70 protein-coding genes and 2 pseudogenes (2 of these 72 only partly in view) are annotated in these 115,343 nt (G+C 62.8%); 32 read left to right on the top strand and 40 right to left on the bottom strand.

The annotated features are described in order from the left end of the window. Positions 1 to 762, top strand: partial view of a c-type cytochrome gene (locus tag VT84_RS18585; protein ID WP_082840558.1) — the end only. 2,367 nt of this gene lie to the left of the window's left edge; only the last 762 of its 3,129 coding nucleotides appear in the window; its start codon lies beyond the left edge, outside the window; the stop codon is at positions 760 to 762. On the opposite strand, the gene VT84_RS18580 is transcribed toward VT84_RS18585, so the two are convergent. Continuing rightward, complete coding sequence (locus VT84_RS18580) at positions 752 to 1,303, bottom strand: DUF1415 domain-containing protein (protein WP_082840557.1); 552 nt, start codon at positions 1,301 to 1,303, stop codon at positions 752 to 754. The two genes, VT84_RS18585 and VT84_RS18580, sit on opposite strands and share 11 nt — an antisense overlap. Positions 1,304 to 1,746: 443 nt before the next feature. Between VT84_RS18580 and VT84_RS18575 the strand changes: the two genes are divergently transcribed. From VT84_RS18575 to VT84_RS18530, 10 genes are all read left to right on the top strand, one after another. Beyond that, positions 1,747 to 3,615: a TIGR03960 family B12-binding radical SAM protein gene (locus tag VT84_RS18575; RefSeq protein WP_082840556.1), complete on the top strand. Its 1,869-nt coding sequence runs from the start codon at positions 1,747 to 1,749 to the stop codon at positions 3,613 to 3,615. A 133-nt stretch (positions 3,616 to 3,748) separates the two neighbouring features. Next, complete coding sequence (locus VT84_RS18570) at positions 3,749 to 4,102, top strand: hypothetical protein (protein WP_052554379.1); 354 nt, start codon at positions 3,749 to 3,751, stop codon at positions 4,100 to 4,102. Positions 4,103 to 4,109: 7 nt separating this feature from the next. After that, positions 4,110 to 4,484: a hypothetical protein gene (locus tag VT84_RS18565; protein WP_052554378.1), complete on the top strand. Its 375-nt coding sequence runs from the start codon at positions 4,110 to 4,112 to the stop codon at positions 4,482 to 4,484. Between the two features lie 196 nt (positions 4,485 to 4,680). Further along, positions 4,681 to 5,715, top strand: a complete 1,035-nt coding sequence (gene lpxD, locus VT84_RS18560; RefSeq protein WP_052554376.1) for a UDP-3-O-(3-hydroxymyristoyl)glucosamine N-acyltransferase — start codon at positions 4,681 to 4,683, stop codon at positions 5,713 to 5,715. Further along, positions 5,705 to 6,595 carry an LpxI family protein gene (locus VT84_RS18555; protein ID WP_052554375.1) on the top strand — a complete coding sequence of 297 codons (891 nt, stop codon included), beginning with the start codon at positions 5,705 to 5,707 and terminating at the stop codon, positions 6,593 to 6,595. The genes lpxD and VT84_RS18555 overlap by 11 nt, the downstream gene beginning before the upstream one ends. A 219-nt stretch (positions 6,596 to 6,814) precedes the next feature. Continuing rightward, a complete protein-coding gene (locus VT84_RS18550) occupies positions 6,815 to 8,311 on the top strand; it encodes a hypothetical protein (protein WP_157469618.1) in 1,497 nt (498 codons plus the stop codon). 547 nt (positions 8,312 to 8,858) lie between these two features. Next, positions 8,859 to 10,049, top strand: a complete 1,191-nt coding sequence (locus tag VT84_RS18545) for a serine/threonine-protein kinase (RefSeq protein ID WP_082840554.1) — start codon at positions 8,859 to 8,861, stop codon at positions 10,047 to 10,049. A gap of 51 nt (positions 10,050 to 10,100) precedes the next feature. Beyond that, on the top strand, positions 10,101 to 11,102 hold the full coding sequence (locus tag VT84_RS18540; protein WP_082840553.1) for a DMT family transporter: 1,002 nt from the start codon (positions 10,101 to 10,103) through the stop codon (positions 11,100 to 11,102). A 47-nt stretch (positions 11,103 to 11,149) separates the two neighbouring features. Next, a complete protein-coding gene (locus VT84_RS18535; RefSeq protein WP_082840552.1) occupies positions 11,150 to 12,454 on the top strand; it encodes a hypothetical protein in 1,305 nt (434 codons plus the stop codon). After that, positions 12,454 to 16,713, top strand: a complete 4,260-nt coding sequence (locus VT84_RS18530) for a neutral/alkaline non-lysosomal ceramidase N-terminal domain-containing protein (protein WP_082840551.1) — start codon at positions 12,454 to 12,456, stop codon at positions 16,711 to 16,713. The genes VT84_RS18535 and VT84_RS18530 overlap by 1 nt, the downstream gene beginning before the upstream one ends. Positions 16,714 to 16,765: 52 nt before the next feature. Here the strand turns inward: VT84_RS18530 and VT84_RS18525 are convergent, their stop codons facing one another. The 14 genes from VT84_RS18525 to VT84_RS18460 all read right to left on the bottom strand — a co-directional run bounded on the left by VT84_RS18525 (position 16,766) and on the right by VT84_RS18460 (position 34,878). Next, a complete protein-coding gene (locus VT84_RS18525; protein ID WP_082840550.1) occupies positions 16,766 to 17,794 on the bottom strand; it encodes a hypothetical protein in 1,029 nt (342 codons plus the stop codon). A gap of 21 nt (positions 17,795 to 17,815) precedes the next feature. Further along, complete coding sequence (locus VT84_RS18520) at positions 17,816 to 18,805, bottom strand: permease (RefSeq protein WP_082840549.1); 990 nt, start codon at positions 18,803 to 18,805, stop codon at positions 17,816 to 17,818. A gap of 66 nt (positions 18,806 to 18,871) precedes the next feature. After that, on the bottom strand, positions 18,872 to 19,873 hold the full coding sequence (locus tag VT84_RS18515; protein WP_052554359.1) for a metal ABC transporter permease: 1,002 nt from the start codon (positions 19,871 to 19,873) through the stop codon (positions 18,872 to 18,874). A gap of 15 nt (positions 19,874 to 19,888) precedes the next feature. Further along, complete coding sequence (locus VT84_RS18510) at positions 19,889 to 21,292, bottom strand: aminotransferase class III-fold pyridoxal phosphate-dependent enzyme (RefSeq protein ID WP_082840548.1); 1,404 nt, start codon at positions 21,290 to 21,292, stop codon at positions 19,889 to 19,891. 19 nt (positions 21,293 to 21,311) lie between these two features. Then, entirely contained in the window at positions 21,312 to 21,857 is a 546-nt protein-coding gene (locus VT84_RS18505; protein ID WP_082840547.1) for an RNA 2'-phosphotransferase, read from the bottom strand. A gap of 2 nt (positions 21,858 to 21,859) precedes the next feature. After that, positions 21,860 to 23,101: a Gfo/Idh/MocA family protein gene (locus VT84_RS18500; protein WP_082840546.1), complete on the bottom strand. Its 1,242-nt coding sequence runs from the start codon at positions 23,099 to 23,101 to the stop codon at positions 21,860 to 21,862. A gap of 249 nt (positions 23,102 to 23,350) precedes the next feature. Continuing rightward, complete coding sequence (locus VT84_RS18495) at positions 23,351 to 24,304, bottom strand: acetyl-CoA carboxylase carboxyltransferase subunit alpha (RefSeq protein ID WP_082840545.1); 954 nt, start codon at positions 24,302 to 24,304, stop codon at positions 23,351 to 23,353. A gap of 41 nt (positions 24,305 to 24,345) precedes the next feature. Then, complete coding sequence (locus VT84_RS18490) at positions 24,346 to 25,215, bottom strand: serine/threonine-protein kinase (RefSeq protein ID WP_052554343.1); 870 nt, start codon at positions 25,213 to 25,215, stop codon at positions 24,346 to 24,348. 9 nt (positions 25,216 to 25,224) lie between these two features. Then, positions 25,225 to 26,154 carry a ferredoxin--NADP reductase gene (locus VT84_RS18485; RefSeq protein WP_082840544.1) on the bottom strand — a complete coding sequence of 310 codons (930 nt, stop codon included), beginning with the start codon at positions 26,152 to 26,154 and terminating at the stop codon, positions 25,225 to 25,227. 126 nt (positions 26,155 to 26,280) lie between these two features. Then, positions 26,281 to 27,141, bottom strand: coding sequence for a sugar phosphate isomerase/epimerase family protein (locus tag VT84_RS18480; protein ID WP_239465895.1), 861 nt, complete (start codon positions 27,139 to 27,141; stop codon positions 26,281 to 26,283). 234 nt (positions 27,142 to 27,375) lie between these two features. Beyond that, a complete protein-coding gene (locus tag VT84_RS18475) occupies positions 27,376 to 29,841 on the bottom strand; it encodes a VIT and vWA domain-containing protein (protein ID WP_082840543.1) in 2,466 nt (821 codons plus the stop codon). 1,349 nt (positions 29,842 to 31,190) lie between these two features. Further along, a complete protein-coding gene (locus tag VT84_RS18470) occupies positions 31,191 to 32,648 on the bottom strand; it encodes an RNA polymerase sigma factor (protein ID WP_082840542.1) in 1,458 nt (485 codons plus the stop codon). Between the two features lie 173 nt (positions 32,649 to 32,821). After that, positions 32,822 to 34,156 (bottom strand): anti-sigma factor family protein, encoded by a 1,335-nt coding sequence (locus VT84_RS18465; protein WP_082840541.1) that lies wholly within the window; start codon positions 34,154 to 34,156, stop codon positions 32,822 to 32,824. A gap of 11 nt (positions 34,157 to 34,167) precedes the next feature. Next, positions 34,168 to 34,878 carry an RNA polymerase sigma factor gene (locus tag VT84_RS18460; protein ID WP_239465894.1) on the bottom strand — a complete coding sequence of 237 codons (711 nt, stop codon included), beginning with the start codon at positions 34,876 to 34,878 and terminating at the stop codon, positions 34,168 to 34,170. Positions 34,879 to 35,174: 296 nt separating this feature from the next. On the opposite strand from VT84_RS18460, the pseudogene VT84_RS40940 reads away from it, so the two are divergent. From VT84_RS40940 to VT84_RS18450, 3 genes and pseudogenes are all read left to right on the top strand, one after another. After that, positions 35,175 to 36,410, top strand: a pseudogene (locus VT84_RS40940) (excinuclease ABC subunit A); the annotation flags it as partial. Between the two features lie 578 nt (positions 36,411 to 36,988). Further along, a complete protein-coding gene (locus tag VT84_RS18455) occupies positions 36,989 to 42,361 on the top strand; it encodes an excinuclease ABC subunit UvrA (RefSeq protein WP_239465893.1) in 5,373 nt (1,790 codons plus the stop codon). A 256-nt stretch (positions 42,362 to 42,617) separates the two neighbouring features. Continuing rightward, complete coding sequence (locus VT84_RS18450; protein WP_082840540.1) at positions 42,618 to 43,049, top strand: TIGR03067 domain-containing protein; 432 nt, start codon at positions 42,618 to 42,620, stop codon at positions 43,047 to 43,049. Positions 43,050 to 43,186: 137 nt separating this feature from the next. Here the strand turns inward: VT84_RS18450 and VT84_RS18445 are convergent, their stop codons facing one another. Together VT84_RS18445 and VT84_RS18440 are read right to left on the bottom strand one after the other, a co-directional pair. Next, positions 43,187 to 43,459, bottom strand: coding sequence for a hypothetical protein (locus VT84_RS18445; RefSeq protein ID WP_157469616.1), 273 nt, complete (start codon positions 43,457 to 43,459; stop codon positions 43,187 to 43,189). 262 nt (positions 43,460 to 43,721) lie between these two features. Next, positions 43,722 to 46,235, bottom strand: coding sequence for a PHB depolymerase family esterase (locus VT84_RS18440; protein ID WP_082840538.1), 2,514 nt, complete (start codon positions 46,233 to 46,235; stop codon positions 43,722 to 43,724). Positions 46,236 to 46,391: 156 nt separating this feature from the next. Between VT84_RS18440 and VT84_RS18435 the strand changes: the two genes are divergently transcribed. Further along, complete coding sequence (locus VT84_RS18435; RefSeq protein WP_052554324.1) at positions 46,392 to 46,961, top strand: hypothetical protein; 570 nt, start codon at positions 46,392 to 46,394, stop codon at positions 46,959 to 46,961. A 2-nt stretch (positions 46,962 to 46,963) separates the two neighbouring features. Here VT84_RS18435 and VT84_RS18430 read toward each other — a convergent pair whose 3' ends face one another. From VT84_RS18430 to VT84_RS18415, 4 genes are all read right to left on the bottom strand, one after another. Continuing rightward, entirely contained in the window at positions 46,964 to 48,046 is a 1,083-nt protein-coding gene (locus tag VT84_RS18430) for a hypothetical protein (protein ID WP_204249792.1), read from the bottom strand. A gap of 12 nt (positions 48,047 to 48,058) precedes the next feature. Then, entirely contained in the window at positions 48,059 to 51,532 is a 3,474-nt protein-coding gene (locus VT84_RS18425) for a pyruvate carboxylase (RefSeq protein WP_082840537.1), read from the bottom strand. A 130-nt stretch (positions 51,533 to 51,662) separates the two neighbouring features. Further along, positions 51,663 to 52,649, bottom strand: coding sequence for a DUF1573 domain-containing protein (locus tag VT84_RS18420; RefSeq protein WP_052554319.1), 987 nt, complete (start codon positions 52,647 to 52,649; stop codon positions 51,663 to 51,665). Positions 52,650 to 52,861: 212 nt separating this feature from the next. Continuing rightward, on the bottom strand, positions 52,862 to 53,599 hold the full coding sequence (locus VT84_RS18415; RefSeq protein ID WP_052554317.1) for a ComF family protein: 738 nt from the start codon (positions 53,597 to 53,599) through the stop codon (positions 52,862 to 52,864). Between the two features lie 205 nt (positions 53,600 to 53,804). Between VT84_RS18415 and VT84_RS18410 the strand changes: the two genes are divergently transcribed. The 3 genes and pseudogenes from VT84_RS18410 (at position 53,805) to VT84_RS40935 (ending at position 55,709) form a co-directional block, all read left to right on the top strand. After that, entirely contained in the window at positions 53,805 to 54,566 is a 762-nt protein-coding gene (locus VT84_RS18410; protein WP_052554316.1) for an AAA family ATPase, read from the top strand. 146 nt (positions 54,567 to 54,712) lie between these two features. Beyond that, a pseudogene (locus VT84_RS42315) lies at positions 54,713 to 54,991 on the top strand (TIGR02996 domain-containing protein); the annotation flags it as partial. A gap of 172 nt (positions 54,992 to 55,163) precedes the next feature. Beyond that, positions 55,164 to 55,709 (top strand): hypothetical protein, encoded by a 546-nt coding sequence (locus VT84_RS40935; protein ID WP_239465892.1) that lies wholly within the window; start codon positions 55,164 to 55,166, stop codon positions 55,707 to 55,709. Positions 55,710 to 56,182: 473 nt separating this feature from the next. Here VT84_RS40935 and VT84_RS18400 read toward each other — a convergent pair whose 3' ends face one another. The 3 genes from VT84_RS18400 to mnmG form a co-directional block, all read right to left on the bottom strand. Then, the gene (locus tag VT84_RS18400) at positions 56,183 to 57,868 is read right to left on the bottom strand and encodes an ATP-binding protein (protein ID WP_162271765.1); all 1,686 of its coding nucleotides are present in this window, start codon (positions 57,866 to 57,868) and stop codon (positions 56,183 to 56,185) included. A gap of 61 nt (positions 57,869 to 57,929) precedes the next feature. Beyond that, the gene (locus VT84_RS18395) at positions 57,930 to 58,511 is read right to left on the bottom strand and encodes a response regulator (RefSeq protein ID WP_052554310.1); all 582 of its coding nucleotides are present in this window, start codon (positions 58,509 to 58,511) and stop codon (positions 57,930 to 57,932) included. Between the two features lie 613 nt (positions 58,512 to 59,124). Further along, on the bottom strand, positions 59,125 to 60,960 hold the full coding sequence (gene mnmG / locus VT84_RS18390; protein WP_082840534.1) for a tRNA uridine-5-carboxymethylaminomethyl(34) synthesis enzyme MnmG: 1,836 nt from the start codon (positions 60,958 to 60,960) through the stop codon (positions 59,125 to 59,127). A 339-nt stretch (positions 60,961 to 61,299) separates the two neighbouring features. On the opposite strand from mnmG, the gene VT84_RS18385 reads away from it, so the two are divergent. The 6 genes from VT84_RS18385 to VT84_RS18360 all read left to right on the top strand — a co-directional run bounded on the left by VT84_RS18385 (position 61,300) and on the right by VT84_RS18360 (position 69,454). Beyond that, complete coding sequence (locus tag VT84_RS18385; RefSeq protein WP_082840533.1) at positions 61,300 to 63,258, top strand: serine/threonine protein kinase; 1,959 nt, start codon at positions 61,300 to 61,302, stop codon at positions 63,256 to 63,258. Positions 63,259 to 63,443: 185 nt separating this feature from the next. Further along, complete coding sequence (locus VT84_RS18380) at positions 63,444 to 63,740, top strand: hypothetical protein (RefSeq protein ID WP_157469612.1); 297 nt, start codon at positions 63,444 to 63,446, stop codon at positions 63,738 to 63,740. 74 nt (positions 63,741 to 63,814) lie between these two features. Continuing rightward, positions 63,815 to 65,785 (top strand): phospho-sugar mutase, encoded by a 1,971-nt coding sequence (locus VT84_RS18375; protein ID WP_082840531.1) that lies wholly within the window; start codon positions 63,815 to 63,817, stop codon positions 65,783 to 65,785. Positions 65,786 to 66,238: 453 nt separating this feature from the next. Further along, positions 66,239 to 67,159, top strand: a complete 921-nt coding sequence (locus tag VT84_RS18370; RefSeq protein ID WP_082840530.1) for a Rad52/Rad22 family DNA repair protein — start codon at positions 66,239 to 66,241, stop codon at positions 67,157 to 67,159. A gap of 125 nt (positions 67,160 to 67,284) precedes the next feature. Next, positions 67,285 to 67,662, top strand: coding sequence for a hypothetical protein (locus tag VT84_RS18365; RefSeq protein WP_082840529.1), 378 nt, complete (start codon positions 67,285 to 67,287; stop codon positions 67,660 to 67,662). Between the two features lie 337 nt (positions 67,663 to 67,999). Beyond that, positions 68,000 to 69,454: an MFS transporter gene (locus VT84_RS18360; protein WP_082840528.1), complete on the top strand. Its 1,455-nt coding sequence runs from the start codon at positions 68,000 to 68,002 to the stop codon at positions 69,452 to 69,454. Here the strand turns inward: VT84_RS18360 and VT84_RS18355 are convergent. Further along, positions 69,418 to 70,176, bottom strand: coding sequence for a UDP-2,3-diacylglucosamine diphosphatase (locus tag VT84_RS18355; protein WP_052554297.1), 759 nt, complete (start codon positions 70,174 to 70,176; stop codon positions 69,418 to 69,420). The genes VT84_RS18360 and VT84_RS18355 overlap by 37 nt on opposite strands. A gap of 501 nt (positions 70,177 to 70,677) precedes the next feature. Here VT84_RS18355 and VT84_RS18350 point away from each other — a divergent pair. The 7 genes from VT84_RS18350 (at position 70,678) to VT84_RS18325 (ending at position 81,127) form a co-directional block, all read left to right on the top strand. Then, a complete protein-coding gene (locus tag VT84_RS18350) occupies positions 70,678 to 73,299 on the top strand; it encodes an McrB family protein (protein WP_082840527.1) in 2,622 nt (873 codons plus the stop codon). After that, positions 73,286 to 74,779, top strand: coding sequence for a hypothetical protein (locus VT84_RS18345; protein ID WP_082840526.1), 1,494 nt, complete (start codon positions 73,286 to 73,288; stop codon positions 74,777 to 74,779). The genes VT84_RS18350 and VT84_RS18345 overlap by 14 nt, the downstream gene beginning before the upstream one ends. 72 nt (positions 74,780 to 74,851) lie before the next feature. Beyond that, positions 74,852 to 76,324: a hypothetical protein gene (locus VT84_RS39660; RefSeq protein WP_162271764.1), complete on the top strand. Its 1,473-nt coding sequence runs from the start codon at positions 74,852 to 74,854 to the stop codon at positions 76,322 to 76,324. After that, positions 76,321 to 77,475 (top strand): McrC family protein, encoded by a 1,155-nt coding sequence (locus VT84_RS18340; RefSeq protein ID WP_162271763.1) that lies wholly within the window; start codon positions 76,321 to 76,323, stop codon positions 77,473 to 77,475. The genes VT84_RS39660 and VT84_RS18340 overlap by 4 nt, the downstream gene beginning before the upstream one ends. Positions 77,476 to 77,703: 228 nt before the next feature. Continuing rightward, positions 77,704 to 78,339, top strand: a complete 636-nt coding sequence (locus VT84_RS18335) for an HNH endonuclease (protein WP_052554288.1) — start codon at positions 77,704 to 77,706, stop codon at positions 78,337 to 78,339. A gap of 499 nt (positions 78,340 to 78,838) precedes the next feature. Next, entirely contained in the window at positions 78,839 to 80,215 is a 1,377-nt protein-coding gene (locus VT84_RS18330) for a hypothetical protein (protein WP_204249790.1), read from the top strand. Positions 80,216 to 80,218: 3 nt separating this feature from the next. Then, positions 80,219 to 81,127: a hypothetical protein gene (locus VT84_RS18325; protein ID WP_082840524.1), complete on the top strand. Its 909-nt coding sequence runs from the start codon at positions 80,219 to 80,221 to the stop codon at positions 81,125 to 81,127. Between the two features lie 254 nt (positions 81,128 to 81,381). Here VT84_RS18325 and VT84_RS18320 read toward each other — a convergent pair whose 3' ends face one another. The 14 genes from VT84_RS18320 to VT84_RS18255 form a co-directional block, all read right to left on the bottom strand. Then, positions 81,382 to 83,535 (bottom strand): PDZ domain-containing protein, encoded by a 2,154-nt coding sequence (locus VT84_RS18320; protein WP_082840523.1) that lies wholly within the window; start codon positions 83,533 to 83,535, stop codon positions 81,382 to 81,384. A gap of 81 nt (positions 83,536 to 83,616) precedes the next feature. Further along, positions 83,617 to 84,801, bottom strand: coding sequence for a S1C family serine protease (locus tag VT84_RS18315; RefSeq protein ID WP_082840522.1), 1,185 nt, complete (start codon positions 84,799 to 84,801; stop codon positions 83,617 to 83,619). A gap of 74 nt (positions 84,802 to 84,875) precedes the next feature. Further along, positions 84,876 to 86,699 carry a S1C family serine protease gene (locus VT84_RS18310; RefSeq protein WP_082840521.1) on the bottom strand — a complete coding sequence of 608 codons (1,824 nt, stop codon included), beginning with the start codon at positions 86,697 to 86,699 and terminating at the stop codon, positions 84,876 to 84,878. Positions 86,700 to 86,807: 108 nt separating this feature from the next. Continuing rightward, entirely contained in the window at positions 86,808 to 88,061 is a 1,254-nt protein-coding gene (locus VT84_RS18305) for an NPCBM/NEW2 domain-containing protein (protein ID WP_082840520.1), read from the bottom strand. A gap of 128 nt (positions 88,062 to 88,189) precedes the next feature. Then, positions 88,190 to 89,290 carry a hypothetical protein gene (locus VT84_RS18300; protein WP_052554276.1) on the bottom strand — a complete coding sequence of 367 codons (1,101 nt, stop codon included), beginning with the start codon at positions 89,288 to 89,290 and terminating at the stop codon, positions 88,190 to 88,192. Positions 89,291 to 89,474: 184 nt separating this feature from the next. Then, entirely contained in the window at positions 89,475 to 91,424 is a 1,950-nt protein-coding gene (locus tag VT84_RS18295) for a hypothetical protein (RefSeq protein WP_052554274.1), read from the bottom strand. A 420-nt stretch (positions 91,425 to 91,844) separates the two neighbouring features. After that, entirely contained in the window at positions 91,845 to 95,339 is a 3,495-nt protein-coding gene (locus tag VT84_RS18290) for a hypothetical protein (protein WP_157469608.1), read from the bottom strand. Between the two features lie 93 nt (positions 95,340 to 95,432). Continuing rightward, complete coding sequence (locus VT84_RS18285; RefSeq protein ID WP_082840518.1) at positions 95,433 to 98,786, bottom strand: VWA domain-containing protein; 3,354 nt, start codon at positions 98,784 to 98,786, stop codon at positions 95,433 to 95,435. An 89-nt stretch (positions 98,787 to 98,875) separates the two neighbouring features. Further along, positions 98,876 to 101,764, bottom strand: a complete 2,889-nt coding sequence (locus VT84_RS18280; protein ID WP_082840517.1) for a BatA domain-containing protein — start codon at positions 101,762 to 101,764, stop codon at positions 98,876 to 98,878. 51 nt (positions 101,765 to 101,815) lie between these two features. Next, on the bottom strand, positions 101,816 to 102,820 hold the full coding sequence (locus tag VT84_RS18275; protein WP_239465891.1) for a DUF58 domain-containing protein: 1,005 nt from the start codon (positions 102,818 to 102,820) through the stop codon (positions 101,816 to 101,818). 103 nt (positions 102,821 to 102,923) lie between these two features. Next, complete coding sequence (locus VT84_RS18270) at positions 102,924 to 103,982, bottom strand: AAA family ATPase (protein ID WP_082840516.1); 1,059 nt, start codon at positions 103,980 to 103,982, stop codon at positions 102,924 to 102,926. 161 nt (positions 103,983 to 104,143) lie between these two features. Beyond that, a complete protein-coding gene (locus VT84_RS18265; RefSeq protein WP_082840515.1) occupies positions 104,144 to 105,313 on the bottom strand; it encodes a prenyltransferase/squalene oxidase repeat-containing protein in 1,170 nt (389 codons plus the stop codon). 289 nt (positions 105,314 to 105,602) lie between these two features. Then, positions 105,603 to 110,585 carry a PQQ-binding-like beta-propeller repeat protein gene (locus tag VT84_RS18260; protein WP_162271762.1) on the bottom strand — a complete coding sequence of 1,661 codons (4,983 nt, stop codon included), beginning with the start codon at positions 110,583 to 110,585 and terminating at the stop codon, positions 105,603 to 105,605. A gap of 787 nt (positions 110,586 to 111,372) precedes the next feature. Beyond that, positions 111,373 to 112,962, bottom strand: coding sequence for a sigma-54 interaction domain-containing protein (locus VT84_RS18255; protein WP_162271761.1), 1,590 nt, complete (start codon positions 112,960 to 112,962; stop codon positions 111,373 to 111,375). Positions 112,963 to 113,448: 486 nt separating this feature from the next. Here VT84_RS18255 and VT84_RS18250 point away from each other — a divergent pair, with 486 nt between their 5' ends. Continuing rightward, complete coding sequence (locus VT84_RS18250) at positions 113,449 to 115,134, top strand: TROVE domain-containing protein (RefSeq protein ID WP_204249789.1); 1,686 nt, start codon at positions 113,449 to 113,451, stop codon at positions 115,132 to 115,134. A gap of 18 nt (positions 115,135 to 115,152) precedes the next feature. Here the strand turns inward: VT84_RS18250 and VT84_RS18245 are convergent, their stop codons facing one another. Further along, positions 115,153 to 115,343: the final stretch of a hypothetical protein gene (locus tag VT84_RS18245; protein WP_082840511.1), read on the bottom strand. Its footprint extends 607 nt past the window's final position; only the last 191 of its 798 coding nucleotides appear in the window; its start codon lies off the right edge, out of view — the gene reads right to left on this strand; the stop codon is at positions 115,153 to 115,155.

Here is a 115,343-nt window from a genome sequence, read left to right as displayed (position 1 = left end):
CCGGACCAGCAGAAGCTCTCCTACCTGTTCACGCTCCGCAACGCGACCTTGGGCTGGAACATGGACCGATGGAAGACGTATTACGGTTTCCTCGCAGAAGCGCGGACGAAGGCCGGCGGTGCGAGTTACCAGGGCTTCCTCACGAACATCGAGAAGGATGCGTTCGCCAATGCGACTGACAGTGACCGGCTCGCGATCGAAGCGGGCGGGCTGCGCCCCGCGTACAAGGCCCCTACGCTCCCCAAGCCGGTCGGCCCCGGGAAAGCGTGGGCGACGGCCGATCTCGTTGCGCTCGAAGACAAGCTTAAGAGCGGGCGCGACTTCAAGAACGGTGCGCGGGCGTTCGCCGCGGCGCGGTGCGTGGTGTGTCACCGGTTCGGCGGCGACGGCGGGGCGACCGGTCCCGATCTGTCGCAGGTCGCGGGGCGGTTCAGCCTAAAAGACCTGTCCGAATCGATCGTCGAACCGAGCAAGGTGATTTCGGACCAGTACAAGGCGTCGGTGATTCAAACTACCGACGACAAGACCATTACAGGCAAGATCGTGAACGACGCGGGCGGGAAGTACACGGTCGTTCTCGACCCCGAAAACGCCTCGAAGGTGCTGGAACTCAAGAAAGAGGACGTCGCGAACGTCAAGCCGTCCAACATCTCGCTCATGCCCGAGAAGCTGTTGAACGAGCTGAACGAGCGCGAGGTGCTCGATATGCTCGCGTACCTTCTGAGTCGCGGTGACCCGAACCACGCGATGTTCAAGAAGTAACGCGGCCGAGTAGTTTCTGGATTTGAGCCTTCCCGATGCGGCGGAGCGTTTCGACGTTCCGCCGTGGTATTTCGAGGAGCTTTTCCGGGTCGTCGTTCACCGCAGTAATGCTGTCCTCGCGTAACAGGTGGAGCATCGGGAACGGTGACCGGTTGGTGTAGTTCTCCACGTCGCCCGGGCGCGTTCCGCCGAACTGGTACTGTGGGTGGAACCCCGCGATCTGGATCACGCCGGTCAGTTCCAACTCCTCGATCAGCGATTCGGTTTCGACGACGAAATCGTTGTAATCGAGGAAGTCGCCCAGGGTGTGCGGGTGGATGAGGATCGCGGTTTCGACTTGTTCGGCTGGGATATCGGCGAGCGACCGGAGTTCGTTCGTAAGAGCAGCGCGGAGTGCGTCTTCGTCGGCCGCGTCGGTAACCGTGAACCGGATCAGGCCGCCATCGAACACGCGCCGGGCGAACGGGCACAAGTTCAGACCGATCACGACGTCCGAAACCCACCGGCGCGTCTGTTCGATTACGGTTTCTGTCGTGAGCACGTTTATCCTTGGTTGCACGGCGGGCGGTCGCGGGATAGTTTATCGCCGTTGAGTCGCGTCGGGGGTTAGCACCACTGCTTTGCAGTAGTGGGCGATGTTGCGTCGCCCGAGTTCGTGCCGGGCACTGCCACGCGGGGAACGGCTGTTCCAGCACCGCAGGGGTGCTCGCCCCCAGGATCGGACCGGACCGACCGCGCCGAACGCGGTCCCGATCCTGTACTTATTTTTAGGGGCATCGCACCCCAGCGGTGCCGTGAGCCTTCCGCGTCCCAAGTTCAGAAGTAGCCCCCGACGCGACCAACGTTTCTCCCAAACTCCTCGCGTAACGAGTCCTGAATTCGCGTCAAATCGTCGTTTAAGTCCCTGGTCCGACCGGGGCTTTCTCGCATTCGGCTGGTATAATCGCTGCGTTGCGAAGTTACGCCGATCGCGAGACCTGTCCCATGTTGAACACCGCCGTTCGTGAAGCCGTCATGCGGGTGTTGCCGCGTGTGAAGACGCCCGCTCAGTACACCGGCGGCGAACTCCATTCTGTTCCTAAAAATCACCGCCACGTGCGCGGAAAAGTGTGCCTGTGCTTCCCGGACGCCTACACGCTCGGGATGAGCCACCACGGGTTCCAGGTGCTGTACACGATCATGAACAACGACCCGCAGTGGGCCTGCGAGCGGGCGTTCGCACCGTGGCTGGATTTCGAGGGCGAACTGCGCCGCAACCGGCTGCCTCTGTACGGGCTGGAAACGTTCACGCCGCTGTCCGAGTTCGACATCATCGGGTTCAGCCTGCAATACGAGGTGTGCTACACGAACCTGCTCACGATGATCGACCTCGGCGGCGTCCCGCTGTTCAGCAACGAGCGCATGGTAAGCGACCCGCTCGTGATCGCGGGTGGTCCCGGCGCGCAGAACCCGGAGTTACTCGCGCCGTTCGTCGACCTGTTCGTCATCGGGGACGGCGAAGAGTCGCTGCCGTGGGTGATGGAAAAGTGGATGGCGCTGAAGGAGGTCGCGATCCGGGACGGCGACCTGACGCACAAGCGCCGGATGGAGATGCTCGCCGAACTGGTCGGCAGCACGAAGTGGGCCTACGCGCCCGCGTTCTACGTGTTCGACTACCACGCGGACGGCACGATCGCGGCCGTCAACCGCACGCGGAGCGACGTCCCCGCACAAATCGAGAGCTGCACGATCACCCAGGATCTCGATTCGATCCCGCTCCCTACGAAGCCGGTCGTGTCGTTCGTGCAGACGCCCCACGACCGCATCGCGATCGAGATCATGCGCGGGTGCCCGTGGCAGTGCCGGTTCTGCCAATCGACGGTCATCAAGCGCCCGCTCCGGGTGCGCTCGGTCGAAACCATCGTCCAGGCCGCTCTGGACAGCTACCGCAACACCGGGATGAACGAAATCAGCCTGCTCTCGCTTTCGAGCAGCGATTACCCGCACTTCGAGGAACTGGTTCGGCGGATGCACGAGGTGTTCGGGCCGCTCGGGGTGAACGTTTCGTTGCCGAGCTTGCGCGTGAACCACCAGCTCCGGAGCGTGCCGCAACTGATGCAGGGGTGGCGCCGGGCCGGACTGACACTGGCTCCCGAGGTCGCACGCGACGACATGCGGACGCAGATCCGCAAGCCGATCAAGAACGACGACCTCATCGAAGGCTGCCGCGAAGCGTTCAAGGCGGGCATGTCGCACGTGAAGCTCTACTTCCTGTGCGGGCTGCCCGGCGAGCGCTCGGTGGACCTGGACGGCATCGTCGAACTCGCGGAGGCGATCAGCGAGGTCGGGAAACAGGCGACCGGTCGATACAAGGAAGTGACCGCGAGTGTGTCGAACTTCATCCCGAAGCCGCACACGCCGTACCAGTGGAACGGGATGCAGTCGCGCGAATACTTCCGCTGGGCGGGCGACTACCTGCACCGCCAGAAGCGGAACAAGTGGGTGAAGATCAAGCAGCACGACGTCGAAACGAGCCTCCTCGAAGGCATTCTGACGCGCGGCGACCGGCGCGTGGCGCCCGGGCTCCACGAGGCGTGGCGGCGCGGCGCCCGGTTCGACGGGTGGAAAGAGTGCTTCCGCCCGGAACTGTGGTGGAAGTCGTTCGCGGACATGGGAATCGACGTGGATTTCTATCGGTCGCGCCAGCGGCCGATCGGCGAGAAGCTCCCGTGGGACCACGTGAACGTGAAGAAGGGGCGCGCGTACCTGGAAAAGGAGCAAGAACGCAGTGTCATTCAGCTCCGCGTGATGGCCGAAGCCGTGAGCGGCGAGGGCGGGGAAGGGGGCCAGAGCCCCACCGGGTGCGGGGGATAAAGGGCCGGGATGGGGAAATTTTGTGCAGGTGAGGGTTTTTTCACTTGCGAGGGCGAGCCTAATGACTGGATATTAGTCACGCTGCGTCGTTCGCAGATTCGTTTTCTCACCTGCCACCCATCAAGGGGCGCCCATGATTCGGTCGAGCTTGCTTGCCGGTTTGTTTGCTGCACTGGTTGTCTTTTCTGGTGGCCTCGTTGGCCAAGAGACCAAAAAGGACGAGAAGAAAGCCGAGAAAAAGGAAGACAAGAAGGACGACGCGACCAAGTATAAGGGGACACTCCCTGCGAACTGGAAGAAGCTGGGGCTTACGGATTCGCAAGTTCAAGAAGTGTACAAAATTCAATCGAAGCACAAGGACGAGATCACCAAACTGAAGTCCAAGATCGCGGAACTCGAAGCGAGCATGCTCAAGGAAGAGAAGGCGGTGCTCACGGCGGAACAGAAGAAGCGGCTCGAAGAGATCCTGATCGGCAACGCGAAATAGGTTTCACATGGGTTTGGACCGCGTCGTTCGATTCCCCGCCGGCGGCGTGCCGGCGTGGGACGCTATCAAAGCTCAGCTCGTTCGTGTCGGCGAATCGGCCGTGATTCGGATGATCGACGGGCTACCCGCGTTCCCGGACGAGACCCCGGAAGCCGGGTGGCGCGAACTGCGGATCGCGGCCGGTTCGGGTATGGTCACCCTTCGCCAGACTCCCGATTCCGTTAACTGTGTCGTTTGGAGTAACGCGGATGTCACACTGCTGGCCGCGCGCGATCGCGTCGCGTGGGCGTGTGCCGAGGCGGGCGGCGGGGCGATCGAAGCGGAATCCGGTGCAGTCTCGCCGTCCGACTTCGCACAACTCTCTGATATTCGCCCGGCATAACCGTCACGGTCACGTCCGGGTTCCTCGAATTCCCCCAATCTCCGCCTATCCCCGACAGCGCCGCGGGTCGATACTCATCAATGTCAGTGCGGTACCCCCGAACGGTTGGGCTTGTCTCGTCCGTGCGGGTTCGCTAACCTCCGCGAACTCCGGGCGACCGGATTTTCCGGCTCGCACGGAAGAAGGGACCAACTCCGTGAACGTCACCGTGCGGCAACTGGCCGAATGGGTGCGAGGCGAAGTTCTCGGTGACCCGGAACTTACGATCTCGAATGCCCGTACCTTGGGCGAAGCGCAACCCGGCGACATTACGTTCGTCGAGAACGGGAAGAATCTGTCCGCGTGGCACTCCAGTAAGGCGTCCGCGGCCATTGTCCCGGTATCGGTTCCCGTGAACGGGCGGCCGATCATCCGGGTTTCTGACCCGCTCATGGCGTTTGCCAGCATCGTCCGGCAACTACGCGCCCGGCCGAGTGAGGCGCCCGGTGGCGTCTCCCCCTCGGCACACATTCACCCCTCCGCGAAGCTCGCACCCGGCGTCACCGTCGGGCCGTTGGCGGTGATCGGAGAGGGCGTGGAAGTGGGGACGAACTCGACGATCTGCGCGGGTGCATCGATCGGTCGGTTCTGCAAAATTGGTAGCGACACCACGATTCACCCGCGCGTCGTGCTTTACGACGAGTGTGTGGTCGGGAGCCGTGTGATTCTGCACGCGGGTGTGGTCGTTGGTGCGGACGGGTTCGGTTACCGGACCGCCCACGGGCGGCACATTAAGGTGCCGCAATTGGGGTGGGTCGAGATCGAGGACGATGTCGAAATCGGGGCGAACTCGACGATCGACCGTGGGACTTTCGGCCCGACGCGGATCGGGGCCGGAACCAAAATCGATAACCTCGTTCAGGTCGGGCACAACTGCCAGATTGGGAAACACAACCTGTTTTGTAGTCAGGTCGGGGTCGCGGGCTCGGCCGCGACCGGCGATCACGTTGTTCTCGCGGGGCAAGCCGGGGTCTCGGATCACGTGACCCTCGGGGCGCGAGTCGCCGTTGGCGCGCAGTCGGGTGTGCCCTCGGACGTACCGGACGACCAGCACGTGTTCGGTTCGCCGGCGACCCCGGTCCACGAACAGATCCGGATGCACTTCAGCCTGCGCCGGTTGCCGGATCTCCGTGCAGAAGTCAAAGAGATCAAGAAGCGCCTCGATGCGGGGTCCGGGAAGAATGGCAACTGACGCGGCGGTACTCGGAGCGGGAAATGGGGCGCTGAATACTCGCGCCCCGGTCGGGTTACTGGCCTGTGGGGGGCGGTTCCCCGTTGTGTTCGCGGAGAAGGCCCGGGAGCACGGGATTCCCGTCGTTTGTGTGGCCGCTGCGGGCATGGCCGATCCCGCGCTCCGCTCGCTCTGCACGGAATTTGTTTGGCTCCGGCGGACGTCCCTGGGCACCATCATGCGCGCGTTCCGGCGCGGCGGGGTGCGCCAGTGGACAATGGCGGGGAAGTTCGAGAAGCGCATTCTGTTCCGGCCCTGGCGCTTGGTCCATTTCGTCCCCGATTGGCGGATGGTTCGGTTCTGGTTCTTCCGTAAGCGGAATGCGAACAACGATGATTCGATCCTGCTCGGCATCATCAACGAGTTCCGGGCGGAGGGGATGGAGTGCGTTTCGGCCCTGGACCTGTGCCCGGAGTTGCTCGTGAGTGAAGGCGTGTTGACCCGCCGGCGCCCGACGAAGAGCGAAACCCAAGACATCGCGCTCGGCTGGCACCTGGCGCGCGAAATGGGACGCCTGGACGTGGGGCAAAGTGTAATGGTCCGTGAGCGGGCGGTACTCGCGGTCGAAGCGATCGAGGGCACGGATCTTGCAATACTCCGGGCCGGCGAACTGTGTCGCAAGGGCGGGTTCGTGGTCGTGAAGGTCGCGAAGCCGGAGCAGGACCGGCGGTTCGACGTCCCGACGGTGGGCACTCAGACCATCGAAACAATGCGAAAAGCGGGCGCGACCGCGCTGGCGATCGAGGCCGGTCGCACGATTGTCATCGATCAGGCTGCGACTGTCGCACTCGCCGAGAAGTACGGGATCACGATCACGAGCCTCGTTTCACCTCCGGCGTGAAGTAAGATTCGGCGATTTGTGGATTTCCGGCTCCAATGAACGGCGAACGCTGTTCCCTTCCGGTCGATCTTCAGGGTATAACTAAAACATTGCCTGTCGGTGGGTACGGGTCCGAATTCGCCCGTTGAGACGACACCGGGATCGGTTCCTCGCCCGTCGGAACCGTCTCGTTCTTTCTGGTTCACCACCGGAAAGCGGATTGAAATACGTATGGGGTCGATGTCCTTTCTGTTGCCGAACCCATTACCGGGCACCGCCGCGGCGATGCTGGGGGAGGCGTGCGTTGCGAGTGTCGGGTACCACGATCTCACCCCCGGCCCGACAACCGTCGAAATCACCGACGGGCGCCTGGTTCTCACGCGCAAGCAGAACGAGAGCGGTTACCTGTTCGTGCCGTGGCCGGTTGAGCCGTTTGGTACGCTCGTGGTCGGGACGACGACCCTTCGCGAGCGCGACGAACCGTACCGACTGCTCGTAGAACTCGCACGCGGAAAACTCAACCAGGTCCGCACGCAGACCGCGGAATGGCAGTCGATCGGGCTGCGCACCACCCCGGAATTCGAGCGCGCGATCGCGGAGGCGAGCCGCCAGTTCGGGCGCGCGGTGCTCGCTCCGACCGCGGCCGAGTCCGATTCGATGGCCACGCGCGTTCTCGAACAGGCTCACAACCTCGCGGACCAACTCGCGCGCGAGTACACCGCGCAAATGCTCACAACGCGCCACAAAGACGAAGGACCGCTCGATACGTGGTTCGCGGCGCGGTGCTTGCGGGCGCCGCGACGGGCTGCCATTGAGGAATACACGCGCGCGTTTACGGCTGGATCGGTGTGCTTTCGCTGGCGGGACATTGAGCGAAACGAGTCGCAGTACGATTGGGCCGAGCCGGATGCGGCTGTCGCGGCCGCGTGCGCTGCGGGGCTGCCAGTTACGATCGGGCCGGTGATCGATCTCACGCCCGGTATGATTCCCGCGTGGGCCGCGGGGTGGGCCGCGGACCTGCCGACGCTGGCCGCGTGCATGTGCGATTTCCTCGAAACCGCGATCAATCGCTACAAGAGCGACGTCCGGCGCTGGGTTGTGTGTGCGGGGTTTAACCACACGGATTCGCTCGGGCTGGTCGACGACGATCGGCTCCGGCTCGCGTTCCGACTTTTCGAGGCCGCGGCACAGGTCGATTCCGGTCTCGAACTGATCCTGAGCGTGGCCCAACCGTGGGGAGAGTACCTCGCCACAGAAGATCAGACGATTTCGCCGCTCACGTTCCCCGATGACCTGATCCGTGCGGGTGTGCGGCTCTCGGCGGTGGAGTTAGAAGTTCGTGCCGGGGTCCGCCCGCGTGGGAGCTTGCCGCGCGACCTGCTCGATACCGCACGCTTGCTCGATGTGTTCGGGATGCTCGGGTTGCCGCTGGAAGTCGTTCTGAGCCTTCCCTCGTCCGACGAACCGGATCACGAGGCCGCGGAGTTTGGCCAATCGGTGTGGCAACCGGCCTGGCGTGCGCGTCCCTCGCCCGAAGGTCAGGCCGAGTGGGGGGCATCGTTCGCGGCGCTCGCACTCTGCTGGCCGCAGGTCCGAACGGTTACCTGGGATCACTGGACGGACGCAGAACCTCACCTCATTCCCAACAGTGGACTTCTCGACGCGACCGGTCGTGCGAAGCCGCTGCTTGCTCGGTTACGTGCTCTGCGTTCAGCCCACCTTGAACCGGAACGGTAAGAAAACGAATTTCTCGCGTGGATTTTGAGACCGCAGGCGTTGTGATCGGAACCGCGGTCGATTTGTGATTGACATTGCAAGTTATTGCAAAAGAGCGGTTTGTGGCGACTACACTTGTGTTGGGTGTTTTATCCGTTTAGTTCCGTGCCTAAATTTTGGGCATTCACTCAGAACTCATACCATCTCTTCCGCGAGTTCGGGTATAACTTAACCCTACTGACTCGTCTATTTCGTGGGCATTCGGAACGGTCCATCCCACCCGGCGCAAAGAAACGCGCCAAATTCGCAAAAGCGCGACGAATACGGTCCGCTCGGGGCAACTAATTAGTGCCAGTTCCGCGCACCAACGCCACGGGGCCAAAATCCGTTAGAGTTGAAAGCGAACTTACTCGAAGGCGTGTAGTAACTGCGGACATTGGCGATCCGCTCTCGCAGCGGTATCAAGGAGTTTTGTGAGTTGGGTTCGGATACCCATTCGTTTCGGACTCGCTAGTCAGCTATCTCGCGATCCGTTGGTTCAGTGCTTCGGGTACCAGGAGGTGCGCCGATGACGGAGGGCGAACGCCATGCGCAACCCACAACCGCCCCCGGGCGCGTGAGCGGGGTGCCTCGCTCGGTGGCCGGGTACCGGCTGCTCCGCCAGATCGGTGAGGGCGGAATGAGCGCCGTGTTCCAGAGCTACGACGTGGCCGCCGGGCGGCCGGTCGCGGTGAAGATCCTCGCCGACCACCTCTCGGGGCAACCGGAATTCGTCGGCCGGTTCTACCGCGAAGCGCGCCTCAGTCGCGTGCTGGAGCACCCGTCGATTGTCCAGGGGATCGCCTCCGGGTACGACCCGGACGTGAGCAAACATTACCTCGTTTTGGAGTACATCGACGGCCCCACGGCCCACGGCGCGCTCGCGCGTTTGGGCCGGTTACCCGTGGGCATGGTCGTTCGCATCGGTATCGACATCGCTTGTGGCCTGGAGTTCCTCCACGACCGCCAGTACGTCCACCGGGACGTGAAGCCGGACAACATTCTGCTCCACCCCCACGGCATCGCGAAACTGGCCGATTTGGGACTGGCGAAGCGACTCAACGACGACTCGCAACTGACCGCCATTCACCAGGGCGTGGGGACGACCTACTACATGCCCTACGAACAGGCGGTGAACGCGAACCTCGTGGACGGTCGGAGCGACCTGTTCGCGCTGGGGGCGACGCTGTACCACTTGCTCACGGGCGAGGTACCGTTCCCCGGTTCGACCCACGATGAGGTGATCCGCGAGAAGGCACACGACTCGTTCCGCCCGATCCGCTCTGTGAATGCGGGCGTGCCGGAAGAACTCGCGGGGATCATCGAATCGATGCTCGCGTGCGATCCGCGTGCGCGTATTCAGCGTGCCGGGCGCCTCGCCGAAGTGCTCATTGCGACCCGGCTCGCGACGAAACTTCCGGCGTTTGCCGAGGGCCAAACGCACTCGGTCGCGTGCCTCGACCCGACGCCCGAAATGCCGACCCGGACCGATCACGGCCCGCCGGTCGAAAAGGCCACGAGCATTCCCCCGGACGCGCCCACGCCAACGCCCCCGAAGTCCAAGTCCATGAACTGGCCCTGGATCGTGGGCACCGGTGCGGTTCTGCTCGCCCTGCTCGCGGGACAGTGGGTGCGCACGCGGGTCGTTCCGAACTTGCCGCTCCGGGCGACCGTGGTGCAGGGGACTTCGGATGGCCTCCTGCCGGGTTGCCAACAATAATCACCCCTGTGGCCGGCTCACTCCGAGCGGCCACTCGAACCGTGGTGATTGATGTCGGTCGGAACTCGGTCCCCCACTTCCGCGCGGCTCTATCTCATCTTGGCCGCCGTGCTGTGGAGCCTCGGCAGCGTGTTCATGCGGTTGCTCCGCGAGCCGCTCGGCCTCGGGTTGAGTGACCCGCTCCTCACTCCGCTCCAAATTGCGTTCTATCGCGGACTGTTCGGCGGGCTGGTGATGCTCGCGATGGTCCGGCGCGCGGAAATGACGTTCCGGCCGCTGATGATCGGAATGGTGTCCGCGTTCGCGGTGATGAGCGGAATGTACCTCTCGGCCCTCGACGGTCCCGCCGCGAACGCGATCTTCCTTCAGAACACGGCACCGGTGTGGGTCTACCTTTTCGCAGTTCTGGCGCTCGGCGAACGCAGCGACCGGCGCGGCTGGTTCGCGGTGCTGCTCGCGGCCCTCGGCGCCGGGGTGATCGTGGTCGGGAACTGGCCCCGCGAAGCTCCGTCCGACGTTGATGGCTCTCAGCACAATAAAGAGATGATCCAACTGCTTCTGGGCCTGGGAAGTGGTGTGGTTTACGCGCTGGTCGTGTTGTTTCTTCGTGCGCTGCGCGCGCACTCTGCCGCGTGGCTCGTAGCGATCAACTTGCTGGGTTCGGCAGCGGCTCTCGGTCTGTTCGTTCTGCTGACCGAAGGTGCGCCGGCGTTCGTGGAGTGGGTGACCGCCCCGAGTGCACGTCAGATCGTGGTCCTAATGACGTTCGGCGCGTTTCAGATGGCGATCCCGTACTGGCTGTTCGCACGCGGGCTGCGCACCGTTTCGCCCCAAGAAGCCGCGCTCATTACGCTGATCGAACCACTCATTAATCCGATCTGGGCCTACCTCATCACGCCACACAAGGACACTCCGAACGAGTGGATGTTCCTCGGCGGCGGGTTAATCTTGTTCGCGCTCGTGTGGCGGTACCTGCCCGCACGAGCGAAAAATGACTCCACCGCAGAGGGCGCGGAGAACGCAGAATTGAAAGCAGACAAGCCACCAGAGTGATGGCATAATGCGGTTCCTCGTATGCGCCTTTAGCGTTGGAACCCGCCATGCCGCCTTTCCACATCGCGACGTTCGCATGTGACGTTACCCCGCCCGAAGATCACCCGCTGTGCGGCGGGTGGATCACACCCGTCCGAGGGGTCGACGACCCGCTGAAGGCTCTCGGCGTGGTGCTTCTCGGCGCTGGGAAGCCGGTCGTTTTGTGTGCGGTCGATTGGACCGGGGTGCGCAACGAAGCGTTCCGTGTGTGGCGCGCGGCGCTCGCGGACGCGGCCCACACGACACCCGAGTACGTCTCACTGCACTGCGTTCACCCACACAACGCGCCCTTTGCCGATCTCGAAGCCGAGAGACTCATCGCAGCGGCCAAAGCGCCGAAATCGCTTGATCTGAAATACTTCGACGAGTGCGTGAAGAAGTCCGCGGACGCGCTCAAGTCGGCGCTGCCCAAAGCCGTTCGATTCACGCACATCGGTGTCGGCGCCGCGGAAGTGAAGGACGTGGCGTCCAATCGCCGGGTGCTCGGTGACGACGGCAAAGTGAAGTTCACTCGCACGAGCGCGACCAAGAGCAAAGAGGCACGCGACGCCCCTGCGGGGTTGATCGATCCGAAGTTGCGCACTCTCAGTTTTTGGGATGGTGAGAAGGCACGTGCTGCGCTCCATTTCTATGCGTGCCACCCGATGAGCTATTACGGCGACGGCCGCGTGAGCGCGGACTTCTGCGGACTGGCGCGGCAGAAGTTTCAGGACGAAACGAGCGTGTTCCAGGTGTACTTCAACGGGTGCGGCGGGAACATCACCGCGGGCAAGTACAACGACGGCTCCAAAGAGAACCGCCCGGTTTTACGCGACCGCATTTACACCGCAATGGCCGCGGCGTGGAAGGACACGAAGCGACACGGAGTGAAAGAGTGGGACTGGCGGCTCGAGGCCATCAAGCTGCCGGCCCGAAAAGAACCGTCGTTCGGTGCGGACGAGAGCATAAACGCGCTGAACGACGAGAAAGCCACAGCCGCGAAGCGAAACAACGCGGCCTATCAACTCGCGTGGTTGAAGCGCAAGGACACACCAATCGAAGTGAACTGCCTCGATTTCGGGGGCAAGGTTCTCAATCTCTTCTTGCCCGGTGAGGCGTTCATCGAATACCAACTTGCGGCCGCGAAAATGCGCCCGGACGCGGTCGTGAACGTTGCGTCTTATGGCGACGACGGTCCGGGGTACATTCCGACCGCGAAAGCCTACCTTGAAGGCGGCTACGAACCAACGGTGGCACTCGCCGGGCCGGATTCGGAAGAGATCCTCATGGCTGCAATGCGGAAGCTGCTGAAGGCAGAAGGGAAGGGGAAGTGATGAAAACGCTGCTCGCGCTCGCCGTTGGACTGATTCTTACTGTGCCCGCGTTCGCGGCTGAGGAGCCAACTCCCGCTTACAGGGCCGGGGTTGCGGTGAAGGTCATCACGCCAACGGAACCCGTGTGGATGGCCGGGTACGCTTCCCGCACCAAGCCCGCCGACGGCAAGATTCACGACCTTTACGCAAAGGCGCTCTGCCTTAAAGATGCCGCTGGTCAGCGCCTCGTGCTGGTGACCACGGACCTCATCGGAATCCCGCACAAGTTGGGTGAGCAAGTCGCGGCCGAGGTCGAGAAGCAGCACGGGCTCAAGCGCGAGGAACTGATCCTGAGCGCATCGCACACGCACTCGGGGCCTGTGATTCGCGAGAACCTCGTCGACATGTACCCGCTCACCGCAGCGGACGCTGCGAAAGTCGATGCGTACACGAAGAAGCTCAAAGACGACCTGGTCGCGGTCATCGGTGCGAGCCTGAAAGACTTGCAACCGGTGTCGCTCAAGTACAGTTCGGGTACGGCCGGGTTCGCCGTGAACCGGCGCGAGCAAACAGAGAAGGGTGTTATCAACGGGAGCAACCCGAAGGGACCGGTCGATCACACGGTTCCGGTGCTCGTGGTCGAGGGGAAAGGCTCACAGCCGTTGGCTGTTGTCTTCGGGTACGCCTGCCACAACACCACGCTCGATTTGCAGCAGTGGTCCGGTGACTTCGCCGGCTTCGCACAAATCGCTGTCGAGAAAGCCCTGCCGGGAACCGTGGGGATGTTCTGGACCGGGTGCGGCGCGGACGCGAACCCGCTTCCGCGCCGGAAGATCGAGTTGTGCGAGAAGTACGGGAAAGAACTCGCTGATGCTGCGGTGGGTGCCATCAAAACGGCTAAACCTGTGACCGGCAGGTTCGGGGCGAAGTACGAGAAGATCGCGCTGAAGTTCGAGTCCGTGCCCACGAAAGCCCAACTCGCAGCCGACACGCTCAGCAAGACCCCCGTAATACAGAAGCGCGCACAGCGGTTGCTCAAGCAACTCGAAGCCAACGGGAAGGTTGATGACGCTTACCCGCACTATCCGGTTCAAACCTGGGCACTCGGCGATCAGGTGCTGTGGGTGGCTCTCGGAGGTGAGGTCGTCATTGACTATGCGATTCGACTGAAGAAAGATCTGTCCACGGCTCGCACGCTTTGGGTGATGGGCTACGCGAACGACGTCATGGCGTACATTCCGAGTGCGCGCGTACTCGGCGAGGGCGGGTACGAGGCGGATTCGTCGCAGGTGTATTACGGGATGCCCGGAAAGTGGAGTACCACGATCGAGGACGCGATCGTCGGCAAGGTGAAGGAACTCACGGTGAAAGTGGCCGAGTTAGCGAAGCCGCCCGGTCCACTTTCGCCGGTTGAGGAACGAAAAACGTTCAAGCTCCCGGAAGGAATGAAGATCGAACTAGCCGCGAGTGAGCCGGACATCGTTGACCCCGTCGCGATGTGCTTCGACGAAAAGGGACGGCTTTTTGTGTGCGAAATGCGCGGGTACCCGAACGGCGGCGTGGGGACCGGCAACGAAACTCGCGGGAAGATCAAGTGCCTTGAGGACAAGGACGGCGACGGCATCTTCGAGACCGTGACGACCTTTGCCGAAGGGTTGCGGTTCCCGATGGGGTTACAGCCGTATCGCGGTGGGCTACTTGTTGCGGAGGCACCAGAATTGGTCTACCTCCAGGACACTGACGGTGACGGCAAAGCGGACCGAAGAACAGTCCTATACTCGGGGTTCAACACCGCGAACATTCAGCAGATGCTGAACAGCCTGCAATGGGGGTTGGACAACTGGGTTTACGGTTGCGCGGGCAGCGACGGCGGAACCGTGCGCTCGGTCGAGAGGCCGAATTTGCCGCTCGTCTCGCTCCGCAATCGAGGGTTGCGCTTCAAGCCGCATGAACAGGGGAGCCTCGAACCGACGAGTTCGGGCGGTCAGTACGGCCTCAGCGCGGACGATTACCAGCGGTGGTTTACCGCTACGAACAGCCAGCACCTCCGACAGATTGTTCTGCCGGATCATTACTTGCTGCGAAATCCGTACCTCGCAGTGAACGCGGTCACGCTCGACATCCCCGAGCACGGGGCCGCGGCGAAGGTGTTCCGCATCAGCCCCTTCGAGCCGTGGCGTGTCGAGCGCACCACGCGGCGCGCGGGCAGTGCGGACGCGAAGCGCTTCCCGGGTACCGAACTCGTGCCCGGTGGGTACATTACGTCCGGGTGTAGTCCGCTTATTTACACCGCGGACCTGTTCCCGAAGGAGTACCGCGGGAACAACTTCGTCTGTGACCCCGCGAATAATCTGATTCACCGCGAGATCCTGAAGGAAAGGGGTGCGGTGTTCACGGCGGTGCGGGCGTATGAGGACCGCGAGTTCCTCGCCTCAACTGACAACTGGTTCCGCCCGGTCCATCTCACCACGGGGCCGGACGGAGCGGTCTACGTCCTCGACTTCTATCGCGAGGTGATCGAAACTCCACTGTCGCTTCCCGACGACATCAAGAAGCAACTGAACCTGGAGAGCCGCGGGCGCGGGCGCATCTGGCGCGTCACGCCGAAGGACTTCGTGCCAACGAAGTTACCGGACCTCACCGCGCTGAAGCCCGCGCAACTGGCCGATGAACTAACCAGCGCGAACCCCTGGCGCCGAATCACAGCGCAGCGGCTCATCGTCGAGAAGCAAGAGAAGGACGCGGTCGTTCGGATTCGTGAGTTGCTTGCCACACCCAAGGTCGAAGGAACGCCGGGACGCGCGAACCTGCTTTGGACGCTGCACGGCCTCGGTGTGCTGCGAACAGCCGATGTGCAGTCCGCTTTTGCGGACCCGGAACCCGGTATTCGTGAACAAGCGCTCCGGCTGTCGGAATCGTTCTTCGCAGACGCTCCGGTTCTCTGCGTACTTGCGGTGAAGTTGGCGAGCGACCCTTCGCCGCGTGTGCGGTTCCAACTCGCTCTCTCGGCTGGCGCGCTCCCGACTTCGGACGCGGCGCGAGTGCTCGCGGTGGTCCTGGAGAAAGACGCGAGCGATCCCTGGACCGTCACCGCGGCTCTCAGTTCTGCTAGCAAGTGCGGTTTCGAGGTGCTCGAAGCGCTGAGTAAGAAGGCCGGCACCTCGAACCGGGCAGTTATCACCAAGCTTGCTGCTCTTATTGGTGCAACGGGCGACACAAAGGCGATTACGAAGGCGCTTGCCCTGATCGCCGACGAAACGGCCGTGAGCGACGCTCAGGTTCTCATCTACGAGGGGTTGGGGCAGGGGATGCGAGGCACAAAGAACCCGCTCCCGACGTGGTGGGACAAGCCGCCCGCAGGGGCGGAAATTGTCTGCGACCGGCTCCGGAAACGGTACGAATTGAACGCGACACAAGTCCGGGACTCGAAGCTCGAAACGCGCGACCGCGTGCGGCTCGCGGAGATGCTCGCGTTCGGGTCGTTCAAGGTTGCGGGCCCGGCGCTTGCTGAATGCCTCACCCCGACAACACCGGGAGACCTACAACTCGCGGCTGCGAAAGCGCTCTCGGCGCACACAGACCCGAAAGTGAGTGAGTTGCTGATGGAGGGGTGGGCTGGGTACGGTCCCGCTCTCCGGCGCGAGGTTCTCGACGCACTCATGGCGCACCCGGATCGCATCCTGAAACTGCTCGCCGCGGTCGAAGCGAAGAAGGTCGCACTCGCCGACTTCAGCCTCGCACAAATCCAATCACTCAAGACCCATCCAAACACAGGTGTGCGTGCAAAATCGGAGACGGTCTTTAAGCAGACCGTCGACGCGGACCGCGCGAAAGTCGTGAAGGAATACGCCTCCGCGCTCGATCTCAAGGGAGATGCGATGAGAGGGCAGGGGGTGTTCCGTAAGACGTGCGCCGCGTGCCACCGGCTCGACGGGTTCGGGGCCGACGTGGGGGCGAACTTACTCGCGGCCCTTCCAAACAAGTCCGGTGAAGACCTGCTCGTGGCCGTGTTCGACCCGAACCGCGAGGTCGATCCGCGTTTCGTCTCTTACAACGTGGTGACGGGCGACGAGCGCGTGTTTAATGGCGTCGTCGCGACCGAAACGCCGACGAGTATCACGCTCCGCCGGGCCGATGGGAAGGAAGAGACGATCCTGCGCTCGAACATCGCGTCGTTGCGCTCGACCGGGCTGTCACTCATGCCGGCCGGACTGGAGAAGGAGTTGAAACCGCAGGACGTGGCGGACCTATTCGCGTACTTACGCACCGCGGGTAAGTGAGTTTGTCCTTGGGACTGCGGCGAGATACCCACGGTCCCAAGGGACGCATCCTTTAGAACTCGTACTCGTTCTTGACCTGGTCGTTCGGAATGAGTTGGATGTCGGTCACGTCCCCGAGCATGAGCACGGGGATGTAGCGGTCCTGGCCGGGCACTTGCCGGAACTGAACGACACCCTTTACCCGCACCCAGTCGAAATACTTTCGGTCGACGGCTTGCGGAGAGACGATCCGCACCTTGAGCGGCACCGCGTCCGAACCGCAGCACGTCATCTTCTGGCGGAACAGCGTGAATTCCTTACCGCTACCGCCGACGATCGGGTTGAACCGCCCTTCCATGATCGCCGTTTGGCCGGCGTAAGACTTGCGCTTGTCGGCGTCGAACGCGGCCTCGGTCAGCGTGTTGAACCGCATTTCCTCGCCGCCCTGCGCGATGACCGAATACGTCTCCGTTCCGTCCTTCGCAATCATCTCCCGGATCATGAGGCCTGATTCGGTGCGCAGCGTGCGCGTGACGGCCCCGTCAGAAGCGGACGACTCTTCTTCGACCTTGGTGGTTTTCGCCTTCGCCATTTCCTTGAGCATCACCGGGTCGAGGGACACGTCCTGGCCGAGTGCCTTGCGCTGTGCTTCGCTACTCAGGCCCGAGTTCGGGATACCGAGGCTGAAGAGCGCGATCGGGAAGACCAGGATGAGCATCCGGGCGAACATCCACGACATGTCGTGACTGTGGCCGTGATCGTCCACGAGGTTCGGGTCCGTTTCCCCGCCCGGCAACCCCGGCAGATGGTTGCAGTTCGCCGTGTGAATGTGGTTCTGTTGGCACGTGGGGTCGTCGCTCACGGGAACCAGTGCCCCCGCTTCGCGCCACACCGCGACGGCGCGCAACACGACTAAACCGAACACCGCGATGCCGCCGATCAGCACCGGTAGGTGGAACTGCGGCGCGAGGATGTGCCTTAGCATGTCGTAGCGGTAGAGCTGCACGGCCACGAACGCGAGCCCCCCGCACACCAGAATGGTGAGGAGCTGCTCGGTGAAGTAGTCGCGCGGCGACTGACACCCGGCGTGATTGTGTGCCACGATCGTGTCTCCTTGTTCGCCCTACGGTGATGTCGAACTGGCCAAGGCACTGGGGGGCAACCCGGTCCAGCCGTTAGCTTGGTAAACGAGGTGGAGCCCGATACACAGAACGAGCGTCAGAATAACTACGGACGTTGCGATCGTGACAATGAGCCGGAGCCGGAACACGCGCGTAAACATCAGGATCAGTTTCAGGTCGAGCATCGGCCCCAAAACGAGGAACGCGAGTTTCGCCGACAGGTGCAACTTGGTGAAGCTCGCGGCCACGAACGCATCGGCTTCGCTGCACAAACACATCATAACAGCGAGGAACATCATCGCGGGGATCGCGAGGAACGGCTGGTCGCGCGAGATGACCTCGATTTCGTTTTCGGTGATGTACATCCGCGCGAACGCGGCCAGCACCGAACCGAGGATCAGGAACACCATGATGTCCACGAAGTCATGGAGCGCCGTCGCGGAGATGTTCCCCAATCGCTGCATGAACGGCTGCCGGGGCTGTTCCGCCACTGGCTCGTTCGTTTCTGCCGGCGGTGTCGCGGGCGGTGCGGTCAGTGGGGTCAGAAGGGCGTTGCCGTACTTCTTGTACTGAAGGTGAACGATCAGCCCCGTCGCGCACGCGATGACGAAGGCCATCCCCACCCGGAACCCGACCATCTCCGGCCCGATCTTGTGATCGCGGAACGCGACCCACGTACTGAAGATGACCACCACGTTTATGATCGGTCCGGCCAACATGTACGCGATACAGCACGAGAGCGGCAGCCCCTTGCGGAGCAGCCGGCGCATCACGACCACGATGCCGCACTCGCACATCGGGAAGAGCAGACCGAGGACCGCACCGATCATGACGGCCGGTAGCACGGACTTCGGCAGCAACCGCGTGAGGAACTCTTGCGGTAAGAACTCTTCGAGGATGCCGGCGATGAGCGCGCCGAGGACGACGAACGGCATCGCCTCCCACAAGACGGCGCTGAAGCGAAAGAGGAAGTCGTAAATACTTGGCTGCACCAGATCACCCGACGCGGGAACGGTGGGACACAATTAATACGCCCGAATCCCTAAGTGGGTTCGGGGCTAGGGGCATTGTCCGAACGGGTGATCGGTGCCGCAAGGGTCGTTCGGGCCGTGGAACCCGCGGAACTGCTTCCCGCCGAAGATCGGGGCGAACCGGTTCCACACTGCGACCACGACCATCGACCCGAAGAACATCCCGACCGTCACGACCACGATAACCCCGCTGGGACTGAATTGGACGTCGCGAATCGGCCCGACGGTGACCGTCCATGAACTCAGAGAGTACCCGATGAGCCCCGCGGAGAGGGAGAACGCGATCGTGAACCAGAACATCTGGCGCATGTTCCGTGAGACGTTCGTGGCGGCGGCGGCGGGGACAACCAGGAGCGCGTTGATGAGGAGCGCACCAACCGCCTGGATCGACAAATTCACGACCAGCGAGAGCAGAATGATGAACAGGTAGTTGTTGAAGCTGACGTTCATCCGCCGCGTGCGCGCGAGGCTGGCGTTAAAACTCGCGAACATGAGTTGGTTGTACCGCCACAGGAACACAAGGCACACAAGGACGAGCGCACCACACAGGTAGAGGAGGTGCATTTCGGGAATGAGAGTGAGGTTCCCGAACAGGAACGTTTCGAGGTTTTGGCTGCTGACCCGTTGCACCAACTTCGTTAGCATCGCTCCGAAACCGAGAGCGAGGGCAAAGAAGACGCCGATGACGGTGTCGTGGGCGAGATTGGTGCGGTCGCGCACGTAGATCATTCCGACCCCGACGACCACACCAAAAGCCACCATGATGAGTGGGACCAGCCACGCGGCCGCGTTGGTACCAAGGTTGCTGAGCAGCACTGTTAGAAAACCTAACGCGATGCCCGCGAACGCACAGTGGGCCATCGCGTCGCTGAAGAACGCCATCCGGTTACCGACGACCATCGCACCGACCGTGCCACACAACAGACACATGACGACGATGGTGAGGATACTCTTCACGACGAAGGGGTATTCCACCCCCGCAACGTGAGCGATCCACTGGATCAGATCCGCCATCCACACATCGGGCATGAGTTCCTCGTCTGATTAACCGAGCAGGCGGCGGGCACAGCGCTGCATCAGGTTCATCGCGGCAGTCGCTTCTTCTGTTGTAATGACGAGCGGAGGCGAGATCCGAACAACTTTCTTCGCGAGCGGACCGAGCAGGTGAATGCCGTCGGGGCACTGGCCGTCGCCCCGGTAGCACGCGAGCACGAACTCGTTCGCCCATTCCGCGGCGGTGCGGTCACCACGGTCGCACATTTCGACGCCCCAAACCATTCCGCCGAGTTCACCGCGAACGTGCGCGACGAACGGGAACTCTTTCAGCGCGAGTAGGCCGTTTTCGATGATCGCGGAGCTGGCCTTCATGCCCGCGATCACGTCGCGCCGCTCGAATTCGTCCAATGTAGCTTGTACGGCCGCGCAACAGAGCGGGTTCGCACTCCAAGTGTCGGAGCCTTCGCCGTATCCCAGAGAGCCGAAGATCTCCGCGCGCCCGACTGCGGCCGCTACAGGGATACCGTTCCCGAGTCCCTTCCCTAACACTACGACGTCCGGTTCGAGGCCGTAAGTCTCGTAGGCGAACATCGCCCCCGTCCGGCCGAAGTTCGATTGCACTTCGTCGAGGATCAAGGTGATGTCGTTGGCCCGGCAGAACTGCTGCAAGCCCTGGAGATAAGCCTTTGGCGGGTGATATGAACCGCCGCCGCCGAGGTACGGCTCCGTAATGAGTGTGCCGATTTTCGCCCCGAACTGGTGGAGCAGGGCGTCCAACTCCCTCTGGTAGGGAGCGAAGTTAAACGGCTCGTCGCGCGTGGCAACATCGTGGCATTCGGCCATCGGGAACGAAATGAACCGGACACGCGGATCACGCTCGGTGTCGGTTTCGGAACCCGTTACGGCGTTCGCCAGACCTTTCTTACCGTGAAAGCCGAACCGCGTGGCCAGGATTATCGGTCGCGTGCGGTCGCGTGCGAGGGACGCCCAAAGTGCTTTCTGAATGGCTTCCGATCCCGACGCGGCCCACATCACCTGTTCCATCCGCCCGCCGCCGGGGGCTTTGCGCATCAATTCGAGCAAGCGCTTGGTGGCCCCGACTTCGACGGACGTGATCGCGTTGTAGGCCGTCATGGGTACGGCCGGCGTAAACCCGAGCGGAACCTGCACTGGCTGTACGGAGTTAGTGACTTCTCCGGTGTTCCAGTTCATGTAGCGAAAATATCCGCGCAGCCAGTTTGCGGGGTTGTGACCGAGGTTGGAAACGAGTACGCCGGAGGAGAAGTCGTAGAGTCGGCGCCCTTCGGGGGTCCAGTGGTAGATTCCCGCACTTTGGGCGAGAACGGCCTGGGTGGGAGTGAACGTGCGGAGCGAGTACGGTTCGACGCGAGCGAGTTCCGCGCGGCCGGCGTTCGAGTCCGGCTCGTGCAGGTGCTGGATCGGTGGGGGCATCTGAAATCTCCGGGTACTTTTACTGCACCCGAAGGTACTGTGGTGGAACGTGTTCGACAAGCCACACGCCGTTGGTGGAGCGATAAAAAATGTGCCCATCGGCCCGCATTTTCGCGGTATCAACCACGAGTATAACGGGTTTCCCGTGTCGTTGACCGACTTTGGTGGCGGTGACGGGGTCGGCTGACAGGTGAACGTGGTGCCGGGCCATTTTGCGAAGGCCGTCGCGAAGAACGACGGGCACAGTGGTGTGTGCGGTTCCGTGAAATAGTTCCGCCGGGGGTTCGGCCTCTTCGAGTTGCAAATCAACGTCCGTCGAGTGGCCCTGGTTGGCGCGAATCTTTGTTCCCCTCTCGTCGAACGCGAATCGCTGTTTCTCGCACTTTGCGACAACGACGCTCAGTTCTTCACGCGACGTGCGTGTACCCGCCTTTTCCAGTCCGGAGAGTAGGTCGGTAACGAGCACCCAGCCACCCGATTCGAGTGTGATACCGATCGATTCTGGTTCGTGACGCAGCACTTTTGACAGAAACTTGCTGAGCCGAACGCGCTTCTTTTCGTCCACAGTTACACCCGTCCTTCGTATAGGACGAGCGGTTTTGCGTTGCCGGGTTCGTAAAGAGCGAGGCCACCTGCGGAACCATTCACCTTGACGAGACAACCGGGAGCGCCCCCAGCCGCTCGCGCGAGAATTGCTTCGAGACTCTGGACGATCGCGACGCAGTTCCGGTCGGCTGTGATGTCGTTGTAGGTGAGTGTTCGCATTTGCGCGAGGCGCTTATTCCGCTGTTCGCTCGGCCCATCGAACTCGACGAACGCCGCTTCCTGGAAAAACCGCTCGATGACTTCGATCCCGTAGCCGCGTTGAGACCGTTCTCCCCACGGTTCGAGAAACGTTCCGTTGTAGTGATAGTTCGGGGTGTTCTTGAGTTCGCCCGGCGTGCGATTTTCCACGGTCAATTCGACGCCGCGTTTACGCTGGTGGGCCGACCAAACCGCGTTGTCGAAACGAAACTGAACCTCTTGCTCGACGTATCCCGGAAAGTTATCGGGCGTGACCCAGCTCGTGTGAATGTCGAACGCGGCGTCTCGCGTATCCGGATACCGGTAAACAACTTGAAGCTGAACCGAATCCCAAGTCGGGCCGTCAGCCGGTCCAACTAACCCGCGCTGACCGGTTGCAGATACGCGGTCCAGCGACCAATTCGGGCCGAAAGTGAAGTCGATCAATTTGAGGTAATGGACCGCGACGTAAGTGGCCGGATTACGGCCCGTGATCCACTCGGCGAACTGTCCGCCGCTAATCGACTTGGGTTCGAGCAACGAGCAATACCCGTTGTTGACGTGCTTCAGCACACCGTCTTGGTAAAAGGTGCGGAGCTTCTTGTGGTCGGGGTCGGCAAGTTTGTGGTAAACGACCTTGGCCAGCACTTCATTCTCGGTCGCAAGTCGTGTCAGTTCATCCAGTTCTGAAAGAGAGAGAACCGAAGGTTTCTCAATCAGGACGTGCTTGCGGGCGCGAATCGCGTCTCGGGCGGCCTCGAAGTGTCGATCATCGGGCGTTGCTACGCAGACCGCGTCCACGCCGGAAGCGAGCAGCTGTGAAACTGCATTTGGACCGGAGAAGTTTTGAAACGACGCTCGCTCAGTTTTAGATGCGAGGTAGCGCGCCGCACGCGAACCGGTTCGCGTTGCAACGGCACAAAGCTCCGCGTTAAAAGGCGAACCGCTGAAAGAAAGAAGCGACGCAGGGCAGCGTTCAAAAACAGGGCGATAAGTCTCGTCGAAGATCATGCCAAAGCCGACCATCCCGCAACGGAGGCTCGGCACGCCGGCTTTTAGAGTTCGCATGCGGTCGTTCTAGGAGCTTTGACCACATCGAAGATCGCAGCCAAAACGAAAGCCGGAAAAACATGACATTAGACACATAATATCAATTATCAGACGCCACATAATCAAGCCCCAAGATGGTTGGCAATAAATTAAGTCCGATAATTTATCTTATGTAATGTTCATGGCCCTGCACACTAGCTTGGGTAAAGCCAATGCGCGAAATGACTAAGCTAAGAAGCCCATCTGTCGGAACTTGCTGTAGCGACCAGCGAGAAGTGCTTCATCAGTCTGAGAAACTAGGCCGCGTAACTCACGAGACAGGTGTGTCTTGAGATTTGTCCCCATTCCCCGCGGGTCGCGGTGGGCGCCGCCGAGCGGCTCGGAGACAATCGTGTCGATGATTCCAAATCGTTTAAGATCGGCGGCAGTTAGTTTCAGTGCGTCTGCCGCTCGTGGCTTCGACTCGTCCGTCGCGACTTTCCACAGGATGCCGGCACATCCTTCGGGACTGATGACGGAATAATATGCGTGCTGAAGCATCCCGATTGAGTCGCCGACTCCGATGCCTAGTGCGCCGCCGGAGCCGCCTTCGCCGATCACGACACAGACAATCGGTGTTGCTAGCTTCGTCATTTCCAAAATACTGGTCGCGATGAGCTGGGACTGCCCGCGCTCTTCAGCACCAATGCCCGGGAAAGCTCCAGGAGTGTCGATCAGACACACAATAGGAATCCGGTATTTGGCCGCCAAACGCATTTTTGCGAGCGCCTTACGGTAACCCTCCGGGTGCGCGCAGCCGTAGTAACACTGTTGCCGTTCTGCGAGTGTCTTACCTTTCTGGTGACCGACCAGCATGATTTTCTGGCCGTCTAAGCGAGCGAAACCAGCGCGAATCGCTCGGTCGTCACCGATGGCCCGGTCGCCGTGGAGTTCAACGAACTCCTCGAACACCATATCCACGTAATCGAGGAACTGTGGTCGGTCGCGGTGACGCGACACCAGAATCGTCTCCCAGGCCGTCAGATTCGAGTACTTCTGCTTCTTCAGCGCAACGAGATCTCGGCGAACTTTCTTGATCGTTTCGCCAGTCCCCTCAGCGTCTGGGTTTGTTTCCAGACGCGCAAGTTCGATTTCGAGTTCGTGGATGTCTTGTTCAAACGGCAACGGTTCTGAAACCATTAGTCACCTTGAGTCCGATAATCACTCTGGGAAACGAATCCTTACATTTCCTCGACGTCTTTTTCCACAACCGACTTGTAGATCTGCTTGACCTTGCGCATTTCCATCAGAACTTCGTGGAAGTTCGTTGGGCGGTCGGTTTTCTTCTTCGCGAGCATTTTAAGAACAAAAGCGGAGAACTCGTCGGTCAGGTCCGAGTTGTAAGCCGATGGCGGCGAGGGTTTCTCTGTAAAGTGGCGGCCGAGCAAATCGTTCATTGAGGTTCCGCGGAACGGCGGGCGCCCGGTGGTCAATTCGTAAAGGGTGCAGCCGTAACTGTAGATGTCCGACCGACCGTCCGGCATTTCGTCCTGGATCTGCTCGGGACTCATGAAACTCGGCGTGCCTTGCGGCTTACTCTTGCGGTAAAACCACTTGGCAAAGCCTTTTGGCATCGGCTTCGAGATGGCGAAGTCGATCATCTTCGTGTCGCCGAGCGAGTTCACCAAGATGTTGTCCGGCTTCACGTCGCGGTGAACGTAGCCACTCGCGTTCATGTACGCCAAACCGGTTGCTGCTCCCTTAAAGATCTTCCGCGCGTGCTCTTTGATGAACGCGAAATCCTTTGCTTGAACACGCAGTCGGAGGCTACCGGACGGGAAGAACTCCATGATGAAGTGCGGCGTGTCCTTGGCCTTGTTCACTTTTACGATGCGGATCACGTTTTGGTGGGTCAGCTTGACACCGATTTCCGCTTCGTTGAACAGTGCGCGACGCTGCTCCTGGTTATCTGCAGCCTCGGGCAGCAAAATCTTCATCGCGAAGTGCCGGTTGCTCTGCAACTCCACGACCTCGAACACTTGCGACGTTTGACCGGTTTGGAGCAGGGAGCGCAAGCGGTAGCCGGCGATCGTGGTGTTGATATCCGCCATCCGTACTCCTTACCAGTATTCTTCAAAGTGAACGTTGCCCTTCAGCTTCACCGCTGCAATATCGGCTTTGAAGCCGCGTGCCTCCAGCACCTCAATCACACCAACGGGCTGCGGGTACGAGAGAGTTCCGGTTTCCCGGTCTCGGTGCGGTACGCCGATCATCTTCGGGTTACCACACAAGAACACGTGCATTTTCGCCGGGTCCAGCGCTTCACCGATTCGCTCTTCGAGTTCCCCGCTCGTGATCAGATCCTGGATGTAAACCTTTCGCGTAACCCCAGGTTCCCGCGTCGTTAACGCGAGGTAGGTATAATTCGGGAACTGCGACATCAGCTTCTTGTGCGTGTCGTGGTAGCCGAGATCGCGCCCGTAGCGCACACAGCACGCATTAACGACTTTTCCCGTGTGTCCGCGCGAGAGTAGCTCCCACGTCATGTAGTTGTGTGGCGCCTCGCCGGTGCCAGTTCCGAGGAAAATTACCGTGTCACCGGGCTTCACCGGATCGAGCGTGTAATGGCCCGTAATCCGCTCACCGATCTGAATCCGGTCACCCTCGCTCAGCCCAAACAGTCGCGGCGTTAACGCCGGCACGCGACCATCCGCGTTCTCGCGCACAAGGACAATGTAAAACTCCAGCCAGTCGTTGTCCTCCAGGCGCATGAGGTGTCCAGATTCGTCGAGGATCGAAGAGCTGATCGAATAAGCGCGGCGAACGACTTTCGTTTCTTCTCCGGCCGTGAGCGTTTCGACCTGGCACCCTTCCGTGCGCCGTTCCCAATAACCCAAACCGAGCGTGCAGTATTGTCCCGGGTGATGCGCAGGGCGTGGAAAATCAGGTTTAACTCGAAGGACCATCAGGTCCGAGTTTAGGAGCTTCAGCGAGACGACGGTCGCGTTGTACCGTCGTTGTCGGAGTTCGGTGATTTCCTCGGCCGTCATTTGGGCACTTGCCTGGAGAGGTAAGCAGAGAAACCAAATACAACACCCCCGCGACCGGTTCGCGAGGGTGTATGTACGGACTATGAAGATTATACGGCGCGCAACCCTTTAGAGGTGCCGTGAACGTTAGGAGATCTTCGCTGCGGTTTCCTTGATGAACGCGACGCACTTCTTCATGTCGGGCGAAGGGTTATCGGCATTCGCTTCGTACTCGATTGCCAAGTGCCCTGTGAATTTCACTGCTTTGAGCGCTTTCAGGACCGCAGAGACGTCAAGAACGCCGGCCGGATCGCCGAACGGCACGTCCGTGTCTTTCTTGTTGTCGTGGTCCTTGAGGTGCAGAGCGAAGTTGCGATCGCCCATGACCTTAACCTGTTCGGCCGGATCCAGCTTTTCTCCCAGCGTGGCCATCCGGATGAGGTGCCCGGTATCGAGACAGGTACCGATGAGTTTGTGGTGATCCTTGACCGCTTTCAGAATCTGCTCGGCCGACCACCACCGGTGGCGCTTCCCTCCCCCGACAGGTCCGTGCGGGTGAATCGCAATCGCGATCTTGTACTCTTCGCACAACTTGTCGAGGCTATCGAAACTGTCCATCGACGGGTCCGCGCTCAAATAATGCGCACCGATCGATTTGCCAAAGTCGAATAGCTTCTTGTTCGCGTCGTGGTCCTTGCTGAAGCCGACGACACCGAAGCCCTTCGGCATCACGTCGTATTCCTTGCACAGCGCGAGAATCGCTTTGAGCTTCTCGGGCGGGCTGTCGATCGGGATGTGCTTGGCGTAAAACTCACCCGACTTCAGTCCAAGTTCTTTCGTCCGCTTCAGCATCTGTTCCAGATCGAAGTTGCGAAACGTATACGTTTGCACGCCGACCGCGAACCCGGCGAAGTCATCGGTTGCCGATGCGGTGCGTGTTGCTAGCAGGCCTGTTGCAGTCGCTGCGGTTGCCGCGAGGAACGATCGGCGGTCCATCTTTTGTGACATTGGAGAAGCTCCGGTGTGGAATTCAGGCGGCTGGATTGTGCCATCACCGAAGGTGGAACGCCACGAGAAAAGTGTGTTGAAGTGCCCTTCCCTGCTGGTCGTGGCGGCTTGGTTTACTGGTTATCAGAATGTGGCTTAAATCATTACATAACATTTACTATCGGACGTTGATGGTCCCCGATTAAATGGGTCACCCGAACAGTCGGTGCAACCCATTTAATCGGTTTAAAGCGGTTATTTCTTAACGAACAACGCTTCGATGTCGGCGTCTTCCATCTTGTCTTTGCCGTCGTTCGGGTCGACCACCAAGGCAGTGCCGCTCGGTGTCATCCAGACGACGTGGTTGCCGAGTCGGTACACGTCCTTGATTTGCGGGTGCTTCTCCAGAATGCGGAAGTACGCATCGCTCTGGGCCTTCACCGTCACGGATTTCGTGTCGGCCTTGTACCCGTCGTCGATCCACACCCCGCCGATCTCAAGGCAGTTGCGGCCGTATACCTGTCGGTTCGCGGTCAGACTGACGCGATCCTGGTTACGCAGACCGTTCGCCGCACACGAGAGGTCCACGCCGAGTTGCCCCGTCTGGTACCCGCTCTTCCCTCCCTTGAGGGCACGGTCGGCATCGTCCCACGTCTTTTTCTGGGCCTGATACCGCATCAGTTCTTCGGTCATCTTCGCTCGGGCGGTCGGATCTTTCTCCGCCTTGACCTTGTCGACGGCCTCCTTAACTTGCTGCTCGGTCATAATGCCGCGGTTCCCCGCGAGTCCGCTCTTCCCGTCGCCCTTATCGCCAGCGGCCTGGTTCTTGGCGAAGTCTTCGACTCGTTGCGGTGCCCCGCCCGGTCCCGCCGGAATGCCCGATGCACCACCGAATCCGCCCGCGATTGGCGCTGCGGGGAGCGTCCCAGGACGCGGAAGTGGACCGCCGGGGCGCACTGTCGGCGGAACAACCGGCATCGGGCCATCCGGCACCACGAGGTGACTCGTGTAAGGGGTTGCGATCCCGTAGCGCTTCGCCAGCGCCACGACTTCGTCAATGAGTTCCTTCTTTTCGCCGTTCACGCGGATCTGATCGAGGATGTACCCGACCTTGCGCCGCGCCCACAGCGGCTCGACGAAGTCCTTCCCCGTGTCGCTCTCGGTTTTGGGCGGGAAGTTCAATTCGTACACGAACTCCTGCTTCTCCTTCCCCACCGTGCCGGTCAATTTAATCGCAGAGTGCCCGTTACCGGTGTAACGGCCGATCACGACCAGTTGCGTTCCCTGGAACAGGTCCGGGAGTTTTGGCGGGTAGATCTCGTGAAGCTGAATGCCGCCGGTCGTTGCGAGTTTCACGTCGGTCAGAACCGGGTTGCTGATCTTCCCGTACAGGCTCGCGACTTTGGCTTCGATGTCCTCGGCTTCACGAACGTAAGTCGTGACGGCGCGGGTCGCGTCCGCGAGTTGATCGAGCATCGCGGCGTTCACGTCATCGCCCACACCGAACGTGAAGATGCGGGTGTTTCCGCTGTTCTTCCCCATCACGTTCTTCACGATCTTGTCTGGGTTCGTTTCGTCCACGGTGGGCTGGCCGTCGGTGAAGAACACCATCGTGAACGGCCGCGACGGGTCGTCCGAGCGCATCCCCAGTGCGTCATCGAGTGCCGGCCAGATGGCGGTCCCACCGCTCGTTTTCAGCCCGTCGACCCACTTGTTCGCGGCTTCGAGATAGTCCTTGTTCGCTTCCACGAGTTTGTCGCGGAACGGTACGACGCTTGTGGAGAACTTCAGGATCGCGAACCGGTCTTCCGGCTTCAGTTGCGTCAGGCAGAACTTGAGCGCCTTCTTCGCCTGCTGCATCTTGATGTCCGACATGCTGCTCGACGTATCGAGCACGAGCACGAGGTCGCGCGGCACGCGCTTCTTCTCGGCTTCGACTTGTGGCGACACCAGGAACATGAAGTACCCGTCTTCCCCGGTAATCGGCTTGTAGAGCAGCGGCGTGAGCCCAATGTCCTTGTCGCCGAAGCCGTAGAAGAGCTGGAAATCCTTGTCGAGAATCGCCTGGTTGCGCTCGAACGCGACGTTCACTTCCCGGTCGCCTTTGCGCGTGGTCGTGATCGCGTGCGTCGGGCTGTACACGTTCTGGACCGCGTGCCGGGACTTGATCGTAAGGTTCACCGAGAACGCTTCGAGCGTGCGGTTGGCCTTGCCGTCGGTCTTGAGCGGGTAGATGTACTCGACGACGTTCCCGTCCTTCTGCGCCACGAACTTGTAGCTGATTTTGATCTTCTGATCGCCCCTCGGCGGCACCGGGAAGACGCTCAACCGGAGCAGGCTGTTCCCCAGGTATTCGAGCAGCCCGGGGTCTTGGGTGCGCCGAACGATGTCGGTGTAGACCTTGTGCGCGTGTTTGGCGTCGAGGAGTTCGCCGCCCATCTCCTTGCCGTCCACCCACATGGTGAACTTGTCCACGGTCGCCCCTTTGGGCACCGGGAACAGGTACGTGGCTTCGAGGTTGCGGTCGGTGTGGTTGCGGAACGACTGCTCGACGGTGGTGATCGCCACCTGTTCGTCGATGGCAACCGTGACCTTGTGGTTGACCATCGCCAGCGGCGGGAGCTTCTTGTCTTCGGGGATCAGTATCCCCGACGCGGACGCGGAACTCGCGCCGGCGAGAACCGTAGCGAGTACGGCGAGTGTGGATCGCAGGAACCGCATGGCGCACCTCCAACAAATGAACAGCGCGGCCCGAGTCGACGCGCCTGTCATTATGACGAGGGTTGCGGGTAATGCGCTTGAAACGCGACGGGGCTGTTACGAAGGGGTTACGGGCGGTACCGAGTTTGGCTCTGTACCACTGAGTTTTGCACACCAACCGCACATACCGTCGTTATCCGCCGCTAGCGCTCGTTCGGACCCCGGTATCTCGCCACCACAACGAGTACACGGCCTTTGCTTTCCCACTGTCTCTTCTTGCTCTTCAAACTCATCCTCATCTAAGTGATCATTCCAGCCCATTGCTTGTTTCCTCTTAGTAAATGAGGCTGCGCACCTCCCTATTTTACCCAAATCACCGCCCATGTGGTCCGGAAAATAGGCATCAGGAACCACTCCTGAAACGCAGTGGAAGGTCCGCCGAACTCCGTGTCCGGACACCCAAGGGTCGTAAGAATAACTTGTTATCCACGAATAGCTCTACGGTGCATCCAACCCTCTTGGGGAATGCGATGTTTCTCGTTGCCATCGAGTCAAACCTGTGGCCTGCAATCTGCTCAGCGTTCGCAGCGACCTGTTCGTTGATCGTTTCGCTGGTGGTCCTGAGAATCCAGTCGCAAAATCGCGAAGACGCGGTTCGCCCCAGGTTAGTTCTCGATGGGTGGAGCTACACCACACACGAAGCGGAAGCTACTGGTGTGCTTTCTATCGCATCAATCCGGAATGTTGGAAGTGGGCCAGCTCTTGATATACGTAGCGACTCTATACTGTCGTATGGCACCGCCCGAGAAGGAAAAACGACTCTTTTTGAAACCGGCTCTACCTATCTGCCCATTCTCGAAGCCGACTCCGATTCCGATACAGTAGTAAATTGGCACACTCACTTCAGATGGTCAGAGACTACAAGACCCAACAATAAGCTTCCTATCCCAATCTTTAAAGAAGCGAAATTCGATATTCGTGTGACTTGCCACGACTCACACGGGCGTTTGCACATCTTTAGTACAAGCGTTTTAGTAGTTACTGCGTGTATAGTACATCCTTGTGCAAAACGAGTTGGAGATGGTGTCTACCTGACAGGTCACCAATATTATATCGTTCCGACATGGCGGCTCAAAACAAGAAAATTTGGCAGAATAATAATCAATTTTGCCCATTGGATTATTGGTCGAAAACGAACTAAATCGGAACAACCAAGTTGGTTTATCGTCAGACCTGAATGCCAGGGATCGAAGAATCCAAATTGCGATCGGCGAAATGCAGGGTTTACGTGTGAGAATCAGGGTTCCACGTAGGCGCAACTAGGTAGGTATTACTAATACCTACCTGACAACACCAACCCCGCCTGCCGCTCACCGTCCGTCTTTGGCCGGAGGGGATGCACCGTTTTCTCGGTTGGACAGCCTCCGCTCAAGCGCCCTGACCCTCTCCCGAAGTTCATCCACTTCCTTCTGCAACCTCCTGACTTGGTCATCCTTCGATTCAACGGGTTTCTGTGCGCGGGGTGTCGTCGGATCGGGCCGAGCCTCGATTTGTTGCTGGCTACTACTCGATGTTGCTCCGGTGCGGGCCGTTGGTACCGCCCGATCGCCGGACCGAATCTCGGTTTGTGGGGCCAACTGCCGGAGGATGACCCGCTCGAGATCAACGTCCCGACCCGTGGGTTTGCCTCCACCCGCCTCGTGAAGTATCCGGACCTCGACCAAGTACCCACCACCCTCTTCCGCCGCACGGATCGCGACAACGGCCGTCCGATTGCCAAACGGCTGCCGCGTCTCGATCCGGCCCTCGTAGGCGTTGGCGGAAGTGATCTGCCCGAAATGCTCAACCAGCACGTACAAGGTTCTTTCAAACAGCGCTCTGTAGCGGGCTGCGGACGGCTCGAGGCCGCGGTCGACGTGGACACAATTTTCGGGCGGATTAGCCGCCGGGCGTTCGACCGGTTTCACAAGGGCTGTGGCTCCGGTGGCTTCGGTACGAGCCGGTTGCGCGGCGACCGTGGGGCGCGTCAGCAGCACCGCACCCGAAGCCACCGCGCCGAGCCCCACGAGCACCGCGATTGCTGCACTCCGAATTTTCTTGAGGAACATCGTTCGGATTACTCCTTCCGTGAGAGTTGCGACCCCAACCGGGGTCGGTGCCGCTCGATTCGCGTCCTCGATCGTGGTCCGAATGACTGGGGCCGGAACGAGCGCCGACACGACCCGTTCGGAGATCAATGCTGCCAGCGCGGGGGCGCCGACCCCGCGCCGGGCCAGTCGCTTGCCCAGCAGCGCGCGTGCTCGCGCCAGCCAGCCCGCGACCGTTCCTTCCGGAACCCCGAGCCGGCGCGCTGCGGCCGTCCGGGTCATCTGTTCAAGATCGCACAGGACGATCACGGAGCGGTATCTGTCGGGCAGTAGGCTCAGCTCCTCGTCGAGTATCGGGAGCACGTCGCGCCAGGCGCCGCTTTCGACTATGGCCGGATCAGCAACGCCCTCGACCGAGCGCTCGCGCCGGCGGGCCGCAACTGCGGCTTTTTGTGCCGCTCGGACCGCCACGCCGTGCAACCAGTTCCCGACGCGCTCGGCCGGCCGGACCGACGCAGACTTGCGAACTAGCACTAGAAACGTGGCCTGGAAAGCGTCCTCGGCGTCTTGACGGTTCGGGAGCATCCGGCGGCACACGCCCCAGACCATTGGACCGTGGCGGCGGACCAACTCGGCGAACGCGGCACCGTCCCGGCGGTCGGAGTACGCATCCAGGAGTTGCCCGTCCGTTTGCATCGCCTCAGCGGTTACGCGCCGGATCACGTGTAAATTTTGGTTCATTGGCCTCCTGCCTTGGTGCCTCACCCAACTATCCCCCCGTCACGGCCGAATTGATACGCGATTTCTCGTTCCGTTTAGGTGCGGGTAGTGGATCGGAGTTGCACCAGAAATGAGCGAAGCCCCAATTGGGGCTTCTTTGGTGCATCTGATTGAGCCTGAACTGGCAGTTGAACTCATCCCACCGAGCGGATGACGATGATTGCCGGGACCGCATTCGGCTTGCGGTTGCCACGCTTCGAGAGGTAGTGCTTCAGTTCTGTGGACTGTGTCGGGTTCGTGCGGCCGATGGTCGCGTGCGTGGTCTGCCACGTGAGAAGGACCGCGTGCTTTTCGCCCGGCTTCACGTTTGCAGATGGAGTCGTGACCGACTTCACCACGCTGTCGATCGTCCCAGCGCTCACGTGCTTGGGGTCGGACTTGTCGTGCATCTTGTCCCCCCCCTGCCCCGCGCGCTTGAACAGCCCCATGTCCGCACCCAGAATCGCCTTCAGTTCGAGTTCGTCAGAGCGCACGACCGGCCCGGCGTGGAGGGAGTCACACACCTTCGGGGAGAACTTCGCGTCCTCGCTCGAAAGCTTCGCGAACAACGCGGTCAGTTCTGCGGCGGTCAGGCTCTCGGTGTAAATCACGACCGCGTGGGCCTGCTTCTTCTTCAGCTTTTCGAGCGTCGCGGAGTCGGCGGATACCGTTAAGCCGCTCGCTTTCGCGGCGTTTTGGAATACCTCGGCTCCGCGAGCCGTGTCGCGCACGAACAGATCGAACTTGAACACCGGATCGGGATCGCGTCGCAGTTCGTTGAGCAATTCCTGCGTGACGTCCTCGCGGCCGAGGTCCGTTGCCGAACGCAGGAACGGCACTCGCACTTCCACGCGCTCAAACGGCGGGAGCTTCGGAACGAGAGGGAAGCCAATCAGATCGGGCGTCGTTGAACGCGGCTCCGGTGCAATCGCGACCTCGGTCGGTGCGGGTGCGTGCGGAGCGGGAGCGGATGGAACCGACGGATCGTTTTGTACGATCGTGCCCGGATTCGGGCGATCGGGTCGCGGGTCGATTGGCGACGGAATGGTTGAAGGGGTACCGGTGTGCGGCGGAAGCTCGGCTCCCGGGCCGTTATCCTTCGCGACCGAGGGCGAACCACCCTGGTTACTGAAGTACATGAACGAAGCCACCGCCATACACAGGAACACACTCGCAGCAAGCGCGAGCGGCACCCACGCGAGCACGCCTCCTGATCGAGAACGAACGGGCACGGGTTGAATGATCGACTTCGGCTTCACGCGCGGCGCCGGTGCGAGCGCGGCCACGCAGGTCATGACCTTGGCTTTGAGGTCCGCGGGGGGGGCGACACGCGGCAACGCACGCACGCGGTCGCGGTTGGCCTGGAGCTTCGCGTAAAGGGTGCGTGCTTCGGCGGAAGTCGACAGGAGATGGTTCAGCCCCCGAGTTTCTGTCGGGGACAGTTCTCCGTCGACCGCGGCGGTAATCAGTTCGAGTTGAGCAGGAGTCATGTTCGTTCGCTTCAATCGCTTCGGCGAGTCGAGCGCGACTGAGTAGGGGGTTCTTTCTCTTCGCTCCCTGCGTTTCTGTCGGTATCGCTCGGGCGCGGGGTGTTCACATCCTCCACGCGAAACTCCCCTCGGTCGTCGTTTGCCGCACGCTCAAGCGCGGCCCGTTCGTTCGGGGGAACGAGCAAGTCCCTCAGCTCCAGTCGCGCCCGGTGCAGGCGGCTGCGGATCGTTCCGATCGGCACGCCCAGCACCTCGGCGATCTCCTCGTACTTCATGCCTTCGAGGTCTTTGAGTACGAGCACATCGCGGTGTTCGGGGGAGAGCCGGGCGATCGCGTCGCTTAGCTGCCGTTCGTCTTCGGTTCGTTCGATCGCGGCGGACGGTTTTACGTACTCCGACGGGTCATTCGGGTCGAGTCCGGTTTCCCGCGTGTGGCTCTCCAGGCTTACAGACGGCTTCTTCTTCCGTTTCAAACTGATTGCGGTGTTAAACGCAATTCTGTACAACCACGTGAAAAATTCGGCGTCGCCTTTGAAGGTGTGAAGCGCCTGGTAGGCGCTCAGGAACGTGTCCTGAACGACATCGGCGGCGTCCTCGGGGCTGAGTACCAGGCGCAAGGCGGAGTTATAAAGTCTTGCCTGGTATTGGGATACCAACTCGCCGAAGGCGTCCCACTGGCCAGCCAAACAGTCCGCAATGAGCCGGCGATCGTCGTCACTCACGACCTTCTACCGGTTCGACGTTCCGCCCAGAGCCGAAGTTCCCGGAAGCGGCCGAAAACTGGTCCAGTGCGTTACAGAAACTATATCACGCCAACAGATAAATGAGACCAGAATGAGAATCCAATCGGATTTGCGGCATGTACGAACGTTCCGAACTGTACCGCCAACCGAGTTACCTGCTTTGCCGACTTCGCCTATCCACTCCCGTTCACTAGCCATATAGTAACCATCTGTACCCCTCTCGCTCGCCCCAAAAAGCCCAGATCGCGTTCGACACTCAGGAGGAGTCTCCGGGCATGATGGACACCAAGAGCATCGTCGTCCGCGGGGCACGCGAACACAACCTGCGCGGGGTGAACCTCGAACTCCCGCGCAACAAGCTCATCGTCTTCACCGGCGTGAGCGGGAGCGGGAAGTCGTCGCTCGCGTTCGACACGATCTACGCCGAGGGCCAGCGCCGGTACGTCGAGTCGCTCTCCAGTTACGCCCGCCAGTTCCTCGGGCAGCTCCCGAAGCCGGACGTGGACTACATCGGCGGGCTGTCCCCGTCGGTCAGCATCCAACAGAAGACCGCCGGGCGCAACCCGCGCAGCACGGTCGGCACGATCACCGAAGTGAGCGACTTCCTCCGGGTACTTTATGCCCGACTGGGACAAGGTCACTGCCCGAAATGCGAACGGCCGATTACGGCCCAGACGCGCGAGCAGATCATCGGGCGCATTCTCGCGCTCCCGGACGGCACGCGGTTCCAACTCCTTGCTCCCGTTGTGCGCGGACAAAAGGGGGAGTTCAAGGACTTCTTCGCGGACATGGTGAAGCGCGGGTACGTCCGCGCCCGCGTCGACGGTCAACTCGTGAAATTGACCGATGACCTGAAGCTCGACAAGCGCATCAAGCACACGATCGAAATCGTCGTTGATCGGCTCCAGAAGCGCGCGGCGCGGACCGCCGAAGACGGGAGCTTCCGCGTTCGCGTCGCAGAAGCCGTTGAGCAGGCGCTGAATCTCGCCGAAGGCAACCTCATCATCTCCGTTGAACAGGAGAAAGCGGAACTGGAGCCGAAGGAGGCCGATTCCGAAATCCCGCGCTCCGAACTCCGCGCTCCGAACGCCGCGGACATTCTCCTGTCGGCCCACTACGCCTGTACGCACTGCAACATCAGCTACGAACCGCCGACCCCGCAGTTGTTCAGCTTCAACAGCCCGCACGGGATGTGCCCGGCATGTGACGGTTTGGGCACGCTCTACACCTTCGACCCCGATCTCCTGATCCCCGACCCGGCGCTCAGTTTCCACGAAGGCGCGATTCCGATCGTGGGGCCGCTCAAAGGAATGGGCCGGTGGCGGAAGCACATCTTCGAGGGAGTAGCGAAGTCGCTTGGGATCGACCTGAAAACGCCGTGGAGCAAACTCTCGGTTGCGCACCAAGACCTCATCCTTCAGGGGGGTGGAGATGCGCACATCGTCTGGGAATGGAAGCAACGCGGAGGGAAAGTCTGGAAGCACGGCGGGAAGTGGGAGGGGATCGTCCCGCAACTGATCGCGCAGTTCAAAAAGACCGCGGCCGGTCCGCGGCGCATGCAGCTCGAAAAGTACATGCGCCGGGTCCACTGCCCCGCGTGCGATGGACAGCGGCTCAATCCCCAAGCACGGGCTGTTCGCGTCGGCGGGCGCACGCTCGTGGAGGTCGGGCACACGCCCATCGGCGACCTGATGCCGTGGTTCAACGACTACGAGCAGACCATCACGCCCACCTCGAAGATCGTCGCGGGCGAACTGCTGAAGGAAATCCGCGCGCGGCTCGGGTTCTTGCTGAACGTCGGGTTGCACTACCTCACGCTCGACCGACAGGCACCGTCTCTCTCGGGCGGCGAAGCCCAGCGTATCCGACTCGCCTCGCAGATTGGCAGCGGGCTGGTAGGCGTGCTGTACGTGCTCGACGAACCGAGCATTGGGCTGCACCCGCGCGACAACGCACGACTACTCGCGAGCCTCGAACGTCTCCGAGATATGGGTAACACGGTCCTCGTGGTCGAACACGACGAGGACACGATGCGCGCGGCCGATTACCTCGTGGACTTCGGCCCCGGCCCCGGCGTTCGGGGGGCGAGGTGGTCGCGGCCGGAACGCCCGCAGAAGTGTTCGCGGAACCGCGAAGTCTCACCGGGCAATACCTTACGGGCGCGAAGAAGATCGAGGTTCCACCCAAGCGCCGACAACCCAACGGCAAAACGCTGCGTATCGTTGGGGCGAAGCACAACAACCTGAAGAACGTTACGGCCGAGATCCCGCTCGGTGTGTTCGTGTGCGTGACCGGCGTGAGTGGCTCGGGCAAGTCGTCGCTGATTAATGACGTGCTCCGCTACGGGATGCGGAACCTGGAGCGCGGAACCGAAAGCGAGGAAGAAACCGAAGAAGTCGATGAAGTTAGCACTTCGAGTTCCGAGCTTCGCGCTCAGATCGAGGGCACGGAGCACATCGATAAGGTCATCGACATCGACCAGACGCCGATCGGCCGCACCCCGCGCTCGAACCCGGCGACGTACATCAAGCTCTGGGACGAGATCCGCTCGCTGTACGCGGAAATGCCGGACGCGAAGGTGCGCGGGTACCAACCCGGCCGCTTCAGTTTCAACAAGCCCGGTGGCCGGTGCGAGGCGTGTGAGGGGAACGGTGCGAACAAGCTCGAAATGGATTTTCTCGCGGACGTGTGGGTGCAGTGCCCGGTCTGCGAGGGCCGGCGCTTCAACCGAGAAACGCTCCAGGTGAAGTACCGCGGTAAGACGATCCAGGACGTGCTGGAAATGGAGGTGGCGGAGGCGCTCGGGCACTTCGAGCACGTCCCGAAGATCCGGCTGATGGTCCAGACGCTTCACGACGTCGGTCTCGACTACATCAAGTTGGGCCAGCCGTCACCCACACTCTCGGGCGGCGAAGCCCAGCGCATCAAGCTCGCGAAGGAACTCGTCCGGCGCAGTACCGGAAAGACGCTTTACATCCTCGACGAACCGACAACCGGGCTCCACTTCGAGGACGTGCGCAAGCTACTCGAAGTGCTCCACGGGTTCGCCGAACAGGGGAACACCGTGCTCGTGATCGAGCACGACCTCGACGTAGTGAAGACCGCGGACTGGGTGATCGATCTCGGCCCCGAAGGAGGTTCCGGGGGCGGCCAGATCGTCGTTGCGGGCACGCCGGAAACAGTCGCGAAGTCCGCGCAGTCGTACACGGGCCAGGCACTCGCACCGCTGCTCGGTTCCACCAAGAAAGCCACGAACGGCAAGAAAAAGAGTGCTAAAGCCGCGCCGAGCACGGGCCAGGAATACATCACGCACTTGTGCGTGGAAGGCGCCTGCCAGCACAATCTCAAGAACGTGTCGGCCCGGTTGCCGCGCGAGAAAATGAGCGTGTTCTGCGGGCCATCGGGGTCGGGCAAGTCGTCGCTCGCGCTCGACACGATCTACGCCGAGGGCCAGCGCCGGTACGTCGAATCGCTCTCCAGTTACGCGCGGCAGTTCTTGGGGCAGGTTCAGAAGCCGCGTGTGGAGCACGTTACAGGGCTGTCCCCGGCCATCAGTATCGAACAGAAGACGACGAGCAAGAGCCCGCGCAGCACGGTCGGCACCGTCACCGAGATTTACGACTACCTGCGGATTCTGTTCGCCCGACTCGGCCAGCGCCACTGCCCGAACTGCTCGCGGCCCGTGGGTACGCAGACCGCGGACGAGATCGTCGATAAGGTGCTGTCGCTCCCGGAAGGGACGAAGCTCTACATCATGGCCCCACTGGAGCGCAAGGGGCAGGAGAAGTACGACACGCTCTTCGACGAGATCCGGCGCGCCGGGTTCACGCGCATGCGCGTGAACGGCAAAAGCTACACCATCGACGAACCACCGCAAATCGACCACCGCCGCAAGCACAACGTCGAGGTCGTGGTCGATCGCAACGTGGTGAAGCCCGGCACCCGGACCCGCATCGCGGAAGCAGTCGAACAGTCGCTCGATCTCGGGCGCGGGGTCATGCACATCGCTTACGTCGAAGCCGACGTCGATGAAACCAAGTGGAAGGTCGAGAAATTCTCGCAGCACCTCGCGTGCGAGCACTGCAACCTGAGCTTCGAGCCGCTCAACCCGCACCACTACTCGTTCAACAGCCCGCTCGGTTGGTGCCCCACGTGCGAGGGGTTGGGGTTCCAGCGCGGCGCGAACGCCAACCTGCTCGTCGGCGACACGAAGCTCTCGCTCCGCGCCGGCGCGGTGACCGCGTGGCCGTCGCTGGAGAAAGGCTCGCCGTGGCTGCCGTTCGCCGAAGCGCTCGCGAAGCACGTCGGCTTCTCGCTCGACACGCCGTTCGGCAAACTCGACCCGGCCCACCAGCGCGCGGTGCTTCACGGAACGGGCGACGCCTGGGTCGAGCTGAGCGCGGAACCCGGAACGCGGAGTGCGGAACTGAAAACCAAAGGCAAGAAATCGGCTCCCGCGGCGCAACGATCTCACGCTCCGCGTTTCCAGTACAAGGGACTGTTCCCAGCAGTAGACGAAGCCTCGCGCGTGTCGTGGGTGTACCGCCAGCGCCTCGACCACCTCGTAGACGAAGTGCCCTGCTCCGCCTGTCGCGGCGCGCGGATTCGTTCCGACGCGGCCGCCACGCGGTTCGTGGGGCTTACGCTCGGCGAACTCTGTGCAAAATCGCTCGGCGATACGCTCGGCATGTTCGATGCGCTCAAGCTGTCAAAAACAGAACGACAGGTCGCGGGCGAAGTGCTGCGTGAGATCGCGTCGCGCTTGAAGTTCCTCGTGGATGTCGGCCTGGATTACCTCACGCTCGCGCGACAGGGTCCGACCCTCTCGGGTGGTGAGGCGCAACGTATTCGGCTCGCGTCGCAAATCGGCAGCGGGCTGACAGGCGTGCTGTACGTGCTCGACGAGCCGACGATCGGGCTCCACCCGCGCGACAACGAGCGCCTGCTTCAAGCACTGCACCGCCTCCGCGACCTCGGTAACACGCTGGTGGTCGTCGAGCACGACCGCGAGGTGATTGCGGCCGCCGACCACTTGCTCGACTTCGGCCCCGGCGCGGGCGACCGCGGGGGCGAAGTCACCGCGAGCGGCACGCCCAAGCAGATCGCCAAGAGCGCGGAGTCGCTCACCGGGAAGTACCTGAGCGGCAAACTCGCGATCCCGGTCCCGACGAACCGGCGCACGGCGGAGGGGAGTAGGAACCTAACCCCCCAACCCCCTTCGCCTCTCCTCTCGCCGGTCCTGTCAGCAGAGCTTCCCGCGGACCGGCGCCAAAGGAAGGGGGAGAAAACCAAAAAAGCAGCGCAGGTTCCGGCGCCGGTTTTAAGCCCCTCTCCCATTGGGGGAGGGGTTGGGGAGGGGTTGCCTTCCGTTGCCGCACGGTCGCCCTATGGTCACGCGCTCAGCATCCTCGGCGCGCGACAACACAACCTCAAGAACGTCGACGTTCACATTCCCCTCGGTGCATTCGTCGCAGTGACGGGGGTGAGCGGGTCTGGGAAGTCGTCTCTTGTAAACGAGGTGCTCTACAACACGCTCGCACGGAAGCTGCACCGGGCGCGTACCGCGGGCGCGGCCCACGACGATATTCAGGGGCTGGAATTCGTTGACAAGATCATCAACGTCGACCAAGACCCGATCGGCAACTCGCCGTCCTCGAACCCCGCGACCTACACCGGGGTGTTCGAGCTGATCCGCGAACTGTTCGCGCGGCTGCCCGAATCGAAGGTGCGCGGGTACCACCCGCGGCGCTTCAGTTTCAACCAAAAGGGCGGGCGGTGTGAGGCGTGCGAGGGGATGGGCCAGAAGGTGATCGAGATGCACTTCCTCCCCGACGTGTGGGTGGAGTGTGACACCTGCAACGGCACGCGGTACAACCCCGAAACGCTCGCGGTGCGGTACCACGGCAAGTCCATTGCCGACGTGCTGAACATGCGGATCAGCGAGGCGCTCGAACTCTTCAACAATATCCCGAAAATCCGGCACGTGCTCCAAACGCTCGAAGACGTGGGCCTCGGGTACATGGCGCTCGGGCAGCCCGCGCCCACGATGTCCGGCGGCGAAGCGCAGCGCGTGAAGCTCGCCGCGGAACTCGCGCGCCCCAGCACCGGGAAGACGCTCTACCTGCTCGACGAACCGACGACCGGGCTCCACTTCGACGACATCCGCAAGCTGCTCGAAGTGCTCCAACGGCTGGTCGATCTGGGCAACACGGTCATCACGGTCGAGCACAACCTCGACGTCATCAAGACCGCGGACTGGATCATCGACATGGGACCGGAGGCCGGTAGTGGAGGTGGCCAGGTGGTCGCGCAAGGCGTGCCGGAAGAGGTAGTCAAGCAGTTCGATGCAGGTGCCCCGACCCACACCGGGCGCATCCTGAAGGGCGTCATTGAAGCCGGCCCGTTCGCCGAGCGCCAGAAGTTCGACCCGAAGGCCGCGCTCGCCAAGCGCGAGGGCGACCTCGACATCTCCGACGTTGGCAAGGACCAAAAACTCCCCTGGGAAGCCGACGGCCCGGGTTGGCACACACGGGACCGCGTGACGACCACCGGAAAACCTGTAAAGTGGGACGGCGAAGCACTGTCGTGGGTGATCGACCTCATTCACGAACTCGGCACGTTCCCCGATACGAAGTGGAACCACCGCAGCGTCGTGGAGATCCCGACCCCGCGCAAGGCCGACGGCTGGTTCCTCCACGCGATGACCGGGCACGAAGCGTACATGAAGCTCGTGTTCCCGCTCCCGGGTCGGCCGTTCAAGCAGGATCAACTCGCGGCGAAGCTCGCGATCCCGCCGCTCTCCGACACACCGGGGCTGGAGGGCTATTCGCGCGATGCCAACCGCGTCGAGGTCCACAACGCATCGGGCTGGCAAACGATCACGATCACCGTCCACAAGAAGTCCGAAATCGATACGCCCGCGTTCCGCGAGTTCCTCACGCGGGCCGTTGAAATTATCCAGGGCCTCAACGACACGAGCGCGGGCGGGATCGAGGGCAACATGCCCTGGAAGAAGGACGGCGAGAAGTGGCACCTCGGCGATACGGGGTTCCCGCCGGGTCGAGGCGCGAAGTGGGACCGCGCGATCCTCCCGCGGCTCGTGAAACTGCTCCGGGACATCGACCCGACGCTGACGCTCAAGTGGGACGTGCGCGACGCGGTGACCGTGTACCCGAAGGGGATGTCCCGGTTCTGGGTCCGCCTCAAGACCAAAGAAAGCGACGCACTCGAAGTGTGGTTCACGGGCCGGCGCGGGTCGGCGAAGCTCTCACAGTACGAGAACTTCGGCCGCAACGTGACCGTCGAGGGCGACCGCGCGGACGGGAGCGAGGTACTGAAGCTGTGGCTCGTGACCGGCAACCACCTCGACACCGGAGCGCTGAAACCGCTCCTCACGGAGCACTTGAAAGCGTTCCGCAAGGCGTTCGGGAACGGGGCTTCGAGCGAGAAAGAAGCAGGGTAAGAAATCCACACCCGGGGTTGAAACCCCGGGCTATTCCCGGTGACCCCTTGCGGGGTCCAAAAACCGCACACGGTGTTTGCGTCCCTAACGAGGCCAAATGCCTTTGTGACCCCAAATGGGGTCACCGGGAATAGCCCGGGGTTTCAACCCCGGGCCGAAAAGGGCTGTGCGAGGCGAACGGCCGGCGTGAGCCGGCTGGTAACCGCAGTGTCGTCAAACGGTTGGTACGTGGGCAATCACCTTTGGAGGGCGCGACATGCAAGTGGCGTATGGCGTACTGTTTCTCCTGACGGCAACGGCCGGGGCCGACGACAAGAAGGACGAGGCAAAGAAACTGGAGGGCACGTGGGAGTTCGTCGCCCTCGTCGCGGGCGGGATGGATATCACCAAAGTCAGTGCCCCCAAAAAGCTCACCATCAAGGACGGCAAGATGACGGGATTCGGTCCCGAAATGCGGTTGGACACGGACGCGACCAAGACCCCCAAGTGGCTGGGGATGACATTCGCCCGAGACGGGAAGGACTTCACCGTGAACGCCATCTATGAACTGAAGGGTGACGAGCTGAAGATCTGCATCCCGATGGCCCCGACAAAGGACTCGGGTAAGGTGTTCGAGAACAAGCGCCCCGAAGGGTTCGACACCAAAGATAAAGCCGAAATGCTCATCCACCTGAAGCGAGGAAAGTAGCCACCGCCGCCCTTCGGACGAGCTGATTCGGTTTCGGTACCTCTTCTAACGAGCTGCGACCACAATGGAGCGGGAGACTCCCTCACTCCCCTGCGGTCGCGGACCGAAAATCCACCCACTGCCGAGTAGCGGGCAAATCAACCACTGCTTTCCGAGATGCGAGGCAGGATGGAATCGAAGGTGGCTATGCCATCTTGCTCGGGAACATCCCTACTCTCGACCGCCCGTGCCTCGGCACCGTCTCCCTCCAGTAGCTCGATCCGAACGCTGCCCGCCACTGGCGGGTAGACGACGATGTGTCGCTCGCCGTCCCCGGCCTTGTCGAATACATGCACGGTACCGTGGGAGAACAGCGGGGCCAGTCGGTCGTCGTACCCACTGCGGCGGATGTGCCCTACCAGCCCCAGCATGAAGACACAAGGTTCGGGGCAAGACGTAATGGATCTGGTGATATCGTTCCAATCGTGAGGGGTCCGGATAGCCATGTGTTCCCCGGGTTCATCTCCCACCTGCGGGTGGGTCGGGGACATCATGGAGGTTGCGTTCGGTCAACGCAAGATGGCGATGCCGGCCCATCACCACGGCTTAACCGGTCGATCCTGTTAATCCTGTCAAAAACTCTCCGTGCGGCCGGTCAAGGGAGAGGCCGCACGCCCGGAACAAACGTAACCGTCACGGTCCCGTCTTGAGTTCCAGCTTGTTCAGGAACAGCATGCGGCGGTCGCCGCGCTCGAAATAGTCTTCGAGGAGCACGTCGAGGCTCGGCTCGATCACCTTCGCTTTGGGCCACGCGGACGGCACCGAGGCGTTGATCTGCACCTTCACCGGCTTCGCCCAGTCGATCATGTCCGCACTGAGCCACACGGTGATGTGTTTCACCTTCTCGCACTTCAGATCGATCAGGTTCCCGCGCACGTCCCCCTGCATGAGCGCCGGGACCACCGCGCCGCCGTTCTTCCCCACGACGACCTTGTCCGCCTGGAGCCAATAGAACCGGTTGTCGTGGTCGCGCAACATCGCCCACGACTGGCGGTTGGCGCCGAGCGCCAGTGTCGCGGTGCCGTTCACGCGGGCCTTGCGGCTCATCCAGTCGAATATCGTTGTCGCTTCCGAAGCGTACCACTCGATTCCGCGCCCCTTGTAGATCGTCATCACGGCCGGGAACCCGTGGCGCGTCCAGCGCTCGAAGATGCTCCGGAGGTTGGGGAGCGACTGGCCGGCGAGTTCGCCCGTCACAACATAGAACGGCAACTTCTGCGCGTTGCGCCAGGTCTCGATGAAGAAGCTCCCCCACTTGGGGATGGGGGCCATCGGGATCACCCCGGCGAACAGGTCCGGGTGCGACGCGCCGACGTCCATCGCCATGTTCGCGCCCTCGCCCACGCCGCAGAGGAACACGCGGTCGTTGTCCACGGTGAAGTGCCGCACCGCGTCGCGGAGCACGGCCGTCACGTACACGTGATCGTCCGGGTTCCACTGCCAGCCCTTCCCGAACTGGTTGGTCCACTCGGGCGCGACGACGATGTACCCGTTCCGCTCGGACTCGGTCATGAGCGGCCCGAGCACGTCTTCCGGGTTCACCCCCGCGTGCGTGAGAACGATGAGAACCGGGTACGCGCGCCCGTGGTGGTACTCGGGCGGGAGCTTGACGATGTAGTCGATGCCCGCCGCGTGTCCGGGTGCGGGCATCGACTTCCGCTGGTACACGCCCCCGGGCACGCTCTTCCCGATGGAGAGCGGTTTCCCGGTACGGTTTTCGAGGTCCTCCGGTTCCGCGGGCGGGAGCAGCGAGATGATCTGAGCGAGTTGCGGGATGTCGAGGTTCGCGTTCTTCCGGTAACGGGTCAGGGTGTCGTTCCGGCTCGCTTGCGATTCGCCCCGCTGAAACGCGAGGACCAACTGGCGCGCGGTCCAGATCTTGAGCGCCGATTCCACGTTCGGCGTCGCACCGTTCCGGCCCATCGCCCACCCACTAATCGCGGTGGCGACCAGTTCGTCGGGCTTCTTGGTCGGCTCCTTGCCGGCCGCGCGCTCCCGCTCGGCCTGAGTCGCGAGCGTTACAAACGTTTCGATGCGGATCGCGGAATCCGGGTGCAGTTCCTCGATCACCTGCGCGCCGGCCGTCGCGAGTTCGAGCGCCTGCGAGGTGACGGCTTTCTCCGGCTTCCAGGCCCCCTGCGCCAGCCCCCCACCAACTGCGACGAGTGCGTTGAGCGGGCGCTTCCCGCCCACGTCGTCGACGAGACCGTTCAGCACCCGGCGCGCGGTGTCGTGGCGCTCCTGACCGGTCTTCAGTTCGGCGCCCACTTTCGCGGCCCGGGCCACTTCTTTCGAGTCGGCGGTCTTCTCGGGGAAGACCGCGAGCACCTCGGCCGCGTACTTGTAGCGCCCGGCCGCGAGCGCTTTTTCGGCCTCGCGCGCCACGAGGTCGGCCGTGACGGTGTCGATGTCCTTCGTGATCTTGTCGTGTACCTCTTGCGCGTCCTTGGGTAGCGCCCCCATGAAGTCGCGTTTGAGCCGGTCCATCTCGTCCTTCGCGAACTGGAGCCACCCGGCGTCGAGCATGAACCGGGCGAGCGCGATCCGCTTCAATGGGTCGCACTTGCCGTCGGGTTCGGCCAAATCGGGGTGCATGAGCAGGAGCTTGCGGACCAGTTTCGGATCCCACTCGTTCGTGCGAAACGAGAGGCGCCAGAGGTGCGTCGCCGAGACCATGTAAATGAAGTACGGGTCCATGTACGTGATCTGCTGGTCGATCTTCGCGTTCGCGGCGATGAACGATTTCGCCTCGATCGTTCGGATCCACTTCGAGTCGAACTCGCTGACCTTCACGGTCTCGCCGATGTCGGTGAGCGGGTTGTTCCCCTTCCGCCCCGGGAACGGCATCTTGTACGCCCGGTACTCCGGGCGGAGCTTGATGTCCGGGGAGATCGCACCGAGCTGTTTCGCGTGGGTGCTGAAGATCGTCCACTTCGGCCCCTCGTCGATCATGTCGAGCCCGTCGGCTTTCACGATCGGAATCGAGCGCCCGCTGGCCTTGTCGACGATCGAAGTGGTCTCCTTCCGCACGTCCCCCTGGATCACGAAGCCGTCCTTGAGGACGACGACGTCCGCCGGGACCGCGATCGAGGCACAGCCCAGGAACAGTGCCAGGGCGAGAGCTAAACGAGTGCGGCGTGGGGTCATGGGGTGCTCCAATCGGTGTTCGCGCCTCGGACACTCATTGTTTCCCGGGGCGGCCGGCGGATCAAGCTCCCGACCGGATTCGGACACCCGGGACCGGGCGATCGGGTATACTGCACTAACCACCCTCGTAGTCCGTCGTTGGCCGGAGACTTCGGAATGCCCATCCGGTTCCGCTGCACACACTGTACCCGCCGACTCGGGATCGCGACCCGCAAAGCCGGCACAGAAACGACCTGCCCACACTGCGGCGGTGCGATCGTCGTGCCCGCACACCCGGACGACGCGAAGACCGAGCACCTCAACCTGGACGACGTGGAGGAAATGCTCGAGAACGTGGCGACCGAGCGCATCGTGAAGCCGGCGGCTCAACTCGTGCAACCGGTCGCGGCTCCACCGATGGTGTTGGAAGATGTACCAGTAGCAAAAGCGCCAAAAGCGCGAATGGCCCCACCGCCGGTTCCGAAGCCCGCGGTAAAAGCGCCCGCGAAGTCGCCCGACGAGCGCCCGCTGTTCGAGCGCGACATGGACGAGCTTTTGGGGTTAGACGAGATCCCGAAAGAACCGGAGCGCCCCGCACCCGCGCGCGTTTCCGGCCCGGACGCGATGAGCCTCGGCGAACCTCCCCGGGTGATCGTCCTCAATTCCCAGCAGGCGACTCTACTCGCCGGTGCAGTTACCGTCATGCTCGGGATCGCGTTCGCCGCCGGGTACTTCACCGGGCGGTAAGGTCATTTCACCTTGCGGATGCGGTGACTGTTCGTGTCACCGATGTAAAGTGCACCGTCCGGACTCACCGCGACCCCGTGCGGCCGACCGAGTGTTGCGGAAGTCGCGGGGCCGTTGTCGCCGAGACCCGGCGTTTTCGTCCGGCCCTTCCCCGCGACCGTCGTGACGACTCCGGTTTTGGCATCGATCCGCCGAATCGCTTCGTTCTCTGTGTCCACGAGAAACACGTTGCCGTCTTTGTCGACGTCGATTTCTTTCGGGCCGTCAAAGGTCGCGTCAAGCGCCTTCCCGCCGTCGCCGGTATACCCCTTCTTCCCGGTGCCCGCGAAACGAGCGATCGTTCCCTTCGTAAGGTCCACGACCCGCACGCAGTGCCCGTTGCGCTCGACGATGTAAAGCCGCCCGTCCGGGGTCATCGCGACCGCACGCGGACCAAAGAGCACCGCGTCCTTGAGTGGGCCGCCGTCGCCGACCGTCGCCCCCTTCCCCGTGCCCGCGAGCGTGTCGATCGTACCTTTCGCGACGTCCACGACCCGCACACGGTGGCCGGCCACGTCCGCGATGTAGAGCTTCCCCTTCCCGTCGAGGCAAATGCCGTTCGGCTCCACGAGCAGCGCCTTGTCCGCGGCCCCACGATCGCCGCCGAAGCCGGACTTCCCGCCGGTGCCGGCCACAGTAGAAATGAACGCGGTTTTGGCGTCCACCTTGCGCACACAAAAGTTGAGTCGGTCCACAATGTAGAGGTTGCCGTCGGCATCGAGTTCGACGCCGTAAGGCTCGTTCAGGCTCGCGTCGGTGGCTTTTGCCCCGTCACCGGCGAAGCCCTTTTTGCCGTTCCCGGCAACGGTGGAAATAACACCGGTCTTCGCATCGACCTTGCGAACCCGGTGATTGAACGTGTCGGAGAAGTAGAGGTTGCCGGCCTTATCGAACGCGACGTCGAACGGCTGATCGAGCTTGGACTTCGCCGCCGGGCCGCCGTCGCCCGCGAAGCCCTGCTCCCCCGTACCGACGGGGGAGGTAATCGTGGGCGCGGGTCCGCGCCCACCGAACACACCAACAACACGACTGGCAGCATCGCGCACCCTAAAACGGGGTCACTCGAACCGGATCACTAGGTCGCCGCCCTCGACCTGAACCCCGGGGCGCACGAGCACTTCGGCCACTTTCCCGGCGCGCTCCGAGTAGAGGGTCGTTTCCATTTTCATCGCTTCGAGCGTGAGGAGCTTCGCCCCGGCCGCGACCTCGTCGCCGGGCGCCACCGCGACCGCGACCACGGCCCCGGGCATCGGCGCAGCGATGTGCTTCGCGTTCCCGCTCTCGGCCTTCGCGCGGGCCTTCACAGCCACGCCGGTGAGCGACTTGTCCGTGACCAGGATCTCGCGCGGCTGGCCGTTCAGCTCGAAGTACACCACGCGCCGGCCGTCCGCTTGCGGCTCGCCGATCGTGAGGAACTTGATGATGAGTGTCTTGCCCGGCTCGATCTCGATGCTGACCTCTTCGCCCTTCGTCATCCCGAAGAAGAACGCGGGCGTGGGGAGTACACTCAGGTCCGAGTACTTCGCCTGGTGGTCGGCGAAGTCGCTGAACACCTTCGGGTACAGCAGGTACGAGATCACGTCCTGCTCCGTCGGCGGGCGCCGGAGCTTACCCTCCAGGTCTTTCTTCGCTTTCGCGAGGTCCGCGGGCGGGAGCGTCGCGCCGGGGCGGTCCGTGAGCGGCTTGCGCCCGCGCAGGATGCGCGCCTGGAGCTCGGGCGGGAACCCGCCCGGGGGCTGGCCCAGTTTCCCCTCGAAGAACTCGACCACCGATTCCGGGAACGCGATCTCGCGCTTCGGGTCGAGCACCATCTCGGGCGTCAGGTTGTTCGCGAGCATGAACAGCGTCATGTCGCCGACGACCTTGGACGTCGGGGTCACCTTCACGATGTCGCCGAACAGTTGGTTCACCCCGGCGTATAGCCGACCGACCTCGGTCCACCGGTCCCCGACGCCGAGCGAGTGCGCCTGTTGGTACAGGTTCGCGTACTGGCCGCCGGGCATCTCGTGGAGGTAGACCTCTGCGGAACTCGCAAGCTGGCCCGTCTCGAACGGGGCGTAGAGCTTGCGCACCCCTTCCCAGTACGTGGCCGTCTCTTGCAGCGCGTCGAAGTTTAGCGCGGTGTCGCGTGCGGTGAACCGCGTCGCCTCGACGAGCGCGTTCAGGCTCGGCTGCGAGGTCACGCCGGCCATCGGCGCGAACGCACAGTCCACGATGTTCACGCCCTCTTCTGCCGCCATCATGTACGACGCGAGCTGCCCGCCGGCGGAGTCGTGCGTGTGGAAGTGGATCGGCACCCCGACCGCTTCCCGGAGCGCCTTCACCAGGCGCTTCGCGGCGTAGGGCTTGAGCAGCCCCGCCATGTCCTTGATCGCGAGGAAGTGCGTGCCGAGCTTCTCCAGCTCCTTCGCGAGGTTCACGAAGTAATTGAGCGTGTACTTATCGCGCTTCGGGTCGAGAATGTCGCCCGTGTAGCAGATCGCGGCCTCGCAGATCGCGTTCGTCTTCAGGACCGCGTCGATGCCGAGCTTGATGTTCGGCAACCAGTTGTTCGCGTCGAAGATGCGGAAGATGTCCATCCCGGCCTCGGCGGAGAGCCGGATGAACTCGTACACGACGTTATCGGGGTAGTTCGTGTACCCGACCGCGCTCGCGGCCCGCACCAGCATCTGGAACAGGATGTTCGGCACGCGCTCGCGGAGCCGGGCGAGCCGGTCCCACGGCGACTCCTTCAAGAACCGCATCGACGTGTCGAACGTCGCCCCGCCCCACATTTCCAGCGAGAACAGGTCCGCGTGGTTCTCGGCGTAGCGGTCCGCGATCGCGAGCATGTCGAACGTGCGCATCCGCGTCGCGAACAGCGACTGGTGCGCGTCGCGCATCGTTGTATCGGTGACCAGCAACCGGGGCTGCGAGCGCGTCCACTTCGCAAACTCCACCGCCCCGAGTTCCTTGAACTTGTCCCGCGTGCCCTTCGGGAGCGACGCGGCGCTGGCGTGCGGGCGCAGCCGGGCGACCGGGGTGCTGGTCCCCTCCGCGCGCTGGATTTTGGCCCCCTCGCGGACCTCCGGGTGGCCGTTCACGACCACTTCCGCGAGGTACGACAGCACCTTCGTCGCGCGGTCGCGCCGGGCCGCGAACCGGAACAGGTCCGGAGTCTCGTCGAGGAACCGCGTCGTCACGTCCCCGGCCAGGAACTGCTCGTGCGCGATCAGGTTCAGCAAGAACGGGATGTTCGTCTTCACCCCGCGCACGCGGAACTCTTGGAGACAGCGCTCCATCCGCGTCGCACAATCGCCGAACGTGAGTCCGCTGACAGTCACTTTCACAAGAAGTGAATCGTAGAACGGCGTGATGACCGCACCGCCGAACGCGGTGCCCGCGTCGAGACGGATGCCGGGTCCGCCACTCGAACGGTACGCGCTGAGGCGCCCGTAGTCCGGAACGAAGCCGTTGGCCGGGTCTTCCGTCGTCACGCGGCACTGGATCGCGTAGCCGCGCGTGGTGATCTCGTTCTGCCGTAAGCCGACGCGCTCGTGGCCGAGCGGCAGCCCGGACGCGATGAGGATCTGCGACCGGACGATGTCGAACCCGGTCACCTGCTCCGTGACCGTGTGCTCGACCTGGATGCGCGGGTTCACTTCGATGAAGTAAAACTTCTTCGCGTCGGTGTCGTAGAGGAACTCGACCGTGCTCGCGTTGTCGATGCCGCACGCCTTCCCGACCGACAGGGCCGCGTCGAGGATGCCCTGGCGGATGTCCTCCGGGAGATTCGGCGCGGGGGCGAGTTCGACAACCTTTTGGTGCCGGCGCTGGATGGAGCAGTCGCGCTCGTACAGGTGAACCAGCCCGTTGTGTTTGTCGCCGATCAACTGCACTTCGATGTGCTTGGCGCGCACCACGAACTTTTCGAGGAACACGTCGGTGACGCCGAACGCGGCCCCGGCCTCGCGCTGAGCGGACTCGACCGCGTCTTGCAACTTGTCCGCGGTGTGGACGACGCGCATCCCGCGCCCGCCGCCGCCCATCGACGCCTTCACGATGACCGGGTATCCGAGTTTATCCGCGAGAGCCTTCGCTTCATCGATGCTCGCGAGCGGGGTTTCGCCCCCGGACAGGACCGGCACCTGCGCTTTCTTGGCAATTTCGCGCGCCGAAACCTTATCTCCGAGTTGTTCCAACACTTCCGGACGCGGACCGACGAACGTGATCCCCGCCTCGGCACAGGCGCGTGCGAACGCGGCGTTTTCCGAGAGGAAGCCGTAGCCGGGGTGAATGGCGTCGACGCCGATTTCCTTCGCCAGTTTGACGATCCCCGGAATGTCCAGGTACGCGCGAATCGGCTCGCCCGGTTTCCCGACTTGGTACGCTTCGTCCGCTTTGAAGCGGTGCAGCGCGAACCGGTCCTCGTGCGAGTAGATCGCGACCGTGCGCAGCCCGAGTTCGTGTGCCGAGCGGAACACACGAATCGCGATTTCACTGCGGTTGGCAACGAGGAGCTTCTTGAACGGCGGGGACTTCACTTCCGGCATGCGGCGAGCCTCACGGGGCGTCAGACTTCTGGAATTACTGTTGTGATAGAGAACGCGACCGCGCCCAACAAATAAGAAAGCCCGCCTGTTGGTGCAGGCGGGCTTTCGCAGAAGTCACGAACCGAACCAGTTACTTGCTCACGACCTTCGCGGTCACCGGCACGATGATCGACGGTTGGTCCTTGTTGTCGGTCACGATCTCGACGCTGCGGGTGAACCCGCCGGCCGCGGCCGGGTTCGCGGCGATGACGACCGTGTGGACCGGCTTCGCGCTATCCTTGTCGACCTTCACCGACAGTTGCTCGTCCGCGCCCTTCACTTCGAGGATCTTGAACGGCGTGGCGCTCTGGATCGTCACCTTCTGTTCGGACGCGCTGCCCATCTTCACGCTGCCGAAGGCCACGATTTCGGGCGACGCGGCGACCGCGGCACTCACGGCCACGGTGACCGGGATGCGGAGCTTCGCGACGGCCGTGTTGGAGGTTTCGAGGTAGATGTCGGAGGTCCAGTTACCGGCCGGGCACTCCTTGTCGAGCGTCGCGGTCACGTCGTAGGTCACAATGCTGCCGCTGCGGGAGTTGAGCTTCGCTTCCACGCTCACGAACCCGCCGGTGCTGGTGGCCTTGTTCACGGTCCAGTTCGCGTCGCTCGTGAAGGTCACCTTCGTCGAAATCTTCGCGCCCTTCCCCTTCGTGACGGTGCCGAACGCGAGCGTGTCCGGCGACATCATCAGGTCGTCGCGCGTCACGGTCGTGACCTTCAGGGCCACCTCTTCAAACGTCGGCGACGTGAACGGCACGTAGACCAGAACGGTCTTGGTGATGCCCGCGTTCGGGATGCGCTTGGTGTCCATGTACGCGATCACGGCGGCCGTTTCGCCCGGGGCGACGCGGTTCGTCGTGAGGGCCGGGGTCACGCAACCGCACGACACGCGGGGCTGACCCAGCGTGATGGTTTCTTTGGTCGTATTGGTGAACCGGAAGTAGTGAACCAGAACGGTTCCCTTCGGGCTGACGCCGAAGTCTTTGTCTTTTTCCGTGAACAGATCATTCGGGCCGGCCCACGCCAGTGTGTTGAACGCCAGCACACCGACAAGGCCCAAGACGAAACGTGTCATTTCCTCTTCTCCCCCATTAAGGGGACCGCAGCATACCCCCCGGAGTGCCGCGATCCTTAACCTATTTGGTATCACACTCCGACCGGCCCCCTCAGCAGGAAACCGGGTCGGAAGCCTGTCCGATTTATGGCCGCGGGCTGCCGCTTCCGGTGCGACCCGCTGGCTCGTTACGAGCGCACGTCCCTGTTCCACTGGTCCGACCCGCACGACTCCTACCGACGGGCCAGAACCCCGATCACCACGCGATCCGCGCCGGCGGCCCGAAGCGTCCGGGCCGCCTCGCTCACCGTACTCCCCGTGGTCATCACATCATCTACCAGCAGTACCGTTTGGCCGAGTAGCCTTGCGCCGGCCCGCACCCGAAAAGCACCCTTCATGTTCGCCAGTCGCGCCGTGCGTGACGCCTGCACGTGTTGTGTCGCGTGTCGCGTTCGCACAAGCAACCTCGGATCGAACGAGACACGTAACCCCGCCGCGAGTTCGCGGGCAACAGCTTCGGCTTGGTTGTAACCGCGCGTCCATTTGCGCCACCAGTGGAGGGGAATGGGGCACACTAAATCGACGGGGACACTCGCAAGATCGGTGCCGCGGTGCTCTACGAACGTGCGCCCGAGCAAATCGGCCAAGCCCTCGCCCGCGAGCACTTTCGTGCGCAACACGGCGTCGCGCAATTTCCCTTCGTGTGGGCCGAGCCGAAACGCGCGTTCAAAACCGAGCGACACCCCGCGACACTCGCCGCACCCGTTCGCGGTATCGGTGTGCGGGCCGACCGTTTGAGCACACCAGGGGCACACCGGGAACGGGTCCGTGGTCACGGCGCGGTGACAGTCGGTGCAGAGTCCGTGCCGGAACGTGCCCGCTTCGCCCTCCCGGGCGTCGCAAATCAGGCACTCGTTCGGGTAAACCAACTGAGCGATGTTGCGGGCGAGATCCGCCACGACGCGCAACATGAACCGGCGTCCTTCCGGGTAATGTTCGATCGCGAATTGAGAACCAACACCCCGAGATTAATGGTCGGAACGCCCGCCCGCAAGCGGTGACCGGATTCAATTCAAGAAAGACGTGCCGAGATTCCGTGTTGGCTTCTTTCAGCTAATGAAAATGGCCGCGAGAAGACCCAAAGTAGTGAACCCATTTCGCCGATGAGAAAGCACAATGGCCCGCCGAAAGCTACCAACACGTCCCGGCCCGTACCTGCTCCGCGTCCAACTACTACGCGAGCGCATCACCGCTCCGGACAGCTTTCCGTACTGCTTACCCGCGATCCGCAACCTCGAAACGCTCGACCTTCATCCGAAAGTGACGTTCTTCGTTGGTGAGAACGGGGCCGGGAAATCGACTCTGTTGGAGGCGATTGCGGTTGAGTGCGGACTCAACCCGGAAGGCGGGAGCCGGAACTTCAACTTCGCGACCCGGGCCTCGCACTCCAAACTCGGCGAGGCGCTGAGACTTGCAAAATCGGTGGTGCCGAGGGACAGTTACTTCCTTCGGGCCGAGAGCTTCTACAACGTGGCGACCGAGATCGAGCGCTTGGATCCAGACCTGCTCTCCGCCTACGGTGGCCGCTCACTCCACGAACAATCTCACGGGGAATCGTTCTTCGCTCTGTTCAAGAACCGGTTTCGAGGGAATGGGCTCTATCTGATGGATGAGCCCGAAGCGGCACTATCGCCCCAACGACAAATCGAGTTCCTGGCGCTGTTACACGAGTTCTGCAAAACCGGCGCGCAGTTCGTTATCGCGACTCACTCGCCAATCATCATGGCGCACCCGGATGCTCGAATTTACGTTTTTGGAGCGGATGGTATCCGCGAGACGCCCTACACCGAAACCGATCACTACGTCGTTACCCGCGGGTTCCTGACGAACCATCAGCGAGCGTTGTCCGTTCTGCTCGACGACACTGGAAGAGAGTAAGGTTACTTCTCCCCGATCCAACACTCGTGATGCGATTCTCGTGACTTTTCCGGGATGCCGATCCTGGTTGACGCGCTCGAAAATGCGGGCTGCGACAATCAAGAGATCCTGATGCACGGCCGAGGACCAGGGCCGCATTTGAGAGAATGCCACGTCGTCGACACTCTGCTGAACAAGTCGTAGTTGAACCAAAGAAATGGGTCGTGGGTGACACCTCAACCGAGCCGATCATGGATCGATGGCGTGGCGAAAGGAATCGTAAAGCGGATCAGCAGGCAGGTCCAGCACTGGACGAGCGCGAGGCGCGTTTACGTGCCGTATGCGAGCGCCCCGATGACGATTCAGCCAGACTGGAATACGCCGAGTTCTTGGAGGCGACCGGCGACCCGGACGACGCATTACGTGCCGAATTCATCCGCGTTCAGTGCGAGTTGGCTCGCCCCGACCTGCCGAGCGCGCGGTGGTGGCAAATTAACGAACGCAAGAGTGTGCTCGAAACCAACTGCGACCGGTGGGCGAACGAACTCCCGATGCTCGACGGCGTCCGCTGGAACTCCACCAACTTCCCGCGTGGCTTCGTCTGGGATGTGTGGTGTGATGACAGCGGCCGCGTTCCGCCGGAACGCGGCCGCTATCTTCGCGGCGGCTCCTATCCAAAGTGCGAGTTTCATGCGCTTGCGCGCCCTCGCGCCGGTACTGGAAGTGCCGGAACTGTCCCGGATCAAGCGGCTCATCTTGGACGGCTTTGGGCTGGGTCCGGCCGACGCCCGTGCCCTGGCCTCATCGTCATACGTGTGCAACCTGACCGAGCTCCATCTCTCGGACAACCGCTTCGGGGATGCGGGCGCGCGGGCACTGGGCAACTCTACCCATCTGACCCGGCTGGATAACCTGGACCTGGGACAAAACCGGATCGGTGACGACGGAGTTGGCGTCCTGGCGGCCTCGCCGGTGGTCTCGTCTCTTTCGCACCTCGGTTTGGCGGGGAATCCGCTGACGGATTCCGGGGCGCTGGCGCTTGCCTCGTCCCCGCACCTGGGGCGGTTGGACGGGCTGACACTCTGGAAGTGCAGAAAGATTGGGCAGAGAGGCAAACAGGCGTTGAAAGCCCGGTTCGGTGATGTGGTGTCGTTTGAAGACTAAGTCACTGGCTGCGCGACCGACGGTTGGCAATCTCCGGCATGAGCCAAGCGCACTTATTCTAAAGCACGGTTTCGGAACCGTCCGAACAGTTCATTTCCCTCATGCCTCGTTCCACGATTTTAAGAAATTTACTGAATTTCCGTACACATCTGGGTATAATGCCCGTTGAGACTGTTGGGGGGCGTCCGAGTCCGATCCGCGTTATCTGTGTGATCCGCGGTTCTTCCCTTTGTTTTTGTGCGATTTGTAGCCAAACGGGTCAAATTTTGGCTGGATGTTAGCCGACGACAGACACCCTGTAGCGTCCAGAGCCGTTTTTTGAAACGCAGATGCTACAAATTGGCCAAAATTTGGAGCCGTTTACGCAGTTTCCACGGCGTATTTCACAGCGGTGACGGCCCCACCGGGCCAAATTGTTATCTTTTGTTAGCAATTTCGACGGAAGTGCTTACGCGACAATGATTAACAATCAACTAAGCGGACTGACGGTCGAGGAAATCAAGTGTGATGGAGCGCGGAACAGTCACGACGAACCGCGTCAAGCCGCTCACGGGTTCGTGGCGCACGTCGCCGCCGTTTTGCCGCACGAATTGCCACGCGGTGGGTAGTCCCAACCCGCGACCGCGACCGGCCGATCGCCCGCAGTAGAACGGATCGAACGCATGTTCGAGGGCCGCCGCGTTCAGTCCCGGTCCGCTGTCCTCAATGGTGAACGTAACGAACTCTTCGTCGCTGTCGTGACAACTGATCCGCGTCCAGCCGTCGGCACCTGCGGCCTCGATGCCGTTACGGACGACCGCGACGAGAGCGTGTTTGAGTTGGGCGAGATCACAGCGAACGAATGCGTTGGCCGGAACGGTGCCGACTTCCAGACGGACGCGCTTTTCCGCCGCGAACGGCGCGAGTTCGTCGCGGACCGCGTTCACGAGATCGGCTGCCGTCACGCGGTGCGGCTTCGGCTGCGACGGTCGCGCGAACTGCATGAGATCGCGCACGATCCCCGAAATTCGCTGCGTTTGGCGAATGATGGTTTGCAACGTCGCGCCACGATCCGGGTCCGGTTCCGTGCGAGCGAGTCGTTGGGCGTGGCCCGAAATGATCGCGAGCGGGTTGTTGATCTCGTGCCCGGCTCCGGCCGCAAGTTCGGCCAGCGCCGCGAGTTTCGCGTCCCGCACTCGCGTGTCGGCTTCACCACCTACGTGAGCAACCGCGCGGTGGAGGTCGTCGAGGCGGTCTTCGAGCCGAACAACGAGCGAAGCACCGTTTCGGCGCCGGCTCTCCCCCGCCATCTTCAGGAGGTTAGTAACGAGCGGAACTTTGTGCGGGTTCGGATCGACATTCGACGGAGTCACAGTTTCCGTCTGTCGGGCTGCTGTGGCTGCGGCCCATAGTTCACCGACAGTCGCGTCGTCGAGTTTGAGTTCCTTGAGCAGCGACGCGCGGTCCGCGCCAGCCGTAAGCCCGAGCGAGTGGCCCCGGCGTTCCGTTTCAAGTGCCGCAAATTGTGCGAGAATAAAGAGATCGAAGTCGACCGCAACCGCGCGGGCCGCGACCAGCGGCAGGTTCAGGTTCCCCAGAACGGTAGCGATCCAGTCGGGCAGGCGCCAACGGTTCGCGAGTCGGCGAGCAATCGCGTTCTGGTCGAGTCCCCAGAGTTCGGCCTGAAGCTCTGGCGTGGGCAGCGAAGCGGGATCGTGCAGTGGTTCCCCGGCCGCGCCGGGATCGACAGACGCCACCGCGAGCCAGCCCAACGGCGCGAGCCACATGATCGCGGCCACTCGCTCGGCGCTCGTCCGGCGCGTATGGGCAACCAGCGCTCGTGCGAATGCGTTCGCGCGAGTGGAAAACTCACGACACCGTTTCGCAACTGCCGACTCGGGATCGGCCCAACCACTTGGTGTGGCAGCCAGATACGCAGCAGCAGTGTCTGGAAGTGCGGCGACAGAAAGTGCAGACGGACAAAACAAACTCAGTTCCGGCTGTGCAGCCGGGGGAGCGAACCGGAGCAGGAACGCGAGCAGCCCGACATCGACGGAGCCGTCGGCGGCAGATTGCCGTGCGAGACCCGCCGGGGCATCGGCGAGCCGAATCAGGCTATCTGTATTGGGGCACAGCCACGGCACTCCCGCCGCGGTCCGCCCCACCGCCTTCCCTGGCACTGAGAGACTCCTCGGTTGAGGCGAACGGCCGGTCCGTGCCGGCCGATCGTCCGGACCAACTTCAGGCCAGAACGCCGGTTTCGATATCCAGTTGGGCGCACATCTTCTCGATGAGGTGGTCCACATCGAACGGCTTCGGGAGGAAGTCGTCGGCGCCCGCGAGTTTGAGTTCCTGAACCTTGTCCTCTTCGATCATGCCCGAGATGCAGATGATCCGGACGTCTTCCATCGAAGCGTCGGCGCGCACGCGGTGGCACACTTCCTTGCCGTTGATGTCCGGCAGCATCACGTCGAGGATGATGAGGTCCGGGCGGTAGTCCTTGACCATCATGCCCGCGTCGAACCCGTTGGACGCGATCCGGACCTCGAAGCGCCCGTCGGCCTGGAGCGCGTCGTTGACGACCTGAACGATTTCCGGCTCGTCGTCCACGAGCAGCACCTTGCGCTTGCCGCTCTCTAGGGCGTCCGTGGGGATGCCGTTGTCCTTCATGAACTTGTACAGGGCCTCGCGGGGGATGCGCCGGAACTTGCTACCCGGGACGCGGAACCCTTTGAGCTGCCCGTTGTCGAAACAGCGGATGATAGTTTGCTGCGAAACCTTGCAAATCTTCGCCGCTTCGCCGGTTGTGAACACCGTCTTCATACGCGCATCCACCTGGCCGGCTCAGCCGGCTCGCATGGGGGAGATCCGCGCACGGCCGAACGACCGAGCCGGGCTGCGGACCGAAACTTTCGTCCGTGACTCACGCAGGACATCTGGCCGCGCCGTTTCCCGTCTCGCGCTCGAAGCACGAAACGGACTGGCGCAGGAGGGGGAAGACAGCCGATCGATCCGGGTGAAGCGACACAGTAGCGGTGCAAGACGGAGCGGCTACGACTGCCTCACCCCATCATACCTAAGGTCGCTGTCCGATCAACGGGTCGAGATCATCGTAATCGGGGTGAAATTCACACCCGACCCAACTTCCGACCTTTTGATCCGGACACCTTACCCAGGTCGCCCCGTCACGCGCGTTCGCGCCGGAACAAACTGCGGCTCTTGCCCGTGAACCAGACTCAGGCTCCTGCCGACTCGGTCGCGTCAATCATCGGCGCCCCACTTACCGCAGCCCACACGATTTTGCCAGCTTTCCGCGGAGCGGAGCCGGGAACCGTGAGACCTGTGCGGGTGGTGCGCGTCAGCGAGTCCGCGACCGACCCCGCGGGTGGTGCCGGTTACCCGGCTTCTCCCCAACGGGCAAGCGGCCCATAACTGCTCAATCGAGATAAAGCAACAGCATTGCTAAGTCGGCCGGGGTGATGCCGCTGATGCGGCTCGCCTGACCTAAACTCGTGGGGCGCACCCGACTCAGCTTCTCACGCGCTTCGTGGCGGAGTTGGTGAACTGCGGCGAAGTCGAAGGTGGGCGGGATGCGGCGGTGCTCCAGGCGTTGGAAGCGTTCCACCTCCGCCGCCTGGCGGTCGATGTACCCGCTGTACTTCGCCTCCAGAACCACCTGTTCGACGACATCGGGCCGAGCGTTCCACTCGGCAAGAGCTGGCAAACGAGCGACGACCGCCGACCACTCGACCTCAGTGCGCCGCAACCACGTCGCGAGGTTGTCGCCGTCACTGCGGTTCGTTTTCAGCGTGTGCTGAAGCTCGGTGATGCCCCGCTCCTTTCGCTGGAAGCGCTCCCAGTCGACGTCGCTCACGGACCCGACCCGGCGCCCCAACGGGGTGAGTCGGCGGTCGGCGTTGTCGTGCCGTAGGAGGAGTCGGTACTCCGCACGCGACGTGAACATGCGATACGGCTCGTCCACCCCCTTCGTCACGAGGTCGTCGAGCAGCACGCCGATGTACGCCTGGCTCCGGTCGAGGACGAGCGGCTGTTCCCCCTTAAGCTTGAGGGCCGCGTTCAAACCAGCCATCAGCCCCTGAGCTGCTGCTTCTTCGTAACCTGTGGTGCCGTTGATCTGCCCGGCGAAGTAAAGCCCGGTGACCGGCTTGGTTTCGAGTGTCGGGTGAAGTTGCGTTGGCGGGGCGAAGTCGTACTCGACCGCGTACCCCCAGCGCATCACTTCCGCGTTCTCCAGTCCCGGGATGTGCTTTAGCATTTCGGCCTGCACGTCCTTCGGCAGACTGGTGCTGATGCCGTTGCAGTAATACTCCCGCGTATTCAGACCCTCGGGTTCCAGGAAGATGAGGTGCGAATCCTTGTCGGCGAACCGCACCACCTTGTCCTCAATACTGGGACAGTATCGTGGTCCGCGCCCGCAAATTTGGCCCGAATACATCGGGGCGCGGTGCAAATTCGCGCGGATGATGTCGTGAACAGCGGCCGTAGTTTCGGTGCTGTGGCAAACGACTTGCGGAACGGTGATCTTCTCGGTGCTGAAGCTGAACGGCCGCGGAGTGTCGTCACCCGGCTGAACGGTACATTTCGTGAAATCAATCGTGCGCCCGTTGAGCCGACACGGGGTGCCGGTCTTGAATCGGGCCAACTCGAACCCCGCAGCGGCGAGGCTGTTACTCATCCCCTCGGCGGACGAATCACCGGCGCGCCCGCCGACAGTCTTCGCCTCGCCCGTGTGCATGATCGCTTTGAGGAACGTGCCGGTAGTCAGAATCACCGCTGGCGCCAGGTAGCGCGTGTCGCCGCGCGTCACGACGCCGATGGCGCGCTTCGTTGCGGCCGAACCGGAATCGGAGAACTCTTCCAGCAGCAGACCTTCGACAAGTTCCTGGCGGAGCGTGAGGTTTTCCTGCTCCTCGACCCACCGCTTCATCGTGAATTGGTAGAGCTTCTTGTCGGCCTGGGCGCGCGGCGAGTGCATCGCCGGCCCCTTCGAGGCGTTCAGCACGCGGAACTGAATCCCGCTGGCATCGATGCACTTCCCCATCACGCCGCCGAGGGCATCGATCTCGCGGACGATTTGCCCCTTCGCCACGCCACCGATGGCCGGGTTGCAGCTCATCTGAGCAACCGCGTCCGCATTCATACTGAGGAGGCACGTTTTAAGGCCCAGGCGAGCGGCGGCCATCGCCGCCTCCGTACCCGCGTGCCCCGCGCCGACCACAACGACATCGAACCGATATTCCAGGGTGCTCACGATTGCCTCGCCAAACTCGATCGACAGACGCTCCGTTCATGATAGCGTCGGAAAATCGACGCACCTGGCCACCACCGGGTTCGATCTTCGGTCCGACTAAGTTCGTGCGGCGAAGATGAATTCCACGGTACACATTCTTCACAGCGCCTGAGCATCGGGTATTATGTGTGGCGTTTCTTGAACCCCGAGCCACACCATGATCGCACCTGACGAAACTCCACGGCCCCGTTCGCGAACACAATCGTGCCACCTCATCTTCACCCGGCTTTGATTGAAGGAGTTGCACTCACAAGTTGCGCCAAAAGTGCGTGACCTTTCACCCAACCGCACCAGCAACCTATGCCTGACTCGAACACCGAAACACAATTCGCCCCAGACGCGGACCGATCCCAGGAGCTGCGCCGTCCAACTGAGGGTTGGCTTGCGCCGGGTGCTCCTATCAGTGCCGACCTTCTGGGTGCTACGCTCCCGGCCGTATCCACCCCCGGACCGAACGATCCCGAACGGATCACGCACCCCGAATCGACCGAAAACATGGTCGCGCCGCGCGCGGCTTCGTTGCCACCGATCCCCGGCTACGTCATCGAGAAGCTCATCGGGCGCGGGGGAATGGGTGTGGTCTACCGCGCCACACACACCGCGACGGGGCGCCTCGTCGCGCTGAAGCTCACTAACCCCGGCAACAACGATGACGTCACTCGTGACCGATTCGTGCGCGAGGTTCACACGCTCGCGTCCATCAAACACCCAAACATCGTGCCCGTTTACGACGCGGGCGACTGGCACGGGTTCCCCTACTGCACGATGGAGTTCGTGCCCGGGGGTACACTCAGCGAGCACCTCAACCGCATCCGCACGGATCTTCGCGCCGCGGTCCGCCTCATGGTGAAAGTCGCGCGCGCGGTCGAGGCTCTGCACGCTGTCCGGATCTTTCACCGTGATCTCAAACCGCTCAACATCTTGCTCGGATCGGGTAACGAACCGATGGTCGCGGACTTCGGGCTCGCAAAGTGTATCGACGACGATTCCGACCTGACCTACACCGGTTTGCCCGTCGGCACGCGGCAGTACATGTCGCCCGAACAGACCCTCGGCAAAAAGGGTAACCTCACTGCCGGGTGTGACGTGTGGGCGCTGGGAGTCACCCTATACGAACTGCTCACCGGCCAACGCCCCTTCATCGACGACGGTATCACCGACGTTTATCACAGCATCCGCACCGCCGAACCGCAGCCGATCACGACACTCTCGCCGGACGTCCCGGTGGCGCTCCAGGCGATCGTATGGAAGTGTCTCGCGAAGAAGCCGGAAAACCGCTATTCGACCGCAGCGGCCCTCGCCGACGATCTCGATTGCTGGCTCGGCGGTAAGCCGATCAGCGTTCCGGTGCCAGCCCCCTCGCCGCCGACCACCGTAGTCCTCCCAGAACCGGAGCGCAACAAATATCCGCGGCGTGACCGCGTGGTACTAATGTCGTGCAGCGCGGTGGCTCTCGTGGCTTTCGCCGCGCTGTTCAGCAATCCCACGAAACTGGAGAACCCGCCGAAGACATTCGCCGAGCGCGTCGCGGGTGGGGAGAAAGTCAGATTGACCGATGAGAAGGGTAAGCTCCTCGTCCAACCCACTCACGAGCCCGGGCACGAACTACACCCCGACACAATCGACGGGTACCACTCGTTCACAAATTCTCAGGTCGGCATCACGAGTTTGGCCAACGAACCATTGTCCTTCCCGTACAAAGTGGAGGCAAAAGTGGGCGTCGCATTTCAGACGACGCTACAGGAAATTTGCGCGGGGATCTACGCCGGGCGCCGCACGTGGGACGGGCTACCGTTTAAACACGAGTCGCTAATTTGGGCCGGCCCCAGCCCCAGAACCGCCTTACCAAACCCGCCCGGTTCAGGTCCGGCAAAACAGATCCTCCAGAGCCAATGCGGGTTGTATTGGTGGCAAGACAACGAGAACGGCTCACCGGTAACGGTCGAGAAACGGGAAGCGCCTTGGGATCCTGAGGGGGAAAAATTGTTGGTCCAATTCGTCCGCGTCGTCATGGAAGTTCGACCCGATGCCGTGGATACCTGGATCGACGGCGTGCGACTGAACCGCCTCACGGATAATCGCCAAGGAATCGAAACCGGCACAATAGCAAGACTCAACCGACTGGGAGCAACGAAACTGCCACCCGCTTTCCGTGATTACAAGTTCACATCCCCGACCCTCGGATCGGGGATCGGCATCTTTTGCCAGGGCGGGCAGTGCATCGTGCGCGACCTCACCGTTTCCAAGCTCGATCCGTAACACGTTCCTCACTCTCGGAAAGGTTCCCGCCCGTGGGCAAAAAGAAACTGACAAAACCAACTAAACAGAACAAACAACTCACCCCACTATTGGCAGCGGGGCAGAGCCCGGGTGGTGTTGCCGCAGCCCCCCACATTATTAATCCATTTGCGAATTCGTTCGTTCCACCCGGGGTCGATCTCACGGTGAACATCACGACCAATCGAGGCGACCTGCGGTACAAGGTCACCTTCACCGACCTCACTCCGCCCCCACCGGCACCGCCCGCCCCGCTCACAACAAACATCCCCGCTAATGGTGGTGCGGGCTTCACTCTCGTCATCCCGGGCGCGAACCTGCAAACGAACCGCGTCTACGAGATCTTCGTCTTTGTGGATCCGGCGGACGGTGCGTCACCCCCACACCTCGACCACACGATCAACGTCCACACCACACCACCGGCAGGGTTCACAATGGTCACCGCCGGCACACCCGCCGAGTGAATGCAGTAGTCTTCGTGGGGAGCGGCCGGTAAGTTCTCTCCGACCGCTTCTGTTCGCCGCGAGGACGCACGTTCATGGACCTTATCTCCCAGGCCCGGGCCGGGTTCGCCGGGATCGACGCCGACGCCGCACTCAAAGAGAAGGCGCTCACGAACCTCAACACCTGGCTCACGCACCCCGATTTCGCCGCCTACCGGCCGCAGATTGAGAGTCTCTGCCACGCGGGAGCCTGGTCCGTCCTGCTCGACTCCTTCTATCAGGTAATGCCGTTCGGCACCGGGGGACGCCGCGGGGCGGTCGGCATTGGGCCGAACCGCATGAACCTCTGGACCCTCGGCGCGAGCGTACAGGGCCACTGCGAGTATCTGCGCCAACGGTTCCCGGGCGTGTCGCCGCTCCGCGTGGTGCTCGCGTTCGACGTGCGCCAGTTCGAGGACAAGCGGAAGGTCTACAACTCCGCGCTACCGAACCCGGTTCTGCACCTCTCCAGCCGCGAATTCTGCCAACACGCGGCCGGAGTTTACGCGGCCAACGGCATCCAGGCCGTTATCCTGCCGCCCGACAGCAAGCGATACATTCCCACGCCGGAACTATCGTTCACGATCCGCTACCTCCGCGCGCACGGCGGGCTGAACATGACCGCCAGCCACAACCCGCCGGACGACAACGGGAGCAAGTTCTACGACGACCGCGGGAGCCAGCTCGTACCGCCCGAAGACCAGTTGATGAGCGAGATGGTTGAAGAGGTCTCGGTCATCAAACACATCCCGTTTGCGGACGCACTACGGGCGGGGAAAGTGCAGCTCCTCGACGACGCACCGCACCGCGCGTTCATCGAACTGTGTCGCCACGAGAGCGTGCTCGGGTCGCCCAAGGCCGACGAACTCCGTGTCGTGTTCACGCCGATGCACGGGTGCGGCGGGTTCTGTGCCGGTGAAGTTCTGGAAGCACAAGGGTTTCGCCCGATCCCGGTGCCCGAACAGGCGACGCCCGACGGCCAGTTCCCGAATGTGACGAAGACCCCGAATCCCGAAGTACCGGAGTGCATGGACCGGGCCGAGCGCGTCGGCACCGAGCGCCACGCGGACCTCATCATCTCCACCGACCCGGACGCGGACCGGTTGGGCGCAATGGCGAACCGCTCGCCCGATGGTAAGGGTATGTTTCGGTTCATCACCGGGAACGAACTGGCCGCGCTGCTCACGCACTTCAAACTCGCTCAACTCGCGCGAGCCGGCTCGTTGCCCGCAGCACCCATCGTTATCACAACGGAAGTGACGACGGGGCAGGTCACACGGATCGGTCGGCAGTTCGGCGCGCAAGTTATTAGCGACCTCCTAGTGGGCTTCAAATACCACGCGGACGCACTGTGGCAGATCGAATCCACCGGCCAGTACGGTGACGTGCGCGGGTCGGTCGCGGACTTCGTCATCGCTACCGAAGAAAGTCACGGCATCATGGCCACTGCCGGGGTGCGCGACAAGGACTCCGCGTGCGCCGCGCTGCTCCTGGCCGAAGCCGCGCTCTACCAGAAGCGCCAGGGCCGCACGCTCGTGGATTACCTCGACGACCTCAACCGGCAGTTCGGCTACTTCCGCAACGAACTGCTGAACATCGTGCTGACCGGCCTTGAGGGGAAGGTCAACATGGCGCGCATGCTGGACGCGCTGCGTCGGAACCCTCCGAAGGAAATCGGCGGCCTCCCGGTCACGAGCTTCGAGGATCTCCAAGACCCCGACGGCCGCATGGGGCCGTTCAAAGGCGACACCGACAAGGCCGCGCGAAACTTCCTCATCTTCCGCCTGGGCGGTGACGGTCAGACCGCGAAAGTTTGTCTGCGTCCGAGCGGCACCGAGCCGAAGGCCAAGGCGTATATCGAAGTATCCGGGGCGCCGTGGAAGGCCGGTACGCCACAAGACACCTGGGACGTTTCGTGCACCGCGATCGATGTCCGCGTGCAGAAAATCGCGACCGACTTTCTGACTAACGCCCTTGCGACCATCGGCCAGACGCCAGCGCCAGGGGCGGACAAACTGAGTCGGTAAACCCAGGTGCCCGAACGCACCGGTGGGTACTGGGACGAGGATTTTGCGCGAGCACTTCTCATCGCGCAAAACTCTGTCTCAGGATTATTGATGACAAATGCTAACATTTCCGGCCCGTGCCTCGCGCACTCAGGGCGGTGAACTCCAGTCGCGCCGTAAACCGTTTCACCTCAAGTACATTAGCAACTCTGTACGTTCCTGTTCGGCGTCGATTGTGGGGTAACATTCGCTAACAAATCCGCTGTTTCCACCTGAATTCACTCCCAATCACGCCACCTCTCCCAGCTTTCATCAGTATTTTGTCGACCCACGTTCGTGCTCACAAAACCGGCACAACCACCCCAAATCAATCGACCGCTAAATCCCAACGGACATGGAAACCACCACAATTACATCCGTATACTATACCATCACCCAAATTTTGAAAGGGCAAATATGTCCATAGAAACAGGAATGTCCCGATCCCCACAAATGCTCGCACTTACCTCGGAACTTGCCGCACCGTTCAACCCGCGCGACGTGAAGTTCAAGCCGCAGATGGTGAAAAACAACCGCTGCCTCGCGATGGCTTACATCGACGCCCGGCTGATTCAGGATCGGCTCGACGAGGTGCTCGGGGTCGAGAACTGGGAGGACGTTTACAAGATCCTGCCGGACGGCTCCGTGATGTGCCGGCTCCGGTGCAAACTCGGCGACCGGTGGATCACGAAAACCGATGTCGGGTCACCGAGCGAACAGCCCGACATGGGCGATCGACTCAAGGCCGCGTTCAGCGACGCGCTCAAGCGTGCCGCGGTGAAATTCGGAATCGGGCGCTATCTGTACCGGCTCTCGGCCCAGTGGGTGGAATACGATCCGGTGAAGAAGCAAATCGTGCAACCGCCGCAACTACCGTCGTTCGCGGTTCCCAAAGCCAAGTCCCAGCCCAGCGCAAAGCCCGCACCTTCCGGGTTCGTTGCTACTGAGCCGAAGAAAGAAGCGGCCCGGGCGGATGTATCCAAAATTAATGAACCGGCGCCAGCGAACACAAACGCACCGGCAGCAAAAACCGAAGCCCCAAAAACAGAGGCTCCCAAAACCGAAGCACTGAAACCGGAGCCCCAGAAAGCCGATCCATCAAAAACCGCGAATCTGCCGTCGAACGGCCAGGAGTTGCACCGCCGACTCAGGGAGTACGATGCGAAACTCGCGTCCCAGAAGTTGTGCTCGGTTGGGGCGCTTCTGGCCTACGTCACTCAAGCGGGGGTTAAGGCGGGCTTCACTGCGAACATGAATGAATGGACCGGTCCGGCGATCCAACTCGCGGTCGACGCGGTCCGGGAGTTCGACCAAGCCTCCCGACAGGGGAAGCCAGAACCTCGCACTGCGGCGTGATTTACGCCGCTTGGTGTTTTTCGCAAATTTTCCGCGCAAGTCTTGCACCCACCGGCGTTACTCGGGGAGAATGGCGATGCTGGCAGTCAGCTCGTCGCGCGCTGAACGGTGCAAGGCTGCTTCCCATGTTCCCCCGTTGCTCCAAACTGTTCGTATTCGTTGCGGCGATCCTCGCCGTGATGACGACGTTCGCGAGCGCTGCGGACGCCGGTTGGGTAACGATCAAGAACGACACGAATAAAGCGATCGTCGTTCAAGAAGTGGTCACCGTAAACGGGAAGGTTGTCCGCGGGAAGCCGGTCAAACTGCTCGCGGGCGAATCGTTCCGCGAGTTCCAGAGCATGGCCGGCGTCAAGAGTTACGAAATCGTCGACGCCGCGAACACGAAGATGTCTATCTGGAGCGGTAACCTGAACTGCAAGTCCGACATGCAGTCTTTCTCCGTGACGACGTTGCAGGGGAAGGTCGGCGTCACTCAATTGCCCGAGCCGAAGAAGCCGTAGTTGCTTCGTGCCACATACAAACCCGGGCGCCACTCAAAAGTGGCGCCCGGGTCATTTTGCGCGCGGTCCTCACCGGAGCTACTTTCTAGCTGTCGCACGGCCGTCCCGGGTCTGAACCTGTTTAGACCCAGGGGCCGGCCCTAACTGAACTGCTCGACACTTCAACCCGTCCACGGCGTAGCGCCGCAGGAACCGCTAACTCAACCGGCACGACCCGACGCGCGGGAGCGAGCTTACCGGACCGAACTACCGACGGGCAAGGAGTTTTCCTTTCGCGTCGCGCGCGGGGTCGGCTACAGTAAGACACTTTCCCGCCGCTCTCCCGCTGGTTCTCCACATGACCGCTGCTCCCGTCCCCGATCAGGCACCGACGCGCACGCGATACTGGGTACTCTTCCTACTCTGCCTGCTGGCCATGATTACGTACATGGACCGAGCGGCGAACGGCAGTGCGAAAAAAGCGATCATGGAAGACCTCGGCGTAGGCGAGGAGGACTTCTTCTGGGTGCTGATCGCGTTCCAGTTGGCCTACGCGATGTTCGAGATCCCTTCGGGCTGGCTCGGCGACACGCGCGGCCCGCGCTCCACGCTACTCCGCGTTGTGCTGTGGTGGTCGCTGTTCGTCGGGCTAACCGGTTTCGTCGGCACCAGTTACCTCGGCGGCGTGTACCTCGGTTTCACCGCGCTTATCGTGATCCAGTTCTTCTTCGGTGTGGGTGAAGCGGGAGCGTTCCCGAATATTGCGAAGGCACTTTATAACTGGTTCCCGGCCGCGGACCGCGGGTTCGCGAAATCCATCATCTGGATGTCGGCCCGATTCATGGGTGGACTCACACCGCTCGTGTGGGTGGTACTCACGGACTGGAAGATCGGCGGCATCCACAAGCCGGACGCGGACGGGGTCGCAACGGGGCTGAGTTGGCGCGGTGCGATGTGGTTGTTCGCGAGCGTCGCGGCGGTCTGGTGCTTCGTATTCTACTTCGTCTTCCGCAACAAACCGTCCGAGCACCCGCTAGTAAACGAAGCGGAGCGCGCCGAGATCGATGCGGGGCGGATCGAAACAAAAGGGCCGGTTCAAGTTCCGTGGGGCAAGCTCATCCGCTCCCGGAACTTGTGGGCCATCTGCTTCATGTATGTTGTGACGAATTTTTGCTGGTACTTCCTGATGTACTTCCTGCCTCGGACACTGCAGACCGAGTTCAAGAAGTGGACAGAAGAACCGAACGGGCGCATCCTCCTCGCTCTACTCGCGGGGTGCCCTTTGTTAATCGGGATGTTCGGGTGCTTGCTCGGCGGGACGCTCTCGGACCGTTACATCCGACGCACCGGTGACCGCAAGTGGGGGCGCAGGCTGTTCGGTATGATCGGCTATGGCGGGGCCGGGTTGTGCTACTTCGCCGCCGCAGGTGTGAAACTCGCGGACCCGGACAACCTGTTCCTGTTCGCGTTCTTCCTCGTGTTGATGGGGTTCATGAACGACCTCATCATGGCGCCCGCATGGGCCGTGTGCCAGGACATCGGGCGCGACTACGCGGCCACGGTGTCCGGCGCGATGAATATGTTCGGCAACCTCGTCGGCGCGGTCTCGACGCTCCTCATCACCGGCTTGCTGATGAAGAAGTACCCCGGCACGCAGGGCATTCTGATTTGCTTCACGATGTACGGAGTCGTCTACTTCCTCGGGGTCGGACTTTGGCTCCTCATCGACCCCACGAAACCGATCGCGGGCGATTCCGAACCCGCCTCGCGGCCGGTTCAGGCAACCGAAGAGAGCGAAACCGTGACCGGGTGATCGACCAGTTCGCCCGCATTGAGGAGTTCATCGGGAACTTCCTCGGTGTAGGAGCAAACGGTGACCGCGCCGTCCTGGACCGTGAGGTAGTGACACGGCTTCTCGGTCCAGCACCCGCTGTTGAAGTAGTGAACGGCCCCGCTGGTGTTCGCGACCGGCAGGTGCGTGTGCCCGCAACACACGGCGTCGCACCCCAACTTGGCCGCGTACCGCACCGCGTCCTGTTCGATCTTCTGGGCGCACCGGAGGAACGTCTTGCTCCGGCGCTTCGCGAACTTCGCGAACGAGTGCGACTTATCGACGCGCTGGAGGAAGTTGTAAATGCGGTCCGCGACCCAGGTGATGAACGGGTAGCGCGAGATGAACTCGTCGAACCGGTGCCCGTGCAGAAACAGCAACCTCCGGTTCCCGCTTTCGACCACGATCTCGTCGGCGCACCGCACCCCGAGCAGGTGCGAGATGACCTCCGACGAGCCGTCGTGGTTCCCGTTGATCCAGGTGATCTCCATGTGGTCCGCGAGCTTGCGGATCTCGGACAGGATCTTCCAGTGGTGCTTCTTGAGCCGGCGGAAGTCGATCGAGTCGAACACGTCGCCGTTGAGGATCAGTTGTTTCGCCCGTAGTTCCCCGCGGCGCACTTCAGCGAGGAAGTGAACGAGGTATTTCGCTTGACAGTTCGGGCTACCGAGGTGGATGTCGGAGATGACAACGGCGTCGAGCACGGAAGCCTCCAACGGCACGGCGGGCGCTACTTCAACTATTGTCATAGCTGCGCCAGATTGTGTCCGAGTGTAGACCGGATGAAGGCTTTGAGAGAACAGCAATTCACTCGTGGAATAGTCCCAAAAATCCTCCTCGTCCGATCCGAGACCGAGACTCAACTAGTCTGCGAGACTAGCTCCACTTGTCCGAATAGCTGACAGTGTCGGATAACCACGCAGAAAAAACTGACACGATTAGTTGCTCGCGGAGGAAGCCCGGGGTATTATTCCAGTGTCCCGCCGGTTGGTATCTACAGTGAATGGGCGACGCTGTAGCGACCTCCGGCGGGATCTTTTTGTTTCTCACTTCAGAAATCACATTTGTTGGTTCCAAGTTAAAATCCGCAAAGTCAACCAAAGCTACCCGCATCCGCAAGTTCACAAACCTACCTCGGCCAAACCGTTAAATCTGATACGATCTACTCCACTCGGTGAGTTGTCCTCGCACTCGGACACCGGCTCATGCCGACTGGCAACCGTACTCGTGTGCTCCCACTCATTCCGCTGCTGACCGCGTTCCGCGCCAGCCGGTTTGCCCTTCCGCGTCCCGCGGCATCGCCGCTAACCGTCGCGTTTCTCGACAGTGCGACCGATTATCAGCTCGCTTCGGCTCTGAATTCGATCGCGACCGCGACCCTGCCAGTCTCATTTCACGCGGAAGTTCTCACGCGCCGGGTCCGGTTGATTCGGCACGCGATGAACCACCTGTTCCGGGCAACTGACCCATTACCCGAACGCTTGGCCCGGTGTGTTACTCCGGGCGAAGTTTATTTCGTCGCCGGTCTGGGACCGGGGTTCTGGTCCGCGGTCCTCGCAAGCACTGAAACAGAATTCATTCCCGTTTGGTGCCCGGCCGTCGAGAACGGCCTGCTTCGATTGGGGCTGTTGCGCGAGATCGCTCCCGATGTTCGTTCGCGCTTCGACAGTATGTGTCGCGCGAGCGAGATGGTCCGCGAACACGCCCCGGACCTCACTGCGGCCGATGTGACGCAGTTCCTCGAACGGGTCGCGCGCATTGAAGGGCGCGAGTTACCGCCAGCGGGAGCACTTCCCGGGGCGCTCGCGTGGGCAGCGAAACCCGAGCAGATCGAGCAGGCCATCCGCGAAGTGCGTTCACGGTTCCCGCTGCAAAAGCGCATCCGCGCAGTCTCCGAAGAACAGGCCCAGGCAATCGGCGCGTTCCTCACAGCGGCAAGGGTCGGTGACCACACGACGGCGTTCGCTGCGTTCCGGACGGCGTTCCCGGACTCGCGCTGGGAAACGGCGCTCTCGGCGCTGGATGATGGGTATTCCGTCGCGTTGCCCGAAGAAGATCGCGCGCGTTTGTGGGGCGAAGTCGCGGTCGTCCTGCGCGAGCGGTTCCGCGTTCACCCGCTCGAACTCGCGGACGTGGTGCTCGCGATCGCGGACACGGAAACCTCCGAGCCGGAACTCGGTGACTTCCACGGTTTCTGTTCGGACACGTTCGCGTTCCTCGACGAACTCGCAGAAACGAACGCGAAAGACTGGATGGCCGAGCACCGCGAGCGCTACCAGTTTGTGCTGCGCGAGCCGATGATCGAGTTGTGCGAATCAGTGGCAGAGCGCTACATTCACCCCATACTGAACCGCGAGTACGGTTGGGATCTGGAGTGCGACGCGAAGACCGGGCGCGCGGTCACGAGCATTTGCAAGAACGATTTCGGCCGGAGCGGACCGTACCAGCCCGTTCAGTGGATCACGTTCTACCGCAAAGCGCAAGCGAACAAGCGGGCCGACGCGCAGTTTTTTGTGCGCGTGGCTGGTGAGGGCGTGAGTTACGGGTTCCATCTCGGCCGCATGGCACGCGACGCGGGCAAGCAGTTCCGGCGCAACATCCAGGAACACGCGGAATCCATCTTCCGCGCGCTGCATTCTGGCGCGGCGTTCAATGAGTGCCACTTTTGGACCGGCGACGACCTCTCCGACGAAGTCACAGTGAAGTCGGCCGCGGACCTTCGCGCGTGGGCCGTTCACAAAACGATCGCGGTCGAAAAGCAACTCGAACCATCCTCCCCCCTGCTCCGCCAGGACGCACTCACGGGGGAAATCCTGCTCACGTTCGACCGCTTACTCCCGGCGTTCGCGTGTGCGGCGGAAGCCGATCCGCGCCCGCTCCTCGCGACGCGCGCCGGCGTACCGGTTGATGCGCCGATCTACGACCCCGTTTCGTTCCACCGCGAAACGTTCCTGTCGGAAGTATGGCTCGATCGCATCCTGAGTTTGTTGCGCCTCAAGAAGCAGCTCGTACTTCAGGGCGTGCCTGGGACCGGCAAAACGCACGTCGCCCGATGCCTTGCACGGTTGCTCACGCACGACCGCGCCGATTGCGTGCGCCTCGTGCAGTTCCACCCCGCGTACAGTTACGAGGAATTCGTTGAGGGCATCCGGGCACGCGGGACCGAGGTCAACGGCAAGACGGAAGTCACGTTCCCGGTCGAAGACGGCGTGTTGTGCCAGTTCGCGGAACAGGCCGCGAGCCGGCCGAGTGAGCCGCACGTGCTCATTGTGGACGAGTTCAACCGCGGGAACCTGCCGCGCATCTTCGGCGAGTTGCTCTACCTGCTCGAATACCGCGACCAAGCGATCACCCTGCCATACTCGAAGCGCCAGTTCCGGCTGCCGGAGAACCTGTTCCTCATCGCGACGATGAACCAACTCGATCGCTCCGCGGTCGCGCTCGATCAGGCGCTCCGGCGCCGGTTCTCGTTCGTGGACATGCCCGCGGACGCCGCGATTCTCGCTTCGTGGCTGGAATCGCGCGCGGGCTCCGAACCAGAAAGCACGTCCATCGCTCCGCGAGTGGTTCTGCTGTTCGAGGAACTGAACCGCCGGCTCGCGCGCGACCTCGGGCCGGAAAAGCAGGTCGGCCACAGCCTGTTTATGGTGCCCGAACTCGATAACGAGCGGCTCACGGCGGTGTGGGAACACCACGTCCGGCCGCTGTTGCTCGACTACCTCGGTGGGCGCGAGGACCGCCTGAAAGACTATACCCCCGAGCGCCTGTTAACCGCCAGCGCAGAGAAGCGCCGAAGGCTCAAAGCGACGACCGATGCAGGAGGCTGATTTCGTGGCCGAACCGCCCGTTTACGACGTGGATCGCAGTTTCTTTGAAGTCTCAAGACCGTCCCGGTGGCGATGGGTCCGACGCATCGGCGTCTCGATCGCCGTGTCACTCGTCGGCTACGGCGGCTGCACGCTCGTGGACCGGTCGTTGGCCCGGCGCGATGGCGAACGCGCGTTGACCGCGGCTCACACTCAACTCGACGAGCAAGACCCGAACTGGTCGTGGGATCGGCTCGTCGCGACCCGGCAAAACGCGCCCGAAGGGAAGAACAGCACAGAACTGATCCCCAAAATCAAAAAGCTGACGCACGCCGAATGGGGCAAGGAACTCGCAAAGGGCACCTGGAAGTCGCGCCTGGATGTCCAGCCTAACGTCCGTTATTCACCGTCGATTCTGAAGGAAGTTCGGCGCGAACTGGCCACCTCCGCCGACGCCGCAGCCCTCGCGCGCTCACTGAAGGACTACCCATCGGGGCACCGCGAGATCGTACTGAAGCCGAACGTGCTCGACACCGTTTTACAAGACACTCAGGACACGCGCCAGACCGCGGACGTGCTCCGCTGGGACGTCGTACTCGCGACCGAGGACGGTGACCGGTCGCGAGCCGCGGACGACCTGCTCGCTCTTCTGAATGCGTCGCGCTCGGTGGGTGATGAGCCGTTCCTCGTCTCGCAGTTGGTGCGCATGGCGGTACGCGCGATCACGGTCAAATCCGTCGAATGGCACCTCGCACAAACCGCGGACGCAGTGAAACTCAAAGAGCTGCAAGCGGCGTTCACAGAAGACGCCGAAGAGCCGATTTTGCTGTACGGGGTGCGCGGAGAGCGCGCCGCGTTCGATCGCCTGTTTGAGAACCTCGATTCGGGCGCTGCGACGCCCGCACAGGCGATCGATCGGAGCTTCCAGGACACGTGGGCGCAGCTCGGATGGTGGCACTACCGCAGCAACTTGCCCGCCGACCGTGCTTACACACTGTCTTGGCTGACGCAGTGCGTCGAGTTCGCGCGCCGACCGATCTCCGAACAGCCCGCGCTCTTTGCGACGATCCCGGTCCCGCCCAATGAGCCAACCCGGATGCTGTCAAGGCTCCTGTTGCCGGCCGTGGATCGCGTCGCGCACGCACACTGGCGCGGGGTCGCTGAAGCGCGCTGTGCGGTTGTGGGCATCGCGTGCGAGCGGTTCCGCCAGCAACACAAGCGTTGGCCCACTGCGCTCGCCGAACTGGTGCCGGCGTATCTACCCGCGGTCCCACTCGATCCTTATACGGCGGAACCGCTGCGCTTCACGAAACTCGAGCAAGGCGTTGTTATTCACTCGGTCGGGAAGGATCTGCGCGGGGACGGCGGAACACTGAATGCGCCCCCATCTCCAACCACGACTTATAGCCGGTTCCGGTTGTGGAACCCCGAACACCGGCATCAACCCCCACTCCCAGAAGAACCCGCGCCCGAGCAGGAACAACAGAACGACAACCCGTGATTCTTCGTGCGGGCGAAATCGCCGAACGGCAGAAGCGTCTCAATCTGGTCCCTCCCCACCCGAGACACGCTCGTGACCGAGATCGACCCGGACGATGATTTCGCCCCTCCGCCCCCGCACCAGCGCTTTCGGAAGATACGAAAAGTCGCCCGGTGGGGGTTCATTTTCATTGCGGTCATTGTGTTGATCGGATTCACCGGCCGGTGGCAGGCTGGGCGGCTCGGGCAGCGTCAGTTGAACGCAACGACCAACCGCCTGGACGCCGAAGACCCCGGTTGGCGCCTCGACGCGATCCTCGCCGAGCGCGCGAAGAATGACGTCAAGGGCGACGACAACGCGGCCGCATTTGTGACCGAGTGCGCGGCCGAGATCCCGCACGAATTTCGCGAGTGGCAGCGGTCCGAGGACGCGAACCGCTGGCGGGTCCACAACACGAGCAACCACCTGCCCCCGCCGGATGCGATTACGAGCGCAGAAACGATCGAACAGATCACGTCCGTCGTCCGCACAAAAGCCCTGATCCTTCGTAACAAGCGCGGCGGGACGTTCCCGCTCACCATCGGAACGGATCCGATCGCCACCCTGCTCCCGCACCTCGATCACGCGCGCCAGGTCGCGTCACTGCTCCAGTACGACGGGCACCTCGCGGCCATACACAAGAAGAACCCGAGCCGCGGGATCTCGTCCGCCCGGGCGACACTGAGTATCGCGCGTGCCGTGGGTGACGAACCCGTCCTGATTTCGCAACTGGTCCGGATCGCGATCGCAAAGGTCGCGTCACAAACGGGAATGCAAGTGCTCGCGTGGAGCGAGCCAACGGACGACCTCACAGAGTTCCAAGCGGAACTACTCACCGAAGCCGACGTTCCCTGGTTCCAGATCGGGATGCGCGGCGAACGAGGAATGATCGACAAGGTTTTTCGGGGACTCGAAGACGGCTCGATCCCGCCAGAAAACGCATTCAAGTACGCCTCGACGAATAGCCCCGGCCCGCAACATTACGCCGCGTTCCACACGTACAAGGCGCTGTTACCGGGCGACCGGGCGAAGTGCCTCCAGATCTGCACCGCGTACTTGGAGGCGTCAAAACTCCCACACCACGAGCAGCTCGCCGCGATCAAACAGATCGAGATCCCGAAGGGCCCGCCCGAAGAGTACCGCTACCTCATCACACGCCTCCTCACCCCGGCGTGCCAAAAAATCGCGGAAGCCGGGTTGCGCAGTCGCGCGGACCTACTTTCCGCTGCTACGTGTGTTGCCTGTGAGCGATTCCGGATCAAGAACGGCCGGTGGCCCAACGACCTCACCGAACTCACCCCGACCTTCTTACCAGCGGTTCCTGTCAGCCCGTTCGACGGTAAACTAATCACCTACCGCGTCTTCCCGGACCGCATCGCGGTATACTGTTTTTGGGCCAACGCTCCGTTCAAAATCGACGCCGAGCACACCGACTTCCAAGGTGGTGGCCCAGGAACCGGGATCGGCTATCGGCTGTGGCTACCCGGCCACCGTGGGCTGCCCGCAGAGGAACCGCACAACCCGTGACCCCCACGGTAACGCTGACCGAACGTCGCCCGCGCGTGGTGCGCCTCCCGCGCGCGGAAATCACTTTCCTACTCGCTCACGCGCGCCACCTCATCGACGTCGTACCCACATTCGAGCGCGGACGGGTCCGGCTCACGCCCCGCGGGTTCGTCGGGTTCCTCACCGGCCCTTCCACGCGATACATCATTCGCCCCAAGATCCCGTGGCCGAACTTGCGGCTCCTGCTCGGTCTTTCTCCCGAAGCCGAAGGTACCACCCACGAACCCGGAACCGACCTGCTGGCCGTGCTCGCGACCGAGTTCGTGGACCAACTCGAAGCGGTAACCCGGCCGGGCTTGGTTGCGGGGTACAGTGAAGTCGAAACCACATCGTCGTTCCTTCGAGGAAAGCTCCGGGCCGCCGAACAGATGCGCGACGCAGCAGCCCGCGCGTTTCCCGACCGCTTCTACATCAACGAACCGGTCTTCGACCTGAACACCCCGTGGAACCAGATACCCAAAGCAACCGCCATCGCGTTACTCGATCGCACAGAATTACCGCTCGCACTTCGACAGCGCATCGAATCTGCTGTTGTGCCGCTCGCCAGCGTTCTTCCCCAACCCGTCACGGAACGCACGTTCGTCCTCGCCCGCGCGGAACCGCGTGCGGAGTCGTATCGACCGCTCCTCAACGTGTGCCGATTGATCCTGAACGGACTCGCGAGCGCCGATCCGCTCGCGCACGCGGGTAGCGCGTTTCTGATCGATCTCGGTCAGGCCTTTGAGCGGTACCTCACTGAAGCGCTCACCCGTGAGTTGGCCCCACACCGCGCGTGGGGCGTCGAGGCACAGCCCGGCTTCACGCTCGGCCCTACGACCCTTGAGCCGGACATCGTGATCTGCAAGCGTCACGTCGCGCGAGTGGTGCTCGACGCGAAGTGGAAGACCACCACGCTCGACGCGAACGACCTCCACCAAGTCCTGGCTTACGCCACCCTCACGGGCGCGGAGCGAGTCGGGTTGGTGTACCCGGGGCACACGGACGCCCGCACCCACTTCACTACCCCCAACGGCCGCGTGCGCGTGTCGCGCTACCGCGTGCGCGTGATCGGGGACGCCGCGGAACTGGCCCATTCGATCGCGAAACTCGCACGCGACTGCCGCCGATCGTAATCACGTTCCGATTTTTTCGCGAGTATTGGATGCACAGGCTCGGCGTGAAGCCCTTGTGAAACTGTTCACGAAGAGGGCTTGTCGGCACTTGCGGTAACGAATTTCCACCGGCTATGATGGGGTAGCGACTGAACCTGTTCGCCCACTCGCGCCTCTCCATCTGACGAGTGGACCGCTCGGTACGTTGCCGACCGGCCGCGCTGTCCCACTGAGAAAGGCCGTTTCGCTATGAATGTCGGCTCCTACTCGGCCCTGGACGCGAGCGTGTTGGTGCTGAACAAGACGTTCATGGCCGTTCACGTGGTCTCCGTCCGCCGAGCGTTCTGCTTGTTGTGCAAGGATCTGGCCGAAGTGGTCAGCATGGAGGACGGGCAGTTCTCGACCTACAACTTCGAGTCGTGGGCCGAGCTGAGCGCCTTCCGCGCCGCCAACTTCCGCCAGGAGGACGACGACTGGATTCGGACCACCAGCTCGGAGCTGTTGTCGCCCCGCGTCATCCGGCTCTTGAGCTACGACAAGATGCCCAAGCAGACGGTGAAGTTCAACCGGCGGAACATCTTCGCCCGGGACCACAACCAGTGCCAGTACTGTGGTAAGCGGTTCCCGACAACGGAACTGTCGCTGGACCACGTTGTGCCCCGGAGCCAGGGCGGTGGGACCACCTGGGACAACATTGTGTGCGCGTGCGTGGACTGCAACGTCCGTAAGGGCGGTCGCACCCCGCGGCAGGCGAACATGACGCTGATCCGCAAGCCGGAGAAGCCGAAGCGCAGCCCGCTGTTGAACCTCAAGCTCACGCAGAAGAAGTACCAGTCGTGGCAGTCGTTCATCGACAACGCCTACTGGAACGTCGAACTGAAGTGAGATCGAGAGGGCACGCCAGCGTCCCCGACAAATTGATTACGGTGAAGCCCGCGCGTCGCATCCGTCGACGCGCGGGCTTCGTTTTTTTCCAAGAGCGTTCGCCTTCCATGCGGAGTGCCTCAAAATCGCCGTGCCGCACGGGTACCAGTTCGGCACTATGATGGGCACCGACGATCCAAAGGAGGCGTTCAATGACAACTGGGATCGCGGACCCGTCACTCCAGAGCGTGCGCGCACTCACGGCCGGTCGATGGGCGCGAGGAGAATCCGACCAGGAACTGCTTGATCGCTTCGTGTGCCAGCACGACGAGGCGGCCTTCGCTCTACTGAAGCGGCACGGCCATATGCTCATATTTCCAGAAAATTTGACCGGCAAGTCGGGGCGAAGATTTTCGGGGGTGTCCCCGCTGACAAAGACGTGTGGGATAAGGGAAGCTGTTGCAATGGGTCCGGGTCGAAAGCGCGCCCTACCTGCCTGGAATGAGGGGGAAATTGGGGTATGTTTCTTAACGAGTGCCCCGGTGTAGGCAAAGCGGAAAACACGAAGATGCCGAGAAAGACGAAAGTGAAGGCTGGGTCGTCCGTCTCCTCTGTGGCTGCCACAGAGGAGACGGACGACCCAGCCACGGGCAGCTTGAAAGACACCACTTCGACCTTCGCCGATAACCTGGGTTTGGCCGTCCACCGCTGGTTCCGTTACTCGGCGGGGTTTTCGGCCCCGTGGGTCAGGGAGGTCATCGAGAGAGAGAAAGCAGCCGGTCGAAGCCGGATTTTCGACCCATTCGCCGGATCGGGAACCGTAGCCCTAGAAGCCGAACGATGCCAAGTTGAAAGTACAGGGATCGAAGCCCACCCGTTCGTTGCCCGCATCGCTCAGGCGAAGTTGAACTGGCGTGCCCCCCCCGAAGCGTTCACCAGGTACGCATTGTCGATCCTGGCTTCGTCCAGGACAGAGAAGGTGCGCCGGAAAGAGTACCCCGCTTTGATGGGGAAGTGTTTCCCGCCTGAGATACTGACCCAGCTTGAAGCGCTTCGTTGCGCCTGGAAGCGGAAGGCCGATGACTCTCCCAACTCGGCTCTTTCATGGCTGGCCTTGTGCGGCATCCTTCGGGAATGCTCGCCGGTCGGAACCGCACAGTGGCAGTATGTTCTTCCAAGCAAGAGCAAAGCCAGGGCGACGAACCCGTTTTCGGCGTTCGAGGCGAAGGTTCGCTTGTTCGCTGCCGACATGACGCTTCTGCAAAATCAGCAACCGGGGCCGCAGGCGAGGTTGTACGCCGACGACGCCAGGAAGTGCGAATCGGTCCCCGACGGGTGGGCCGACCTAGTGATTACGTCACCCCCGTATGCAAACAATTACGACTACGCTGACGCCACTCGGTTGGAGATGACCTTTTTCGGGGAGATCGAAGGTTGGGGGTGTCTACAAGATACCGTTCGCTCCCACTTGGTTCGCTCGTGTACCCAGCACGTGTCTTCGCTCACGAAGCAGATGGACACCTTACTGGATGCGAAGGTGGTTGAGGCGATTTCGACCGAGTTGAAGACCGTCTGCAAAGAGATGGCGACGGTTCGTGACACTCACCGCGGGAAGAAGAACTACCACACGATGGTTGCGGCCTACTTCAAGGACATGGCGGAAGTTTGGCTGGCGCTACGACGGGTCACGGCGAAGGGTTCGCTGGTCTGCTTCGTAGTTGGCGACTCCGCACCGTATGGGGTCTACGTCCCCGTCGACCGCTGGTTGGGAGAACTGGCGTTAGCGGCTGGCTTCAAATCGTTCAGGTTTGAGAAGACACGGGATCGAAACATCAAGTGGAAGAACCGGAAGCATCGGGTTCCGCTGCACGAAGGTCGGCTTTGGGTACAGGGGTAAAACATGGCCGAAGCAGCGGGACACAAATGGGGACAGTTCGTCGGTGAATACTGCGAATCGGCCATCGAGCCGCAATTGCAGGCGTTCGCCGATAAGCACGGCCTGTTCCTGGACAAGAAGGACCCGCGACCGGCACGTTCGGGGAAGAAGCTCCGATGGGTGGATACCTTCGGCAACGGGCACGACCTGGACTACGTTCTTGAACGGGGCGGGACGCCTGAAAAGATCGGAACCCCCATCGCCTTCATTGAGAGTGCGTGGCGGCGGTACACAAAGCACTCAAAGAACAAAGCCCAGGAGATTCAGGGGGCCATCCTGCCCATCGCCGAGAAGCATCGTTTCAGTGCCCCGCTCCTCGGGTGCGTCCTTGCGGGTGACTACACACCCAACGCACTGGCCCAACTTCGGTCCACGGGCTTCAAAGTCCTTTACCTCACTTACGATTCCATCGTCGAAGCGTTCGCCACGGTCGGGATTGATGCCCGCTACGATGAAGCTACGCCCGACAAAGACCACGAAGCCAAGATGCTGAAATGGGCAAGCGTGTCAGCAACGGGTCAGACAGGGGTTTGGAAGAAGTTGATGGAGCTGAACCAGCGCGGCCTTGAAGAATTCATGCTGCATTTGGAGCGGGCCATTGTGCGACAGATCAACGCTATCCGGGTAATCCCGTTGCACGGGTCGGCAAAGGATTGCGTCAGCGTGGCCAGCGCCATCGCCTACGTCGAAAAGTACGACGAGGCAGCCCCGACCGGCCCACTGGTCAAGTACGAAGTCACCATTCGGTACGACAACGGCGACAAGATCGAAGGCCAGTTTCAAGACAGGGCCACCACCATCGAGTTCCTAACGGCCTACCAGTCGGGCAACTGGACGCCAGCGGCAAAAGACCTGGAAGCCGATGTAGAGTAGCGATCCAGAAAATGGAGCGGCAACACGAAAGCCGGGCTGGTCCAGGCTTTTTTCGTGCGCCGACACTTATCGGTGTATGAAGATTTTCATCACCGGGAGGGACGGGCGGTTCGGTGCGAGTATCGCTCCGTGTTCGTTCCAAACATGAACCACGGCCCCAACATCAAAACGCGAACTACCAGCGTCATAAAGCGCTGCGGGCCACGCGCAACGTTGCGCGTGGCCCGCAGCGCTTTATGACGCAAGTCACCTGCTCAAATCCGGTCGAGCGAGTCGAGCCAGTTCAGGAAGTCCTTGAAGGTCGTTTCGTCAAAGTACTCTTTGCCCGATTCCTTCATCTCGCGGAAGATCACCGGGAACCGCTTCTCGGAGAGCAGGTTCTTGTGTTCCACGATCTCCTTGATGAGCGGATCTTTGTCCCCGCCCGAGATGAAGAACGACAGCGGTTGGTTCGCGACGCTGTCCTTGGGCGCGGTGCCGAGCGTCGCGCCCAGCGTGCCGACCCCGCGGAACACGTCGCGCGCGTTGAACCCGACGTAGAACGCCATCTGCCCGCCGCTCGCCATACCGTGGGCCACGACGCGGGTCCGGTCGATCGTGTACTGGCCGAGCACCGTTTTCACGTCTTGCATCACGAGTTCGGTTTCGCTCGCGACCCAACCGTCGGCGCCGTTCGCTTTCGGCCCCATGATGATGAAGTGGTTGTCTTCGGCGAAATCGCGGAACGTCCTGGCCATCTTCTCGCCGTCCTTGCCGCCCTGCCCGGCGGCGTGGAACCAGACGATCAGCCCGTGCGACACGTTCGCGTCGTAGTTGTCGGGAATGTACATCCAGTACTCGCGCCCGAGCGCCGCATTGGTCCGGGTCACGAAGCCCGTTTCAACCTTCGGCTTGTCCTTCTTTTCGTCTTTCTTGTCGTCCTTCTTTTCATCCTGTCCGACGACCGCGCGCACGTCACTCAGACCCTTGGGCGGGAACGGGTCTTTGGGGAACGGATCTTTGGGCGGGTCTTTCGGCTTCGGCTGACCTTCGAGCGCTTTACCCGCAGAGGACGGCAGCGGGAGTTTGTCCGGAACCTCGTCGGGCGTGGGAACGAGCTTCGCCAAAACCGTTTCGACCTTCCCGCCCTCTTTCCGCTTCACCTCGATCTTTACTTCGACGCCCGGGACGAGCGTTTGAATCGCGTTCAGGAACGCGGTGCGGTTCTGAATCGGTTGCGGGTTCAAGCCGAACTTCATGATGCGGTCGCCGACCTTGATCCCGGCGGTTTCGGCCGGGCTTTTCGGGTACACGAAGCGGACCTCGACCCCCGGACCCGGATCGTCTCGCATCGGCAGGATGCCGAGGTACGCACGCACATACGCGGTCGCGATCCCGAGGAGCTTGACCCCCTTAAACTCCATTTCTTTGTCGCCGCGCATCACCTTGAGTGCGACTTCGTCGTTCTCGTAGAGCGGCCCGAGTAGGTGCTGAAGCGCCGAATAGTCTTGAACCTTCTTCCCGTTGAGTTCGACAATCTTATCGTTGACCTGCAGCCCGGCCCGCGCCGCGGCGGAGTCCGGTTGGATCGCACCGACCACGGCCGGGTTGTACACCCCTTCGCCCTTCGGCTGCACACCGAGCAATCCGCGGCGCAAATCCTGGCCGGCTTTCAAGCGCGGGAGCGATTTGAGAATGTCTTCCAGCGGCACCGCGAACCCGATCCCGCCGTCGTACACGTCCACACCGGCCGTCTCGCCCTCAGCCCGGTTCGAGGCCGGTACGACGACACCGTACACGCGCCCCTCGATCGAAACGAGCGGCCCGCCGTAGTTCACGGGCGAGGTCTTCGCGTCGGTCTGGATCGCCTTGCCCCAAATGCGGTTGGTCGCGCTCACGATGCCGACGCTCATCGACGGCGGGTGGTCCACACTGTTGTCGAGCGTGCGGCCCAGCGTCAGCCCCCACTGACCGATTTCGACGTCCTTCTTCGGCACCGCGTCGGGAACGGGCAGGTCTTTCAACTCGACCTTCAGCAGCGTGAGCATGCGCGACTGATCGTTGGCGACGATCTTCGCGACGACACGCTCGCGCCCGGGCACGGTGACGAAGATGTTAGCGGGCTTGTTCGCGAAGTTGAACGCGCTGGAAATAATGTACCCGTCCGGGGAGACGACCAGCCCCGTCGTCGGGCCGACGCCCTTGCGGATGCCCGGCCCCGCACCCTTCTTCTCCGAAACAGTTTCGGCTCCGCCGGCCGTTTCGATCTTCACAATTGACGGGGCGACTTTGGCGGAGGCGGCCTTCATCGCCTTCTCGGTCGCCTCGTTAATGTCCGCCTTCGGTTGGGCGGAGACCGGTGCCGCGAGCAGCGCGACAGCGGCCACCGTACCCCACAGCCGCGCGGTTCGGGATCGTGTGAATGTCATCGGTGAGTTCCGAATAAGAGCGGTCCGTTAATGATTGTGTCGGTCGGAGCGCCGGCTCGAACTGGCGCCCAAAAAGGTCAGTTACTTCTTCGGAGGGGTCGTGACGGTCGGCGGCCCCGGGGGCATCGGCTTACTGGGTTTGGGCGGGTGGGCTCCGAGTTCCACCTCGATGGGCTGGAGCGTCTCCCCGCGCCGTACTTCGAGCCGGATCTTGCTACCGGTCCGCGTGTGCTTCTTGATGAACTCGTCGAACGCCTTGATGCTGACGACCGGTTCGCCGTCGACGAAGCTCACGAGATCGTCGGGCCGCAGCCCCGCCTTGTCCGCGGGCGACCCCGGAACCACGTCCTCAATGAACGCGGGCGTCCGCTCGACCACGTTGGGCACGAAGACGATCCCGTGGTACCCGCCCTGCCCGATCACGTCGGTCCGCTTGACCGGCTTGTACTTCCCCTGCATCGCCAAGCTGACGAACTCGGGCATCGAGATCGTGGTCACCTTCTCGCCCTCAATCTCCTTCCCGTCCTTGTCCTTCGTGATCGTCTTTTCCTTCACATCAACCTTCCCACCGACCGGGATCGCGTAGTTCATCCACGTCTCGGTCAGGGTGTTCTTGATCTCGCGCCCGATGATGCCGAGCAGTTCGCCCTTGCGGTTCAACAGCGCGCCGCCTGCGGCCCCGGGGTTGTTGGTGATCGCGTCCACGACGTACACGTCGCCGGTGTACGGGAACTCGAAGATCCCGCGGCGCCCGGCCATCTTCGTGTATGCGGAGACGACCCCGCGCTGCACGCTGAGCGGCTCGTCGCGGAGCGCGATCTCGAACGTGTTGCTCATGGCCAGGATCCAGTCGCCCGGCGCGGCCGGGGGGCGCTTCGCCGCGGCCTCGAAGTCGAAGTAGTCGAGGTCGAGGCCGGTCGGCTCGTCGAGCTTCTTACCCTCCGGCCGGATCTTGATGAGCGCGACGTCCAGAAACGGTTCGGTCACGATCACCTGCGCCGGGAGGCGCTGGCCGTCGTAGAGGTGGACAACGAGTGCGGTCGTATCGAGCAACTGACTCGCAACCGTGAGAACGTGCCCTTCCTTGCTGATGACGATCCCGGTGCCGTAGTTGTTGATCCGCTGGAACCCGCCGGCCCCGAAGACCTTCACCAGTTTCTTGTTCGCCTTTTCCGCCGTTTCCGCGAACGGATCGGCCGCGGGCGCGAGCGCGGGCGCACCGAGAAGTGCGACCGCGGCGAGGAACACAGAGTATCGCGTGAACATGGTAATTGTGTGTGCCGGGGTGAAGGATCAAAGGCCCGCGCGATCGGGCGCGCGGGCCTCACGGGAACCGGAATTTACTTGCCGCCGAGCGTCCATTTCGCCGGGGTGAGCACCGCGTAGCGCTTGTCCGCGTGGCGCACCTCGATGCGGCCCGGCAACTTGCGCCCGTCCACGTCCTTGTAGTCGGAGAAGTACACCTCGCACGGGTCGGCTTCGGCGTCCTTCGAGTCCTTTGCGATGTACGACTCGAACCCGAGGAGCGTGTTGTCCTTGAGCGAGAAGAACCACTTGCAGTTCACCGAGCCGTGCTTGCTCACGATCACCGCACAGTCCACGCGGAGTGACGCGAGCGACTTGGGGGCCGAGCCGTCGGCCGGGTACGGGTAAAACGGCTCGTTGCCGCCGTGGGCGAAACCGCCCTCGAAGCCCTTCTCGCCAACGGTGAGGAACCGGTGGTACTGGTACAGTGCCGCCATCAACCCGCCGCTACCGAGCGGCTGCTTCTGGAGCCCGATGTCCGACTGCTTGAGCGGTTCGAGCGAAGTCTCGACGTTCATCTTCAGCGTGACCCGCGCCGAGTCCTTGTTTTCGGCGACCTCGGCCCGCATCGCGCCCTCGCGGTCGGCCATTTTGTAAGAACCTTCGATCGTCCAGGAGCCCGCGACGTTCGAGAAGTCCCCGTGCTTCTTGAACTCGGCGAGCAACTTGTTGCGCTCGAGGGTGTTGAAGTACCAGTTCGAGTACCCCTTCTTCTCCTCGAACATTTTGGCGACCTCACCGGACGGCTTCGGCGCCGGGGCCGAGGGAGGCGGTTGGGGCGGCCCTTCGCCGGGTACCGGCGGCTTCTCCCGCTCCTTTTCCATGTTCCCCATCAACCGGACCAGCAGCTCCTTCTGCTCGTTCGCCCGGCGGATCTTGAGCGGCAGGCGCCAGTCCTTGGGATAAATTCCCAGCGCGTTCTTGTACTGGTTCGTGCTCGTCATCGCGCGCCCGGCGAATTCCAGCAACTGGTCGTTGTTCTCCAGCCCGCGCCGAAAGGCGTCGCTCTCGTCCAGGATCTGCTTCACGACGATCTGCGCCAGTGCCGCGTCCTCGGACTTGCTCGCGACGAACGCCCCGAGCGTCGCGTGGTCGGTGTCGATCCCGGCCCGCAAGTGGCCCATGAAGTTCTTGATCTGGTTGATCGAGATCGCGTACCCGACGCCCGAGTTCACGCGCCCGCGCTTCTCGAACGAACCCCGCCCGTTGATCCCGATCAGTTCGCCCTGCATGTTGAACAGCGGGCCGCCCGAGTTCCCGGGGTTGATCGAGGTCTCGATCTGGATGCAGTCCGTGTACTCCAGCAGCCCCTTCCCTTCGGGCGGCTGGTAGCGGTTCACCCCGCTGACGAGACCGTAAGTGACGGTCGGGGTGAAGTCCATCGCCAGTGAGAACGGGTTGCCCATCGCTAGCGACCAGTCCCCGCCGCGCACCTTGTCGCTGTCCCCGAGTTTCACGAACGGGAACGGCTTGCCCTTCTCCTTCGGGAGCATGCGGATCAGAGCCACGTCGCCGACCTTGTCGATGCCGCACACGACCGCGTCGTAGAGCACGCCGTCGGCCAGTCCCGCCTTCGGGAGCGGGCCGGTTGCCTGGACGACGTGGAAGTTGGTCAGTGCGTACCCCTCGGCGTCGATGAGCACGCCGGACCCGCACCCCTCGCCGTTGGGCATGCACACCGCGACCACGGCCGGGTGAACCTTCTTGATCGCGGCGATGCGCTGGGTCTGGGCGTCGAGTACAGCCTTGTCCACGTCGAGCGGGGCCGCGGGCGCCACCGGCACCAACAGGCCCGCGGACGCGACGACCGCACACGCGGCCACCGCCAACAAACGGGACGGTCGAGGGAATCGGCTCATGGTGAAGCCCCGAAAGGTGTGCGAATTGAGCGGGCCGCCCCAAGAGGCGAGTGCGACAGCCCACCCATAATTGATGATCTCAGTATCTAACCGTGCCCACGCGCGGCGTCACTTCTGGACGCGGGCCTCGGCCAGCGTGACGTAGTTCCCGTTGAACGGTGTGTCCGCTTCGACGATGACGCGCAGTTGCTTGACGCCCTTCACGGCCAGAACTAACCCCTTTGGCTTGTCCTTCCGCTTCAGTTCTTGCGTGAACACGACCTGACCGTCGGCCTCGATCGTGACCCGCGCGGCGCTCGTCGCGTTCGCGCCGTTCTCGTCGATCCCCACGGTCGCTTTGAACTGCGTGTAGTCGCCACCGAGGTTGAACGTCGCAACCGTATCGGGGGCCATGCAGACGCCCTTCGGGAACGTCTGGTTCTCCAATTTGATCGGTTCGTTCGAGAGCGAGCGGTCCTTGAGGTACGCCGCGTTGGGGTTGAGGCGCTTCTCGATGGCCGGGATCTCGGGGAGTTCGAGTTGCGGGTCGAGGTCCGACAGGTAAGCCACGTTCCCGAGTGCGTAGTCGAGCTTCACGAGCGCCGCGGTGGAGGCGTATTTGACCGTGACCCCCGCGACCGTCTTGACGGCAACGCCCGTGTCCGAGATCGCGATCTCGGTCGCCGTGAGCGCGTTACCGAACACGTCCGTCACCTTGCACAGCGTCGGCGCGATGGTCGGCGGCTGCGGTTGGTAGAACACGAGGCCCGCCGAACGCGACAGTTGCAGGTCGTCCTTCCCGCCGGCCTCTTTCTCGAAGTTCACAACGGCCCGGCCCCGGTCGTCGACCGCGCCGCCGAGGACCGTGCCCTGGATGTACGTGAAACCGGTTTCTTGCGCGATCACGTACAGGTCGCGCTTACCGCGCGTCGTCAGGAGTTTCTTCCACGAGTCGCGCACCTTCGGGTCGTCGGCCCGCTTCATCGCGGAGAAGACCGCGCCCATCGGGAGATCGAGCTTCGGGAGCGGAACGCCCTGCGGACCGGGAATCAGGTCGGCCTCGACCTGCTTGCCCTTCAGCGCGAACTTCACGACCCGGAACGTCGACCCGTCCGTCAGTTCGATCTCGGAGTAGGTGCTCACGTCCTTCGGGATCGGAGCGACCTTGTTCCCCAAATCGACCACCACGATGTCGCGCGCCGGGATCTGGGCCTTGCTCTCGCCCACTGCGAACATAACGCCCTGGGCGTCCACGCTCACGAGTTTGCCGTTGAGCTTCTTGCCGGCACTGGTGGTCACGTCGTCGCCGATCGCGCCAGACGCACTCACGGCCAAAACCAAAAGCCCGGTGACGAGCACCGCGGCGCGGCGGGGGAATCGCATGGTTGAGTTCCTCGCGCTGAAGATCGACTCGAAAGCGCGGCCGGCAAAATCACCGCCCTGAACAGAGAGGCGGTGGCCGATTTCGGTCGGCCACCGCCTAGATTACACCGTCAGTGCGCGCCGACCAATCACTTCTTGTAGCCGTGGATCTTGTCCAGGGACTCGAAGTAGTTCTTGATCATCGGCTCGAACTTGGCCGGCAGGTCGCGGGTGATGTCCTGGACGACCTTGGCCCGTTGCGCGGCCGGCAGGGTGCCCCACTGTTCGGCGATCTTGCGCAGTTCCTGGTCGGTAACCTTACCCGGACCGCTGCCGCCCATGATCTTGCTGTCGGCGGCCGGCTTGCTCGGGTTCAGGTTGTTACCGCTCCCGTTGCCGTTCCCCTGGCCACCACCGGGGCAGTTGCCACCGTTGCAGTTACCGCCCTTGCACTGGGATTCGAGTTCCTTGATGATCTCGTCGAGGCGGAACACGATCTTCTTTTGGATGTCCTGGGTCTTCTCGCCGCCGCGGGCGAGGTCGAGCCGGCGCCCGCTGTTGTCCATCAGGCGGCCGATGTTCGAGAGATCCTTCGGGTCGCTGGCCCAGTTCTGCATTTCAAAGAACATGAGGGTGGCGACGATCTTGTAGCGGTCCGGGGCGTCTGCCACGTCATCAAGGAGCTTGACGATCGAGCTGATCGCCGCTTCCTTGTCGCCGGTTTTCATCGCGGTCCCGTGGTGGGAAACCGCCTTGAAGAAGTACAAGCTGGCCGGGTCGACCGCGACGTCCGGGTTCACGCCCTTGAGCGCGTCGATGGCCTCTTCGTACACCTTCTTGCTGGCCGCGGCCTTCGCGAACGCCAGCGCGACGTTGGTGCGGAAGAAGGTGTCCTGCTTGTCGTCCTTCAGGATGCCCGGGACGGCGTCCGGCGCCACGGCGTCTTGCTTGCGCACGTTGGCGAGCATCGCGGCGACTTCGGAGTTGCCCAGAGCGAGGGAGTCGGCGGTGCGATCAAGAACGGTCCGCTTCTCGTCGGCCCAAACCTTGTCGAAGGCCGCCTGATCGAACTGGCCGACCGACTTCAACCACGCTTCGCACTTGGCTTTAGCGGATTCGGGGGTTGCTGCTTTGAGCGTGCTGAACCCGAACGTCGGCTTCTTGGCCGGTTCGGCAGCGAACGCCGGGGTGACGGTGACGGCCAGTCCCGCGGAGACCGCGGCGGCCGCAAACAGCTGGCGAATCTTCACGGCAAAACTCCTGGGGGTTAATGCGTTCCGAAACGGAGAGTTTTTGTGACGTTTGTGGACACGCGGCGGCCATCCCTGAGCAGTAGACGACCACCGCACGTTTTTTTCACACCTGAAGCTTAGCTTTTCTCGGGAACCGACACAACAAATTCCGTGCCGGCCGCCCGACTTCCTCATTTTTAGCTCACTGATTTTCCTTTGTGGCGATCTTGTGCAGCATCTCCTGCAGCACTTTTTGACGCGCCGCGAGCTGGTTCAGTTCGGCCTGAATCAGAGCATCCTTGGCCTGTTCACCCGGGTCTTGCTTGTTGTACATGACGGTCCGCTTGTTCACTTGCTCTTGCAGGGACCGCACCAGTTTGAGTTCGGCGAGCAGTTCCAGCAGTTTGTTGTCCGGCTTCTTCGCGTTCGGGTCGTTGGGCTTCGGCTCGCTCGGCTTGTTTTCGAGGTCTTGCCGGGCCTTTTTGAGCGCCTCTTTCATCATCTTGAGCTGCTCGATGATGTCCGACTCGATCTGCTGCGTGTCCGCACCCACACGGGCCTCGTTCAGGCGCTTCTGAACGGACTCCATATCGCCCTTGACTTCCTTCAGCACACCCGCGAACACGACCGCACTGCCCTCGCCCTCCATCAGTTTGAGCGTGGCCTCGGCGATCCCGACGATCTGGCTCTCCTTGTCGGCCTGGGTCTGGCTCTTCTGGATCTCCGCGATCGCCGGTTTGCCGCCGAGCGACTGAACGGTCTTGTCAATGTTCTCGGTATCGACCTTCACTTCCGCCTGGAGCTTGAGCATCAGAGTGACGCGCTGTTCGAGGTTCGCGAGGAGTTTGGCCAGTTCCTTCTCGCGGAGTTGCTTCAGGCGCGCTTCGAGATCCTTGAGCGCCTCTTCCAGTTTCTTGATCGCCTCGTCCTGCTTCTTGGTAGCCGGCGTCTTTTCGTTCTTCTTGATGTCCTCTTCCGCGCCCTGCTGTTGTGGGACGGCTTCTTGCACGTTCTGGGCCGCGGGATCCTTCTTGCCGCCCTGTTGCGGGGGTGGGCTGCCGCCCGACGGAGAACCGCCACTCTTGGACCCGCCGGGGCTGGGTTGCCCCATGCCCATGCCGCCCATGCCCTCACCACCCATCGGCTTGCCCTCGCCGCCCGGCTGACCGGCCGACGGCTTGCTCTCGGCTTTGCCCGCGCCCTGGGCCTTGCTCTCGCCACTCATCGGCTTGGGTTCACCGGCCATCGGGTCCATCGGCTTGGACTCGCCGTTCGGCTTGGCCTCGCCGCCCTTCGGGTCCATCGGGGCCGGCTTGTCGCCGCCCGCCATCGGCATCCCCATGCCGCCCATCGGCTTGGACTCGCTCCCGCCCTTCGGGTCCATCGGGGCGCCGCCCATACCCTCCTTGTTGTCGCTCTTGTTTTCCTTGGTATCGGGCTTGTTCTCGGCGGTGTTCTCGCCCGGCTTCGGTTCGGCCTTGTTCTCGGACTTCGCGTCCTGCTTGTCGCCCGCGTTCGGGGTGCCCTTAGCGTTCGGGTCGGCCGCCTTCGCGAGCTTGTTGGCCAGATCCTGCGTCGACTTCGCGAGATCCTTCTGGTCTTTCGAGAGCTTGTCGTTGTCGCTCTTCGGGTTGAAGGTCCGCGCGAGCAGGTTCTCCTGTTTGGTCTTGATTTCACGGATCGCTTTAATGGCCTCTTCGAGTTTCCGAATCTGCTCCTTGAGCCGGGCCGTTTCGTCGTCGGTTTGGAGGAGTTCGAGGATCTCGTTCAGCGCGGCGATCAGTTGCTTGTCCTTGCCGAGGAGCGAGTCAAATTCGCTGCCCCCGAGGTTCTTGCCATTGAGTCCCTCGATCAGCTCCTTGAACAGCTTCTCGACGCCGCGCTCTTCGGCCAACTTCAGCACGGCGCGGAGCGACTTGGCACGGTCCTTGTCTTCGGGACTGTCGCTCTTTTCCCACTTCTGAGCGAGACGCAACACCTGGTCTCTGAACGTCTTGTAGAATTTCAGATTCTCTTCTTGGCTCCGTTTCACCCCGGTCCCAGAGTCGGGCGTCGGAGGGGTCGGCTGGGCGGTGAGGAACGAGGTGAGCACGAACAGACCGACCGTTGCCGCGAAAGTTAACGGCAGGAACGTCGGCAACCGGCGGAACATGGGAAGCCTCCCTCCGAAGGGGCAGCGCGGAAAGTCCGCGCCACCGAGTGTTCATTCGTCTGCCATTGTGACGACCTGCGAAAAGGCCGCCAACAGCCTACGGGGGAAAAACCGCGAGCGATCGAGCAGATGTTACAGTCCGTTACGAACCCGATTCCGGGCTGCCCAAAATTGCGCTGCGAGGCGTTTACTTATGGGCACAATCGCTACTTAACTTAGCAGCGCCGAACTTACTCCACAGTGACTTTAACTTCGACTGCGTTACCCATAACCAGTTGGAAAGTCACAGCCAACCACCCCGTTTTGTCGCCCCACTTGTGGGTGTCATAACTTCCGCGTCGAGAGACAGTAAACAGTGCAGTTGCGGGTTGCCCCGCAACTGGCAATCAAACTGCTATATAGCGGACCACCGCCCCCGCGTTACTTGACGCTTACGGTCACTTCAACGGGGTCACCCACCGCCGGGCTCAGCGTGATCTTGTACGTTCCTTCTTTCCCCCCGGCTTTGACCTCGTACTCGAACCGGAACTGATTCGCCTCGAAATTGAGTTTCAGTTCCGCGGGCACGATGATGGACGGGTCGGACGCCGTCACCTTGACCGTGAGATCGTCCTCCTTGTACTTCGCCCAGTTAATCGTGTGGCTCAGTTTCTTCGCTTCGTTCTTCGCGAGCGCGACCGCACCAATCGGCCCGAGCTTCGGTTTGTCGCTCAGGAGCGTGTCCAAAAACACTTTCTGTAGTTTTTCAATTTGCGCCTGCACCAAAACCTGATCATCCTTAATTTTCTTAATCGACTTAATCAAGAACTCTTTGTTCTGAGACTCCCCAATTTCTTTGCGGATCTCCGCGAGCAGTTGCTCGAGCGCCCACAGCGATTGTTCAGCGTCGCTCACGGCGGCGAGAGGCGCCCAGCGCCCGGTGTTCAGAACGTTCTGGACGTTGTTCATCAGGTTTAGCGTCTTGGGGAACGCGACCGACGCCTGTGGGTCTTCGCTCAGGATGCCCTCGAGCCGCCCACAGTACCGCAGGTAATTGTTCGTCGTCACCTCGATGACACGGTTCACCTGGCACTCGCGGTGAATCCGGGTGAACTCACGGAGCACCGTCGAAACGATGTCGCGGGCCTTCTCGATGTCCTGGAAGATGTCTTGGTGGCGCACCTTGACCGCGTCCACTTGTTCCGGGGTCTCGTCCTTGAAGCCGTTCGAGTTGCGGACGAAGTCGTACTTGCGCTTGGCCGCGGCGAGCTTCACGAGCGCCTCGTCCAGGCGCGTCCCGAGCTGTTCCTCTTCCTTGCTGATTTCCAGGAGCAGATCGCCCTCGGACACGATCCGCAACCGGATCGGCTCGCTACTGCGGGTGACGCGCGGCCCACCGTCCGCGTCGGCGTTGTTGTCCGTGGCCTGGATGTACAGGTCCATGCGGTACGTCGGCTGGACCTCACCGGGCGGGGCCTGAATATTAAGCTCCTTCAGGTCGAAAATGTCGTCCGCGCTCTTCAGTTCGACCTTGAGGACCGCCTCGGGGTTCGCCTCGTTCGCGGTGGGCGTTCTAAGGAGCGCGTCGACGCGCTCCTTAACCTCGCGCCGGAGCTTGTTGTCCTGCCGGATGAACTCCCCGACGTGGGCCGACGCACTGAGTCGCTCGCCCGCCGTATCGAGCTGGCGGAAGTTGTCCGCGTGGAGGCGCGGGAGCAGCAGCGCGGGGAGGTACCGCGGGCCGGCCCCGGGAGCGTCGAGCAGCGAGCGCAGCGCGTACTTCGTGCGCACCCCGCGGACCACGTCGGAGTCTTCCGCGTAGTAGTTGAACTGGAACTCGACCTTGCTCAGCCCGTGGTCGTCCTTGATGAAACTGTCCGGGTTGAACGGGATCCGGGCCACCGGGGTAACGAGGTACACGTTGCCCGATTTGCGGATCACGTCCACCCCCGCTTCCACGACCGGGGGCTGGTCCTGGGTGACCTGGATCAGGATCGACCGCGTCGTGCTCACGTTGTACTTGTTCGTGAACGTCACCTTGAACTCGACCGGGTCTTTGAGCCGGAAGTCGACGTTCGGGCGGGCGTCCTTGTCCGGGTACATGCCCTTGAGAACGGATACGGCCGCCTGGGAGAACGGCCCCATGTCGTCCCCCGCGTTGCGGAACATGATGCTGAACCCCTTGCCGCCCTCGGTTACCTGGAGCGGCACGGGCGTTTGGGTCATCTTCCCGTCGTCCCCGAACGTCGCGCCCGGGAACTTCCCGACGACCGGGACCGCGACCGCGGACACGATCGCGTCGTTGTCCGACAGTTCACCCTTGTCGTCGGTGTACGCATCCGCCACGAGCAGCACCTGCGAACCGGCGGGCACCACGAACACGGACCGCTCGCCGGTGAGCGAAATGTTCTTTTCGACCACCACCTGGCGCTTGCCCTTCAGGTAGTCGAAACTCACCTCGCGGGGCGGGGCGTGGTGCAGGTACGCGGGCTCCTCCTGGATGCGGTACAACCGCTTGAGCGTGGGGGGCGGGATGAGCCGGATGCGGCGCTCCCGGGTCACGAAGTCGTCGGCCTTCACCACGAACTCGACGTCCTCCTTCAGCCCGCCGACCTCACCGGAAAACTCGTTGTTCTGCTTCGGTGTGAGGGTGCCGCCGCCGCGGAACTTGGCCCCGGCGTACTTGAACGACACCTCGACCGGCACCTCGACCTTGAACGTCTGCCCGTTCTCGTCGCGCTCCGGGGTGCCGTCCTTGTCGGTCTTGGTCACCCAGCGGGTCAGTTCGAGCTTGCGCAGCGTGCGCCCCATACTGGGCTCGTCCGCTTTCGCACCCAGGGCCTTGAACACCTCCTGGACCTCGGTGAACTTCTCGCCCAAGTTCTTCCGCAAGGAGGCGCGGTAGGCCGCGGCCTCGGGCGGGAGCGATTCGTCGGGCGCGTCGGCCGGAACGAACACCCGGCGCTCGACGGAATCGACGGTCCACTCGGACGCGCCCTTCGGCAAACTGCCCGCCGGCTCGTCCGCAAAGCGGAGGGCTTCAAATTCGAGTTCGGGTGCCTTCCGCCCGACCAGGCCCTCGGTCACGTCGGACCAGAGCATCGGGCGCCAGCCCTCGCGCGCCCCGGGATCTGCGACGACCCATTTGTAGGCGCGAACGGTCACGGGCACCGTCGCCACGTCGCGGCTCACGGTCGCCTCGCCCTCGGGGAACCCGACGAGTTCGAGGTACGCCCGGCGCGGCCAGGGCGTGTTCGCGAGGGCCACGTTGCGCTCGAGGAAGATCCCGGTGACGTGGGCGAACTTCCACCCGAACCGGTACGGGCTGACGCTCTTAGTCGCGACGGCGTGGCTCGCGAACGCGACCGCCACCGTGCCGACGAGCAGCCCAAGGGCCAGGAACCCCATCACCCACAGGCGCCGCCAGTCGAACACCTCTTTGACGGGCACCTGACCGACCCGCTCCCGGGCCTCGGCGATCGTGACCCGGATCATCTCTTTCGAGTACCCGAACTTCCCCATCGACTCGACGTCCGCCATTTCGACGGCGGTGATGAGCCGGTCGCCGAGCAACTTCGGGAACTTGCGCTCCAGGACCAGTGCGAGCGCGGGGTACGAGAACTCTTTCGTCAGCCGGGTAACGATCCGGAACACGAGGAACGCCGCGAACAGCGCGAGCGCGGTAACGAGCGCGAGCGTTCGGATTCCGCGGGAGGCGTCGAGCGCCCAGTCCCAGCCCGAGACCTTGAACAGCACGAAATCGAGGACCAGCCCGAGAACGAACCAGGCGGCCACGAACAGGAACGCGGAAATCGCGCCCTCGATGAGAATGTAGCGCCGGATCGTGCCGCGGAGCCGGTCGAGCGGGTGGTACACCTGGGGGTCGCGCGCCTGACCGGCGCTGTCCGACCGGCGGGTCTCTTCTACGGTTGCCATATCGTCGTCACCCAGTGTCTGTTGATCGTGTTGTACGGGTTGGTAGCCGGCGGCGCGGTTCACCTCTCTGAACGCGCCGCGCCCGGGAGCACGTTACGCGAGCCGCAGGAGTTTCCGGCCGAGCCATTCGAGTGAGAGCAGCAGCACGACCGCCAACATGACGACCGAGAGCCGCTGACCGGACCACCACGAGGCAAAGTATTTGTTGGTGGACTCGTCGGCCGGGGTCCAGGTCGGCATGTTGAACCCGCGGTCCCACAGGTCGCTCACCGGGCCGCGGTTCTGCGTGCTCACCTTCTTGGTCACCATGCACTCGGGGATTAGTTTCAGCAGTTCGGGGTCACCGACCCGGAACGCGAGGCGCTGGCCCGAAGTGTCCTTCGGGAGCCGGGCCTTGAGTTCGCCCTGGAGCTTGGGCGAGAGCCGGGCGTCGAAGTCCCGGTCCAACTCGCTCGCCATCCGGAACATGGCCGCGGGGTCCGGCTTCTTGTTGTCCATTTCCGGGTCGGCCGCGCGGATCTTGAACTCGCCGGACAGTTTCTCGGCCGAGTCCGGCACGTCGACCTCGACGCGGTAGATCGATTCCCCGGGGGCGTAGGTCTTCGGGTCGAGCAGCACCTGCCCGCCGTAGTACCCGTCGAACGCGCCGCTCGGGTTCGTCTTCGGGGACAGGTCGAACGGCCCGAACGAGCGCTTGTCGCCCCCGCCGGCCGGCTCCTGTACGATGGTGAACTTCGGCGAAGGCGCGGTGATCTCGTAGGGCTTGGCGCTCTCGTTGAGCACACGGGCCTGCACCCGGAGCGGGGCTCCGGAGACGGCCTCTTTGCCGACCAGCACGCGCCCGCGCGGGGCCTTGATGTTCCGCTTGCCGGCCATGTACTTAATCATCTTAACCCAGACGCGCTCGAAGTACTCGCGGCCCGTGCCCTCGCCCGGCTCGTACACGCGCATCTTGTAGAACTCGCCCGACGCGAGGAAGCACGTGCGCCACGCCGCGGACGGGTTGTTCGTGATGAGATAGGGGAGCTTGACGAGTTCCCCCGTGTCGCCCACATCCGCGAACTCCGCGAGCACCGCGCTACCGGCCTTCACCCCGCCGATCCCGACGTCCGGCTTGAGCGGATAGCACGAGAAGAACCCGCGGGTCGGGAACAGTTCTTCCTTCATGTCCGCGCTCGGGGCGTACTTCTCGCGATCGGTGAAGAACCGCTCCCACCCCGCGACGGGGTCGTCGGGCACCTTGTCGTCGAGCTTCAGGAGGTCCGACCCGATGATCGCCTTCGAGTTCAGGTAGAGGCGCCGCGGGGTCCGCGGGGTGCCCTTGATCCGCTGGGCGATGATGTCGGCCGGTTGAACCGGGAGGACGTCCAGCACCGGGTCGAGCCGGCTGTCCTTCTCGACGCGGGCGAGTTGGAACGTGTTGATCGGCCCGGCGACGTAGATCAGCCCGCCGCCGCCCTCTTTGACCCACCGGCGAAGATCCTCGGCCTGCTGAACGGATAACTCCGACCAGTCCGGGTCGAACGCGACGATGACGTCGTACTCGTTGAGGTTGTACGGCTTCTCGGGATCTTCCTTGACCGCGGGCTTCAGGTCGAACTTGGTCGGGAACCGCGGGATCACGAGTTCGTCCTGTTCCGCGGTGAGCTTGCCCGTCGTCCCGGCGTCGTTCTGCACGAACGTGGTGAGCGAGGCGCGCTTGTCCAGAACCTCACGAACTAGGAGCGTGCGGAGGAACGAGAACTCGCGCGACGGCGCCCCGGCCATGAGCAGGATGCGGAGCTTCTGTTGGACGACGTTGATCTCGCGCAGGGCGCTGATGTGCTCGGGGTCCGGGAACGCTTCCAGCGGATCTTTGGCGATCCGGGCGCGGGCGGACCACTTGCCCTCGGGCAGAACGCGCTTCTTGATGGCCGCGTCCTTCGAGTCCACCGTGAGCGGTTCGGGCAGTTTGGCCGGGTCGATGACGAACTCGGTCTGCCCGTGCGGGGGGTCGCCCGGCGCGAACACGAGCTTCTGGGTGACCTGGTGGTCCGGGGGCGCGGCCTTCACGTCGCGGCCGGGTAGCCACAGGTCGAGGGTCACTTCGACTTCCTTACCCGGGAGGTTCACCCCGTCGGCCTCGACGATGATCTTCCACGCCTCATCAATCGGAGCGCTGTCGGGAGCTTGCACGTCGGTGATGGTGATCGCGGCCGAGGTCCGCTCCTCGCCCACGGTGACCGTGAATACCGGGATCTTCTCGCGGACCGCGCGGTCCCGGAGCTCGGCGTAGCTCGAATCCGAGCCGAGGTTGCTGCGCCCGTCCGACAGGACGATGATGCCCTGAACCATGTTGGCCGACTCGCGGTTGATCGCCGCGGAGATCGAATCGGGCACGTTGGTGCCCAGCGTAATGGTGCGGGCCACGTCGATGCGCTTGTCGAGCTTTTCGAGGTTCTTGCGCAGGGCCGCGACGTCGTCATCGGATTCGAGGTTCGCGAACGACTTCAGTTCCGCATCGGCCTTCTTCGCGAACCACGCCTGCGCCCAGTCCGCGGTTCCGAGACCGTCGCCCCACTCGCGCCCCTCGGTAAGTTTCTTCTTGCCGTCGTCCGAGAGCCCGCGGAGCACGAACGGTTTGAAGTCGTACTTGCGGAACGCCTCCCAGTCCGCCTTCGCCCACACCGGGTCGCTCTGGGCCACCATCATCGGGGACTCGTCGAGCCGCGTGCCGAAGGCGTACACCGCGACCGGGTTCTTCTCGAGCAGGTTCTTCATGAACGCGATCTTCTCGTCCGTGAGGAACTCGATGAGCACGTCCATCCGGGTCCGGGACTTCTTCGAGGCCGCGGACCCGATCTCGTCGGTCACCTCGGTCACGCTCGGGCTGATGTCGAGCAGGATCACGACGCGGGACTGTTTGTTCGTGTCCTCCCAGGTCTGGATCGCGGGGAGCAGGAACACGAGCGCGAGGATCGCGTACACCGTGATCCGCAGGAGGGCGAGCGGCGCGGCGAAGTACCACCGGACGGTCCGCGAGTCCCGCACGTACATGAGGGCGACAAAAAACACGCCCAGGGCGAACAGCCCGATGGTGAGCGCGTACCACTTCACGACGTTGCCGGTGCCGGTCGTCGCGAGGGTGTCGCCGGTCCCCTTGGACGGCTCGGAATCGCGGATGTTGTAGAAGTACATCCCGACCGCGACGTACCCGATCAGCGCCAGCCAGAACCCGAGCCGGAGCCGCGCGGCGAGCGGATCCTTCGCGCCGGGTTGGAGCTTGTGGGCGTTCGCGTACCGGTAGGTGACGCGCGCGACCAGCGCCAGCACCACGAGCGCCAGGAGCACCTGACAGTAGATGTTCCCGACGAACGCGGCCGTCGCGTCGCCGGTGAACTGGTCGAACGAGTCGGACAGCCGCCGGAACACGAACTCGCTCTTTTTGGTCGTCGTTGTTTCGTTCATCGCCTGCTCGCGGGTGTCCGGTCGTGTTGGTTCGTGTGTTGGTGTTCGCCCGCGCCGGAACTGCCCCGGCGCGGGTCCGAGTCCGCCGATTAAGCCGAAACCGCGGGCTCACCGGCCTGCGCCTGCGGCGCGGCCGTTGTGTGTGCGAACGCGGCCGCCGCGCTGGGGGCCAACAGCTCCAGGTCTTCCGGCTTCGCGTGGTAGCTCATCCGCACCGCCCAGGCCTGTTCCGCGATCAGCACGAGCAGGATGAGCAGGTACAGCCAGCGCCGGCTCGACAGGTCCGTCGGCTTCTGCTTGAGCTGGTCGATCCACGACAGGTCCTCGATGTTGTGCTGCGGGGCCTTGTCGGTCCACTGCCCGAGGTCGTCGGTGTTGGCGCGGGTCAAGTCGCCCTCGCGCTTCGCGTCCACGTTGAACGCGACGGCGGCGTAATCCGGCTGCTCCGCGGGCGTGCCGGGCGGATCCTTGTCGCCTTTGAGCCGCGTCAGGCTGAAGATGTACACCCCGGGCACCTTCGCGTCGGCGTAGGACAATTGGAACGGGCGCCGCGGGGCGTCCGGGGCCGCATCGACCGCGTTCGCGGGTTGGTCGAGCGCCTGGTCACCGAGCGCCTTGGGGGTCAGCCCGCCCGCGGGCTTTTCGGACTTGACGGGGTCGAACGTTAAGAGATGGCGCGCCGTGGACGGTTTGTAGCGCGTGGCCTCGAATTCCGCGAAGAACCGGTCGCCCAGCGACAGGTTCCCCTCGCCGCCGCCACCGGCCAGGTACTTCTGCATCTCGCTCACCACGACCACCCAGCCCGGGCTGCCCTTACCCGAGGGCCAGTCGGTCCACTGCTTGTTGCCCGCGTGTGTGCCCCCGGCGTCGGTGGTCATCACCGCGACGCGCCCGCCCCCGCGCCCGAATTCCTTCGTGATGTACAGCGGGTCGCCGAACTTGGCCTTGTCCCGGAGTTGTAGCGCGAGCGGTTTGATCTCGGCCAGTTCGGGCTGGTTCCAGAAGTCGCGCAGGACCGGTTCGCTCTCGTCGCCGTCGTTGATCTGGTCGCAGAGCAACTGGTCTAAGTGCCGTGCGAGGAGCGAGAGCGGGACGCCGATCTCGGCCGGGGTTTCTTCGATGCTTCTGAGGAGCGGGGTCAGATACTTGCGGGCCTTCTCGAATTTCGCGTCGCCGGACTTGCCCCGAACGGCCCGCACCAGATCCTTGGCCTCCTGCTCGAACTCCGCGATCGGTTTCTCGTTCGGCATGCAGTACAGTTCCTTCACCGATTCGTTGTCGCGCCAATTCCCGCGCCGGGCTACCGGCCAGTACGAATCGATGTTGGTGAACAGGAAGTACCGCTCGACCTCGCTGTCCTTCGCGGTCCCCCCGCGCTCGTTGGTGTAGATCGAGTACAGAGCCGGGTGCTGGCGGTTGGCCGGGCTCCGGAGGATCACGCGCTTTCCAAAGGCCTTCTCGCGCGCAATTTTCTGTTCTTCGGTCAGCGCGACCGGCTCCTTGCTCGTCAGGGGTACGGGGAAGAACCCTTTCCCCTCTCGGTACATCCGCGCCGTGTAGTCCTCCGGCTTCACGTCCGGCCCGAGGAACACACCGACACCTCCGCCCTCCGAAATGAACCGTTCGAGGTTCGTCACCGCAGCCGCGCTGAGTTGCGGGACGTTGAGCAGGTACACGGTGGAGTATGGGCGCAGGTCGATGCCGTCGAGTTTTGAGGCCTCGGTCGCGACCCAGTCGATGCCGCCGAACGAGTCGATAAACAACTTGCGCAGGTAGAAGCTGTCGCCCTCCTGCTTGTCGCGTTTATCAACGCGCCCGTCGACCACGAGCACCTGGAGCTTCGGGCGCACCTCGATGACCGTGTGGCGCACGTTGTCGGTCGCGAAATCGCCCGGTTCGACGGTCGCGAGGACCGCGGTCACGAGGTTGAACCGGTCCAGCGGGCGCTCGCGCGACCCGGTCTGCGTGAACATCGCCTGACACGACTCGCGCTTTTCCTGGTTGGCCGGAAGGGTGGGGATCACGATCGACCGGATCGTGTCCTTGACCCCGTTAAGGTAGAAGTCGACCCGGACCTCCTTAAGGTCGGTCGCCCCGAAGTTCCGGACCAGGATCTCGATGTCGGTTTGCTGGTTGATCGCGACGATCCGGTTACGCGGCTTGAGCTCGACGATGGCTACGTTGTTGTTGGACTGCGGGGACTTGCGGTCCGGCTTGCGCGCGGGACTCACCACGTCGATGAAGTGGACCGTGACCCCGAGATCCTTCAGTTCCGTGAGCTTGCCTTTGATCGTGTCGCCGTCCTCGGTCCAGTCGATGTTCCGCGTGTCGGAAATCACGTGGACCACCTTCGCGTTCGTCGGGGGGGCGTTGCCGAGCAGCGCGCGGGCCGCGTCGAGACCGTCCTTGAGGCTCTTTCGCACCGTAGCCACCTGGAGCGGCTTCAGGTGCCCCTCCATCGCGTCGATCGCCAGCGCGTTCACCTTCGCGTCATCGGTTTTGGCGGGGAACGGCTTGTCGAGTTCCGAGAGCCGCATCACCTGCATGGTCTGGTTGGTCGTCGCCTCGGCCGTGGCCGGCATCAGTTTCTCGTAAACGAGCCGCTTGGCCTCACCGAAGGCGTCGGTCGGGGTGCCGTCGTCCCGGCGCCACGCATCGGCCATGCTCGGGGTGTCGTCGAGGATGACGAGGTGCGTGGTGGCCCGCGTCTCCATCCCCTCTTTACCGCCGCACCCGCCGATGTACCGCGCGAACAGGACGCCCGCGAGGAACACGAGCAGGCAGCGCAGGAACAGCAGGAGCAGTTGCTCCAAAATCTTGCGCCGGCGCATGCGCTTCTGCGCCTTCAGCAAGAACTCCATCGCCGCCCACTTGACGCGCCGGTACCGGATCCGGTTGATCAGGTGGATGATGATCGGCACGCTGACGAGGAGCGCCCCGGCCAGGAACGTCCACGGGTTGAGGAACTGCGAGAGCATCGGTGCGGGTCTCGGCGTCGGTGATCGGTTCGGGGTGCCGCGCGGCCCGCTTCACCGGGTGGGGAGCGGACCAGTAACCCGGCGGCGCCGGGCGGAAATCGGTGCGTTCGGGTCAGCGCCGGGCCGGGGCCCGCGTGGACATCCGCTGGAAGAGGAACTTCGAGAGGACCGCGTCCATGTAGTCGCTCGTGCGGAGGAGCGTGTAGTCGACCCCGATCCGGGTGCACCCGCGGCGCACCTCGGTGAGGTAAAGTTCCAGTTCCTCCAGGTACCCCTCGCGGAGCGCGCGCGGGTCGCACAGCAGGTCCGGGAGCTGTTCGAGGCCTCGAACTTCGTCATCCCGGAGAACGGGAACAGCAGCTCGTCGTCGTCGAGGATGTGGAACATCATCACGTCGTGGCGCCGGTGCCGGAGCATCTCCAGCCCCTTGAAGATCCCCTCCCGGTCGCACAGCAGGTCCGAGAACACGAGCACCAGCCCGCGGCTCGGCATGCTCTCCGCGACCTGGCGCATGATCTTGACCATGTCGGTCTTCTCGCGCGGGTTCGACACGTGGAGCGCCTTGGTCACGGCGTCCATGTGGCGCACCGAGCTGCGCGGCGGGATCGCCTCGCGCACGTCCGAGTCGAACGTGATGAGCCCGCACGAGTCCTGCTGCTTGACGGTCATGTACGCGAGGCACGCGGCGGCCGTCGCGACGTAGTCGTACTTGTACAGCGTGCCCGCCTTGCGGTGCTTGTCGGCCCCGTAGAGCATGGACTCGCTCGCGTCCACGACCACGTAGGAGCGCAAGTTCGTTTCCGCTTCGTACTGCTTGATCACGAACTTATCGGACCGCTGCCACACCTTCCAGTCGATGCGGCGCAGGTCGTCGCCGGGCATGTACTCGCGGTGCTGGACGAACTCCACGCTCTGCCCGTACACGGGGCTCTTGTGCATCCCCGACAGGAACCCCTCGACCACCTGGCGCGCCCGCAGGTCGAGCTGCGAGATGCGGGCGATTACCTTCGGGTCGAGGAACCGGCGCGGGTTGTCGAAGTCGCTGCGCTTGGCCATGACGATTCAGTTCCAATGGGTCCGATGAGGCCGTATCCAAGTGGCGCACAGAAACGGGTCCGGGTTCCCGACTTGGCGCGCGGAACCCGAACCCGAACCCCATTTACGACGCGAACATCTTCTGGAACCGCGGGTCGCCGAGCAGCGCGCCTTCCTTCTCCGGGGTCTCCTCGACCAGCTTCTTGATGACCACGTCGGTGGTCACGCCCTCGGACGCGGCGGTGAAGTTGGTCAGGATGCGGTGCCGGAGAATCGGCAGCGCGAGGGCCTTGATGTCCTCGGTGGTCACATGGGCGCGACCGTAGAGCAGCGCGCGGGCCTTGCCCCCGAGGATCAGGTTCTGAACCGCGCGGGGGCCGGCGCCCCAGCTCAACCAGTCCTTGATGAACTTCGGCGTGCCCGGCTCGCCGATGCGCGTCTGGCGCACGAGCGCGAGGCAGTAGTGGATCACGTGGTCGGTCACCGGCACCTTGCGGACCAGGGTCTGGATCTCCTGGATCTGTTCGCCGGAGAGCACCGGGGTGATCTCGTCCGACACCACCCCGGTCGTGCGCCGGGCGATCTCGAACTCCTCGTTGAACGACGGGTAGTGGACGTACACTTTGAACATGAAGCGGTCCTGCTGCGCTTCGGGCAGCGGGTACGTCCCTTCCTGTTCGATCGGGTTCTGGGTCGCGAGCACGAAGAACGGGTTCGCGAGCTTGTGGCGCACGCGCCCGACGGACACCTGGCGCTCCTGCATCGCCTCGAGGAGCGCGGCCTGGGTGCGGGGCGGGGTCCGGTTGATTTCGTCCGCGAGCACCATGTTCGAGAACAGCGGACCGGGCCGGAACAGCAGCTCGAACGACCCGGTGGCCGGGTTCTTCTCAATGAAGTCCGTGCCGGTGATGTCGGCGGGCATCAGGTCGGGCGTGAACTGGATGCGACTGAATTCGAGCGACAAGCACCGCGAGAGCGTGCTAATCATGAGCGTCTTCGCCAGCCCCGGCACGCCTTCCAGCATGCAGTGGCCCTTGCTGAAGAGGGCGATGAGCAGCTCCTCGATCACCTGGTCCTGACCGACGATGACGCGGGTCAACTGCTTCTTGATATTATCGAACGCCGTCTTGAGCTTGTGAATGGAGTCGACTTCGCTCTGCGCCATTTGCCCGGGGGTACTCATCGCTGCTTCGCTCTCAGGAATTTGGGTAAAGGGGGTTGAGTGTGAGGATCACAATACACTTCGCCGGGTGATCTCGTCGCCCACAAAGCGCGACTTTACCGCTCGGGCAAAGTGTGCCGGCAGGCAGGGTCGGTACAACCCCGCCGGTCGGCACAACACGGTCAGCGCTGGTAGATGGGCAGAATGCCCTTCTCCAACTGGAGCAAGCACAAATTGATGCTCGTCACGTAGACGGGCGAAATGGAGCTCTGGGTCCAGGCGCCGCTGTTCTTCTCTTGGTTATCGAGAATTTGCGGGAAGTAGCACTCCTTGAACCGCGCCCAGGAGAGCCACTTGTCCTTCTCCTTCTGGTCCGGGAACATCTCGCCGTAGCGCTCGTCGCCCAGCGAGTACATGGCCTGACCGAAGTAGTACGTCTGGTACTCGTCGTGGGCCTGACGGCCCTTCGCTAAAAACGTGCTCTCGTGGTCCTTGCAGTACTTGAGCCAGCGCTTGGGGAGTTCGGACTTGTACTGACCCGCGCTGAACCCGCAACAGATCGCCGCGGCCGTCAGCGGCGGGCGCTCCTGACCGCGCCCCGCGACACCGCCGAGGTAGTTGTAGATGATGCCGCCGTCGGTGGTGGTGCACGCCTCGAGGTAGTTCACGGCCTTGTCGATGTTCTCCTTGGGAACCGGAATGCCCGCGTTACGAGCCGCGCGCAGCCCCTGGAGCGCGGTGATCGTCACGGACCCTTCGTCGAAGTTCCCCCCGTCGGCGGCGCTGACGTACCCCCACCCGCCGATGTCCACGTCCTTGCCCTCGGCCTTGCGGTGCTTCTTGAGGGTCTGGGCCTTGCAGATGAACTCCACCGCCTTCTTCAGCAGCTTCTCGAGCTTCTCGCGCTGCTCCTTGTCCTCTTCCTCCCCGTACACGCTCGCCAGGAACATCGTTCCGAAACCCTGGCCGTACATGTACCGGGTCGATTCGGTGGGGTTGCGAGTGTCGCCGAGCATGCCGTTGGCTTGCTGGCGCGCGGGTGCGAGGAACCAGTCGACCGCTTTCTTCACTTGATCGGAGTACTTGCCTTCCTTGAGTGTGCTGCCTTCCATGAGGAACGCCATGCCCGCTAGCGCGGTCATCGTGGTCGGGTACTGCCCCCCCTGAGCTTCCCAGTGACCATCCTGGGCCTGCGTCTTCTTCAGGTACTCGAGTCCCCGTTCGACGGCCTTCTCGATGGCCTTCTTCTGTTCCTTGTCGTCGGCGGCGCAGGCCGGTTGGGGTGCGGGAACGGCAATCACGCCGCCCACCACACACGTCGCCAGGGTTGTGAGCAACCAGCTGCGAGGCATGAAGACTCTCCCACGGGAACCCACTACTCGTTCGACCTGCGAGGGATCGTTCGGAACATGGGTTATGGGTAGAAGACGACCGAGGGGCAACGGATTAACAGCAGTGGGCAGTGATTGACCACCGAATTGGGAGAGGGGTGGAAAACGGGATACGAGCGACAGAATTTGCGCTCGGCCAAAGAAAAGCCCGACAGATCGGTTCCGGATGTTGGTGCCACAATCTGCGACACCGAGTCCGGAACCGATCTTCAAATGAGAGCGCCAACAACCACGGGCGCACTCGAATCACTTACTTTTTCGCGTCGTCGGGCTTCTTCGGCTCGTCGGCCTGGATGCGGACGGACACGTCGTACCGGTTCAGAGTAATCGTCCCGTTCTTCGAGTCCACAATTAAATTGAACTGGTTCCCGTTGTACGCGAGTGGTTTATCGAAGAGCAGGCGCCCGCGCTCCTTTTCGATCACCACCACGTTGTGGACCCACCGTCCGCCGTTCTGGTTCATCGTCACCGCGGCGGCCAGAATCACCGGCAGTTCGTTGAACTGTTCGAGGATGATCTGCTGGTTTTCGAGAACCCCTTCGTACACCCAGAGCCGCTTGGCGGTCCCGCGGTCGAATGCGTAAATGGGGCCGTTGACCCGCTGGGACCGGACCATCGAAGCGATGTTGAGCTGCCGACCGGCGTTGGAATCCTGGTCCAGAACCAGGTAGAACCGGTCGGGGTCGGCGAACACCTGCGCCCCGGTACACGACTTCAGGTGGGTCGGGACGTTCTTCTGGTCGATCTTCAGGGTCGCGATCACCTCGCCGGTCCGCACGGAGAAGATCTCCGCGGTCCCGTCGGGCGCGACGAACCCGGTCCAGTCGGGGTTGAGCGGGGACGAGATCGGGACCGCCTTCGCGTCGTACTCCTTCTTCCACAGGTCCTTACCGGTCGCGAGGTCGTACAGGCGCAGCACGCGGGGCTGGTCCCCGGTACCGGACGAGATGAGCGCCGTGCGCCCGATGATGCGGTACGACTTGGCGCCCGCGAGCACGCGCCCGGAGTCCGGCGAGTTCTCGACCTGCATCCCGTCCACGGCCCGGAGCAGTTTCGTCGACACGGGCTTGTGGGTTCCGGTCGACTCGGTTTCCACGAGCACGACGTACCGCCCGTCGCCGTACATATGGGTGCGCTCCGGTACCCCCTGGCGCGTCCATAACACGCGCCGGGTCAGCGGCTCGATGGCCTCCAGCCCGTCGGACGTCAGGAGGCAGACGTAGTTCGCCTGGAGCAGCGCGCCGCGCCCCATCGGCACCTTCAGACCGGTGCTGAGGATCAGTTCGCACTCCCCGTCGGGCGTGACGTCGACCTGGTAGCTCATGTTCGGCTGGAGCGGCTCACTGGGGAGCAGGTTCTTGTTCCACAGCTCCTTCTTCTCGGCCAGGTCGAAGCAGTAGACCGTCATGCCCATCTGCACGAGCATCAGGTGCCCGTGGCCCTGGACGAACTTGGACCACGGGATCGCCCCGCCGGTGCGCGAGTACAGGTTCTGGTTCGCCATGTTCGGGAACCGGACGCGCTCGTTGCCAGTGGAGCGGTCGAACCCGCGGAGCGCCCACGTCCCGTTGCCGGAGACGTTCTGGTCGAGTGCGAACCGGTACTGGCGGTACGCGGGGAACAGGTCCGGGGGCGACTCGATCTCGAACTGCTGCCCGTAGTACGGCGAACTGGCCGGCTCGCGCTGCTCGGCCCGCACGCGGGTCGGGAGCGGGTAGCGGCTGGGCTCCAGGAACGGGAGCAGGCGCTTGTCGGTGAGCAGGTTCGTGAGGAAGTCGCTCCCGGTCTTCCCGTCGCGGATGACGACGTTCGGGTACTCCTTCCCGAGCTGCAGGTACAACCCGACCGCGTCCTCCATCATGCGGCCCTTGATCATCAGTTGCGCGAGCGCCTCGGTGGCCCGGGCGCGCACGACCGGGTCGTCGGAGACCACGCGGAGCTGCGACAGGTGCGTTTGCGCCTCGCGGGCGTCGGCGTCGTTGTTGGTCGCGGCCAGCACCTCGGCGAGCTTGAACTGGGCCTCGGTCCCGGTATCGAAGAACGGGCCGAACACCGCGACGAACTCGCGGAGCCGCTGCAGGTTGTTCCCGCCCTTGACCGCGTCCCACTCTTTCGTGACTCGCGCTTCGAGCGACTTCTTCGCCTCGGCGGTGGTGGACCGGCGGATCATGGCCTCAATGCGCCCGCGCGCCCACACGTCGGGGCGCATGCGCACGTTCGGCTCGTCGGGCGTCTCGAGCAACTGCTTGCCCTCGCCCAGGTTCGCGAGCGCGAGGTAATGGTCGAAGGCCTCGCTGAGGCGCCCCTGGGTCTCGCGCCCGCGCGCCAGCAGGTAGTAGTGGAGGCGCTTGCGGCGCTTGACCTCGTCCTCGCGGCGCACCTTGTCCTCCGGGGTCTCCGTCGGGACCGGCGGAACCTCGCACAGCGCCTCGTACTCCTTGAGGTACGCCTCGCCCGCGCCGAAGTCGGCCCGGAGCAGCTCGGTGTACACGATGTAGAGCTTGTCGCGCAGGAGCGGGCGCTTCTCGGCCGGCAGGTTGTTCTTCTCGGCCTCCTTGAAGTCGGCGATCGCCTCCCGCAGCTTGCCGCTATCGAGGCTCAACTCGCCCCGGGCGAGGAGCCCGAGCGGATCCCTGGGGTTCTTGTCGAGGAGCTTGTTCATCTCCGCGATCTTGAGCTCCAGTTGCGGGTACGCCGCGACCTCCCACGGCGACTGGGCGAACACCAGCCCGTCCTGGAACACCAGGTTCCCGATCCCGTACTTGGCGAGTTCGGAGGTGTCGTTGCGCTTCCGGGCCGCGGTCTTGGAGACGATCGCGCCGTCCTCGATGTTGACGGCCCAGATTTCCCCGGCCGGGACCGCGTCGCGCCCGGCCGTCTCCTGCCGCACCGGGACGTAGAAGGCGTTGCGCCCGACGGTCCCGTGGCCGGTCGGCGCGGGGATCGTAACGGGCGCCCACGCGACCTTCGGGCGCTGCGTGCCCTTGTCCTCGCCGGTCAGGTGGTAGGCCCGGATCTGGTTCGTCCCGACCACGACGACCCGGTCGTTGACCACGCCGCCGACGTACAGGTCCGTGCTCTCCTTGGGCACCTCCCATAGAACCTTACCCGAGCGCAGGTCGAGGCACTGCAAGACGTCCGAGTCGTAAGCCGTGAGGATCACGCGCCCGTTGCTGATGATCGGTCCCGACGAGCGCCACCGGTCGGTCTTGAGTTGGGGCGTGATGTTCGGCATCCCGGTGTTCGGGTTGTAGGACGGCTGTGCCGGCGCGAGCTTCCGGTACCCGTGCGCCCAGAGCAGGCTCCGGGACCGGGCGTCCACCGCGACGACGACGCCGCAGTTGGTCGGGCAGACCACGATCCCGTCGCTGGCGGCGAGGGCCGCGCTCTGGTACCGGCGCACCGAGTCGGTGGGGAGCGTGTTGTTGGGCTTGCCGAGCTTTTGGCTCCACACGAGCGCCGGTTTCGGGGTCGGGTCCGGGCCGGGCACTTTTTGGAGGTTCTTCGGATCGAGGCACAGCAAGCGGATGACGCCGGACTGTTCGATCAGCACGTAGAGCCGCCCGTTGATCGGCAGCGGCGGGCACAGGAACACGGCGTCGAGGCACAGCCGGAACACGTCCGTTGTCTTGTCGGCCTCTTCCTCGGTGAGGCGCACGGGCAGCGGTTGCCCCTTCGAGTCGTGCGAGGGCTCCTTTACCCGACCGAGCTCCCACTTGAGGTTCCCGCTCTTCAAATCCACCGCGGCCAGGCGCCCGGCGCGGACCATGTCCGCGAGGTCGCCGCTGTGCCGGAACTGCGGCCCGTTGTTGATCCCGAAGTCCGGGTTGTTGAAGACCGGGGGCGGGGTGATCGCGAGGTCGTCCACGAAGTAAACGTTCTGCCCGTCGTGGGCCAGGGAGCCGATGAGCGGGTTCTCGTAGAAAATGCTGGACACGTTGATCGTTTTGCTGTTGTACGTGGTCCACCACGCCTTCACGTCGCGGGTCATGTCCACGTCGCTGGTGCCGTCGCTCTTCACCAACTGGTGCAACCCGGCCGTGGTCTTCGAGCGCCACGCGATCTCGCCCGCGCGCACGACGCGCCCGTTCACCACGCGGTCCCGGGTCGCGACCGCGTAGACGCCGTCGTAGGTGCGGAACACGATGAGGTCGGTTGTGGTGACCGGGAACGTGCCCGGGAGCGGGACGCCCTTGGACTTGCCGTCGCGGGCGAACAGTTTTTCCAGTTCCCCCTTGATCCAGAGGTTGGCCTCGTCGTCGCCGTCGTAGAACATCGGGAACCCGAACACCTTGTCGAGGAACGGCGGGCCGCCGTCCACGATCGCGTTGCGGGCCGCGTTGCCGCCCTTGGTGCCCCACTCGCCGACCACGGCGTTGGCCCGCAAAAGTTCGACGGGCCGGTCCAGTTCCGCGCGCACCATTTCCGGGGTGTACTTCTTCCGCCCGATCGTGACCCCGTCCCGGGTCGCCTTCAGGAGCTTCTCCTGGGCCTCCTTGAACAGCTCATTGTGCCGGGGATCGGGGCTGCGCTTGAACGCCAGCGCGGTCTTGAAGAGCGTGAGCGGGGTGAAGATCTCCTCCACGTCCTTGCGCGGGAGCACGCGCTCGAACGCATACGCCGCTTCGAGGAAGTTCCCGCGCTCGAGGTAGAGCGTGCCGAGGAGCACGGTGGCTTCGGCCCCGGCCCGGGTATGGAAGTAGCGCTGCGACACGTCGGCGAGAATCGCCACATCGCCCTTCGCCTCGATCGCGTTGTCGAGGAGGCCGGCCGCGGTCGCGCCGTAGGCCTGCTGGTAGAACTGTAGGCCCTCGGGCTGGAAGTCCGCGATGATGCGGTTCGCCTCGGTCTTCACGCTGATCCGGTTGACGCGGGTCTCGTTCCCGACCTTGTACTTAACGTCGAAGAACGAGTCGCTCGGGGCGTCGAGAATATTCTGGAGCAGCGGGCAAATGGTGTTGTACGGCGGCTCTTTGAACGCCAGGTAGTCGCGGGCGGCCTTCAGTTTGCTCTTCGCGTCGCGCTCGTAGGGCGGGGCGAACGGCAAGCTCTCGTCGAGCTCCGATCGATCGTCCTTCTTCTCTTTGCCCTTAACATCCTTCTGCCCCGGGGCGACGGGCTGGGCCACGGCACCGAACTGCCCGTGGGCCGCGTGCCCGCCCCACGACACGAGCCACGCGACGAGCGTGACGAGCAACGCGCAGGACAGCAGCCGCATTTTGTAGCCACGCATGGTGGTTCCCATTTCTGTCCGTGACCGGTACGCCACGCACAACCGGCGCACCCGACCGATTTTGTCACTTTCCCACATGGCCCACAAGGAGAAATCTACACGCCCTTGTTTGACCGGGGAAGTGGCGCCCGGCACAACCCGTTACACGGAGAGGAAGGTCGATCTGGTATGACGAACCGCCTTGTACCACCTAACGCACCCGCCCTGTCCGTTACACGCACGCGCAGGAGACGGATCGCCCGCACCGATCGCTCGCGAGTAACATTTGCTAACATTTCGGGACTGCCCCCTCGCACCTCAATTTTTCCCAAAGAAAACGGCACCCACTACTCACAACGGCTAACATTTGCGCGCCCGACCCTTCGGGCTTCCGGGCTTTAAGGTGAAGCTTTTGGACCGGATTAACCGGATCAACCGAATTCCGAACGATCCCGCGTGCGGTTTTTATCCGATAAATCCTGTTTGGAACCTTCACAATCATTCACTCACCCCGACCACTTGCCCACGGGTCCGCAATGGTGGCGCGACCCATTGCACCGCATTATACTATAATTGAGATAGTGGCATCGATACAAATAGTGTAAATTACAACACTTTTAAATTGTAAACACGATCACTCCTGTTGCTTGCCGGGCGCGAGGAGTTGTGATCGTTTCAACTTGGGTTCTTCTCCGCGTGAAAAGCTCTTCACCGCGACCGCGCGAGTGCTGGGTCGCGGATCTCGTACTCGGCAAGGATGGTGAGTCGGGACGGTTAGTCGAAGCGCCAGTCTCTCCAACGCGGGTCGTCAGTGATCGTCCTTTTTGATCCCCAATCGCTCCAGTTGCGCGGCCAGGGTCTGGTAGTTCCGGTAGCCGAGTAACTCGGCCGCGCGCCGTTGGACCCCGTCGGCCTCTGCCAGTGCGCGACGCAAGTAGTGGCGCTGGATCTCTTCGAGGTGCCGTTCCAGCGAGAACCGTCCGCCTAGCGGCACTTCCAGCAAGTCTGCCGGGGCCTGCCCCGGAACCTCGGCGACCGCGTCGTCGAGATCCCGCCGGTCGATCACGTCCCCGTCGGTCATCACCGCGGCCTGAACCAACGTGTTGTACAACTGCCGCACGTTTCCGGGCCACGAGTGCCCCTTCACGTACCCGAGGGCCGAGGGGGACAGGCGCTTGGGCCGGAACCCCGGCTCCTGCCGGGCGAAGTCGCGGTTGATCCGACCGAGCAACCGTTCGGCGATCGCGCCAACGTCGCCGCGCCGCTCTCGCAGCCGCGGGAGCTTAATTGTGATAGTGGCCAGTCGGTAGTACAGATCCTCACGGAACTGGTTCTGCGCGACGCACCCGAGTAGGTCACGATTGGTGGCGGCAACAATGCGAACGTCGCTGGTCCGCGGGCGCGAATCGCCCACCCGACAGAACACCCGTTGACACGGGCTCCCGTCGGGCGGTTGCAGGACGCGCAACAACTTGGCCTGCATTGCGGGATCGCACTCTCCGATCTCATCGAGGAACAGCGTCCCTCCATCCGCCTCCGTGAATGCCCCTTCCCGATCCCGGTCGGCGCCAGTGAACGCCCCCTTCTTGTGGCCGAACAGCTCGCTCTCCAACAGTTCTCGGGAAAGTGCCGCGCAATTGATGGCCACGAACGGCCCCTCGCGCCGCGGACTCGCATCATGAACGGCACGGGCGAATAGCTCCTTACCGGTGCCGCTTTCGCCCAGGATCAGGACCGACACACCGCGCCGCGCGGCCCGGCGCGCCCGCCCCACCGCGACCCGAATGCCGTGGCTGTCACCCGCCACGTCCTGGAACCCCTGCACGTCTTGTGGACTTTGGGCCGCTAAGAGTTGGAGCCGGGCGTCCGCGTCGCGCAGAACTTGGGGAACGTAGTCCACCACCAAGTCGAACGGGATCGTGGTGACCCAGGCCCGCCCGTCGTGGGTCTGGTAGAAAGTGGCCGGTTGGTACTTACTCTTCCCCAGCAGCACCCAGATCGCCGTCATGGTGGGGGTGCCAGGGCTGAGGTGGATGCACAACTCCTCGTCGGCGACCCGCGGGAGCCGGATGATCGACGCCAGTTCGGTGTCCACGAGTTGGAAGATTTCGACGTAATCGGTCGGGTTGTTCACCTTGATGGGGTGGAGGACCGGGGAGCCGCCGACCCACCGGGCGTACAGCCGGTTCCGCGGGCCTGGGTGACTGGTCAGCAGGTGGACCTCGTCGAACGATTCGTGGTCGAGCAGCGTTTTGAGCGGCCCCGCCTGGCCGGTGAGCGGTGTCGGCGGGTTCAGCCCGCGCAACACATCGGCCTGCTGGTCCGGCGGAAGGGTCGCGGCCAGCGCCCGAAAATCGGCGTACCCGATCCACGACACGAGCACGCGGCGAGTAGCCATAATCAGAACCATTATTTTGGATGAAGTGACAAAATATTTTGTAACCCCATCGGTACCCGAGATCAACACACCGCGAAGCGCGAACCGTTATTTCGCACGATTCTTTTCGCTAGTCGGATTGCTCCGAACTGCTGACTCGACCAGAACTTGCTCCTCCTCATTGGCCCTCGAACTCTGGGCACATTTCACTCGCTCAGCTCGCAAGAAAATGTATTTGGCACCGAGCGTGTTTTTACCATCGGCACCTTCTCCAGTCCCTTGTTCGGTCGGTCTGGTGCCGGCGAGCCGTAGGCGAAGGTTACCCACTCGTGTCCGTCCGTTTGGGCGGGAGTAACGATGCCGCTGGCGGTGCCAGCACATGCGGGCTCATCCCCCGCAATCGCGCTCGGTGGGGTGGAAGTGGACTATCCGCGACCGCCCCACCGACCCCGCGGTTCACTCGTCACTCACTCATCACATTCCCGATATCCCATCCGAGGAGCGGCCTTGACCGTTCGCTACGCCGCGCACTTCGCGCCCCGTCACACGCCCCAAAACGAACCGATCCCGGGAAGCACGCAGGTCCGCAACTCCGCGGGCGGCTTCTCGTTCGCCGTTGATGACTGGACCCGCCTCGACCGGTTCCTCGTGCTCGGTGCCGAAGGCGGGAGCTACTACGCTGACGAGCGGGAACTGACGCTTCAGAACGCCGAAGCCGTGCGCCGGTGCATCGAAGCCGACGGGAGCCGGACCGTAACTCGGATCGTTGAAATTAGCGAAGCGGGGCGCGCACCGAAGAACGACCCGGCCGTATTCGCGCTGGCGATGGCCGCGGGTATGGGCAGCCCCGGCACGCGGGCACAGGCTCTCGCCGCTGTTCCGCGTGTATGCCGAATCGGTACGCACCTGTTCCAGTTCGTGGAGGGCGTTGAAGCGTTCCGCGGTTGGGGGCGGGCACTGCGCCGGGCCGTGGGGAAGTGGTACACCGAAAAGGCGCCGCGCGATTTGGCCCATCAGCTCAGCAAGTATCAGCAGCGCGGTGGGTGGGCGCACCGGGATCTGCTTCGCTTGTGTCACGTCAAAGCGAGCGAACCGTCGAACACCGCGCTCCGATGGGCCGTCGGAAAGGGAGAGTTGCCCGACGCCGTAGACGTGAGCGATCCGCTCGCGCCGATCGTGGGATTTGAAGCCGCCAAACGCGCGACCGATCCGGCCGAAGTGGTCCGCCTGATCCGCGAATACACTCTGCCCCGGGAGTGTGTCCCGACCCGGTGGCTGAACCGAATGGACGTGTGGGACGCACTTCTGGAGCACATGCCACTCGGTGCCCTGGTGCGAAATCTCGCGACAATGACACGAGTCGGCTTACTGACACCGGAGTCGGCCGCGGTGGATCGAGTCGTCACGGCCTTGGCCGATACCGAGCGCCTGCGCCGGTCCCGGCTCCACCCAATTACCGTACTCGCGGCACTAAGAACTTACGCGGCCGGTCGCGGAGTTCGCGGACGCGGTTTTTGGGTTCCGGTACAGCGGGTTGTGGATGCGCTCGATGGAGCCTTTCACGCAGCGTTCGGTAACGCCGAGCCGACTAACAAGAAATCGCTCCTGGCACTGGATGTATCCGGGAGCATGGGCTGGAGTGCAATCGCCGGTGTGCCTGGTTTATCAGCCCGCGACGGCGCCGCGGCAATGGCCCTGGTTACGGCCGCAACCGAGCCGAATCACCACGTCGTCGGATTCACCGGGCGCGGGTTCCAATTCACGGGTACCCAGGCAGCGACCTTCGGCGCCTGGTCCGCGTACCCGAACTCCGGGAGCGGGGTCGAGATGCTGCCGATCCGCCCCAACCAGCGCCTCGACGACGCGATCCGCGTTGTGGACAACCTGCCGATGGGTCCGACCGACTGCGCGCTACCGATGCTCTACGCCCTGGAACGGAAACTCGCGGTCGACGTGTTCGTCGTGTACACGGACAGCGAAACCTGGCACGGAGACATTCACCCGGTCCAGGCGCTTCAACGGTACCGGGAGAAAACGGGGATCGGGGCGAAATTGATCGTCGTGGGGATGGTGTCGAACGGGTTCAGCATCGCTGATCCGGACGACGCGGGGATGATGGACGTGGTCGGGTTCGACACGGCCGTTCCGCAACTGATGAGCCAATTCGCTATTGGAGACGGTCCCCGCTCGTGACCGCAAAGGAGCTGGGCGTCACCTCGTTGAGTCGGTGGACGGCCGCACTTCGTCGAATGCGTGCTCGAACGCCGGCACCTGTCGCAACTCTTCGATGACGGCGCGAACGGAATCATACTTGGCGCGCGAATGGAGCCGCTCGGCCACGAGATTCCGGGCCGAACGGGAGAGTGTCGGGATCAGCTTTTTAAGCACCGCCACGAGTTCGG

Origin of the sequence: Gemmata sp. SH-PL17 (genome assembly GCF_001610855.1) — a bacterium.
GTDB classification, from domain to species: Bacteria; Planctomycetota; Planctomycetia; order Gemmatales; family Gemmataceae; genus Gemmata; species Gemmata massiliana.
Note: the sequence above shows the minus strand (reverse complement) of the source record. Positions and strands in the feature narration are given on the sequence as shown.

Bases quoted from the DNA above. Each gene is read 5' to 3' on its own strand.
- VT84_RS18575 (WP_082840556.1), top strand. From the start codon at position 1,747: ATGTTGAACACCGCCGTTCGTGAAGCCGTCATGCGGGTGTTGCCGCGT.
- VT84_RS18570 (WP_052554379.1), top strand. From the start codon at position 3,749: ATGATTCGGTCGAGCTTGCTTGCCGGTTTGTTTGCTGCACTGGTTGTC.
- VT84_RS18565 (WP_052554378.1), top strand. From the start codon at position 4,110: ATGGGTTTGGACCGCGTCGTTCGATTCCCCGCCGGCGGCGTGCCGGCG.
- VT84_RS18555 (WP_052554375.1), top strand. From the start codon at position 5,705: ATGGCAACTGACGCGGCGGTACTCGGAGCGGGAAATGGGGCGCTGAAT.
- VT84_RS18550 (WP_157469618.1), top strand. From the start codon at position 6,815: ATGTCCTTTCTGTTGCCGAACCCATTACCGGGCACCGCCGCGGCGATG.
- VT84_RS18545 (WP_082840554.1), top strand. From the start codon at position 8,859: ATGACGGAGGGCGAACGCCATGCGCAACCCACAACCGCCCCCGGGCGC.
- VT84_RS18540 (WP_082840553.1), top strand. From the start codon at position 10,101: ATGTCGGTCGGAACTCGGTCCCCCACTTCCGCGCGGCTCTATCTCATC.
- VT84_RS18535 (WP_082840552.1), top strand. From the start codon at position 11,150: ATGCCGCCTTTCCACATCGCGACGTTCGCATGTGACGTTACCCCGCCC.
- VT84_RS18530 (WP_082840551.1), top strand. From the start codon at position 12,454: ATGAAAACGCTGCTCGCGCTCGCCGTTGGACTGATTCTTACTGTGCCC.
- VT84_RS18515 (WP_052554359.1), bottom strand. From the start codon at position 19,873: ATGCCCGATGTGTGGATGGCGGATCTGATCCAGTGGATCGCTCACGTT.
- VT84_RS18510 (WP_082840548.1), bottom strand. From the start codon at position 21,292: ATGCCCCCACCGATCCAGCACCTGCACGAGCCGGACTCGAACGCCGGC.
- VT84_RS18500 (WP_082840546.1), bottom strand. From the start codon at position 23,101: ATGGTCGGCTTTGGCATGATCTTCGACGAGACTTATCGCCCTGTTTTT.
- VT84_RS18495 (WP_082840545.1), bottom strand. From the start codon at position 24,304: ATGGTTTCAGAACCGTTGCCGTTTGAACAAGACATCCACGAACTCGAA.
- VT84_RS18490 (WP_052554343.1), bottom strand. From the start codon at position 25,215: ATGGCGGATATCAACACCACGATCGCCGGCTACCGCTTGCGCTCCCTG.
- VT84_RS18485 (WP_082840544.1), bottom strand. From the start codon at position 26,154: ATGACGGCCGAGGAAATCACCGAACTCCGACAACGACGGTACAACGCG.
- VT84_RS18480 (WP_239465895.1), bottom strand. From the start codon at position 27,141: ATGTCACAAAAGATGGACCGCCGATCGTTCCTCGCGGCAACCGCAGCG.
- VT84_RS18475 (WP_082840543.1), bottom strand. From the start codon at position 29,841: ATGCGGTTCCTGCGATCCACACTCGCCGTACTCGCTACGGTTCTCGCC.
- VT84_RS18470 (WP_082840542.1), bottom strand. From the start codon at position 32,648: ATGAACCAAAATTTACACGTGATCCGGCGCGTAACCGCTGAGGCGATG.
- VT84_RS18465 (WP_082840541.1), bottom strand. From the start codon at position 34,156: ATGACTCCTGCTCAACTCGAACTGATTACCGCCGCGGTCGACGGAGAA.
- VT84_RS18450 (WP_082840540.1), top strand. From the start codon at position 42,618: ATGCAAGTGGCGTATGGCGTACTGTTTCTCCTGACGGCAACGGCCGGG.
- VT84_RS18445 (WP_157469616.1), bottom strand. From the start codon at position 43,459: ATGCTGGGGCTGGTAGGGCACATCCGCCGCAGTGGGTACGACGACCGA.
- VT84_RS18440 (WP_082840538.1), bottom strand. From the start codon at position 46,235: ATGACCCCACGCCGCACTCGTTTAGCTCTCGCCCTGGCACTGTTCCTG.
- VT84_RS18435 (WP_052554324.1), top strand. From the start codon at position 46,392: ATGCCCATCCGGTTCCGCTGCACACACTGTACCCGCCGACTCGGGATC.
- VT84_RS18425 (WP_082840537.1), bottom strand. From the start codon at position 51,532: ATGCCGGAAGTGAAGTCCCCGCCGTTCAAGAAGCTCCTCGTTGCCAAC.
- VT84_RS18420 (WP_052554319.1), bottom strand. From the start codon at position 52,649: ATGACACGTTTCGTCTTGGGCCTTGTCGGTGTGCTGGCGTTCAACACA.
- VT84_RS18415 (WP_052554317.1), bottom strand. From the start codon at position 53,599: ATGTTGCGCGTCGTGGCGGATCTCGCCCGCAACATCGCTCAGTTGGTT.
- VT84_RS18410 (WP_052554316.1), top strand. From the start codon at position 53,805: ATGGCCCGCCGAAAGCTACCAACACGTCCCGGCCCGTACCTGCTCCGC.
- VT84_RS40935 (WP_239465892.1), top strand. From the start codon at position 55,164: ATGACAGCGGCCGCGTTCCGCCGGAACGCGGCCGCTATCTTCGCGGCG.
- VT84_RS18395 (WP_052554310.1), bottom strand. From the start codon at position 58,511: ATGAAGACGGTGTTCACAACCGGCGAAGCGGCGAAGATTTGCAAGGTT.
- VT84_RS18385 (WP_082840533.1), top strand. From the start codon at position 61,300: ATGCCTGACTCGAACACCGAAACACAATTCGCCCCAGACGCGGACCGA.
- VT84_RS18375 (WP_082840531.1), top strand. From the start codon at position 63,815: ATGGACCTTATCTCCCAGGCCCGGGCCGGGTTCGCCGGGATCGACGCC.
- VT84_RS18370 (WP_082840530.1), top strand. From the start codon at position 66,239: ATGTCCCGATCCCCACAAATGCTCGCACTTACCTCGGAACTTGCCGCA.
- VT84_RS18365 (WP_082840529.1), top strand. From the start codon at position 67,285: ATGTTCCCCCGTTGCTCCAAACTGTTCGTATTCGTTGCGGCGATCCTC.
- VT84_RS18360 (WP_082840528.1), top strand. From the start codon at position 68,000: ATGACCGCTGCTCCCGTCCCCGATCAGGCACCGACGCGCACGCGATAC.
- VT84_RS18350 (WP_082840527.1), top strand. From the start codon at position 70,678: ATGCCGACTGGCAACCGTACTCGTGTGCTCCCACTCATTCCGCTGCTG.
- VT84_RS18345 (WP_082840526.1), top strand. From the start codon at position 73,286: ATGCAGGAGGCTGATTTCGTGGCCGAACCGCCCGTTTACGACGTGGAT.
- VT84_RS18335 (WP_052554288.1), top strand. From the start codon at position 77,704: ATGAATGTCGGCTCCTACTCGGCCCTGGACGCGAGCGTGTTGGTGCTG.
- VT84_RS18330 (WP_204249790.1), top strand. From the start codon at position 78,839: ATGTTTCTTAACGAGTGCCCCGGTGTAGGCAAAGCGGAAAACACGAAG.
- VT84_RS18325 (WP_082840524.1), top strand. From the start codon at position 80,219: ATGGCCGAAGCAGCGGGACACAAATGGGGACAGTTCGTCGGTGAATAC.
- VT84_RS18320 (WP_082840523.1), bottom strand. From the start codon at position 83,535: ATGACATTCACACGATCCCGAACCGCGCGGCTGTGGGGTACGGTGGCC.
- VT84_RS18315 (WP_082840522.1), bottom strand. From the start codon at position 84,801: ATGTTCACGCGATACTCTGTGTTCCTCGCCGCGGTCGCACTTCTCGGT.
- VT84_RS18310 (WP_082840521.1), bottom strand. From the start codon at position 86,699: ATGAGCCGATTCCCTCGACCGTCCCGTTTGTTGGCGGTGGCCGCGTGT.
- VT84_RS18305 (WP_082840520.1), bottom strand. From the start codon at position 88,061: ATGCGATTCCCCCGCCGCGCCGCGGTGCTCGTCACCGGGCTTTTGGTT.
- VT84_RS18295 (WP_052554274.1), bottom strand. From the start codon at position 91,424: ATGTTCCGCCGGTTGCCGACGTTCCTGCCGTTAACTTTCGCGGCAACG.
- VT84_RS18290 (WP_157469608.1), bottom strand. From the start codon at position 95,339: ATGGCAACCGTAGAAGAGACCCGCCGGTCGGACAGCGCCGGTCAGGCG.
- VT84_RS18285 (WP_082840518.1), bottom strand. From the start codon at position 98,786: ATGAACGAAACAACGACGACCAAAAAGAGCGAGTTCGTGTTCCGGCGG.
- VT84_RS18280 (WP_082840517.1), bottom strand. From the start codon at position 101,764: ATGCTCTCGCAGTTCCTCAACCCGTGGACGTTCCTGGCCGGGGCGCTC.
- VT84_RS18275 (WP_239465891.1), bottom strand. From the start codon at position 102,820: ATGGCCAAGCGCAGCGACTTCGACAACCCGCGCCGGTTCCTCGACCCG.
- VT84_RS18270 (WP_082840516.1), bottom strand. From the start codon at position 103,982: ATGAGTACCCCCGGGCAAATGGCGCAGAGCGAAGTCGACTCCATTCAC.
- VT84_RS18265 (WP_082840515.1), bottom strand. From the start codon at position 105,313: ATGCCTCGCAGCTGGTTGCTCACAACCCTGGCGACGTGTGTGGTGGGC.
- VT84_RS18260 (WP_162271762.1), bottom strand. From the start codon at position 110,585: ATGCGTGGCTACAAAATGCGGCTGCTGTCCTGCGCGTTGCTCGTCACG.
- VT84_RS18255 (WP_162271761.1), bottom strand. From the start codon at position 112,962: ATGGCTACTCGCCGCGTGCTCGTGTCGTGGATCGGGTACGCCGATTTT.